This is a genomic window from Pseudomonas panipatensis (assembly GCF_900099785.1).
GTDB lineage: Bacteria > Pseudomonadota > Gammaproteobacteria > Pseudomonadales > Pseudomonadaceae > Pseudomonas > Pseudomonas panipatensis.
On record NZ_FNDS01000005.1, the window covers coordinates 1 to 115,343 of the forward strand.

At 66.5% G+C, this 115,343-nt stretch carries 92 protein-coding genes, 1 tRNA gene, 1 pseudogene and 1 riboswitch (1 of these 95 running past the window's edge); of the genes and pseudogenes, 71 read left to right on the forward strand and 23 right to left on the reverse strand.

What is annotated here, in order from left to right:
• Window positions 1-407 (reverse strand): annotated as a pseudogene (gene aceE / locus BLQ74_RS12600) (pyruvate dehydrogenase (acetyl-transferring), homodimeric type); the annotation flags it as partial.
• A 240-nt stretch (window positions 408-647) separates the two neighbouring features.
• Between aceE and glnE the strand changes: the two are divergent.
• The 13 genes from glnE to BLQ74_RS12665 all read left to right on the forward strand — a co-directional run bounded on the left by glnE (window position 648) and on the right by BLQ74_RS12665 (window position 17,431).
• The gene (gene glnE, locus BLQ74_RS12605; protein WP_090262920.1) at window positions 648-3,596 is read left to right on the forward strand and encodes a bifunctional [glutamate--ammonia ligase]-adenylyl-L-tyrosine phosphorylase/[glutamate--ammonia-ligase] adenylyltransferase; all 2,949 of its coding nucleotides are present in this window, start codon (window positions 648-650) and stop codon (window positions 3,594-3,596) included.
• A 79-nt stretch (window positions 3,597-3,675) separates the two neighbouring features.
• Window positions 3,676-4,599, forward strand: a complete 924-nt coding sequence (ilvE, locus tag BLQ74_RS12610; protein ID WP_090262921.1) for a branched-chain-amino-acid transaminase — start codon at window positions 3,676-3,678, stop codon at window positions 4,597-4,599.
• Window positions 4,600-4,658: 59 nt separating this feature from the next.
• Window positions 4,659-5,699: a lipopolysaccharide heptosyltransferase II gene (gene waaF / locus BLQ74_RS12615; RefSeq protein ID WP_090262922.1), complete on the forward strand. Its 1,041-nt coding sequence runs from the start codon at window positions 4,659-4,661 to the stop codon at window positions 5,697-5,699.
• On the forward strand, window positions 5,700-6,767 hold the full coding sequence (gene waaC / locus BLQ74_RS12620) for a lipopolysaccharide heptosyltransferase I (RefSeq protein ID WP_090262923.1): 1,068 nt from the start codon (window positions 5,700-5,702) through the stop codon (window positions 6,765-6,767).
• Window positions 6,764-7,885, forward strand: coding sequence for a glycosyltransferase family 4 protein (locus BLQ74_RS12625; protein WP_090262924.1), 1,122 nt, complete (start codon window positions 6,764-6,766; stop codon window positions 7,883-7,885). Before waaC ends, BLQ74_RS12625 begins: the two co-directional genes overlap by 4 nt.
• Window positions 7,882-8,688 carry a lipopolysaccharide core heptose(I) kinase RfaP gene (rfaP, locus tag BLQ74_RS12630; RefSeq protein WP_090262925.1) on the forward strand — a complete coding sequence of 269 codons (807 nt, stop codon included), beginning with the start codon at window positions 7,882-7,884 and terminating at the stop codon, window positions 8,686-8,688. Before BLQ74_RS12625 ends, rfaP begins: the two co-directional genes overlap by 4 nt.
• Before the next feature lie 160 nt (window positions 8,689-8,848).
• Window positions 8,849-9,604 carry a lipopolysaccharide kinase InaA family protein gene (locus BLQ74_RS12635; protein WP_090262926.1) on the forward strand — a complete coding sequence of 252 codons (756 nt, stop codon included), beginning with the start codon at window positions 8,849-8,851 and terminating at the stop codon, window positions 9,602-9,604.
• Window positions 9,601-11,079 (forward strand): lipopolysaccharide kinase InaA family protein, encoded by a 1,479-nt coding sequence (locus tag BLQ74_RS12640; RefSeq protein ID WP_090262927.1) that lies wholly within the window; start codon window positions 9,601-9,603, stop codon window positions 11,077-11,079. Before BLQ74_RS12635 ends, BLQ74_RS12640 begins: the two co-directional genes overlap by 4 nt.
• 90 nt (window positions 11,080-11,169) lie before the next feature.
• Window positions 11,170-12,927: a carbamoyltransferase family protein gene (locus BLQ74_RS12645; protein ID WP_090262928.1), complete on the forward strand. Its 1,758-nt coding sequence runs from the start codon at window positions 11,170-11,172 to the stop codon at window positions 12,925-12,927.
• Window positions 12,911-14,047 carry a glycosyltransferase gene (locus BLQ74_RS12650; RefSeq protein ID WP_090262929.1) on the forward strand — a complete coding sequence of 379 codons (1,137 nt, stop codon included), beginning with the start codon at window positions 12,911-12,913 and terminating at the stop codon, window positions 14,045-14,047. The genes BLQ74_RS12645 and BLQ74_RS12650 overlap by 17 nt, the downstream gene beginning before the upstream one ends.
• A gap of 296 nt (window positions 14,048-14,343) precedes the next feature.
• Window positions 14,344-15,300, forward strand: a complete 957-nt coding sequence (locus BLQ74_RS12655; protein WP_090262930.1) for a glycosyltransferase family protein — start codon at window positions 14,344-14,346, stop codon at window positions 15,298-15,300.
• Window positions 15,301-15,362: 62 nt separating this feature from the next.
• Complete coding sequence (locus BLQ74_RS12660; protein ID WP_280139860.1) at window positions 15,363-16,217, forward strand: glycosyltransferase family 2 protein; 855 nt, start codon at window positions 15,363-15,365, stop codon at window positions 16,215-16,217.
• 14 nt (window positions 16,218-16,231) lie between these two features.
• Entirely contained in the window at window positions 16,232-17,431 is a 1,200-nt protein-coding gene (locus BLQ74_RS12665; RefSeq protein ID WP_244507187.1) for an O-antigen ligase family protein, read from the forward strand.
• A gap of 4 nt (window positions 17,432-17,435) precedes the next feature.
• Here BLQ74_RS12665 and BLQ74_RS12670 read toward each other — a convergent pair whose 3' ends face one another.
• Window positions 17,436-18,083, reverse strand: coding sequence for a phosphotransferase (locus BLQ74_RS12670; protein WP_090262932.1), 648 nt, complete (start codon window positions 18,081-18,083; stop codon window positions 17,436-17,438).
• Between the two features lie 99 nt (window positions 18,084-18,182).
• Here BLQ74_RS12670 and msbA point away from each other — a divergent pair, with 99 nt between their 5' ends.
• From msbA to BLQ74_RS12700, 6 genes are all read left to right on the forward strand, one after another.
• Entirely contained in the window at window positions 18,183-20,003 is a 1,821-nt protein-coding gene (gene msbA, locus BLQ74_RS12675) for a lipid A export permease/ATP-binding protein MsbA (protein WP_090263330.1), read from the forward strand.
• Between the two features lie 2 nt (window positions 20,004-20,005).
• Entirely contained in the window at window positions 20,006-20,908 is a 903-nt protein-coding gene (locus BLQ74_RS12680; RefSeq protein ID WP_374439337.1) for a GNAT family N-acetyltransferase, read from the forward strand.
• Between the two features lie 79 nt (window positions 20,909-20,987).
• The gene (locus BLQ74_RS12685) at window positions 20,988-22,400 is read left to right on the forward strand and encodes a PIG-L deacetylase family protein (RefSeq protein WP_090262933.1); all 1,413 of its coding nucleotides are present in this window, start codon (window positions 20,988-20,990) and stop codon (window positions 22,398-22,400) included.
• Window positions 22,401-22,475: 75 nt separating this feature from the next.
• On the forward strand, window positions 22,476-23,900 hold the full coding sequence (hldE, locus tag BLQ74_RS12690; RefSeq protein ID WP_090262934.1) for a bifunctional D-glycero-beta-D-manno-heptose-7-phosphate kinase/D-glycero-beta-D-manno-heptose 1-phosphate adenylyltransferase HldE: 1,425 nt from the start codon (window positions 22,476-22,478) through the stop codon (window positions 23,898-23,900).
• A gap of 154 nt (window positions 23,901-24,054) precedes the next feature.
• Window positions 24,055-25,338 (forward strand): acyl-CoA dehydrogenase family protein, encoded by a 1,284-nt coding sequence (locus BLQ74_RS12695; protein ID WP_090262935.1) that lies wholly within the window; start codon window positions 24,055-24,057, stop codon window positions 25,336-25,338.
• 11 nt (window positions 25,339-25,349) lie between these two features.
• Window positions 25,350-26,558 carry an acyl-CoA dehydrogenase family protein gene (locus BLQ74_RS12700; RefSeq protein WP_090262936.1) on the forward strand — a complete coding sequence of 403 codons (1,209 nt, stop codon included), beginning with the start codon at window positions 25,350-25,352 and terminating at the stop codon, window positions 26,556-26,558.
• A gap of 85 nt (window positions 26,559-26,643) precedes the next feature.
• Here the strand turns inward: BLQ74_RS12700 and BLQ74_RS12705 are convergent, their stop codons facing one another.
• The 4 genes from BLQ74_RS12705 to BLQ74_RS12720 form a co-directional block, all read right to left on the reverse strand.
• Window positions 26,644-27,558, reverse strand: a complete 915-nt coding sequence (locus BLQ74_RS12705; protein WP_090262937.1) for a metal ABC transporter ATPase — start codon at window positions 27,556-27,558, stop codon at window positions 26,644-26,646.
• Between the two features lie 291 nt (window positions 27,559-27,849).
• Window positions 27,850-28,665 carry an aldo/keto reductase gene (locus tag BLQ74_RS12710; protein ID WP_090262938.1) on the reverse strand — a complete coding sequence of 272 codons (816 nt, stop codon included), beginning with the start codon at window positions 28,663-28,665 and terminating at the stop codon, window positions 27,850-27,852.
• On the reverse strand, window positions 28,662-29,837 hold the full coding sequence (locus BLQ74_RS12715) for an NAD(P)/FAD-dependent oxidoreductase (protein WP_090262939.1): 1,176 nt from the start codon (window positions 29,835-29,837) through the stop codon (window positions 28,662-28,664). Before BLQ74_RS12715 ends, BLQ74_RS12710 begins: the two co-directional genes overlap by 4 nt.
• A gap of 90 nt (window positions 29,838-29,927) precedes the next feature.
• Entirely contained in the window at window positions 29,928-30,260 is a 333-nt protein-coding gene (locus BLQ74_RS12720) for a DMT family transporter (RefSeq protein ID WP_090262940.1), read from the reverse strand.
• Between the two features lie 86 nt (window positions 30,261-30,346).
• On the opposite strand from BLQ74_RS12720, the gene BLQ74_RS12725 reads away from it, so the two are divergent.
• Both BLQ74_RS12725 and waaA read left to right on the forward strand, forming a co-directional pair.
• A complete protein-coding gene (locus BLQ74_RS12725; RefSeq protein ID WP_090262941.1) occupies window positions 30,347-31,225 on the forward strand; it encodes a LysR family transcriptional regulator in 879 nt (292 codons plus the stop codon).
• 108 nt (window positions 31,226-31,333) lie between these two features.
• Window positions 31,334-32,620, forward strand: coding sequence for a lipid IV(A) 3-deoxy-D-manno-octulosonic acid transferase (gene waaA, locus BLQ74_RS12730; protein ID WP_090263334.1), 1,287 nt, complete (start codon window positions 31,334-31,336; stop codon window positions 32,618-32,620).
• 110 nt (window positions 32,621-32,730) lie between these two features.
• Here the strand turns inward: waaA and BLQ74_RS12735 are convergent, their stop codons facing one another.
• The 3 genes from BLQ74_RS12735 to BLQ74_RS12745 all read right to left on the reverse strand — a co-directional run bounded on the left by BLQ74_RS12735 (window position 32,731) and on the right by BLQ74_RS12745 (window position 35,809).
• Window positions 32,731-33,324, reverse strand: a complete 594-nt coding sequence (locus BLQ74_RS12735; RefSeq protein ID WP_090262942.1) for a helix-turn-helix domain-containing protein — start codon at window positions 33,322-33,324, stop codon at window positions 32,731-32,733.
• Between the two features lie 141 nt (window positions 33,325-33,465).
• Window positions 33,466-35,415 carry an oxidoreductase gene (locus tag BLQ74_RS12740; protein WP_090262943.1) on the reverse strand — a complete coding sequence of 650 codons (1,950 nt, stop codon included), beginning with the start codon at window positions 35,413-35,415 and terminating at the stop codon, window positions 33,466-33,468.
• 43 nt (window positions 35,416-35,458) lie between these two features.
• Complete coding sequence (locus tag BLQ74_RS12745) at window positions 35,459-35,809, reverse strand: cupin domain-containing protein (protein ID WP_090262944.1); 351 nt, start codon at window positions 35,807-35,809, stop codon at window positions 35,459-35,461.
• A 354-nt stretch (window positions 35,810-36,163) separates the two neighbouring features.
• Here BLQ74_RS12745 and BLQ74_RS12750 point away from each other — a divergent pair, with 354 nt between their 5' ends.
• Complete coding sequence (locus BLQ74_RS12750; RefSeq protein ID WP_090262945.1) at window positions 36,164-37,207, forward strand: ABC transporter substrate-binding protein; 1,044 nt, start codon at window positions 36,164-36,166, stop codon at window positions 37,205-37,207.
• Window positions 37,208-37,274: 67 nt separating this feature from the next.
• Complete coding sequence (locus BLQ74_RS12755) at window positions 37,275-38,069, forward strand: class II aldolase/adducin family protein (RefSeq protein ID WP_090262946.1); 795 nt, start codon at window positions 37,275-37,277, stop codon at window positions 38,067-38,069.
• Between the two features lie 84 nt (window positions 38,070-38,153).
• Here the strand turns inward: BLQ74_RS12755 and BLQ74_RS12760 are convergent, their stop codons facing one another.
• Window positions 38,154-39,620 carry a TolC family outer membrane protein gene (locus BLQ74_RS12760; protein WP_090262947.1) on the reverse strand — a complete coding sequence of 489 codons (1,467 nt, stop codon included), beginning with the start codon at window positions 39,618-39,620 and terminating at the stop codon, window positions 38,154-38,156.
• Between the two features lie 186 nt (window positions 39,621-39,806).
• Window positions 39,807-39,913: riboswitch (TPP riboswitch) on the forward strand.
• Window positions 39,914-40,023: 110 nt separating this feature from the next.
• On the opposite strand from BLQ74_RS12760, the gene thiC reads away from it, so the two are divergent.
• Both thiC and cytX read left to right on the forward strand, forming a co-directional pair.
• The gene (gene thiC / locus BLQ74_RS12765) at window positions 40,024-41,904 is read left to right on the forward strand and encodes a phosphomethylpyrimidine synthase ThiC (protein WP_090262948.1); all 1,881 of its coding nucleotides are present in this window, start codon (window positions 40,024-40,026) and stop codon (window positions 41,902-41,904) included.
• Window positions 41,905-41,997: 93 nt separating this feature from the next.
• Entirely contained in the window at window positions 41,998-43,272 is a 1,275-nt protein-coding gene (gene cytX, locus BLQ74_RS12770; RefSeq protein ID WP_090262949.1) for a putative hydroxymethylpyrimidine transporter CytX, read from the forward strand.
• 75 nt (window positions 43,273-43,347) lie between these two features.
• On the opposite strand, the gene BLQ74_RS12775 is transcribed toward cytX, so the two are convergent.
• Window positions 43,348-44,103 (reverse strand): RsiV family protein, encoded by a 756-nt coding sequence (locus BLQ74_RS12775; RefSeq protein ID WP_090262950.1) that lies wholly within the window; start codon window positions 44,101-44,103, stop codon window positions 43,348-43,350.
• 204 nt (window positions 44,104-44,307) lie between these two features.
• On the opposite strand from BLQ74_RS12775, the gene BLQ74_RS12780 reads away from it, so the two are divergent.
• From BLQ74_RS12780 to BLQ74_RS12830, 11 genes are all read left to right on the forward strand, one after another.
• Window positions 44,308-44,925, forward strand: coding sequence for an NUDIX domain-containing protein (locus BLQ74_RS12780; RefSeq protein WP_090262951.1), 618 nt, complete (start codon window positions 44,308-44,310; stop codon window positions 44,923-44,925).
• Complete coding sequence (locus tag BLQ74_RS12785) at window positions 44,916-45,374, forward strand: DUF1249 domain-containing protein (RefSeq protein ID WP_090262952.1); 459 nt, start codon at window positions 44,916-44,918, stop codon at window positions 45,372-45,374. The genes BLQ74_RS12780 and BLQ74_RS12785 overlap by 10 nt, the downstream gene beginning before the upstream one ends.
• Before the next feature lie 241 nt (window positions 45,375-45,615).
• Complete coding sequence (cpdA, locus tag BLQ74_RS12790) at window positions 45,616-46,428, forward strand: 3',5'-cyclic-AMP phosphodiesterase (RefSeq protein ID WP_090262953.1); 813 nt, start codon at window positions 45,616-45,618, stop codon at window positions 46,426-46,428.
• A gap of 72 nt (window positions 46,429-46,500) precedes the next feature.
• The gene (locus BLQ74_RS12795; protein WP_090262954.1) at window positions 46,501-47,106 is read left to right on the forward strand and encodes a YqiA/YcfP family alpha/beta fold hydrolase; all 606 of its coding nucleotides are present in this window, start codon (window positions 46,501-46,503) and stop codon (window positions 47,104-47,106) included.
• A gap of 14 nt (window positions 47,107-47,120) precedes the next feature.
• Window positions 47,121-49,019 (forward strand): DNA topoisomerase IV subunit B, encoded by a 1,899-nt coding sequence (parE, locus tag BLQ74_RS12800; protein ID WP_090262955.1) that lies wholly within the window; start codon window positions 47,121-47,123, stop codon window positions 49,017-49,019.
• Window positions 49,019-50,029, forward strand: a complete 1,011-nt coding sequence (locus tag BLQ74_RS12805) for an esterase-like activity of phytase family protein (RefSeq protein WP_090262956.1) — start codon at window positions 49,019-49,021, stop codon at window positions 50,027-50,029. The genes parE and BLQ74_RS12805 overlap by 1 nt, the downstream gene beginning before the upstream one ends.
• The gene (locus tag BLQ74_RS12810) at window positions 50,026-50,550 is read left to right on the forward strand and encodes a retropepsin-like aspartic protease family protein (protein WP_090262957.1); all 525 of its coding nucleotides are present in this window, start codon (window positions 50,026-50,028) and stop codon (window positions 50,548-50,550) included. The genes BLQ74_RS12805 and BLQ74_RS12810 overlap by 4 nt, the downstream gene beginning before the upstream one ends.
• A 7-nt stretch (window positions 50,551-50,557) precedes the next feature.
• A complete protein-coding gene (gene parC / locus BLQ74_RS12815; RefSeq protein ID WP_090262958.1) occupies window positions 50,558-52,822 on the forward strand; it encodes a DNA topoisomerase IV subunit A in 2,265 nt (754 codons plus the stop codon).
• A 151-nt stretch (window positions 52,823-52,973) separates the two neighbouring features.
• Window positions 52,974-53,687 (forward strand): PqiC family protein, encoded by a 714-nt coding sequence (locus tag BLQ74_RS12820; protein ID WP_090262959.1) that lies wholly within the window; start codon window positions 52,974-52,976, stop codon window positions 53,685-53,687.
• A 223-nt stretch (window positions 53,688-53,910) separates the two neighbouring features.
• The gene (locus BLQ74_RS12825) at window positions 53,911-55,524 is read left to right on the forward strand and encodes an ArnT family glycosyltransferase (RefSeq protein ID WP_244507188.1); all 1,614 of its coding nucleotides are present in this window, start codon (window positions 53,911-53,913) and stop codon (window positions 55,522-55,524) included.
• 11 nt (window positions 55,525-55,535) lie between these two features.
• Complete coding sequence (locus BLQ74_RS12830) at window positions 55,536-56,756, forward strand: metallophosphoesterase family protein (protein ID WP_090262960.1); 1,221 nt, start codon at window positions 55,536-55,538, stop codon at window positions 56,754-56,756.
• Window positions 56,757-56,957: 201 nt separating this feature from the next.
• Here BLQ74_RS12830 and BLQ74_RS12835 read toward each other — a convergent pair whose 3' ends face one another.
• Window positions 56,958-58,529, reverse strand: a complete 1,572-nt coding sequence (locus BLQ74_RS12835; RefSeq protein WP_090262961.1) for an AhpA/YtjB family protein — start codon at window positions 58,527-58,529, stop codon at window positions 56,958-56,960.
• Between the two features lie 198 nt (window positions 58,530-58,727).
• Between BLQ74_RS12835 and serB the strand changes: the two genes are divergently transcribed.
• Window positions 58,728-59,948: a phosphoserine phosphatase SerB gene (gene serB, locus BLQ74_RS12840; RefSeq protein WP_090262962.1), complete on the forward strand. Its 1,221-nt coding sequence runs from the start codon at window positions 58,728-58,730 to the stop codon at window positions 59,946-59,948.
• 54 nt (window positions 59,949-60,002) lie between these two features.
• Here the strand turns inward: serB and BLQ74_RS12845 are convergent, their stop codons facing one another.
• The 5 genes from BLQ74_RS12845 to BLQ74_RS12865 all read right to left on the reverse strand — a co-directional run bounded on the left by BLQ74_RS12845 (window position 60,003) and on the right by BLQ74_RS12865 (window position 67,563).
• Window positions 60,003-62,075, reverse strand: a complete 2,073-nt coding sequence (locus tag BLQ74_RS12845) for a GGDEF/EAL domain-containing response regulator (RefSeq protein WP_090262963.1) — start codon at window positions 62,073-62,075, stop codon at window positions 60,003-60,005.
• 62 nt (window positions 62,076-62,137) lie between these two features.
• A complete protein-coding gene (locus tag BLQ74_RS12850; RefSeq protein ID WP_090262964.1) occupies window positions 62,138-63,946 on the reverse strand; it encodes a molecular chaperone in 1,809 nt (602 codons plus the stop codon).
• A gap of 249 nt (window positions 63,947-64,195) precedes the next feature.
• Window positions 64,196-65,065, reverse strand: coding sequence for an archaetidylserine decarboxylase (asd, locus tag BLQ74_RS12855; RefSeq protein ID WP_090262965.1), 870 nt, complete (start codon window positions 65,063-65,065; stop codon window positions 64,196-64,198).
• A 3-nt stretch (window positions 65,066-65,068) separates the two neighbouring features.
• Window positions 65,069-65,884, reverse strand: a complete 816-nt coding sequence (gene rhdA, locus BLQ74_RS12860; RefSeq protein ID WP_090262966.1) for a thiosulfate sulfurtransferase — start codon at window positions 65,882-65,884, stop codon at window positions 65,069-65,071.
• Window positions 65,885-66,042: 158 nt separating this feature from the next.
• Complete coding sequence (locus tag BLQ74_RS12865; protein ID WP_090262967.1) at window positions 66,043-67,563, reverse strand: HDOD domain-containing protein; 1,521 nt, start codon at window positions 67,561-67,563, stop codon at window positions 66,043-66,045.
• Window positions 67,564-67,682: 119 nt separating this feature from the next.
• On the opposite strand from BLQ74_RS12865, the gene motA reads away from it, so the two are divergent.
• Both motA and motB read left to right on the forward strand, forming a co-directional pair.
• Window positions 67,683-68,534 (forward strand): flagellar motor stator protein MotA, encoded by an 852-nt coding sequence (gene motA / locus BLQ74_RS12870; protein ID WP_090262968.1) that lies wholly within the window; start codon window positions 67,683-67,685, stop codon window positions 68,532-68,534.
• A 3-nt stretch (window positions 68,535-68,537) separates the two neighbouring features.
• The gene (motB, locus tag BLQ74_RS12875; protein ID WP_090262969.1) at window positions 68,538-69,611 is read left to right on the forward strand and encodes a flagellar motor protein MotB; all 1,074 of its coding nucleotides are present in this window, start codon (window positions 68,538-68,540) and stop codon (window positions 69,609-69,611) included.
• A 58-nt stretch (window positions 69,612-69,669) separates the two neighbouring features.
• Here motB and rsgA read toward each other — a convergent pair whose 3' ends face one another.
• Window positions 69,670-70,701 carry a small ribosomal subunit biogenesis GTPase RsgA gene (gene rsgA, locus BLQ74_RS12880; protein WP_090262970.1) on the reverse strand — a complete coding sequence of 344 codons (1,032 nt, stop codon included), beginning with the start codon at window positions 70,699-70,701 and terminating at the stop codon, window positions 69,670-69,672.
• Between the two features lie 90 nt (window positions 70,702-70,791).
• Here rsgA and orn point away from each other — a divergent pair, with 90 nt between their 5' ends.
• Window positions 70,792-71,334 carry an oligoribonuclease gene (gene orn, locus BLQ74_RS12885; protein ID WP_090262971.1) on the forward strand — a complete coding sequence of 181 codons (543 nt, stop codon included), beginning with the start codon at window positions 70,792-70,794 and terminating at the stop codon, window positions 71,332-71,334.
• 31 nt (window positions 71,335-71,365) lie between these two features.
• On the opposite strand, the gene queG is transcribed toward orn, so the two are convergent.
• Entirely contained in the window at window positions 71,366-72,430 is a 1,065-nt protein-coding gene (queG, locus tag BLQ74_RS12890) for a tRNA epoxyqueuosine(34) reductase QueG (RefSeq protein WP_090262972.1), read from the reverse strand.
• 83 nt (window positions 72,431-72,513) lie between these two features.
• Here queG and BLQ74_RS12895 point away from each other — a divergent pair, with 83 nt between their 5' ends.
• The 13 genes from BLQ74_RS12895 (at window position 72,514) to BLQ74_RS12955 (ending at window position 87,633) form a co-directional block, all read left to right on the forward strand.
• Window positions 72,514-74,016, forward strand: a complete 1,503-nt coding sequence (locus tag BLQ74_RS12895; protein WP_090262973.1) for an NAD(P)H-hydrate dehydratase — start codon at window positions 72,514-72,516, stop codon at window positions 74,014-74,016.
• Window positions 74,004-74,471, forward strand: a complete 468-nt coding sequence (gene tsaE, locus BLQ74_RS12900) for a tRNA (adenosine(37)-N6)-threonylcarbamoyltransferase complex ATPase subunit type 1 TsaE (RefSeq protein WP_090262974.1) — start codon at window positions 74,004-74,006, stop codon at window positions 74,469-74,471. Before BLQ74_RS12895 ends, tsaE begins: the two co-directional genes overlap by 13 nt.
• 8 nt (window positions 74,472-74,479) lie before the next feature.
• Window positions 74,480-75,916 carry an N-acetylmuramoyl-L-alanine amidase AmiB gene (amiB, locus tag BLQ74_RS12905; protein ID WP_090262975.1) on the forward strand — a complete coding sequence of 479 codons (1,437 nt, stop codon included), beginning with the start codon at window positions 74,480-74,482 and terminating at the stop codon, window positions 75,914-75,916.
• The gene (gene mutL, locus BLQ74_RS12910) at window positions 75,913-77,808 is read left to right on the forward strand and encodes a DNA mismatch repair endonuclease MutL (protein ID WP_090262976.1); all 1,896 of its coding nucleotides are present in this window, start codon (window positions 75,913-75,915) and stop codon (window positions 77,806-77,808) included. Before amiB ends, mutL begins: the two co-directional genes overlap by 4 nt.
• Window positions 77,809-77,929: 121 nt before the next feature.
• Window positions 77,930-78,895 (forward strand): tRNA (adenosine(37)-N6)-dimethylallyltransferase MiaA, encoded by a 966-nt coding sequence (gene miaA, locus BLQ74_RS12915; RefSeq protein WP_090262977.1) that lies wholly within the window; start codon window positions 77,930-77,932, stop codon window positions 78,893-78,895.
• Window positions 78,896-78,993: 98 nt separating this feature from the next.
• A complete protein-coding gene (gene hfq, locus BLQ74_RS12920; protein ID WP_090262978.1) occupies window positions 78,994-79,242 on the forward strand; it encodes an RNA chaperone Hfq in 249 nt (82 codons plus the stop codon).
• A 12-nt stretch (window positions 79,243-79,254) separates the two neighbouring features.
• Window positions 79,255-80,556 (forward strand): ribosome rescue GTPase HflX, encoded by a 1,302-nt coding sequence (gene hflX, locus BLQ74_RS12925; RefSeq protein ID WP_090262979.1) that lies wholly within the window; start codon window positions 79,255-79,257, stop codon window positions 80,554-80,556.
• 94 nt (window positions 80,557-80,650) lie between these two features.
• A complete protein-coding gene (gene hflK, locus BLQ74_RS12930) occupies window positions 80,651-81,823 on the forward strand; it encodes an FtsH protease activity modulator HflK (protein ID WP_090262980.1) in 1,173 nt (390 codons plus the stop codon).
• The gene (gene hflC / locus BLQ74_RS12935; RefSeq protein ID WP_090262982.1) at window positions 81,823-82,692 is read left to right on the forward strand and encodes a protease modulator HflC; all 870 of its coding nucleotides are present in this window, start codon (window positions 81,823-81,825) and stop codon (window positions 82,690-82,692) included. The genes hflK and hflC overlap by 1 nt, the downstream gene beginning before the upstream one ends.
• A gap of 93 nt (window positions 82,693-82,785) precedes the next feature.
• Window positions 82,786-82,974 carry a DUF2065 domain-containing protein gene (locus BLQ74_RS12940; RefSeq protein WP_090262983.1) on the forward strand — a complete coding sequence of 63 codons (189 nt, stop codon included), beginning with the start codon at window positions 82,786-82,788 and terminating at the stop codon, window positions 82,972-82,974.
• Window positions 82,975-83,005: 31 nt separating this feature from the next.
• On the forward strand, window positions 83,006-84,184 hold the full coding sequence (locus tag BLQ74_RS12945) for an ATP phosphoribosyltransferase regulatory subunit (RefSeq protein ID WP_090262985.1): 1,179 nt from the start codon (window positions 83,006-83,008) through the stop codon (window positions 84,182-84,184).
• Between the two features lie 75 nt (window positions 84,185-84,259).
• Window positions 84,260-85,555, forward strand: coding sequence for an adenylosuccinate synthase (locus BLQ74_RS12950; RefSeq protein ID WP_090262986.1), 1,296 nt, complete (start codon window positions 84,260-84,262; stop codon window positions 85,553-85,555).
• 143 nt (window positions 85,556-85,698) lie between these two features.
• Entirely contained in the window at window positions 85,699-87,633 is a 1,935-nt protein-coding gene (locus BLQ74_RS12955; protein ID WP_090262987.1) for a methyl-accepting chemotaxis protein, read from the forward strand.
• Window positions 87,634-87,690: 57 nt separating this feature from the next.
• Here BLQ74_RS12955 and BLQ74_RS12960 read toward each other — a convergent pair.
• A tRNA-Leu gene (locus BLQ74_RS12960) sits at window positions 87,691-87,777 on the reverse strand.
• Window positions 87,778-87,982: 205 nt separating this feature from the next.
• Here BLQ74_RS12960 and rnr point away from each other — a divergent pair.
• The 8 genes from rnr to alr all read left to right on the forward strand — a co-directional run bounded on the left by rnr (window position 87,983) and on the right by alr (window position 96,379).
• Window positions 87,983-90,688 (forward strand): ribonuclease R, encoded by a 2,706-nt coding sequence (rnr, locus tag BLQ74_RS12965; protein WP_090262988.1) that lies wholly within the window; start codon window positions 87,983-87,985, stop codon window positions 90,686-90,688.
• Window positions 90,685-91,437: a 23S rRNA (guanosine(2251)-2'-O)-methyltransferase RlmB gene (gene rlmB, locus BLQ74_RS12970; RefSeq protein WP_090262989.1), complete on the forward strand. Its 753-nt coding sequence runs from the start codon at window positions 90,685-90,687 to the stop codon at window positions 91,435-91,437. Before rnr ends, rlmB begins: the two co-directional genes overlap by 4 nt.
• Before the next feature lie 200 nt (window positions 91,438-91,637).
• Window positions 91,638-92,054 (forward strand): 30S ribosomal protein S6, encoded by a 417-nt coding sequence (rpsF, locus tag BLQ74_RS12975; protein WP_090262990.1) that lies wholly within the window; start codon window positions 91,638-91,640, stop codon window positions 92,052-92,054.
• Between the two features lie 29 nt (window positions 92,055-92,083).
• Entirely contained in the window at window positions 92,084-92,314 is a 231-nt protein-coding gene (rpsR, locus tag BLQ74_RS12980; protein ID WP_003095634.1) for a 30S ribosomal protein S18, read from the forward strand.
• A gap of 36 nt (window positions 92,315-92,350) precedes the next feature.
• Window positions 92,351-93,238, forward strand: coding sequence for a YybS family protein (locus BLQ74_RS12985; RefSeq protein ID WP_090262992.1), 888 nt, complete (start codon window positions 92,351-92,353; stop codon window positions 93,236-93,238).
• Window positions 93,239-93,259: 21 nt separating this feature from the next.
• Window positions 93,260-93,706, forward strand: coding sequence for a 50S ribosomal protein L9 (gene rplI / locus BLQ74_RS12990; protein WP_090262993.1), 447 nt, complete (start codon window positions 93,260-93,262; stop codon window positions 93,704-93,706).
• A gap of 131 nt (window positions 93,707-93,837) precedes the next feature.
• A complete protein-coding gene (dnaB, locus tag BLQ74_RS12995) occupies window positions 93,838-95,232 on the forward strand; it encodes a replicative DNA helicase (protein WP_090262994.1) in 1,395 nt (464 codons plus the stop codon).
• A gap of 70 nt (window positions 95,233-95,302) precedes the next feature.
• The gene (alr, locus tag BLQ74_RS13000) at window positions 95,303-96,379 is read left to right on the forward strand and encodes an alanine racemase (protein ID WP_090262995.1); all 1,077 of its coding nucleotides are present in this window, start codon (window positions 95,303-95,305) and stop codon (window positions 96,377-96,379) included.
• Between the two features lie 68 nt (window positions 96,380-96,447).
• Here the strand turns inward: alr and BLQ74_RS13005 are convergent, their stop codons facing one another.
• Window positions 96,448-98,334 (reverse strand): diguanylate cyclase, encoded by a 1,887-nt coding sequence (locus BLQ74_RS13005; protein WP_280139861.1) that lies wholly within the window; start codon window positions 98,332-98,334, stop codon window positions 96,448-96,450.
• 224 nt (window positions 98,335-98,558) lie between these two features.
• On the opposite strand from BLQ74_RS13005, the gene BLQ74_RS13010 reads away from it, so the two are divergent.
• Entirely contained in the window at window positions 98,559-100,814 is a 2,256-nt protein-coding gene (locus tag BLQ74_RS13010) for a YgiQ family radical SAM protein (protein WP_090262997.1), read from the forward strand.
• Between the two features lie 71 nt (window positions 100,815-100,885).
• Here the strand turns inward: BLQ74_RS13010 and BLQ74_RS13015 are convergent, their stop codons facing one another.
• Window positions 100,886-101,290 (reverse strand): bacteriohemerythrin, encoded by a 405-nt coding sequence (locus BLQ74_RS13015; RefSeq protein ID WP_090262998.1) that lies wholly within the window; start codon window positions 101,288-101,290, stop codon window positions 100,886-100,888.
• A gap of 312 nt (window positions 101,291-101,602) precedes the next feature.
• On the opposite strand from BLQ74_RS13015, the gene BLQ74_RS13020 reads away from it, so the two are divergent.
• The 4 genes from BLQ74_RS13020 (at window position 101,603) to BLQ74_RS13035 (ending at window position 109,334) form a co-directional block, all read left to right on the forward strand.
• Window positions 101,603-104,890, forward strand: coding sequence for a transglutaminase family protein (locus BLQ74_RS13020; protein WP_090262999.1), 3,288 nt, complete (start codon window positions 101,603-101,605; stop codon window positions 104,888-104,890).
• A 50-nt stretch (window positions 104,891-104,940) separates the two neighbouring features.
• Complete coding sequence (locus tag BLQ74_RS13025; RefSeq protein ID WP_090263000.1) at window positions 104,941-107,439, forward strand: circularly permuted type 2 ATP-grasp protein; 2,499 nt, start codon at window positions 104,941-104,943, stop codon at window positions 107,437-107,439.
• A complete protein-coding gene (locus tag BLQ74_RS13030) occupies window positions 107,439-108,374 on the forward strand; it encodes a transglutaminase family protein (RefSeq protein ID WP_090263001.1) in 936 nt (311 codons plus the stop codon). The genes BLQ74_RS13025 and BLQ74_RS13030 overlap by 1 nt, the downstream gene beginning before the upstream one ends.
• Before the next feature lie 111 nt (window positions 108,375-108,485).
• Window positions 108,486-109,334, forward strand: coding sequence for a mechanosensitive ion channel family protein (locus tag BLQ74_RS13035; protein WP_090263002.1), 849 nt, complete (start codon window positions 108,486-108,488; stop codon window positions 109,332-109,334).
• 84 nt (window positions 109,335-109,418) lie between these two features.
• On the opposite strand, the gene BLQ74_RS27935 is transcribed toward BLQ74_RS13035, so the two are convergent.
• The gene (locus tag BLQ74_RS27935; protein ID WP_280139863.1) at window positions 109,419-109,547 is read right to left on the reverse strand and encodes a hypothetical protein; all 129 of its coding nucleotides are present in this window, start codon (window positions 109,545-109,547) and stop codon (window positions 109,419-109,421) included.
• 112 nt (window positions 109,548-109,659) lie between these two features.
• Between BLQ74_RS27935 and pilV the strand changes: the two genes are divergently transcribed.
• The 5 genes in view from pilV to BLQ74_RS13060 are tightly spaced (at most 8 nt apart) and all read left to right on the forward strand, a layout consistent with a single transcriptional unit that may run on beyond the window.
• On the forward strand, window positions 109,660-110,202 hold the full coding sequence (pilV, locus tag BLQ74_RS13040; protein WP_170842800.1) for a type IV pilus modification protein PilV: 543 nt from the start codon (window positions 109,660-109,662) through the stop codon (window positions 110,200-110,202).
• A 1-nt stretch (window position 110,203) separates the two neighbouring features.
• Window positions 110,204-110,956, forward strand: a complete 753-nt coding sequence (locus tag BLQ74_RS13045; protein WP_170842801.1) for a prepilin-type N-terminal cleavage/methylation domain-containing protein — start codon at window positions 110,204-110,206, stop codon at window positions 110,954-110,956.
• On the forward strand, window positions 110,953-111,534 hold the full coding sequence (locus tag BLQ74_RS13050; protein WP_090263005.1) for a pilus assembly PilX family protein: 582 nt from the start codon (window positions 110,953-110,955) through the stop codon (window positions 111,532-111,534). Before BLQ74_RS13045 ends, BLQ74_RS13050 begins: the two co-directional genes overlap by 4 nt.
• Before the next feature lie 8 nt (window positions 111,535-111,542).
• Entirely contained in the window at window positions 111,543-115,127 is a 3,585-nt protein-coding gene (locus BLQ74_RS13055; protein WP_090263006.1) for a pilus assembly protein, read from the forward strand.
• Window positions 115,124-115,343: the 5' portion of a type IV pilin protein gene (locus BLQ74_RS13060; protein WP_090263008.1), read on the forward strand. 194 nt of this gene lie beyond the right edge of the window; only the first 220 of its 414 coding nucleotides appear in the window; the start codon lies at window positions 115,124-115,126; the stop codon falls past the right edge of the window. The genes BLQ74_RS13055 and BLQ74_RS13060 overlap by 4 nt, the downstream gene beginning before the upstream one ends.

Consider the following 115,343-nt stretch of genomic DNA (forward strand, 5'->3'; position numbering starts at 1 on the left):
CCCTGGAAGAACACCAGGTCGCCGCCGTGCTCGTCGGTGGGGGCCTGGAAGAAGTAGTTGAAGCCGATGTCGTAGAGGGTCGCCGAGGACGCGAAGGTGGAGATGTGGCCGCCCAGGTCGGGGTCGTGCTTGTTCGCCTTCATCACCATGGCCAGTGCATTCCAGCGCACCAGCGAGCGGATGCGCCGCTCCATGAACAGGTCACCGGGCATGCGTGCCTCGTGGGTGACCGGAATGGTGTTGCGATAGGGCGTGGTGATGGCGTAGGGCAGTTGGGTGCCGGTGCGGCTGGCCAGCTCGCCCATGCGGGTCATGAGGTAGTGCGCGCGCTCCTCACCTTCGCGATCGAGGACGGATTCCAGGGCGTCCAGCCACTCCTGGGTTTCGACGGGATCGAGGTCTTGCATGGCTTGCTCCAGGGCGGAAAGGCTTCCAGAATCGGAAGCCAGTGGGTCGTTGCCAATGCAGCGCCAACCTTGTGGGCGGCGCCGCGAATTCTTGGAAGTGCACCGGGCTGTTCCGGCGGGTTGTAGTTTTACTACAAAACGCCATTCGATACAGCCCTTCGTGGAAAAAAGTTAGTAGTAAAACTACAGGCGCCCATTTGGCGGGGCTTCCGCAGGGCTGCCGTTCATCAGGATCGATGCATGACTCTGCCGTCCCTGGCCGCTTTGCCGGCCACTCTCAAGCCTCTCGCCGAGCGCGCGGGGCAGTCTTTCCACGCCGCCGTCGCCAATCTTCCCGTCGAACTGTCCAGCCTTTACCAGCAATGGTCCGAAGAGCGGCACGGCAACTTTGCGCGGGTCTGCGCCGCCAGTGATTTCGTTGCCGAACAGGCCGGGCGCGATCCGGCCATGCTGCTGGAGCTGGCTGCCGGGGGAGAGCTGGAGCGCGAACTGCGGCGCGGCGAGATGCGCGCGCAGTTGGAAGCCTGGCTGGCCGACTGCGCCGACGAAGATGAGTTGGGCCGGCGCCTGCGCCGTTTCCGCCGGCGCCAACAGGTGCGCATCATCTGGCGCGACCTGACCCGTGCCTGCGATCTGGCGGGCACCTGTCGCGATCTCTCCGATCTCGCCGATTGCTGCATCGACCTGACCTACCAGTGGCTGTATACGCGCCACTGCCAGCAGTTCGGCACGCCCATCGGCCACCGCTCGAACCTGCCGCAGCATCTGGTGATCCTCGGCATGGGCAAGCTGGGCGCCGGCGAACTGAACCTGTCGTCGGATATCGACCTGATCTTCGGCTATCCGGAGGGTGGCGAAACCCAGGGCGCCCGCCGTGCCCTGGACAACCAGGAGTTCTTCACCCGGCTCGGACAGAAGCTGATCAAGGCGCTGGACGCCATCACCGTCGATGGCTTCGTCTTCCGTGTCGACATGCGCCTGCGTCCCTACGGCTCCAGTGGTCCGCTGGTGCACAGCTTCGCCGCCCTGGAGCAGTACTACCAGGACCAGGGCCGCGACTGGGAGCGCTACGCGATGATCAAGGCGCGGGTGGTCGGGGGGGATCAGGACGCCGGCCAGCGCCTGCTGGAACTGCTGCGGCCCTTCGTCTACCGCCGCTACCTGGACTTTTCCGCCATCGAAGCGCTGCGCAACATGAAGCAGCTGATCCAGCAGGAAGTCCGGCGCAAGGGCATGAGCGAGAACATCAAGCTCGGCGCTGGCGGCATCCGCGAGGTGGAATTCATCGCCCAGGCCTTCCAGTTGATCCACGGCGGCCGCGACCTGAGCCTGCAACAGCGGCCGCTGCTGCGCGTGCTGGCCATCCTCGAAGGCCAGGGCTACCTGCCGCCGGCGGTGGTGAGCGAGTTGCGCGAGGGTTACGAATTCCTGCGCTACACCGAGCATGCCCTGCAGGCCATCGACGACCGCCAGACACAGATGCTGCCGGACGACGAGCTGGCGCGCATCCGCGTCGCGTTCATGCTGGGTTTCGCCAACTGGTCGGCTTTCCACGATGCGGTCAATCACTGGCGCGAGCGCATCGACTGGCACTTCCGCCAGGTCATCGCCGATCCTGACGAGGACGAGAACGGTGACGCCGGCAGTGCCGGGCCGGGCGCCGAGTGGCTGCCGGTGTGGGAGGAGCAGGTGGATGAGGAATCCGCCTGCCGCCAGCTCGCCGATGCCGGCTTCGCCGAGCCGGCGGCGGCCTGGAAACGGCTCATCGACCTGCGCAATGGCGCCCAGGTGCGCGCCATGCAGCGCCTCGGTCGCGAGCGCCTGGACGCCTTCGTCCCGCGCCTGCTGAACATGCTCGCCGAACACGAGCACCCGGACCTGACCCTGGAGCGTGTGTTGCCGCTGGTGGAAGCGGTGGCGCGGCGTTCGGCCTACCTGGTGCTGCTCACCGAGAACCCCGGCGCCCTGGAGCGCCTGCTGACGCTGTGCGCGGCCAGCCCGATGGTGGCCGAGCAGATCGCCAGGTTCCCCATCCTTCTCGATGAGTTGCTCAACGAGGGACGCCTGCTGCGTCCGCCGCAGGCGCCGGAGCTGGCCGCCGAGCTGCGCGAGCGGCTGATGCGCATTCCCGAGGATGACCTCGAACAGCAGATGGAAACCCTGCGCCATTTCAAGCTGGCCCACGGTCTGCGCGTGGTTGCCTCGGAAATCGCCGGAACCCTGCCGCTGATGAAGGTCAGCGACTACCTGACCTGGCTCGCCGAAGCGATCCTCGAACAGGTCCTGGCGCTGGCCTGGAACCAGCTGGTACAACGCCACGGACGGCCGCTGCGCGCCGATGGCACGCCCTGCGACCCGGACTTCATCATCGTCGGCTACGGCAAGGTCGGCGGCCTGGAGCTGGGCCATGGTTCCGACCTCGACCTGGTGTTCATCCATGATGGCGACCCGCAGTGCGAAACCGACGGCGCCAAGCCCATCGACGGCGCGCAGTTCTTCACCCGCCTGGGGCAGAAGATCATCCACTTCCTGACGACCCAGACCACCTCCGGTGCGCTCTATGAGGTGGACATGCGCCTGCGTCCGAGCGGCGCCGCCGGCCTGCTGGTGAGTTCGCTGGGAGCTTTTCTCGCCTATCAGGAAGGCGAGGCCTGGACCTGGGAGCACCAGGCCCTGGTGCGTGCCCGCGTACTGGCCGGCTGCCCGCGGGTGGCCGGCGAGTTCGAAGCGATCCGCGCGCGGGTGCTCGGGCGTCAGCGCGATCTGCCGGAGCTGCGCCGCGAGGTGAGCGAGATGCGCGCCAAGATGCGCGATAACCTGGGCACGCCGTCGACCGCCGCCGGAACCGCGGCGAATGCCTTCGAAGCCACGGCCGCCTTCGATCTCAAGCAGGATGCCGGTGGTATCGTCGATATTGAATTTATGGTGCAATATGCGGCCCTTGCCTGGTCGTGGCAGCACCCCGAGTTGCTGCAATTCACCGACAACATCCGCATTCTGGAAGGGCTGGAGCGGGCTGGCCTGATCGCCAGCGAGGACGTCCGCTTCCTGCAGGAAGCCTACAAGGCTTATCGCGCAGCCGCGCATCGCCTGGCATTGCAGAAACAGCCAGGGGTCGTGAGCGGAGACCGTTTCCATGAAGAACGCCGCGGAGTGATGCGGATCTGGCGCGAGCTCGAGCTCACCTGATCCCGGGCAGTACGCAGCGGTTGCCGAGGGCGTGTGCCCCGGTGGCCGAATGACGAATTTCTGTGAGGAGCTGGCAAATATGTCGATGGCCGATCGTGATGGCGTGATCTGGTATGACGGCGAACTGGTGCAGTGGCGCGAGGCGACCACCCACGTTCTGACCCACACCCTGCACTACGGCATGGGCGTCTTCGAGGGCGTGCGTGCCTACAACACCCCGCAGGGCACGGCGATCTTCCGTCTGCAGGCGCACACCGACCGCCTCTTCGATTCGGCGCACATCATGAACATGAAGATGCCGTTCTCGAAGGAAGAGATCAACGAAGCGACCCGCGCCGCGGTCCGCGAGAACAACCTGGAAAGCGCCTACATCCGCCCGATGGTGTTCTACGGAAGCGAAGGTATGGGCCTGCGCGCCAGCGGCCTGAAGGTCCACGTCATCGTCGCCGCCTGGCACTGGGGCGCCTACATGGGCGAAGAAGCCCTGGAGCAGGGCATCAAGGTGCGCACCAGCTCCTTCACCCGCCACCACGTGAACATCTCGATGACCCGCGCCAAGTCCAACGGCGCCTACATCAACTCGATGCTGGCCCTGCAGGAAGCCATTTCCGGCGGCGCCGACGAAGCCATGATGCTCGACCCGGAAGGCTACGTAGCCGAAGGTTCCGGCGAGAACATCTTCATCATCAAGGACGGCGTGATCTACACCCCGGAAGTCACCGCCTGCCTCAACGGCATCACCCGCAACACCGTGCTGACCCTGGCCGGTGAGCTGGGCATCAAGGTGGTGGAGAAGCGCATCACCCGTGACGAGGTGTACATCGCCGACGAAGCCTTCTTCACTGGCACCGCCGCCGAAGTCACGCCGATTCGCGAAGTGGACGGCCGGCAGATCGGCATCGGCCGTCGCGGCCCGGTCACCGAGAAGCTGCAGAAAGCCTACTTCGATCTGGTGTCCGGCAAGACCAGCGCCCATCCGGAATGGCGCACCCTGGTCAAGTAAGCTTCAGTCAAGAGCATGACGGGGAGGCGCTAGCCTCCCTGGTCGTTTCTGGAAAGCGCATGAGAATTCTGATCGTAGGGCCGTCCTGGGTAGGCGACATGGTGATGGCGCAGACGCTGTTCCAGTGTCTGAAACAACAGCATGCCGCGTGCGAGATCGATGTCCTGGCCCCCGAGTGGAGCCGGCCGATCCTTGAACGCATGCCCGAGGTGCGCCAGGCCCTGAGCTTCCCGCTCGGCCATGGTGTGCTGGATATCGCCGCGCGGCGGCGCATCGGCAAATCCCTGGCGGGTCGGTACGACCAGGCCATCCTCCTGCCCAACTCGCTGAAATCGGCGCTGGTGCCGTTCTTCGCCGGCATCGCCAAGCGCACCGGCTGGAAGGGCGAGATGCGCTATGGCCTGCTCAACGACATTCGCACGCTGGACAAGCAGCGCTACCCGCTGATGATCGAGCGCTTCATGGCGCTGGCCTATGCACCGGGCGCCGAGTTGCCCAAGCCTTATCCGCAACCGCGCCTGTCGATCGACGCGCAGAGCCGCGACGCGGCCCTGACCAAGTTCGGCCTGAGCCTGGACCGTCCGGTGCTGGCGCTGTGCCCCGGCGCCGAGTTCGGCGAAGCCAAGCGCTGGCCGGCGGAGTATTACGCCAAGGTCGCCGAGGTCAAGATTCGCGCGGGCTGGCAGGTGTGGATCTTCGGCTCGAAGAACGATCATCCCGGCGGCGAGGAGATCCGTTCGCGGCTGATCCCCGGGCTGCGCGAAGAGGCGCTGAACCTGGCCGGCGAAACCGCCCTGGCCGAGGCCATCGACCTGATGTCCAGTGCGTCCGCGGTGGTCAGCAACGACTCCGGTCTGATGCACGTGGCCGCTGCGCTGAATCGCCCGCTGGTGGCGGTCTATGGTTCCACCTCGCCGCAGTTCACCCCGCCGTTGGCCGATGCGGTGGAAATCGTCCGCCTCGGTCTGGAGTGCAGCCCCTGCTTCGACCGCGTGTGCCGTTTCGGTCACTACAATTGCCTGCGCGAGCTGAAGCCGCGGCCGGTGCTGGAGGCGCTCGACCGTCTGGTCGCCGATCCGGTGGATGTGGAAGACCGCTGAATGCGTGTGTTGCTGATCAAGACGTCGTCCCTCGGCGATGTCATTCATACCTTGCCGGCCCTGACCGACGCCGCCCGCACCATCCCTGGCATCCAGTTCGACTGGGTGGTGGAAGAGGGCTTCGCCGAAATCCCGGCCTGGCACCCGGCGGTGGCCCAGGTCATTCCGGTGGCCATCCGACGCTGGCGCAAGAACCTCTGGCAAACCCTGAAGAATGGCGAGTGGCGCCGCTTCAAGCAGCGCCTGCGCGAGGTCGACTACGACCTGGTGATCGACGCCCAGGGCCTGCTCAAGAGTGCCTGGCTGACCCGTTACGTGAAGAAGACCCCGGTTGCCGGGCTCGATCGGCAGTCGGCCCGCGAGCCGGCGGCCAGCCGTTTCTACGACCGCGGCTATCCGGTCGCCTGGGGCCAGCACGCGGTCGAGCGGGTGCGCCAGCTATTCGCCCAGGCCCTGGACTACCCGCTGCCGGCATCGGTCGGCGACTACGGTCTGGACCGTACCCGCCTGCTCGATGAAAGCGCCGCCGCGCCTTACCTGGTGTTCCTCCATGGCACCACCTGGGTGACCAAGCATTGGCCGGAGCGCTACTGGCGCGAGCTGGCCGAGCGCATGGGCGAGCGTGGCTGGTCGGTGCGCCTGCCCTGGGGCAATGCCGCCGAGCAGGCGCGCGCCGAGCGTATCGCCCAGGGCTTGGAAAATACCTCGGTGCTCCCCAAGTTATCCTTGGCCGGCATGGCCAAGGTGCTGGCCGGCGCATCCGCCTGTGTGGCGGTGGATACCGGCCTCGGCCACCTCGCCGCCGCACTGGACGTGCCGACGCTGTCGCTGTTCGGCCCGACCAACCCCGGCCTCACCGGCGCCTATGGGCGCTCGCAGGTGCACCTGGGCAGCGATTGGCCGTGTGCGCCCTGCCTGCAGAAAACCTGCACCTACCAGCCGACGGCCGACGACAAACGCCAGTTCGACCTGCGGCATGAACAGCCGCTGTGCTTCACTCGCCTCAACCCGCAGCGTGTGGCGATCCAGCTCGAGGCCCTGCTGCTGGCCCCGGAGACGCTTCGATGACCCTGGCTTTCGTCCTCTACAAATACTTCCCCTTCGGTGGGCTGCAGCGCGACTTCATGCGCATCGCCCTGGAGTGCCAGAAGCGCGGTCACGCCATTCGCGTCTACACGCTGATCTGGGAAGGCGAGGTGCCGCCGGGCTTCGAGGTGCTGGTGGCGCCGGTCAAGGCGCTGTTCAACCACAAGCGCAACGAGAAGTTCAGCGCCTGGCTGCGCGCCGATCTGGCGCGGCGTCCGGTGGACCGGGTGATCGGCTTCAACAAGATGCCCGGCCTGGATGTCTACTACGCGGCCGATCCCTGCTACGAGGACAAGGCGCAGACCCTGCGCAATCCGCTGTATCGCCAGTTTTCCCGCTATCGGCATTTCGCCGGCTACGAGCGTGCGGTCTTCGATCCGCGCTCGAAGACCGAAATCCTGATGATCTCCGAGGTGCAGCAGCCCTTGTTCGTCAAGCACTACGCCACCCCGGCGCAGCGCTTCCACCTGCTGCCGCCGGGCATCGCCCAGGACCGCCGGGCGCCACCGAACGCCGCGGAAATCCGCGCTGAGTTCCGTCGCGAGTTTCAGTTGGGCGAGGATGACCTGCTGCTGGTGCAGATCGGCTCCGGTTTCAAGACCAAGGGACTGGATCGCAGCCTCAAGGCGGTCGCCGCCCTGCCGCGCGCGCTGCGCAAGCGCACCCGGCTGATCGTCATCGGCCAGGACGACCCCAAGCCCTTCCTGCTGCAAATGAAGGCCCTGGGCATCTCCGACCATGTGCAAATCCTCAAGGGCCGAAGCGACATTCCGCGCTTCCTGCTCGGCGCTGACTTGCTGATTCACCCGGCCTACAACGAAAACACCGGCACCGTGCTGCTGGAGGCGCTGGTCGCAGGCCTGCCGGTGCTGGTCACGGACGTCTGTGGCTACGCCCACTACATCGCCGACGCCGAGGCGGGGTGCGTGTTGCCGACCCCCTTCGAGCAGGAGAGCCTCAACCGCATGCTGGTGGAGATGCTCGAGGACGGTCCGGCGCGCGCTGCCTGGTCGCGCAACGGCCTGGCCTATGCCGACAGCGCCGATCTCTACTCCATGCCGCAACATGCCGCGGATGTGATCCTGGCGGAGCGCCCATGAAGCTGGAACTGCACGAGCCCTTCCAGCGCCTGTGGGCCGGCAAGGACCCCTTCGTCGAGGTCGAGCGCCTGCAGGGCAAGGTCTACCGCGAACTCGAAGGCCGCCGCACCCTGCGCACCGAAGTCGAGGGGCGCGGCTATTTCGTGAAGATCCACCGCGGCATCGGCTGGGGCGAGATAGTCAAGAACCTGCTCAGCGCCAAGCTCCCGGTGCTCGGCGCCGGCCAGGAACAGCGCGCCCTGGAGCGCCTGCACCGGGCTGGCGTGGCGACCATGACCTCGGTCGCCTATGGCGAGCGCGGCAGCGATCCGGCACGCCAGCACTCCTTCATCATCACTGAGGAACTGGCGCCCACCGTCGACCTCGAGCAACTGTCGCTGAACTGGCGACAGCAGCCGCCCGAGCCGCGTTTCAAGCGCGCGCTGATCGCCGAGGTGGCGAAGATGGTCGGCACCATGCACCGCGCCGGGGTCAACCACCGCGACTGCTATATCTGCCACTTCCTGCTGCACACCGAGCGCACGCCGAGCGCCGACGACCTGCACCTGTCGGTGATCGACCTGCACCGTGCGCAGACCCGCGCCGCGACACCGCTGCGCTGGCGCAACAAGGACCTGGCGGCGCTGTATTTCTCGGCGCTGGACATCGGTCTGACCCGCCGCGACAAATTGCGCTTCCTGCGCGGTTACTTCTGTCGGCCGCTGCGTGACATCCTCCGCGAGGAGGCCGGGCTGCTCGCCTGGATGGAGCGCAAGGCGGCCAAGCTCTACGATCGCAAACAGCGCTACGGGGACCTGCTCTGATGTCGCGCCGGTCCGTCCAGGGCGAACAGTGCATTGATCAGGTGCAGGACGTCGAGGAAGCGGCCGGCAGTGCGCGCGGGGGGCACGACCAAGGTGTCGCTGCTTTCGCTGGCGCGGGCGGTTATCGTCGGCAGCTTGGCCATTTCCATGAGGGGTGCGCGTGAACGACTACATCGCTGCGGATGACCGTGCTCGCCTGGAGCAGGGCGGGTTGGCCGATTTCGCTGCGTTATGGGCGCAGCCCTTGCCGGCGGCGGACGCGCCGAAAACCCTGCGTGGCGGCTGGAACAGTGTCCAGCGCCTGGAACTCGATGGCATCGCCTACACCCTCAAGCGAGAGCGCCAGCAGCGGCTCGGCGGCCTGCTGCGCTGGCGCGGCGGGCTGAGCGTTGTGCGTGAGTTCCGTAACCTCCAGCGTTACGCCCAGCTTGGCATTCCGGCAGTGCAAGTGGCTTTTTTCGCCGAGCAGTGCGAGCAAGGGGAGCACCGTGCGGTGCTGCTGACCCGTGCGCTGGTTGGCTGGCGTGGCCTCGATGCCTGGCTGGAGGATTGGGCCAAGCTGGCCGTCGAGAAGCGCCAGGCGATCCTGCGCGCGTGCGGCATGCTGGCGCGCAGGCTGCACGAGGCGGGGCAGAAGCACGGCTGCCTCTATCCGAAGAACATCTTTCTGCGCGAGTCGGCCGACGAGCTCCAGGCCTGCCTGATCGGCCTGGAAAAGACCCGTCCGCTGTGGTTCGGCCTGTACGACCGGGTCAAGGACCTGGAGCCGCTGCTGCGCCGCGTTCCGGACTGGGGAGAGGCTGACGTCCGGCAATTCTTGTCGGCGTACCTGGGCAACTCGGCGACGGGCGTGGAAGTCGATCATTGGTACCGGCGCCTGGGCGCACGGCGCCGCAAGAAGGAGAGCCGCGGGTGAAACTGGCGGAACTGCAACGCAGCGGGCGCCAGCCCGCGCTGCCGCTGCGCATCGAACTGGCCGATGGCGCCGGCCCGGCGGAGCTGCGCCTGGATAACCTGCTGCGCGTTCTGCCGGGGCGGCGCTATGTCGGCGCCGGCAATTGGCGCGGGCGCCAGGTGCTGGCCAAGCTGCTGGTCGGCGCCAAGGCCGCGCGGCACTTCCAGCGTGAGCGCGACGGCGTGCGGCTGCTCGCCGAACAGGGTCTGAGCACGCCCCTGCTGCTGGCCGATGGTCTGCGCCCAGGCGAGGGCGGCTGGCTGTTGTTCGAGTATCTCGATAATGCCCAGAGCCTGGCCGAGGCCTGGAAGGCGGTGGCCGACCTGGCGCCGCTCGCCGATGCCCAGCAGGCGGTGTTGGGCGAGGCCCTGGCGGCCATCGCCGAGCTGCATGCCAAGGGCCTCTGGCAGGAAGACCTGCACCTGGACAACCTGCTGCGCCACGACGGGCGCCTGTACCTCATCGATGGCGCCGGCATCCGCGCCGAAACCCCGGGCCAGCCGCTGTCGCGCAAGCAGGTGCTGGAGAACCTCGGGGTGTTTTTCGCGCAACTGCCGCACAGCCTTGATCCCTATCTCGAAGAGCTGCTGGTGCACTACCTGTTGGTCAATGGCGAGCATGCGCTGCCGCTGGAGGCCCTGCAGAAGGAGATCGCCCGCGTACGGCGCTGGCGAGTCGGCGACCTGTTGAAGAAGATCGGCCGCGATTGCAGCCTGTTCAGTGTGCGTCGCGGCGCCTTCGGCCTGCGCGCCGTGCGCCGTGAAGAGGAGGCTGGCCTGGCGCCGCTGCTGGCCGATCCCGACGCCTTCATTGACCGGGGGCATATCTACAAGACCGGCGGTGCGGCTACTGTGGCCAAGGTCGAGCTGGATGGCCGGCCGCTGGTGGTCAAGCGCTACAACATCAAGAACCTGCTGCACTGGTTCAAGCGCTTCTGGCGTCCCAGTCGAGCCTGGGGCTCCTGGCGCGAGGGCAATCGCCTGGAATTCCTCGGCGTCGCCACCGCGAAACCCCTGGCGGTGCTGGAACGCCGCTGGCTGTGGCTGCGCGGTCCGGCCTTCCTGATTACCGATTACCTGGAAGGCCAGGATATAATCGCCCGTTTCAAACCCTATCTGGACGATCCTGATGGGGCCGGCATGCCGCCGGAAGCCGAGTTGAAGGCCCTGGACAGTCTGTTCGCAACCTTGTTGCGCGAGCGTATCAGCCACGGCGACCTCAAGGGCCACAACCTGTTCTGGCAGGCGGTTGGCGACGGGGGCCGCTGGGCGCTGATCGATCTCGACGCCATGCGCAAGCACCACGGCCAGGCCAGCTTCGAGCGCGCCTATGCCCGTGACCGCGCGCGTTTCCTGCGCAACTGGCCGGAGCACAGCGGGCTGTATCGGCTGCTGGATGAACGCATACCCAAGACCGGCGTCGAAGCGGGAGCTTGACCCCGGGAAGTGAAGGCTCCGACGAGCCACCGAACATCATCGCCGAAGCCCCGCGTCATGGGCTTGCGGCTTTACCAAGAGGCAACACCAGTGGCATTGACCATCCTCGGCCTGTCCGGCGCCGTAAGCCATGACCCTTCCGCCGCCCTGTACATCGACGGCAAGCTGGTCGCGGCTGTCGAAGAAGAGCGCTTCGTCCGCGACAAGCACGCGAAGAACCGCATGCCCTACGAGTCGGCCAAGTTCTGCTTGGAGCGTGCCGGCATCAAGCCCTCCGAGGTCGACGTGGTGGCCATTCCCTTCGCCCCCGTCAGCCTGTTCGGCAAGGCCCGCTGGCACTACGCCAAGCGCTACGCCTACGCCCCGGATCGCGCACTGGACGCCATCCTCCTCGGCAATCGCCGCTACAAGCGTTACTACAAGCGCATCGAGTGGTGCCTGCAGCAGCTCGGCTTCGACCTGAAGAAGGTCAAGATCCAGCCGGTCGAACACCACCTCGCCCACGCCTCCAGCGCCTACCACTGCTCCGGCTTCAAAGAGAAGACGGCGATCCTCGGGATCGACGGCAAGGGCGAATACGCCACCACCTTCTTCGGTTATGGCGAGAACGGCAAGATCCACAAGATCAAGGAATTCTACGACCCGGACTCCCTCGGTGGCCTCTATGGCGCCATCACCGAGTACCTCGGCTTCGACATGCTCGACGGCGAGTTCAAGGTCATGGGCATGGCGCCCTACGGCGACGCCAGCAAGTACGATTTCTCGCGTCTGGCCAAGTTCGAGAACGGCGAGCTGGTGATCAACACCGACTACGCCAACGTCATCGGCTTCCGTCGCTACAAGGAAAAGGGCAAGGGCTACTACTTCTCGCCCAAGCTGATCGAGTGGCTGGGGCCGAAGCGCGAAGGCGACATCGCCGACGACCCCTACATTCACTATGCCGCCAGCATCCAGGCACTGTTCGAGAAGCTGGCGCTGGAAATGATGGACTACTACCTCGGCGACATCCTCCGCGAAACCGGCAAGATCGCCTTCGCCGGCGGCTGCGCGCTGAACGTCAAGCTGAACCAGAAGATCATCTCGCGCCCGGAAGTGAAGGAACTCTTCGTCCAGCCCGCGGCCAGCGATGCCGGCACCGCGGTCGGCGCCGCCGCCTATGTCTCGCACCAGCGCGGCGTGCCGGTGGAGAAGATGGAGCACGTCTACCTCGGCCCGGACTACAGCAACGAGGATGTCATCGCCGCCTGCGCCCGCCACGAGGCCAAGCCGAACTGGCGCAAGATTGACAACGTCCCTGAGTTGATTGGCAAGGTGCTCGCCGACGGCAACCCGGTGGCCTGGTTCCAGGGTCGCATGGAGTTCGGTCCGCGCGCCCTCGGCGGCCGTTCCATCCTCGGCTGCCCGAGCGTGCCGGGCGTGGCCGACCGCATCAACGCGCAAATCAAGTTCCGCGAGCGCTGGCGGCCCTTCTGCCCGTCGATGCTGGATACCGTCGGACCGCAGATGTTCAAGATCGACCACCCGGCGCCCTTCATGACCTTCACCTTCGAGGTCAACGAAGAGTGGAAGACTCGCGTGCCGGAAGTCGTCCACGAAGACGGCACCTCGCGTGCCCAGGTGCTCAAGCGCGAGTTCAACCCGCGCTACTACGACCTGATGAAGGAGCTGGAGAAGCTCACCGGCAACGGCGTGGCGCTGAACACCTCGCTGAACCGCCGCGGCGAGCCGATGATCTGCTCGCCGACCGATGCCTTGAACATGTTCTTCGGCTCGGACCTGCAGTACCTGATCATGCAGGACATCCTGGTGGTCAAGGAGGGCGCGGCGCCCTATGACTCGCTCGGCTGAACCGCGGGTCCTGCAATTCTGTCACGGCTATGACGGGCCGTTCCTCGACTGTGCCCGTCAATACGCCAGTCTTTTCGCCGGTACCGACTACCGGGTGACGACGGTGTTCCTCACTGGCGCCCCGGACCCCGACGTGGCGGCCGCCTGCGCCAGCGACGAGGTGCTCTTCCTCGACTACAGCTCCAAGGATGTGCGCGGCCTCAAGCTGCGGGCGATTCGCGACCTGCGCGAGATCGCCCGCTCGCGGGATTTCCGCTTCTGCATCGCCCATCGCTTCAAGCCGACTTGGGTCGCCATGCTGGCGACGCGTTTGCCGGTGATCGGCGTTCACCACGGTTTTGGCGATTACCGCCGGCTCGGGCGCAAGCTGTTCGCCAAGCTGTTCGCCAAGCGCCTGGGCTTGCTGGCGGTATCCAACGCGGTGCGCGACGAACTGCGTGCCTGCCTGCCGAGTTGGCCCGCGGAGCGTATAGAGACCTTGTACAACCGTATCGACCTGGAGGCGCTGCGCGCCATCCAGGTGGATCGTTACGTGGCGCGCAAGCAATTGCGCCTGCCGGAAAACGCCTGGATCGTCGGCAACGTCGGGCGTCTGCACCCGGACAAGGATCAGGCCACGCTGCTGCGGGGCTTTGCCGAGGCGCTGCCGCAGCTTCCCCACGACAGCCTGCTGGCGATTCTCGGCAAGGGGCGCCTGGAGGATGAGCTGAAGGAGCAGGCCCGCGAGCTCGGCATCGCCGAGCGCGTGCTGTTCCTCGGCCAGGTGCCCGAGGCGCGGCGCTATTTCAAGGCCTTCGACGTCTTCGCCTTGAGTTCCGATCACGAACCCTTCGGCATGGTGCTGCTGGAGGCCATGGCCGCCGGCGTGCCCTTGATCTCGACCGCGGGAGGCGGTGCGGGGGAAGTGGTAGAAGGCTTGGGAATCCTCTTCCCGCTGCGCGACGCTGCCGCGCTGGGGCAGGGGCTGCGGCACCTGGCTGCGCTCGATCGGCAACAGCGCGAAGCCTGTGCGCGCTTGATGGACGAGCGCCTGCGCGCGTGCTTCTCCGATGAGGCGGTGCGTCAGGCGTTCTGGCATTTGCCGATGTTGCGCCACTGGCTGGGCGGCGGGAGTCGTTAAGCGGGGGCGCGGTTCGGAGCGCGCCTGACTGATCTGCGTGGCATCTTCCGTCGCTCGCGCACCCTCGGCGGGGCCGATGCCGTGGCGCGGACAGCCGCTGGCCGGTGCCTTGACCCATCCCCATGCAGTTGCATACGCTTCGCCGTCCGCCTGGTTTTGGCTGCGCCCAACCTGCAGGCGCGATGACAGGTGCTGTGTTGCTTCTGCCCGTTGTCCGGTTAACAGTGCCCCAAGCCCGCTCGCGCAGGCTTCGTGAGTTTTGATTTGCCCACGGGCCTGGATGCGATAGGTGATTCTTGAAAGTCCTGTTTCTGGTTCAAAAAGAACAACGTGCCATCCTGGACCGCCTCTACGAGGGGGTCGCCGCGCATTGCGATTGCGATCTGCGCTGGCTGAGCAGCGAAGAGCAGGCTGATCTGCGCGGATACTTCCGCGAGCACGTCGATATGGCGCGCTACGACCGCATCCTCTTCTTCCTGCGCTTCAAGAAGGAAATCCGCCAGGTTTCCTTCATTCGTCGTGTGCCGAACCTGGTGATCCTCGAGCACGACGCCTACCAGAACTACATTCCCTGCAAATACACCGGCAAGTTCAGCGCTCACTACCGCCGCCTGCCCTGGGCGCGGGTGATCAGCTCCGGCTTCATGGTCAGCGAGCGGCTGCGCCAGGAAGGCTTCGACGCGGTCTTCGTGCCCAAGGGCTACGACCAGTCGATGTTGCATGACCTGGGCCGCGAGCGAGACATCGAGCTGGCCTTCCTCGGCAGCACCGGGAGTGTCGCCTACAGTGGACGCAAGGCGCTGCTCGATGAGTTGGCCAAGGAAGAGAACCTGCTGGTGACGCGCACCGAGTCCGGTGAGGATTACCTGAATACCCTGAACCGTATTCGCTTTTTCGTCAGCGCCGATGTCGGCATGGGCGAATACATGATCAAGAATTTCGAGGCCATGGCCTGTGGCTGCGTGCTGCTCGCCTATGACCAGGGCGAGGCGGAAAACCGCGCGCTGGGTCTGGTCGATATGCAGAACCTGGTGCTGTATCGGGACATCCCTGAGCTGCGCCGCAAGCTCCAGGTATTGCGCGAGGATCCTTCGCTGGCGGCGCGCATCGCCGAGCAGGGGCGCGCGCTGGCGCAAGTTTCCTTCGGTTTCGGGCGGATCGGTGAGCGCATCGTCGAAGCGATGGTGCCGCCCTTGCGTGAGCGTCCGACGCCGGGTCCGCTGCAGCGTTTGCGCTGGGCGTTGGGATTCTGAGTCGTCGCGATGACGTCATTCGGTGCGTGGCTGGGTGCTGAGAGGTAGATGTGGGTAAACCCTTGATTTCTGTCCTGGTGCCTTGTTTCAACCGTGAGCACTACATAGAGGAGGCTCTGCTGAGCATCCTCGAGCAGGACTATCCGAACTTCGAGCTGATCGTCGTCGACGACGGTTCCCAGGACGCCAGCGTCGAGAAGATCGAGGCGTTGCGGCAGCGCTACGCCTTCCAGTTCTACCGGCAAGCCAATCAGGGTGTCAGCGCCACGCTGAACAATGCCCTGAGCCACGCGCGCGGCGAGTACATCGCGACGCCGGACTCCGATGACGTGATGTTGCCGGGGCGCTTGAGCCTGCAGGCGGCCTACCTCGACGCGCATCCCGAGGTCGGTTGCGTCGGCGCGCAGGTGATCTACGTCGACTCGCAGGGGCGCCGGCTCAAGGCGGAGAAGGGGACGCGCGTGCGCCGTTATGCGTTCGACGAGTTGCTCGCTACCGCGCATGCGGTCGGCGCGCCTGTCGCCCTGTATCGGCGCGAAGCGCTCGAACGAGCCGGGGGCTACGACCCGCAGATCAGGATTCAGGATTTCCAGATGACCCTGAAGATCGCCCATCTCGGCTATTGCATCGATGTCTTGCCCGATCTGGTGACGCTCTATCGCCGGCATACCGGAAACCTGTCGAAGACCGCCTACAAGCGGCAGCTCGACTACGACCTGATGGCGATCGCCCCCTATCGCGACCATCCGCGCTACAAGGCCGGAATGGCCTGTGTGATCAACAAGGCGCTCAAGCAGGCCGTGACCTCCGACAAGCGCTATGCCCTGTCGCTGTTCCTGATGTTGCCGCCCTGGCGCTGGAACCGGGTTACCTGGCGGCGCCTGCGGCATTTTCTATTCAAGTTCAGCCAGGAATGAATGTGGTGCGAATGATGGAGCACGCTGTACGTGCTTGGAATGCCTGGCTGCCGGCGGCATCGGTCAATGGTCGGACGGTGCCCAAGGGGGAGCGTTGGGCCGAGGCATTGTTGGGTCTCGGTGTCTTCTGGAGCATCGCCGGTGTGCTGCTGACGCCGTCGATGAAGTTCTACTACACCACGGTCGTGCTGTTCATCTATCTCCCCTCGCTCTGGCTGGTGATTGCACGCCGGGCTGAACTGGGGCGCCTGGTCCGTGCGCGCAAGGAGTTGTGGCTGTTCTTCCTGCTGTTCGCCTGGGCCAGCCTGTCCTTGTTGTGGAGTACGGGCGACTTCGAGCGCCTGGGAGCCCTCAAGGAGGCGGCACTCTTCGTGCTGCTGGTCTGCGGCTGGCTACTCTGGGGACGAGGCGGGGCGGCGCGGCTGCGCGGCATGCTGCTGGTGCTGGCGCTGCTCAATTGCCTGTACAGCCTGGCTGCCCTGGTGCTGGCCCCGAGCTATGACCAGGGGCGCCTGAGTGGTTTCGGCGGCTTCATGGACAACCCGAATGCCGCGGCCTATACCACGGCCCTCCTGCTGGTGCTGGCGATTCCTCTGGGGCCCCGCAGGCCCTGGGCGCGCCTTGCCTGGCTGGTCCTGCAGGCCGTGCCCCTGGCCTACGTGGTGATGTGTGGCAGTCGCGGGGCGCTGCTGGCCTTGATGGTCGCGGCGCTATCCGGCGTGCTGTTGGTTCCTGGCCTGAAGAGCAAACTCATCGCTCTCGGCTTGCCTGTCGCCGGGCTCGCCGTGCTGCGCCTCGAACCAGGGCTGTTGGCCCGTGGCGATGCGGAGCGCCTGGAGCTTTTGCACAGCTCCCTGCCGATCCTGCGCGAGCATTTCTGGACCGGGGTCGGCTATGGCACCGATTACCTGGTGCAGGGTTGGGCGGGCAACTTCCACGGCAACAGTCATAACTTCCTGCTGCATACGGCGATTCAATACGGCATCCCGGCGTTGCTGGCGTGGTTGCTGCTGTGGGCCATGCTCGGGCTGCAGGCCTGGCGTTGCCGGGCGACTCGCCTGGGCCTGGCGGTGCTGCTGCTGTGGGTGTATTCCAGCGTGGCCCTGCAGTTCGACGTGTTCAGTCTGTGGGAGCGCACCCGCGCCATGTGGCTGATTCCCTGGGTGGCGACCTTGCTCTGCCTGTGCCTGGAGCGTCGCCCGGAGCAAGCTTGAGACGTCACTCGGCGTTGAGTATCTGCCTCAGCGTCGCCTGGTCCCAGCGCACCGGGCTGCTCCGCAGGTAGGCCTTGCCCAGCGAGGCTCCCTGGTCGGCGAGCAGCCAGCGGCGGTCATCTTCGTAACGCAGCATGTGGGCGAAGTTGCGTTTTCTCTGCCGCCGGCTCAGCGCGCGGCGCATTTTGCGCATGTCCGCCAGGTCGATCAGGCCGAGCACGCCTTCCGGGGTTTCCACCACGTTGCCCAGGTGCAGCGAACGGAAGTACACGCCCTGTTCGTGCAATTCGGCGATCAGTTTGCCCAGGCGGGCGGGCAGCTCGGATGCCGTGCTGTCGGCGGCGATCAGTTGGCGCAGGGTCTGGCCAGGCAGCGGGCGGTAGTGCACCGCGTCGCGCTCGATGCTGCCGATGCGATAGACGCCGATGATGTCCGGACAGGGAATGCCCAGTCGGCTCAGGATTGCCGCGTTGTCGGCGAAGCGTTGGGCGTAGGGGTAGAGCGCTGCCGAAGAGATCAGGCGCTTGCGACGGAACAGCTTGAGAAAGTTGCCATCGGCCAGACGCAGGACCTTGTCGCCATGCTTGTCGGCCTCCAGCACGGTGGCCCCAGCGCGCAGTGATTCATAGGCGGAGTGGTCAAGGACTTGCATACCGGCTTCCTGATCGATAGCCGCTTATAGTATCCCAGCCGCCGGGCAAACGAGAGGCCTGTGATATAATCGCCGGCCTTTTCAGTGTGCGACCTCTACATGACCGGTAAAGACTCCGCAGCGCCCTCGAGCCTGAAGATCTACTTTCGCCTGCTTTCCTATGTGCGGCCGTACGTGGGCATCTTTGCACTGAGCATCGTCGGCTTCCTGATTTTCGCCGCCACCCAGCCCATGCTGGCCGGCATCCTCAAATTCTTCGTCGACGGCCTGTACAACCCGGAGGCGTCGCTCTTCCCCCACTCGTCATGGGCCTGGCTGCGCGATCTCAAGATGCTCTTCGCCGTGCCGATGCTGATGGTGCTGATCGCCGCCTGGCAAGGGATCGGCTCGTTCCTCGGCAACTACTTCATCGCCAAGGTTTCCCTGAGCCTGGTGCATGACCTGCGGGTGGCGCTGTTCAACAATCTGCTGGTCCTGCCCAACCGCTATTTCGACAGCCACAACTCCGGGCATCTGATCTCGCGCATCACCTTCAACGTGACCATGGTCACCGGCGCCGCCACCGACGCCATCAAGGTGGTGATCCGCGAAGGCATGACGGTGATCTTCCTGTTCGTCGCGCTGCTGTGGATGAACTGGAAACTGACCCTGGTGATGGTGGCCATTCTGCCGGTCATCGCCCTCATGGTGACCAGCGCCAGCCGCAAGTTCCGCAAGCAGAGCAAGAAGATCCAGGTGGCCATGGGCGACGTGACCCACGTGTCCTCGGAGACCATCCAGGGCTACCGCGTGGTGCGCAGCTTCGGTGGCGAACCCTTCGAGCGTCAGCGTTTCCTCAAGGTCAGCCTCGAGAACACCCTGAAGAACCTGCGCATGAACAAGACCTCGGCGGTCTACACCCCGATGCTGCAACTGGTGATCTTCACCGCCATGGCGGTGCTGCTGTACCTGGTGCTGTTGCTGCGTGGCGATGCCTCGGTGGGCGACCTGGTGGCGTACATTTCCATGGCCGCTTCCCTGCCCAAACCGATCCGCCAGTTGTCGGAAGTCAGCTCCACCATCCAGCGTGGGGTGGCCGGTGCCGAGAGCATCTTCGAGCAGTTGGACCAGACCCCGGAAGTGGACAACGGCACGGTCGAGCGCGAGCGCGTGGGGGGACGCCTCGAGGTGAAGAACCTCAGCTTCTCCTACCCCGGAAGCGACAAGCAGGTGCTCAACGATCTCAGCTTCAGCGTCGAGCCGGGGCAGATGGTGGCGCTGGTCGGTCGTTCCGGCAGCGGCAAGTCGACCCTGGCCAACCTGATCCCGCGCTTCTACAACCACAACGCCGGGCAGATCCTGCTCGATGGCGTGGATGTCGAAGACTACCGCCTGAGCAACCTGCGCAAGCACATCGCCCTGGTCACCCAGCAGGTCAACCTGTTCAACGACAGCGTGCTCAACAACATCGCCTACGGCGACCTCGCCGGGATGCCGCGCAGTGCGGTGGAGAAGGCCGCCGACGACGCCTTCGCCCGTGAGTTCATCGATCGCCTGCCGCAGGGCTTCGAAACCGAAGTCGGCGAGAACGGCGTGATGCTTTCCGGTGGCCAGCGCCAGCGTCTGGCGATTGCCCGCGCATTGCTCAAGGACGCCCCGGTGCTGATCCTCGACGAGGCCACCTCGGCGCTCGACACCGAGTCCGAGCGGCATATCCAGGCCGCCCTGGAGAAGGTCATGGAGGGCCGCACCACCCTGGTGATCGCCCACCGCCTGAGCACCATCGAAAGCGCCGACCTGATCCTGGTGATGGACCAGGGCCACATCGTCGAGCGCGGTACCCACAAGCAACTGATTGCGCAGAACGGCTACTACGCCCGCCTGCATGCCCGGCAGTTCGCCGACGAGCCCGCCGAGGATGGCGTCGGCGAGTCGGTCTGAGCATGTCGCTGCTCAATCACCTGCGCGTCTTCCGCGAACGCGGCTGGACCGCCATCGACGCGGCGGCCTACGCCGACGCCTGGCAGCGCTTCGGCGGCAGCGTGGCGACCCACCCGCAAGTGGTCGAGCGCCTGGCCGGCCTGGCGGGCATCCCGGTGCGCTACCTGGGCTGGATCGTCGATGGGCAAGTGCGCGCGGCCATTCCGGCCTGGGGCCGGCACCTGGCGTTGTCCAAGGAAGTGCTCAAGCACGCGGGCAAGAAGGCCCTGTTCGACCTCGGCAACGCCGAGGTCATCCTGCCGATCGCCGAGGATGCGCGCATTTCCCTACGTCATCGCGCCCGTTACCTTTCCGAACTCAACCGGGAACAGGTACTCGACCTGCGCCCGCAAGGCGAGGAGCTGGCGCTGAACCGCGCGCCGGCCGATTTCTCCAAGAAGTTCCGCTACAACCAGCGCCGCGAACAGCGCCTGCTGGAAGAAGCCGGCGGCGTGCTGCAGCCGATGGCCGAGCTGAGCCCCGCCGAGCAGGCGGCGATCTACGCCGATTTGTTCCAGCGCCGCTGGAACTTCGAGGTGCCGGGCAAGGCGCGTCTGGCCGATGTCTTTGGCCTGATGCGCGAATTCATGCGTGGCTCGCTGGTGTTGCTGGACGGCGAACCGGTGGCGATCCAGATTCTCTACCGGGTCGAATCGCCGAAATGGATCAGCGTCGAATACATCAACGGTGGCGTGGCGCCGGAGAACCGCGAGTTCAGTCCCGGCAGCGTGCTCAGCTTCGTCAACACCCAGCAGGCCTGGGCCGAGGCCGAAGCCCTGGGCAAGCCGCTACGCTATTCCTTCGGCCGCGCCGATCGCGAGTACAAGGACCGTTGGTGCCACCGCGTGCCGGTCTTCCAGGTCTGAGCGCGCACCCCTAACCCTGTTGGCAGGGCCTCTTCGCCAGGCGTAGGCCAGGCCGATGACAGAGCCTCGGAGAACCCGGATGAGCGCACGCAAGCAGCAACTGCTGAAAGAGCACCGCCGAAAGAAGCGCCTGGTGCTGCTGGGGGCCGTGCTGGCGCTGGTCCTGCTCGGCATTTTCGCGCCCTGGTGGAGCGTGCCGCTGGCGCTGCTGCTGGGTTGGGTGGCCCACGAGGCCTGGTTCGCCGATCACCTGTTCTATTCGCCGGGCGATGACTACCGCTACGACTTTCCCGAGGCGCAGCTCAAGCTGCCGGTGGCGATCGGCGCGCATGGCCTGCACATCGCCGAAGGCGCCCTGGCGGATGGCTACGAAAGCCTGTTCCTGCAGGTCCGGGTGAAGTCCACCTGGCTCGGACGCTGGCTCGATCCGCAGGTGCTGATCGAGGGCGACGCGCAGGACCGCCAGGACTTCGAGCGCGGCGTCGACGGCATTCGCTACCTCAACCTCTCCGGCCAGGGCGCGGCGCTGCGCGCCGGGCACCTGCGCCTGCGTGGCCGGCATTGCCGCCTGGACAGCCAGGGTAGCCTGCACGCCTTCAGCAACCCGGATTACGCCGGGCGCCGCCTGCTGGTCATCGCGCCCCACGCCGATGATGCGGAGCTCGCGGCCTTTGGCCTTTACAGCCGCGCCAGCGAGGTGGCCATCGTCACCCTGACCCAGGGCGAGATCGAGGCCGAGCATTACCAGCGCCTGGGCTTGGACAAGGCCGCCGCGGCGCGGCTCAAGGGCCGCCTGCGCGGTTGGGACAGCCTGGCGGTGCCGCTCTGGGGCGGCGTGCCGGCGCAGCGTTGCGTGCAACTGGGGTACTACTGCCTGCAACTGCCGGCCATGTACGCCGAACCGGAGAAAGCCTTCGGCTCGCGCGAGTCGGGCGAGAGCGACGTGCGCAGCCTGCGCCGACACAACCCGCTGACGCTGCCGGCCGATGCCGACGGCGTGCCCAGTTGGAACAACCTGGTCGCCGACCTCGTCGCGCTGCTCGAACATTTCCGTCCCGAGGTGCTGGTCACGCCGCACCCGCAACTCGACCCGCACGCCGATCACGTGCATGCCACCCGCGCCGTGCAGGCGGCGGTCGAGCGCAGCGCCTGGAAGCCCGAGACCTTGCTGCTCTACGCCAACCACCTGCATGACAACGACCGCTGGCCCATGGGGCCGGCCGACGGCGGCGTCGCCCTGCCGCCGTGCATTGAGGCGCTGCCGGCCGATCCGCTGTGGAGTCCCGTGCTGGATGCCGACCAGCGGTGCGACAAGGCCCAGGCGCTGGCCATGCAGCATGACCTGCAGGGGCCGCTGCCGGCCAAGAAGCGCCTGCGCCGCGTGATCCAGATGGCGTTGGCCGGGCGGCGTTGGCCGGCCACCGGCGAGGACGAGTTCTTCCGCAAGGCCGTGCGCCGCCACGAGCTGTTCTGGGTGCGCCGGCTGCGCTGAGCGGACGCCGCCCGGCGCCAGGCCGGGCCAGCGGCTATGGTATTATCCGCGCCGATTTCGACCTGCGGAGTTCCCATGAAACTGACCATGCCCCGTTTCGATCAGGCCCCTGTGCTGGTAGTCGGCGATGTAATGCTCGACCGCTATTGGCATGGCGCGACCTCGCGCATCTCGCCCGAGGCGCCGGTGCCGGTGGTGCGGGTCGAACAGCATGAGGACCGTCCGGGTGGCGCCGCCAACGTCGCGCTGAACCTGGCCGCGCTCGGTGCGCCGGCCTTCCTGGTTGGCGTCACCGGCGAAGACGAGGCTGCGGCGAGTCTGTCCGACAGCCTGCAGGCGGTTGGCGTGACCACTCGCTTCCAGCGCATCGCCGGGCAGCCGACCATCGTCAAGCTGCGCGTCATGAGCCGCCACCAACAATTGTTGCGGGTGGACTTCGAGGAGCCGTTCAAGACCGACGCCGCCGCCCTGGGCGCCGACGTCGAGGCACTGCTGGACAAGGTCCGCGTGCTGGTCCTCTCCGACTACGGCAAGGGCGCGCTGAAGAACCACCAGGAACTGATCCAGGCCGCGCGCAAACGCGGTATCCCGGTGCTGGCCGATCCCAAGGGCAAGGACTTCGGCATCTACCGTGGCGCCAGCCTGATCACGCCGAACCTCTCCGAATTCGAAGCCATCGTCGGCCGCTGCCAGGACGAGAGCGAACTGGTCGCCAAGGGCCTGAAACTGCTCGCCGAGCTGGAGCTGGGCGCACTGCTGGTGACTCGTGGCGAACACGGCATGACCCTGCTGCGCCCGGGCCACCCGGCGCTGCACCTGCCGGCGCGGGCCCGCGAAGTGTTCGACGTCACCGGCGCCGGCGACACGGTGATTTCCACCCTGGCCGGGGCCCTGGCCGCTGGCGAGGAGCTGCCGCAGGCGGTGGCCCTGGCCAACCTGGCTGCCGGCATCGTCGTCGGCAAGCTCGGCACCGCCGCCATCAGCGCCCCGGAACTGCGCCGCGCGGTCCAGCGCGAGCAGGGCTCGGAGCGCGGCGTGCTTGGCCTCGAACAACTCTTGCTGGCCATCGAGGACGCCCGCGCCCAGGGCGAGAAGATCGTCTTCACCAATGGCTGCTTCGACATCCTCCATGCCGGCCACGTCAGCTACCTGGAACAGGCGCGCGCCCAAGGCGACCGGCTGGTCGTGGCGATCAACGACGATGCCTCGGTGACCCGCCTGAAGGGGCCGGGCCGGCCGATCAACAGCGTCGACCGGCGCATGGCCGTGCTCGCCGGCCTGGGCGCGGTGGATTGGGTGGTGAGCTTCAGCGAGGACACCCCCGAACGCCTGCTCGGCCAGGTGCGCCCGGACGTGCTGGTCAAGGGCGGCGACTACTCGGTGGACCAGGTGGTCGGCGCTGACATCGTCGAAGGCTACGGCGGCGAGGTGCGGGTGCTCGGCCTGGTGCCGAACAGCTCGACCACGGCGATCGTCGAGAAGATCCGCCAGAAGCGCTGAGCGCTCCGCGCGGCCGGCAGGCGCCTGCGCCGCGCGCGGGCGTTCTCCGCCAGTGACCGCTCTGCCAGCGCGGCCCGGCAGAGCGGTCATGGTTCCCCCGTCGAGTCCCGGCGCATGATCCCCGGCATCCCATCCCCGCGTGGAGCGAGATGCCATGACCACCACCGTGCAGGGCCGCGCCCTGGCCATGCTCAACCGCGTCGCCCAGGCCGACTGGCCGGATCGCCTGAAACTGCGCAAACCCATCGAGAAGCTGCTCTACAGCGGCAGCCGCAGCGGCTTTCGCCTGGCCAGCGAGCGCGCCGCCAAGCAAGCCAGGGGACCGCGCCAGGTCGATCCGGACGGGCTCTTCGACCTCTCCCTCTCCGCAGAACAACGGATGCTGGTGGACATGCTCGAAGGTTTCGCCGCCGAGGTGCTGCGCCCGGCCGCCCATGCCGCCGACGCGACTGCCCGGCTGCCCGCCGCGTTGCTCAACCAGGTCGCTGAGCTGGGCCTGAGCCATTACGGCGTCGGCGAAGCGCATGGCGGCATGGCCGGCGAGCGCACGCTGCTGACCAATGCCTTGATCGGCGAAGCCCTGGCGCGTGGCGACCTGAGCCTGGCGGCGGCGCTACTGGTGCCGCTCTCGGCAGCCAACTGCCTGCGCCGCTGGGGCAGCGCCGAACAGCAGGCGCAGTGGCTGCCGGCCTTCGTCGCCGCGGATGGCCCGCCGTTGATCGCCATTGCCGTGAATGAGCCGCGGCCGCTGGGGCGTCCCGCCGAGCCGAAGACCCGGGCCCGCAAGCGCGCCGGCCATTACCTGCTCAGCGGGGAGAAGTCCCTGGTGCTGCGTGGCCTCGATGCCAGCCAACTGATCGTCGCCGCACAGGCCGCCGATGGCGCGGCGCTGTTTCTCGTCGATGCCAGCGCCAAAGGCGTCGAGCGCCTGCCGGAGCCGGCCATGGGACTCAAGGCCAGCGGCACCGCGCGGGTCCGCCTGAACGGCGTGAAGGTCGCCGCCGAACGCCGCCTGGCCGCGCCGGACTTCGACTTCCAGGCCTTCCTCGACCTCAGTGGCCTGGCCTGGTGCGCCCTGGCTGTGGGCACCGGGCAGGCGGCGCTGGATTACCTGATCGACTACTGCAACCAGCGCCAGGCCTTCGGCGAACCGATCAGCCATCGCCAGGGCGTGGCCTTCATGGTCGCCGACATTGCCATCGAACTGGATGCCATGCGCCTGCTGCTCTGGCGCGCCTGCGCCCTCGCCGAGCGCGGCCAGGCGTTTCCCCGCGAGGCCTACCTGGCGCGCCTGCTGTGTGCCGAGAAGGCGATGAAGATCGGCACCGACAGCGTGCAATTGCTCGGCGGCCACGGCTTCACTCAGGAGCATCCGGTCGAGCGCTGGTACCGCGATCTGCGCGCCGTGGCCGTGATGGCTGGCGGCGTCCACCTCTGAGGAGTGCAGCGATGTATCTGGAAACCCCGAAGAAATTCCGCGCCCTGGTCGATCAGGCGCACCAGGTGGCGCGGCACTACCTGCGGCCGATCTCGCGCAAGTACGACAAGGCCGAGCACGCCTATCCGAAGGAGCTGGACCTGCTCGCCGCGCTGCTCGATGGCATGAACGCCGGCTCGCCGGATGCGGTCGGCGCCGACTCGGCGAGCAAGCGCAAGGACACTGCAGTCGAGGAGGGTGTGAAGAACGGCGGCAACCTCGCGGCCTGCCTGGGCGTGATGGAAATGTGCTGGGGCGATGTCGGCCTGCTCCTGGGCATGCCGCGCCAGGGCCTGGGCAATGCCGCCATCGCCGCGGTGGCCAACGACGAACAGCGCGAACGCTTCAGTGGCATCTGGGCGGCCATGGCCATCACCGAGCCCGGCTGCGGCTCGGACTCGGCGGCGATCCGCACCAGCGCCACCCGCGACGGCGAGCACTATGTGCTCAATGGCGAGAAGATCTTCGTCACCTCGGGCGCACGGGCCGATGCGGTGGTGGTCTGGGCCACCCTGGACCGCAACCTGGGGCGGGCGGCGATCAAGTCCTTCGTGGTGGAGAAGGGCACGCCGGGCATGAGCGTCACGCGGCTGGAAAAGAAGCTCGGCATCAAGGCTTCGGATACCGCCTCGATCAGCTTCAACGACTGCCGGGTACCGGCGGCCAATCTGCTGGGCAACGCCGAGATCGATGTGCAGAAGGGCTTCGCCGGGGTCATGGAAACCTTCGACAACACCCGTCCGCTGGTGGCGGCCATGGCGGTGGGCGTGGCCAAGGCGTCGCTGCAGCGTACCCGTGAATTGTTGAAGAGCGCCGGTTGTCGTTGCGACTACCGCGAGCCGCCGCTCACGGCCAGTCACGCCGAGGCGACGCTGTACCGTCTGGAGGCGGAATGGGAAGCGGCGCGCCTGCTGACCCTGAAGGCCGCCTGGATGGCCGACAACCGCCTGCCCAATTCGAAGGAGGCGTCCATCGCCAAGGCCAAGGCCGGGCGGGTGGCCAACGAGATCACCCTGAAATGCGTCGAACTGGCCGGTGTCCTCGGTTATGGCGAGGACGAACTGCTGGAGAAGTGGGCGCGCGACTCGAAGATTCTCGATATCTTCGAAGGCACCCAGCAGATCCAGTTGCTGATCATCGCCCGGCGCTTGCTGGGCAAGAGTTCCAGCCAGTTGAAGTGAGGCACGGAGCCGCCGCAGGCCGGATCGGCTGCGTGGCGTTCGCCGCGGCCTGCGAATCGTCCTGCGCAGGCCGCGACAAGCGGCTTCAGGCGCTGGCGCGCTTGCCCTTGCCGGAGTGACCATTGGCCGGCGGCCACATGTCCATCCAGTCGCGGAAGCGAATGCGCTCGTCATGCACCAGCCAGCCTTCCTGGCGGGCGAAGCTCTCCGCCAGCCAGACGCCACGGGTCGGCGCCTTGACCAGTTCGCCCTGGCGCAGGGTGAAGAGTTCGCCGCTGGGGCGGCCCTGGTCCAGTGGCAGCAGATAGAGGTCCGGGCGGCGGCGGTCGAGGCGCGCCACCAGCGGGCCGCTCTCCAGACGCTCGTCGACGTGGTAGAGGCTGACGTCGCGCAGGTCCCGGGGCAGTTCCATGCGCATGTCGTAGACCAGTTGCAGCGAGGCCGTCGGCACGTGCACGTAGGCGCGCGGGCGTTCGAGCAGGCGCAGGCTGCCGGTCTGCACCGGCCGTGCCGCGCCGGACAGCGGGGTGAGCTTGAAGTGGCTGGCGTCCAGGTAGTTCAGCGCGCCCTCGTAAGGCGTCGGCAGCCAGAGGTCGCCGAAGCGCCCGCCGAGCCAGCCGTCGGCGGTTTCCACCAGGCATTCCTCGGCCACTTCCTGGATCGCGGTGAGCAGCGGCAGGTTCAGCTCGTGGGACGGCACATAGCCGGAGATCAGCTTGAGCACGGTGTCGCCACGGTCGGCGCGGCGCTGGCGTACCAGCACCCAGTGATCGCAGCCCTGCCAGTTCAGGGTCAGGCGCACGGACACGCCGAGGTTGGCCAGTTCGGTACTGAAGCGTTCGCTATCGGCCACGTGCAGCGGCCGGCGGCGCTCCAGCATCTGGGAAAAGTTCAGCGGCAGGCCGAGCGGCTGATAGGCCAGGCCGTCGCTGCCGGCTTCCACCAGCAGCGGAAGGGTCTTGAAAGTGGTCGGATCCTTGCGGGCGAGCGTACGGGGCATGTGGGGTCCTCATCGTACCGGGCGCGTCGGACCGCTGATGGGGCGGTCCGGCCGATCGTTCCAGGGTGGCACCAGGCCTGAGGTCATCGCGGGCACATCGAAAAACCTCGATTATTTCGAGGCTATCCCTGTGAAGGGGGGATTATTCGATTGTTTATCCTGCAAATGGCTGTCTGGCGGCATTTTCACGTGTCCGCGGTTTCTCACCGCGGAGACTGAGCATGGCACAGGAACGCCTGATTTGTGTCAACCTTGGATGACTGCCGATCAGCGGTAGCGCCTGCCGCCGGGCTAGGCGCGGCGCGGCTCACCGAGAACTTCCGCGGCCAGGGCGACGTTGTGTCGCAGGTGTTGCGGATTGATGGTGCCGACGATGGCGGCGCCGACGCCGGGATGGCCGAAGACCAGTTCGAAACTGGCGCGCAGCGGGTCTTCGCCGGCGGCGAGGCAGGCATGGCCGCTGGCCAGGGCCTTCTTCACCAGGATGCCGCGACCGCTGGCCAGGGCCTGGTCGATCACCGGCTTCTCGGCCTGTTCGTTGAGGTTGTAGGTGACCATGGCGCAGTCGCCGCGCTGCAGCGCGAGCAGGCCGCCGGCGACGGTCTTGCCGGAGAACCCGAAGGCGCGGATCAGGCCTTCTTCCTTGAGGCGTTCTAGGGTTTCGTAGACCGCCGTGTGCTTGAGAATCTCCAGGTCGTTGCCGTCGGAGTGCACCAGCACCATGTCCAGGTAATCGGTTTCCAGGCGCTTGAGGCTGCGTTCGACGGAGAAGCGCGTGTGCGCCGCGCTGAAGTCGAAGCGCGACTGGCCGTTCTCGAATTCTTCGCCGGTCTTGCTGACGATCACCCAGGCGTCGCGCTGGCCGCGCAGCAGCGGGCCGAGGCGTTCCTCGCTGCGGCCATAGGCCGGCGCGGTGTCGAGCAGGTTGATGCCCAGCTCGCGGGCCAGGGCGAGCAGGTCGGCGGCTTCGCGGTCATCCGGGATACGGAAGCCGGCGGGGTATTTGACGCCCTGGTCGCGGCCCAGTTTGACGGTGCCCAGGCCCAGCGGTGAAACCGTCAGGCCGGTTGCGCCCAGCGGGCGTTGCAGCGCATGCAGGCTGGTCATGGCAGCAGCTCCTCCCACACCGGACGCGCCAGTGGCGGGCGCGGCAGTGCTGGCAGCGGCAGCGCGGCGCCGGGCTGGATGCCATCGCGTTGCAGGGCTTCGAAGACGCGGTCGGCGAAGTTGGGTGACAGCGCCAGTTTGGTCGGCCAGCCCACCAGCAGGCGCCCCTGCTCGGCGAGGAAGGCGCTGTCCGGGCGCAGCAGATTGGATTGCGCCGGCTCCGCGCGATCGACACGCAGGGTGGCCCAGCGTGCCGCGGAGAGGTCGATCCACGGCAGCAGCTTGCCCAGTTCGCGCTGCGCTTCGGCGATCTGCGCGGCCGCGTCGCGGGCCACGCCGTCGGCTTCGGCGATATCGCCGCCGAGGTACCAGACCCACTGGCCGTCGGCGGCCGGGTGAGTGGTGACGGTGACCCGCGGCTTGGGGCCGCCGCCAACGCAGTGGGCGTACAACGGCTTCAGGGTCGGCGCCTTGACCAGCACCATGTGTAGCGGGCGGCGCTGCATCGCCGGTTGTTCCAGGCCGAGTTCGCGCAGCAGCGCCTCGTTGCCGGCGCCGGCGGCGAGCACCACGCGCTGGGCGCGGATCTCGCGCTCGTCGACCCGCAGGCCGAGCAGTTCGTTGCCGTCGCGCAGCGCGCTGATGCGTTCGCCGGCGAGCAGGCTGCCGGCGGCCAGTTCCGCCAGGCGGGCGATCAGGCTGGGCACGTCCAGCACCAACTCGCTCAAGCGGTAGGCCTTGCCCTTGAACGCTTTGTCGCGCAGGGCCGGCGGCAGCTCATCGCCCTTCACCTGGGCGACCCGGCTGCGCACTGCCTTGCTGGCGAAGAAGCTGGTGAGGTTGCCGGCCAGGCCGCCGGGCGACCACAGGTAGTGGGCGTCGGAGAGCACGCGCACGCCGCGCAGGTCGACTTCGCCTTCGCCGGCCAGGCAGCGGCGCCACAGCGAGGGCATGTCGGCGATGGCTTCCGAGGCGCCGGTCAAGGCGCCGTGCAGGGCGTACTTGGTGCCGCCATGGATGATCCCTTGCGAGCGCATGCTCTGCACGCCGCCGAGCGCGGTGTTTTCCACCAGTACGGTGGAATAGCCGGCGCGGCGCAGGCGGGCGTTCAGCCAGAGGCCGGCGATGCCGCCGCCGACGATGAGGATGTCGGTGCTCAGGGATTGGGTCATGGAAGGGCGCGCCTCGGGAAAAACGAAGCGCGCAGTATAACCTCGCCCGCCAGGCAACCGGCTCGCCGATCGAGCGAGCCGGGGTGCGGCTCAGTGGCCGGTGTTGTGCGAGAACAGCTGGATCACCACCACCCCGCTGACGATCAACCCCATGCCCAGCAGCGCCGGGGTGTCCAGCTTCTGCTGGTAGAGCACCAGGGCGGCAACGCTGACCAGCACGATGCCCAGCCCGGCCCAGATGGCGTAGGCGATGCCCACCGGGATGCTGCGCACCACCAGGGTCAGCATCCAGAAGGACAGGCTGTAGCCGACGATCACCAGCAGCAGCGGCAGGGGAGTGCTCAGGCCTTTTACCGACTTCAGCGAAGCGGTGGCGATGACTTCAGCGACGATGGCGATGGCGAGGTAGAGATAGCCGGGCATGTTCAGTCCTCCCTTGTGATGGTTGGGCATTCTAGTCGCCTGGGTGATGGGATAAAGTCATTACCTATCTGTCTTGGAGATAGGCTATGCAGTGGAACCTGGAACAGCTTCGGCTCTTCGTCAGCGTTGCCGACCAATCCTCCTTCTCGGCGGCGGCGCGCCGGCTCAAGCGAGTGCAGTCGGCGGTCAGCTCATCCATCGCCCTGCTGGAAAGCGATCTCGGCGTGACCCTGTTCGAGCGCAGCAGCGGTCGCCAGCCGGTGCTGACCCAGGAGGGCCGCGCGCTGCTGGATGAGGCGCGCGAGGTGTTGCGCCAGTGCGAGCGCCTGGAAAGCCGGGCGATGGCGCTGGTGCGTGGCGAGGAAGCGCGCCTGCGCCTGGCCCAGGACGAGGCCATGCCCTATCAACCCGTGCTCTCCGGGCTGCAGGCCCTGGCCCAGGCCTTTCCCCTGCTCGAAGTGCAACTGGCCAGCGGCGCCCAGGGCGACGTGGCGCGCAAGCTGCTGGAACGGCGCGCCGACCTCGGCCTGCTGTTCCACCACGAAGGCATGCCGGCGGCGCTGGAGCGTCAGCGCCTGGGCACCATCGAGATGGTCACGGTGTGTGGCGCCGGTCACGCCCTGGCGCAGTTGGCGTACGCCGATCGGCGCGAGCTGGCGCGGCACCGCCAGTTGCTGATGGCGCCGCAGGACAGCCATTACCCCGGCGGCGAGCAGATCAGCCCGCTGGTCTGGCGCGCCGACAGCTTCTACGCCATGGCCGAACTGCTGATGCGCGATCTCGGCTGGGCCTGGCTGCCGCGCCATGTGGCGCAGTACCCGGCCTATCAGTCACTGCTGGTGGAACTGGAAAGCGACTGGACGCCGCCGCCGCTGGTGGTGGAACTGGTCTGGCGCCGCGACGAGCCGCTGGGGCCGGCGGCCGAGTGGTTGGGCCGGTGCTTCGCCGAGCACCTGAAGGGCTAGGTTGCGGGCGAAAGCGATTCGCGCGCGGCGAGGCTTTTCTACAGGTGAGCGTTTGCGGAGACGCTCGGGCAGCCAGCTGGGCGCGGTTATTTGCTACTCTCCGCGGCCATGAACCGGACCCTCTATTCCCTGCTGTTCCACCTGGGCCTGCCGCTGGTCGCGCTGCGCCTGTTCCTGCGTTCGCGCAAGGCGCCGGCCTACGCCCGGCGTATCGGTGAACGCTTCGCCCTCGGCCTGCCGCCGCTGCGCCCCGGCGGTATCTGGGTGCATGCCGTGTCGGTGGGCGAGAGCATCGCCGCGGCGCCGATGATCCGTGCCTTGCTGGCGCGCCATCCGGAGCTGCCGATCACCGTCACCTGCATGACCCCGACCGGCTCCGAGCGCATCCGCGCGCTGTTCGGCGAGCAGGTCCAGCATTGCTACCTGCCCTATGACCTGCCTTGGGCCGCGGCGCGCTTCCTCGATCGCGTGCGTCCGCGCCTGGCGGTGATCATGGAAACCGAGCTGTGGCCCAACCACATCCACCAGTGCGCCCGCCGTGGCATTCCGGTGGCGCTGGCCAACGCGCGCCTGTCCGAGCGTTCGGCGCGGGGGTATGCGCGTTTCGCCGGGCTGACCCGGCCGATGCTGGCCGAGATGAGCTGGTTCGCCGTGCAGACCGAGGCCGAGGCCCAGCGCTTCCGCGACCTCGGTGCGCGCCCCGAATGCGTGAGCGTCACCGGCTCGATCAAGTTCGACCTGCGCATCGACCCGCAACTGCTGGCGCGCGCCGCCGCCCTGCGTGCCGACTGGCAGGCTGCGCAACGGCCGGTGTGGATCGCCGCCAGTACCCATGCCGGCGAGGACGAAATCATCCTCGCCGCCCACCGCAAGTTGTTGCAGACGCATCCCGCCGCCCTGCTGATCCTGGTGCCGCGCCACCCCGAGCGCTTCAACGGCGTCCATGAGCTGTGCCGCCGCGAAGGTTTCGCCTGTGTACGCCGTTCCAGCGGCGAGGCAGTGAGCGCACAGACGTCGGTGCTGCTCGGCGACACCATGGGCGAGTTGCTGTTCCTCTATGCCCTGGCCGATGTCGCCTTCGTCGGCGGCAGCCTGGTCGAGAACGGCGGGCACAACCTGCTGGAGCCGGCGGCGCTGGGTAAGCCGGTGCTGTCCGGGGTACACCTGTTCAACTTCCTGGATATCGCCGCGCAACTGCGGGCGGTCGGTGCCCTGCGCGAAGTGCTGGATGCGCCGGGGCTGGCGCTGGCGGTCGGGCAATTGTGGGACGAACCCGAGACCGCGCGGCAGATGAGCGCTGCCGGACTGGGCGTACTGCGCGCCAACCAGGGGGCGCTGCAACGGCTGCTCGACGGTTTGGCGCGTCTGCTGGGCGCGGGGCGTCGAGGGGACTGAGTCCGGTCCTGGCTGGCGAGCGGATGCACCGGGAATCGCTTCGCTCCTCCCATCCTGGCGTTGACAGGCCAGCGTCCTTCGCGGCTTGGGTAAAGCCTGCGCCGCGCGGCTCAGAAGGTCGGCGGGGTGATGACCCAGAGCACCACGGCGTCCACCTCTCCCGGGTTGCCGTAACGGTGCGGCTCCTGGCTGGCGTAGCTGAAGCTGTCGCCCTCGCCGAGGCGGAAGTGCCGTTCGCCCACCCATAGCTCGAAAGTGCCGCTGAGGATGTAGCCGGCTTCCTCGCCGTCGTGGCTGTAGCTCTGCTGGCTGTAGGCGCCGGGCGGGAAGCGCGAGTGGAGGATTTCCAGTTGCCGTGTGGGTTGCGGGCTGAGCAGTTCGTCGACGATGCCGTCTTCGTAATGCACGCTGGTGCGGGCGTTGCGCCGCACCACATAGCCGGCGTCGGCCGGATCGGCCTGGACTTCGCTGGCGAAGAACCACTGGATGGTCACGCCCAGGGCGCGGGCAATGTTGAACAGCGCCGGGATCGACGGGTAGGCGAGGTTGCGCTCCAACTGGCTGATGTAGCCGGCGGTGAGCTGGCTCTGCTCGGCCAGCTCGGCCAGGGTCATGCCGCGGCGTTTGCGCAGGCCGCGAATGCGTGTGCCGAGGAACTGCGCTTCAGTGCTGGCGGGTGCTTCCTGCGGGGCTTTCGGGCTCATGCGGCGAGGGTCCTGGCGAGTCGGTCGAGGGGCATTCTAAACAATGCGACGCGCCTGTGCGGCGGATAACGCCCGCGGCGCCATCCCTACGCGGTCCCGCGGGCCTGTGGCGTACGACCGTTCGCGGCCGTACGCCGTTTCTCAGATCGCCCAACCGGCCTTGAGCCCCTCGTAGATCGCCTCTTCCGCGGTGCGCGGTGCCAGGCAGTCGCCGATCCGCTGGTAGGCCACCAGGCCGTGCAGCTCGGCGGCCAGGTTATCCACCGGTTGGTGGCCCTGGCACAGCACCAGGGTGTCGATGCCTTCGACGATCATCGGCTCGCCGCTGGCGGTGTGTTGCAGGTAGACGCTGCTGTCGTCGCAGCCGTACAGGCGTGCGTAGGGCGTGACCGGGATGCCCAGACGGTGCAGTTCGCCGGCCAGGTGGTCGCGGACATACAGCGGCAGGCTCTCGCCGGCATGGGTGCCGTTCACTGCCAGTTGCACCTGGTGACCTTCGCGTACCAGGCGTTCGGCGATGCCGGGGCCGATCCAGTCGCAGCGCCAGTCGCTGACCAGCACCGAGCGGCCGACCTTGACCTCGCCGCGCAGCACTTGCCAGGCGTCCACCACCTGCAACTCGCCGCCGCGCTCGAAGGGTGGCCAATAGGGTTCGGCGCCGGTGGCGACAATCACCACGTCCGGCCGCTCGCGTTCGACCAGGGCGCGGTCGACGCGGGTGTTGCGCCGCACCTCGACGCCGGCCAGTTGCATCTCGCGTTGCAGGTTGGTCGAGGCGCCGCCGAATTCGGCCCGGCGCGGCAGTAGTTGCGCCAGGTTGACCTGGCCGCCGAGCTGCGCGCCGGCCTCGCAGAGGGTCACCTGGTGACCGCGTTGCGCCGCCACCGCGGCGGCCTTCATGCCTGCCGGCCCGCCGCCGACCACCAGCACGCGCTTGCGCTGGGTCGCGGGTCGCAACTGGCCATAGTGCAGTTCGCGGCCGGTTTCCGGGTGCTGGATGCAGGAGATCGGATAGCCCCGGTGGAAGTGGCCGATGCACGCCTGGTTGCAGGCGATGCAGGCGCGCACGTCGTCGTGGCGGCCGCTGCCGGCCTTGTTCGGCATCTGCGGGTCGCAGATCAGCGCGCGGGTCATGCCGCAGACGTCGGCCTGGCCGCGGGCGATGATCTGCTCGGCTTCCTGCGGCTGGTTGATGCGCCCGGTGACGAACAGCGGGAGGTCCAGGCGTGCCTTGAAGGTCGCCGCGTTGGACGCCAGGTAGGCGGCCTCGATGGCCATCGGCGGGACGATGTGGATGGCGCCGCCAAGGGATGCCGAGGTGCCGGCGACCAGGTGCACGTAGTCCAGTTCGCCTTGCAGCGCTTGCACCGCCTGCAGCGATTCGTCCTCGGTCAGCCCCTCGGGATCGCGCTCGTCGGCGGAGATGCGCAGGCCGACGATAAAGGCGTCGTCGGTGGCGGCGCGCACCGCCGCCAGCACTTCGCGGGTGAAGCGCAGGCGCGCGTCGAGGTCGCCGTTGTAGCCGTCGCTGCGGCGGTTCACCCGCGGGTTGAGGAATTGCGCCGGCAGGTAGCCGTGGCTGGCCACCACTTCCACGCCGTCCAGCCCGGCCTGATGCAGGCGGCGCGCGGCGGCGGCGTAGCCGGCGACTATCTCGTCGATCAGCGCCTGGTCGAGTTCGCGCGGCATGACGCGGAAACGTTCGTTGGGCGACGCCGAGGCGGAGTAGGCCACCGCCAGCAGGCCATCGCTGGACTCCATGATCTCGCGGCCGGGATGGAAGATCTGCGACAGCAGTACCGTGCCTTCGGCATGGCAGGCCTCGGCGACGCGCCGGTAGCCGGGGATGCAGGCGTCGTCGGTGGCCATCAGCACGTGGGAGGTGTAGCGCGCGCTGTCGTGGACCCCGGCGACCTGCATCACGATCAGCCCGGCGCCACCTTCGGCGCGGGCCTTGTGGTAGGCCACCAGGGCGTCGTTGACCAGGTTGTCGGTGGGCATCGAGGTGTCGTGCCCGGTGGACATGATGCGGTTCTTCAGGCGCTTGCCGCGGATCGTCAGGGGGCTGAACAGGTGGGGAAAGGCATTCATGGTGGACCTCGTGGTTCTTGTTGTCGGTCGGCGGCGGCCGGGATCAGGCGTTGCGGGTCTGCCAGTCGACCGGATAGAGCGCGTAGAACACGCAGGCCCGGTCGCCCTCGTAGGCCAGCGGGGTGCGCTCCGGCACCCAGATCACGTCGCCCGGCGCGGCCTCGATGACGCGTTCGCCCAGGCGCAGGCGGAAGTGGCCTTCGAGGACCACGATGAGTTCGTCATAGAGCACCGTCCATTCGATCGAGCAGCCATCGAAGCGGGCCAGCCCGGCGCCCATGCTGCTGCTTTCGCCCGGCGTGATCAGCCGGCACAGCGCGGCGCGTTCGATGGGCTGGCCGCCATAGGCCTGGAATTGCAATGCGGACTGCTGGAAGTGAATCACATCGGACACGGCGGGCTCCTGGGCGGGCTTGAGAATTATCAAACTAAATCCATAGAAATTTACCTTCAGTAAAAAATCAACTTGTTTTTTTAAAAGTGACTGGGTAGTTTCGACTCCGCCCACCGCCCTGGCGGTGGGGCGCAATCCGCGACGTGCTCCACAACAACAACAAGAGGAGAGGCGCATGAACCGTCCCGTACGGTCCTTATCCACATCGGCGATGGCCCGCCTGCATCACGGCGCCGTCCCGTCCTCGTTTGTCCGGTGTTCCCCTCCGGCCGTTGTGCTGCCACGCCCAACACTTCCCGTCCGTGTTTCCGGCGCGCCGCCGGCCACGGTTCGCATCCACAGAGGGTTCGTCCGATGATTTCGTGCAAGAACGCGTTGCAACCTTTGCTGTTGGCCCTGGGGCTCGGCCTGGGTGTCGCCCAGGCGCAGGACGCCATGGTCGTGGTCGGTTATGGCGGGGCCGGGCAGAAGGCCCAGGATGCGGCCTTCTTCCAGCCATTCGCGCGGCAGACCGGGGCCACGCTCACCCAGGCCGAGTACAACGGCGAGATGGCGCGGATCAAGGTCATGGTCGACACCGGGCACGCCGACTGGGATGTGGTGCAGATCGAAGGCCCGGACCTGGCGCGCAACTGCGACCTGGGCATGTTCGAGCCGCTGGACTGGAAGGCCCTGGGGGGCGCCGGGCAGTTAGTGCCGAACGCGGCCAAGGAGTGTGGCTCGGCGGCGCTGGTCTGGGGCGTGGCCATCGCCTACGACGCCGACAAGCTGAAGACCGCGCCCAGCGGTTGGGCGGATTTCTGGGACCTGCAGAAATTCCCCGGCAAGCGCGGCCTGCGCAAGCGCGCCGAGTACAACCTGGAGTTCGCCCTGATGGCCGACGGCGTCAAGGCCGAGGATGTCTACAAGGTGCTCGGCACCAAGGCCGGCGTCGATCGCGCCTTCGCCAAGCTCAGCCAGATCAAGCCCGCCATCCAGTGGTGGGAAGCCGGCGCGCAACCGCCGCAGTGGCTGGCGTCCGGCGACGTCAGCATGACCACCGCCTACACCGGGCGGATCGCCGATGCGCACAAGGCCGGGCGCAACCTGGAACTGGTGTGGCCGGGCAGTCTGTACGGCATGGACTACTGGGCGATCATCAAGGGCTCCAAGCATGCCGATCTGGCCAAGCGCTTCATCGCCTTCGCCAATCAGGCCGATGCCCAGGTCGACTACGTGCGCAACATCCCCTATGGTCCGACCAATAAGCAGGCCGCCGAGCGCTTGCCGCAGGATGTTGCGCACTGGGTGCCGACCGCGCCGGCCAACCTTGCCGTGGGCCTGGCGATGAACGATGAGTTCTGGGCCGATCACGGCGAGGAACTGGAAGAGCGCTTCAACGCCTGGGCCGCGCAATAAGCCAAGGCCCCTTGCGGCGGGCCGTGCGATCGCCCGCCGCAAGGGGCGCCTCAGAAGGAGAATATGCATGACCTCGATGCCGGCGTCGGTGCCGTCCCGTGCCACCTGCTCCGCGGAAGAATGGAGGCTGCGCGAAGAGCTGGCCGCCTGTTACCGGCTGATCGCGCACTTCCGCATGAGCGATCTGATCTTCACCCATATCTCGCTGCGCCTGCCGGGGCCGCAGCACCATTTCCTGATCAACCCCTACGGCTTGATGTTCGACGAGATCAGCGCGTCCAGCCTGGTCAAGATCGATCTCGCCGGACAGCCGCTGGAGCCGACGCCCTACAAGGTCAATCCGGCCGGCTTCGTCATCCACAGCGCCATCCATGCCGCCCGCGAGGACGCCCGCTGCGTGCTGCACACCCACACCCGCGCCGGCTGCGCGGTGGCCGCCCAGGCCTGCGGGCTGCTGCCGCTGAACCAGATGTCCATGGAGTTCTACGGGCGCATCGGCTACCACGACTATGAGGGCATCGCGCTGTCCTTCGACGAGCAGCAGCGCCTGGTCCGCGATCTCGGCGGGCATGCCGCGTTGATGCTGCGCAACCACGGCCTGCTGACCGTGGGCGAGAGCGTGCCGCAGGCCTTCCTGCGCATGTACTACCTGGAGAAAGCCTGCGATATCCAACTGGCGGCCCAGGCCGGCGGCGAATTGGTGATTCCCTCGGAGGCGGTGTGCCGGCGCACCGAGCGGCAGTTCAATGAACCGCTACGGCCGCCTCTGGACGGCGAACTGAGCGATCCGGACGCCAACGACCTGGCCTGGCAGGCGCTGCTGCGGCTGCTCGAGCGTATCGCGCCGGGCTACAAGGATTGAGGCGGGGCGCCTCGTCGGCCATCGCGTGGCGGCTGCCGCCAGCCGCCACGAAGAACGAGCCCGGCATGTGCCGGGCTCGTTCTTTCATTGCTTGCTGCGCGCTTTGCTGGTGCTTTCCAGTTGCTGCTCGGCGGCCTTGGCCAGGTCCGGCGGGAGGAAGTCCTTGTCCGGGTTGTAGTCGGCCTTGAGGTAGGCGCCCAGCGCTTGCAGGTCGGCCGGGCTGAGGGTGCCGGCGGTCTGCTTCAGGCGCAGGTTGTCGATGATGTAGTCGTAGCGGCTGTTGTTGTAGTCGCGTACCGCGCTGTACAGCTGGCGCTGGGCATCGAGCACGTCGACGATATTGCGGGTGCCGACCTGATAGCCGATCTCGGTGGCTTCCAGCGAACTCTGGTTGGAAATGATCGCCTGGCGCCGCGCCTTCACCGTTTCCACATCGGTATTCACCGCGCGGTGCTGGTTGCGGGCGTCCTGCACCACCTGGCGGCGCTGGCTTTCGCGCAGTTGCTCGCTCTGGCTCAGGCGCTGGTAGGACTCGCGCACCTGCGAACTGGTCAGGCCGCCACTGTAGAGGGGCACGTTCAGTTGCACGCCGATGCTGCTCTGGTCGACCCACTTGCCGTAGGTCGGCTGGCCGGGGATGCCGGTGTTGGTGTAGCCCAGGGCATCGTTGTCGCCCTTCTGGTACTGCACCACCGCGTCGAGGGTCGGCAGGTGGCCGGCCTTGCGCTGGCGCAGGGTTTCTTCGGCAGCGTTCACCGCGTAGTTGCTGGCCTGCAGGGAGATGTTCTGTTGTACCGAGGTATCCACCCAGGCCTTGGCGTCATTCGGCGTCGGCACCACCACCGGCAGCGAGTGGAGGATGCCCTCGATGCTGGTGTAGTCGCGGTTGGTCAGGGTGACCAGGGCCTGGAAGGCATCGGCCACGGCCTGCTCGGCGACGATCCGGTTGGCCCGCGCGGTGTCGTAGCCGGCTTGCGATTCGAGCACGTCGGTCTTGTCCGAGAGGCCGACGTCGAAGCGTTCATTGGCCTGGTCGAGCTGGCGCTTGAAGGCGGCTTCCTCGGCCTTGCTGGCGGCCAGGTTGTCCTGGGCGCGGAGCACGCCGAAGTAGTTTTCCGCGGTCTGCAGGATCAGGTTCTGCTGGGTCGCCGAGAATTCCAGCTGGGCCTGCTCGCTGATGTCTTTCGCGGCCTTGAGCTGGAACCAGCGGTCGGCGCGGAACAGCGGTTGGCTGAGGGTCGCCTGGATCACCTGGGAGTTGCGGTTCAGGGTCGCGGCGGGCTCGTCGAGCGAGGTGCGCACGTTGGCCCAGTTGGCGCCGGCATTGATCTGCGGGAGCAGGGCGGAACGCGCCTGGGGAACGACCTCCTTGCGCGCCAGGTAGTCGGCCTGGGCCGCGGCAAGGTTGGCGTTGTTGTCGACGGCATCCTTGTAGACGCTGATCAGGTCGGTCTTGGTTGGCAGAGGAGCGGTGCTCGATACGGGCTGGGCCGCCCAGACGAAACCGGTGGAAGCGGCCACAGCGGCGGCCAAGGAGAGTCTGCGCAGCATTCGTTCGTCCTGAAAAGTGTGCGGGTGGGGGCAAGGCTAAGGGGCCCCTCGGTGGCGGTCAAGGCGCCACTCTGTGGGTATTTCGTAGCTGCAGTGTAGTTGTCGGCGCGTGACTGCGAAGTCGCATCGGGAATCTTTTCGGCCCGGCGGCATTGGCCAAGCCCTGTGCACTTGATTAGACTGCGGACGTTCTTGTCGGGGTGCCCTATACGAGGGGCTGAGATCGGATGGTTCCGGATCCCGTTGAACCTGATCGGGTTAAGACCCGCGTAGGGAACAAGAAGTCCGCGTCCTCCGGTGCCTTGCGCCCGGCCCCCAGCCAAGTCTGGACGCGTCCTTTAGCCGCAACCGCGGCCCCGTGAAAGCCAGGTTCTCCCGACAACCATGCCAGAGGAGAACCAGGATGAGCACGCAGAAAGACAACGTCACCCGCCTCGAACAGCTCGACCGCCAGTCGGCCCAGCCCTTTCCCAATTCGCGCAAGGTCTACCTGACCGGCTCGCGTCCGGACATCCGCGTGCCGCTGCGGGAAATCTCCCTCTCCGACACGCCCACCGCCTTCGGCGGCGAGCGGAACGCCCCGGTGTTCGTCTATGACACCTCCGGCCCCTATACCGACCCGAATGTCCGCATCGACCTGCGCAAGGGCCTGCCGGATGTCCGTTCGCGCTGGATCGACGAGCGCGGCGACACCGAGATCCTCCCCGGCCTGACCTCCGAGTTCGGCCAGGCGCGCCTGGCCGACGCCAGCCTCGACGCCCTGCGCTTCGCCCATGTGCGCACGCCGCGCCGCGCCAAGCCGGGCGCCAACGTCTCGCAGATGCACTATGCGAAGAAAGGCATCGTCACTCCGGAAATGGAGTACGTCGCCATTCGCGAGAACCTCAAGCTGCAGGAAGCCCGCGCGGCCGGCCTGCTCGACGCGCAGCATCCGGGGCAGAGTTTCGGCGCCAGCATTCCCAAGGAGATCACCGCCGAATTCGTCCGCGACGAGATCGCCCGCGGCCGCGCGATCATCCCGGCGAACATCAACCACACCGAACTGGAGCCGATGATCATCGGCCGCAACTTCCTGGTGAAGATCAACGGCAACATCGGCAACAGCGCCCTGGGCTCGTCGATCGAGGAAGAGGTGGAGAAACTCACCTGGGGCATCCGCTGGGGCGCCGACACGGTGATGGACCTGTCCACCGGCAAGCACATCCACGAAACCCGCGAGTGGATCCTGCGCAACAGCCCGGTGCCGATCGGCACGGTGCCCATCTACCAGGCCCTGGAAAAGGTCGGTGGCATCGCCGAGGACCTGACCTGGGAAATTTTCCGCGACACCCTGATCGAACAGGCCGAGCAGGGCGTGGACTACTTCACCATCCACGCCGGCGTGCTGCTGCGCTATGTGCCGCTGACCGCCAAGCGCGTCACCGGCATCGTCTCCCGTGGCGGCTCGATCATGGCCAAGTGGTGCCTGGCGCACCACAAGGAAAACTTCCTCTACACCCACTTCGAAGACATCTGCGAAATCATGAAGGCCTACGACGTCAGCTTCTCGCTGGGCGATGGCCTGCGTCCGGGCTCGGTGGCCGATGCCAACGACGCCGCGCAGTTCGGCGAACTGGAGACCCTGGGCGAGTTGACCAAGATCGCCTGGAAGCACGACGTCCAGGTGATGATCGAAGGCCCCGGCCACGTGCCGATGCAACTGATCAAGGAAAACATGGACAAGCAGCTGGAGTGCTGCGACGAGGCGCCGTTCTACACCCTCGGCCCGCTGACCACCGACATCGCTCCCGGTTACGACCACATCACCTCCGGCATCGGCGCGGCGATGATCGGCTGGTTCGGTTGCGCCATGCTCTGCTACGTGACGCCCAAGGAGCACCTCGGCCTGCCGAACAAGGATGACGTGAAGACCGGCATCATCACCTACAAGATCGCCGCGCATGCCGCCGATCTGGCCAAGGGGCATCCGGGCGCGCAGATTCGCGACAATGCCCTGTCCAAGGCGCGTTTCGAGTTCCGCTGGGAGGACCAGTTCAACCTCGGCCTCGACCCGGACACCGCGCGTGCCTTCCACGACGAGACGCTGCCGAAGGACTCGGCCAAGGTGGCGCACTTCTGCTCCATGTGCGGGCCGAAGTTCTGCTCGATGAAGATCACCCAGGAAGTCCGCGACTACGCCAAGGAGAACGGCCTGGGCGACGAGAAGCAGGCCATCGCCGTCGGCTTCGAGGAACAGGCGGCGCGCTTCAAGGAAGAAGGTTCGGTGATCTACAAGCAGGTGTAGGTCGAGCGCGCGGACTGGGGCGAGCGTTCCGTCCCAGCCCGCGGCGCAATAAGAAGTCCCTGACAACACTCCATTGCGAGCCTTGCGCACATCGTGACCACTACTCTCATCGACTACTCCCCGGCGACGCCGGTCGGCAGCGCCCAGCGCGTGCTTGGCCTGCGTGATCTGTTCTCCCTGTGGTTCTCCCTCGGCATCGGCCTCATGGTGCTGCAGACCGGCGCCCTGCTGGCGCCCGGTCTGGGACTGGCCGGCTCGTTGCTGGCGATCCTCCTCGGCACCCTGGTCGGCGTGCTGCTGCTGGCCGCCGCCGGGGTCATCGGCAGCGACACCGGGCTGGCCGCCATGGCCTCGCTCAAACTCAGCCTCGGCGGGCATGGCGCCGCGTTGCCGGCGCTGCTCAACCTGCTGCAGTTGGTCGGCTGGGGCGCCTTCGAGATCATCGTCATGCGCGATGCCGCCAGCCTGCTGGCCGCGCGTGCCTTCGGCGAGGCCAGCCTGTGGACCAGCCCGGCGCTGTGGACGCTGGTGTTCGGCGCCCTCGCCACCCTGCTGGCGGTCAGCGGTCCGCTGGCCTTCGTCCGCCGGGTGCTGCGCAAGTGGGGCATCTGGCTGCTGCTCGCGGCCTGCGCCTGGCTGACCTTCGACCTGCTGCGGCGGGCCGACCTGCTGGCGCTCTGGGCCAAGGCCGGCGATGGCTCCATGCCCTTCGCCGTGGGCTTCGACATTGCCATCGCCATGCCGCTGTCCTGGCTGCCGCTGATTGCCGACTACTCGCGCTTCGGCAAGCACGCCGGGCAGGTATTCGGCGGCGCCGCGCTGGGCTTCTTCATCGGTTGCTTCTGGCTGATGGCGCTCGGCGTGGCCTACACCCTGGCGTTCGCCCAGGGCAGCGACGCCAACGCCCTGCTGCTGGCGCTGGCCGGCGCCGGCATGGGCATCCCGCTGTTGCTGATCCTGCTCGACGAGTCGGAGAAGGCCTTCGCCGACATCCATTCGGCGGCGGTGTCCAGCGGCATCCTGTTGCCGCTGAAAGTCGAGTCGCTGGCCCTGGCCATCGGTGTGATCTGCACCCTGATCGCCTGGTTCGCGCCGCTGGCGCAGTACCAGAACTTCCTGCTGCTGATCGGCTCGGTGTTCGCCCCGCTGTTCGGCGTGGTGCTGGTCGACCACTTCCTCCTGCGCCGCCGCGCCGGCGCGAGCATTCGCCCCGGACTGCGCTGGGGTTCACTGCTGGCCTGGGCGGGCGGCGTGATCACCTACCACCTTCTGGCCAATTACTGCCCCAACCTGGGGGCGACCCTGCCGGCGCTGCTGGTGTCGGGCGTGCTGCAGCTGGGATTGGGGCGGATTGCCTCGAAGGGGTGAGGGTAGGGCGTCGCCGGATGCCGTCGAGCGCCGCGAAACCCATCGGCCGCATGGGTTTCGCAAGCGCGACTCATCCTACTGCGCGCCGCGGCCGGGGAAGTAGTACGGCTTGACGATGCCGTTCAGGCGCGGATAGGGAATCTTCAGCTCCGGGTGGCCGACCGAGTGCGGTGCGATACGGTCGATGTCGTACTTCAGGGTCAGCGCGCCGAAGGTCAGGGCGAAGTGTGGGGTCTGCTGGAACGGCCAGTCCTTGACGAAGTTCGGGTCCTGCTCGATCAGCTTGTTCTGCACGATCCAGGCCTGGTGGGCGAGGCGTGCCGTGTCCCAGAAGGCTTTTTCCTGGCCCGGCAGCAGGATGTCCTGCAGGCTCAGCACCTTGTGCAGGCGGCGGTCGTAGTTGATGAAGGCGCGTCCCGGACGGCCGTATTCGCCGCCGCTGAACACGTAGCTGGACAGCTCGACGATCACCAGACCGTCATGCTGCTCGCGTACCTTCGCTTGCAAGTAGCTGCTCCAGCCCGGCTGTGCGCTGTCGAGGAAGCGCTTCTCGTAACTGTCCAGCGACGTCGGACGCGGACTGTCCGGCGTGGCGCGGACGAGGTCGAGCAACTGCGCCTCGATGGCGGCGCCCAGCGCCGGTTCGTCGTCGAAGCTGAGCGTGTCGACGTTCACCAGCGGGCACTGCTCGCCCTGGCAACCTGGCTTCAGGTGTTCAAAGCTCGTGCGGCGAGCGTTCAGCGGTTCGCCGAGGCCGGGGGCGAAGAGACTCTGGCAGGCACCGAGCAGCAGACACAGGCCACCCAGGGCGGCGATTCTCAGATAACGCATGGGATTCCTTTTCTAGTTCCGGGTGCCGTTCACGGCGGTTCGGCGGCGCGGCTTCGACCGCCGGTGTCGGTCCGGGGTTCGCCGCGCCGCCGAGTGTAGCAGCGCCGTACGCCGGCCTGCCCGACGGTGGGCGAAAGAGGCTGCGCGGCGGGGTGCGGCGCGCTAGGATTGCGCGAAGTTCAACCGATCAGTGAGTAGAGCGGGATGTCGGATATCTTCAAAGCGGGCCCGGGCGATGTCGAAATCACTCAGCGCGAGGAGTGCTTCCGCGGCTTTTACCGCATCGACCGCCTGCGCCTGCGCCATCGTCAGTTCGCCGGCGGCATGGGGCCGCTGCTCACCCGCGAACTCTTCGTCCGCCACGATGCGGTCTGCGTGCTGCCCTATGACCCGCAGCGCGACGAGGTGGTGATGATCGAGCAGTTCCGTGTCGGCGCGCTGGAAGCCGGGGTCAATCCCTGGTTGCTGGAACTGGTCGCCGGCTTGATCGACAAGGATGAAGAGCCGGAAACGGTGGCCCGCCGCGAAGCGGTGGAGGAGGCCGGACTGACCCTTGGCGCGCTCTGGCCGATCAGCCAGTACCTGCCCTCGCCGGGTGGCAGCAATGAACTGGTGCACCTGTTCGTCGGTCGCTGCGACAGCAGTCAGGCCGCCGGCATCCATGGTCTGCCGGAGGAGGGCGAGGACATCCGCGTCCATGTGCTGGCCCTGGAAGATGCCTTGCAGGCGGTGCGCGACGGGAAGATCAATAACGCCGCCAGCATGATTGCCCTGCAATGGCTGGCGCTGAATCGCGCCGAGGTTCGGGGCCTATGGGTGTGAACCTGCTGCGCGAGCGCTACCGCGTCGACCTGGCCAGCCTGCAGGCCACCTGCGAAGCCAACTACCTGCGCCTGATGCGCCTGCTCCCGGATATGCGGGAAGCGCAGTCGGCACGGCGCGTGGCCCTGAGCGAGGGTGAGCATCTGCTCGGCGTGCTGGCCTTGGAAGTGCTCGAAGCCTGTCCCTATACCACCACCCTGCAGGTCCGCCAGGAGCTGGGGCTGCCCTGGCTGCCGGCGCCGCGTCTGGAGGTGCGGGTGTACCACGATGCGCGCATGGCCGAGGTGATCGGCGCCGAGCAGGCACGCCGCCTGCTGGCCATCTACCCCTACCCGAACCAGGCAATGCACCAGCCGGATGAAAAGAGCCAGCTCAACCTGTTCCTCGGCGAATGGCTGAGCCATTGCCTGGCCCGTGGCCACGAGCTGGAGCCGGTGCTACAGCGATAAGCGCGGGCGAAAACCTTGCGTGGGCGCTAAAGATTTCCCGCGAATGCGCGATTACAGCACTCCAAGACGTTTCGTACAGTGCTTGGGCCATGCATGATGGCCTGAGGCCATGATAGGCTGTCGTTCGTCTGCCTGCGCCGCGCTGTAGTGTGATCTGTGACACTTTCCCGGTTTGCCGCGTGCCAGGGCTGTCACCATACTTTCCTCAACGACGACGCCTCGCCTCACAGGAGAAGGCGCATTGCCCGCGAAACTCACTTCCCCTCACGAGCCGGTGCTGCTGGTGCAGCTCTCCGACAGCCACCTGTTCGCCGAAGCCGACGGCCGGCTGCTCGGCATGGATACTGCCGACAGCCTGCGTCAGGTGGTGCGGCTGGTCCTCGACGAGCAGCCGGGTGTCGACCTGCTGCTGGCCACCGGCGATCTCTCGCAGGACGGCTCGGCGGAGTCGTACCAGCGCTTCCGTGAGATCACCTCCGCGGTTCCCGCCCCTGCGCGCTGGTTCCCCGGCAACCACGACGAGCTGCAGCCGATGCGCGAGGTCTGCGTCGGCACTGACCTGCTCGATCCGGTGATCGATATCGGCGCCTGGCGCATCATCCTGCTCGACTCGACCATTCCCGGCGCGGTGCCCGGGCAGATGCCCCCCGAGCAGCTCGATTTCCTGGAACAGGCGCTGCGCTCGGCCGCGGACAAGCACCTGCTGATCAGCTTCCACCACCACCCGGTGGCCATTGGCAGCCAGTGGATGGACCGTCTCGGCATCCGCAACCCGCAGGACCTGTTCGCCGTCCTCGAACGTTATCCGCAGGTGCGATGCCTGCTCTGGGGGCACGTGCATCAGGAGTTCGACCGCATGCACGGTGATATCCGCCTGCTCGCTTCGCCCTCCACCTGCGTACAGTTCGCTCCCGGCAGCGAGGACTTCTGCGTCGATACGCCCGCGCCGGGTTACCGTTGGCTGCGCCTGCTCCCCGACGGCTCGCTGGAAACCGGCGTTTCCCGCGTCACCGGGATCGATTTCGTCGTGGACTACAGCGTCAAGGGCTATTGAGGCGGCGAGCCGGCCGCCGGTGTCCAGCTTCGGCTTGCAGCTTAAGGCTCGCTGCTAGTAGCCTCCCGCCCCATGACCGACATCCTCTATATACACGGCTTCAACAGCTCGCCGGCCTCGCAGAAGGCGCGTCAGCTGGTCGCCGTCATGACCCGTCTGGGCCTGCAGGATCACCTGCGCGTCCCGGCGCTGCACCATCATCCGCGACTGGCCATCGGCCAGCTCGAAGCCGCCGTCGCCGAGCTGGATCGGCCGTTGCTGGTCGGCAGTTCCCTGGGCGGCTACTATGCGACCCACCTTGCCGAGCGCCATGGTCTCAAGGCCCTGTTGATCAATCCGGCGGTACTGCCGCACGGACGCTTCGACGGCTACCTCGGACCGCAGAAGAACCATTACAGCGGCGAAGAATGGGAGCTGACCCACGAGCACGTGGAGGCTCTGGCGGCACTGCAGGTGCCGGCGCCGAGCGATGGCGCGCGTTACCAGGTGTGGCTGCAGACCGCCGACGAAACCCTCGACTACCGGGAGGCGGCGCGCTTCTATCGGGCCGGCGCGTTGCGCATCGAGGCCGGTGGCGACCACAGTTTCCAGCGTTTCGCCAGCCACCTGCCGGCGTTGCTGGCGTTCGCCGGCATTCCCGCCGCGCGGTGGCGCGACCTCGACTTTTCGACCTTTTGACTGACAGAGACCCCATGGCCCAGCAGAACGCTTATACCGCAGAAGCCATCGAAGTCCTTTCCGGCCTCGATCCGGTGCGCAAGCGCCCGGGTATGTACACCGACACCACGCGGCCCAACCACCTGGCGCAGGAAGTCATCGATAACAGCGTCGACGAAGCGCTGGCCGGTCACGCCAAGAGCGTGCAGGTGATCCTCCATGAGGACAACTCCCTGGAGGTGATCGACGATGGCCGCGGCATGCCGGTGGATATCCACCCGGAAGAGGGCGTGCCGGGGGTCGAGCTGATCCTCACCAAGCTGCACGCCGGCGGCAAATTCTCCAACAAGAACTACCAGTTCTCCGGCGGCCTGCACGGCGTCGGCATCTCGGTGGTGAACGCCCTGTCGACCAGCGTCGAGGTGCGCGTCAAGCGCGACGGCAACGAGTACCGCATGACCTTCGCCGACGGTTACAAGGCCAGCGACCTGGAAGTCGTCGGTAGCGTCGGCAAGCGCAACACCGGGACCAGCGTGCACTTCTGGCCCGATCCGAAATACTTCGACTCGCCGAAATTCTCCGTCAGCCGCCTCAAGCACGTGCTCAAGGCCAAGGCGGTGTTGTGTCCGGGGCTGGCGGTCAGCTTCGAGGACAAGAGCAGCGGCGAGCGCGTCGAATGGCTGTTCGAGGATGGCCTGCGTTCTTATCTGGTGGATTCGGTGGCCGAGCTGCCGCGCCTGCCGGAAGAGCCGTTCTGCGGCAACCTGGCCGGTAGCAAGGAAGCGGTGGACTGGGCCCTGCTGTGGCTGCCCGAAGGGGGCGAGTCGCTGCAGGAAAGCTACGTCAACCTGATTCCCACCGCCCAGGGCGGCACCCACGTCAATGGCCTGCGCCAGGGACTGCTCGACGCCATGCGCGAGTTCTGCGAGTTCCGCAGCCTGCTGCCGCGAGGTGTCAAGCTGGCCCCCGAGGATGTCTGGGAGCGCATCGCCTTCGTTCTCTCGATGAAGCTGCAGGAGCCGCAGTTCTCCGGGCAGACCAAGGAGCGCTTGTCCTCCCGCGAGGCCGCGGCCTTTGTGTCCGGGGTGGTCAAGGACGCCTTCAGCCTCTGGCTCAACGCCAACCCCGAGCTGGGCCTGCAACTGGCCGAACTGGCCATCAGCAACGCCGGTCGCCGCCTCAAGGCGGGCAAGAAGGTCGAGCGCAAGAAGATCACCCAGGGCCCGGCGCTGCCCGGCAAGCTGGCCGATTGCGCCGGCCAGGACCCGATGCGTGGCGAGCTGTTCCTGGTCGAGGGCGACTCCGCCGGCGGCTCGGCCAAGCAGGCGCGCGACAAGGAATTCCAGGCGATCATGCCGCTGCGCGGGAAGATCCTGAATACCTGGGAAGTCGACGGCGGCGAAGTCCTGGCCAGCCAGGAAGTCCACGACATCGCAGTGGCCATCGGCGTCGATCCGGGCGTGCCCGACCTCAGCCAGTTGCGCTATGGCAAGATCTGCATCCTCGCCGACGCCGACTCCGACGGTTTGCACATCGCCACGCTGCTCTGCGCCCTGTTCGTGCGCCACTTCCGCTCGCTGGTGGAAGCCGGGCATGTCTATGTGGCCATGCCACCGCTGTATCGCGTCGACCTCGGCAAGGAGGTCTACTACGCCCTCGATGAGGCGGAGCGCGATGGCATCCTCGAACGCCTCTCCGCGGAGAAAAAACGCGGCAAGCCGCAGGTCACGCGCTTCAAGGGCCTGGGCGAGATGAACCCGCTGCAACTGCGCGAAACCACCATGGACCCGAATACCCGCCGGTTGGTCCAGCTCACCCTGGAAGACGCCGACGGCACCCTGGAAATCATGGACATGCTGCTGGCCAAGAAGCGCGCCAGCGACCGCAAGTCCTGGCTGGAGACCAAGGGCAACCTGGCCGAGGTGCTGGCCTGATGCGGCGCATGCTGGCCGCGCTGGCGGCCGTGCTGGGCTGCGGCCTGGCCCTGGCCGGCACCCCGGCGGTGCCCGCCGTGGGCACCTTGCAGTTCCTCGCCGAACACGCCGTGGAAGGCATGCGCGGTGGCAATCTGTCCGGCCTGGCGCTCTGCGGCGGTGAACTCTGGGCGGTGTCCGACCGCGATGACGACCGCCTCTACAGCATGCTCCCGGACGAAACGCCGGGGCGTGTCTGGCAGGCCAACAGCGAAGCCTTCGTGGTGCCGGGAACTCCCGATAGCGGCCTGTCCTGGGGCGCGCGCACGCGCATCTGGCTGACCGGGCTGGTGCGCGGCGGCGTGATGGATTTCGAGGGCGTCAGCTGTGACCGCGCGGGCAACCGCTACCTGGTCAGCGAGGCCTACGCCGGTGTCTTGCGCGTATCGCCGAGCAGCACGGCGGAGTGGTTGCCGCTGCCGCCTGCGTTGCTGATCCAGGCCCGCGCGGCCGGTTTGTTGATGATCAACAACGCCTATTACGAAGGGCTGGCCATCGACCCGGATGGCAAGCGCCTGTGGCTCGCCGCCGAACGCCAGCGCCGTGGCCTGTTGCGCGTGCGCAATGACAACGGCAACTGGACGTGCGAGGGCGCCTGCGTGTTGCTCAGCGAGGAGGGCAGTATCCTGCCGCCGCCGGAGTTGGGCAGCGATCAACCGCTGGCCGTGGATTTCTCCGACCTGGTGCTCTATCAGGGCAAGTTGTTCACCCTGGAGCGCCTGGCGCACCAGATCTGCCGCCGCAATGCCGAGAGCGGAGCCCAGGAGCGTTGCTGGTCCTTCGCCGCGGGCGCCTTGGCGCCGGAGCGCCGCTACGACCTGCCCTACGGGGTGGCGGAGGCCCTGGAACTCGACGACAAGGGGGCCTGGATCGGCCTGGACAACGGCAACCATGCGCGCGCCGATGGCGATGTGCGCCCCTATGTGCTGCGTTTCGCCGCCCCGCCGGAGGGCTGGCTGGGTGGCCAATGAGCGACGCGCAGCCCGGACGTCGGCTCGGCAAAGGCATGCTGCTGCTCGCCTGGTTGGCCGGCATGGGCCTGGCCACGCATTTCTTCGGCCTCTGGGAGCAGCGGCAGCACAATCCCAACCAGCAGGTGCAGTCGCTGCACGGCGCGGGATATGTGGAGGTGCGCTTGCTGGGCAATCGTCAGGGGCACTATGTCTCCGACGGTCGCATCGGCGACACGCCCGTGACTTTCCTGCTCGACACCGGGGCGACCCAGGTGGCGGTGCCGGAAGCCCTGGCCCGGCGCCTGCGATTGCAGCGCGGCGCCGCGGTCTCTCTGGATACCGCGAATGGCCAGGCTCAGGGCTGGCGTACGCGCCTGGAGCGCCTGGCGCTCGGCGACATCCGCCTGAACGATGTGCCGGCGCTGATAGTGCCGGGCATGGATGGCGACGAGGTGCTGCTCGGCATGAGCGCCCTCAAACAACTCGAATTCTCCCAGCGCGACGGCACCCTGGTGCTGCGCCAGACCATTTCCCCGTGAGGCACGCATGAGCGAAACCCTCGATCTCAGCCTGGAAGGCGTGGAGCGCCGTTCCCTGGCCGACTTCACCGAACAGGCCTACCTCAACTACTCCATGTACGTGATCATGGATCGCGCCCTGCCGCATATCGGCGACGGCCTCAAGCCGGTGCAGCGGCGCATCGTCTATGCCATGAGCGAACTCGGCCTGGACGCCGATTCCAAGCACAAGAAGTCGGCGCGTACCGTCGGCGACGTGCTCGGCAAATACCACCCGCACGGCGATTCGGCCTGCTACGAAGCCATGGTGCTGATGGCCCAGCCGTTTTCCTATCGCTATCCGCTGGTGGATGGCCAGGGCAACTGGGGGGCGCCGGACGATCCCAAGTCCTTCGCCGCCATGCGTTACACCGAGGCGCGTCTGTCGCGCTACGCCGAGACCCTGCTCTCCGAGCTGGGCCAGGGCACCGCGGACTGGGTGCCGAACTTCGACGGCACCCTGGAAGAGCCGGCGGTGCTGCCGGCGCGCTTGCCCAACCTGCTGCTCAACGGCACCACCGGCATCGCCGTGGGCATGGCCACCGACGTGCCGCCGCACAACCTGCGGGAAGTCGCCGCCGCCTGCGTGCGCCTGCTCGACCAGCCGGATGCCACGGTCGGTGAACTGATCGAGCACGTGCCCGGTCCCGACTTCCCCACCGAAGCGGAAATCATCACCCCGCGCGCCGATCTGCAGAAGATCTACGAGACGGGGCGTGGCTCGGTGCGCATGCGCGCGGTTTATCGGGTCGAGGATGGCGATATCGTGGTCACCGCGCTGCCGCACCAGGTCTCCGGGTCCAAGGTGCTGGAGCAGATCGCCGCGCAGATGCAGGCCAAGAAGCTGCCGATGGTCGCTGACCTGCGCGACGAGTCGGACCATGAGAACCCGACCCGCATCGTCATCATCCCGCGTTCCAATCGCGTGGACGCCGAAGAGCTGATGACCCATCTGTTCGCCACCACCGACCTGGAAAGCTCCTACCGGGTCAACCTCAACGTCATCGGCCTGGATGGCAAGCCGCAGGTCAAGGACCTGCGCCAGTTGCTCAGCGAGTGGCTGACCTACCGTACCGACACCGTGCGCAGGCGCCTGCAGTTCCGCCTGGACAAGGTCGAGCGCCGCCTGCACCTGTTGGAAGGCTTGCTGGTCGCCTTCCTCAATCTGGATGAGGTGATCCACATCATCCGCACCGAGGACCAGCCCAAGCCGGTGCTGATGCAGCGCTTCGAGCTCAGCGAGATCCAGGCCGACTACATCCTCGATACCCGCCTGCGTCAACTGGCGCGGCTGGAAGAGATGAAGATTCGCGGCGAGCAGGACGAATTGGCCAAGGAGCGTGCCAGGTTGCTGGCGATCCTCGGCTCCAACGCCAAGCTGCGCAAGCTGGTGCGCGATGAGCTGATCGCCGACGCCGAGACCTATGGCGATGCCCGCCGTTCGCCGATCGTTGCGCGTGCCGAGGCCCGCGCGCTGTCGGAAACCGAGCTGATGCCGACCGAGCCGGTCACCGTGGTGCTCTCCGAGAAAGGCTGGGTCCGTTGCGCCAAGGGGCACGACATCGACGCCAGCGGCCTGTCATACAAGTCTGGCGACGGCTTCAAGGCCGCCGCGCCCGGACGCTCGAACCAGTACGCGGTGTTCATCGACTCCACCGGGCGCAGCTATTCGCTGGCGGCCCACGGTCTGCCCTCCGCGCGTGGCCAGGGCGAGCCGCTGACCGGCCGCCTGACCCCGCCGCCGGGGGCTACCTTCGAGCGGGTCTTGCTGCCCGACGATGATGCCCTCTATGTGCTGGCCTCGGACGCCGGCTATGGCTTCGTGGTCAAGGGCGAGGACATGCAGGCCAAGAACAAGGCCGGCAAGGCGCTGCTCAGCCTGCCCAATGGCGCCCAGGTGATGGCCCCGCGGCCGGTCGCCGATGTCGAGCAGGACTGGCTGGCGGCGGTGACCACCGAAGGCCGCCTGCTGCTGTTCAAAGTCTCCGACCTGCCGCAATTGGCCAAGGGCAAGGGCAACAAGATCATCAGCGTGCCCGGCGAGCGTGTCGCCAGCCGCGAGGAATACCTGACCGATCTGGCGGTGCTGCCGCCGGCGGCGACCCTGGTATTGCAGGCCGGCAAACGGACCCTGTCGCTGAAGGGCGACGACCTGGAGCACTACAAGGGCGAGCGCGGTCGGCGGGGCAACAAGTTGCCGCGTGGTTTCCAGCGGGTCGATTCGCTGCTGGTCGAAGTCCTGTCTCAGGAGTGAAACGCCCAGCGATACACTCTGGCTCTGGAGCTATGACGCCGGTTAGGGGATGATAGGCCCCTTTGGCAAGGGCGCTTCGGCGCCTTTGCTGTCGATTTTTTTCGATTTGTCGCAAGTGGTGCCGATCCTCGGCGAAATACGGTGATGCAAGATGAGCGCTTGGCGCGTCCTGGCATGTCTTTCCCTCGTCAGCCTGCTCGGGCTGGCGGGATGTACGGTCAATCCTCCGGCACAGCTGTACCAGTTGGATGCGGGGGCGTCTCCGGTACCCGTGCGCGAGAACGGCGTCGCCGTGCTGCTCGGGCCGGTGCAACTGGCCGACTACCTGCAACGCGAAACCCTGGTCCAGCGCCAGGCCGATGGCATTCTCAGCCTGTCCAGCGAGGCGCGCTGGGCCGGTAGCCTTGAGACCAACGTCAGTCAGCAACTGCTGCGCCAGCTATCCAGTCAACTGGACAGCACGCGCCTGGCACTGTTCCCGGAGAAGCCCGGTTTCGTCCCGCAGGTACAGGTCCTGCTGAACATCAGTCGCCTGGATTCCGGTCCCAAGGAGCCGGCGGTGCTGGATGCGCGCTGGCGCCTGCTCGACCAGAAAGGACAGTTGCGCGACAGCCGCGTGTTCCATCAGGAAGAAAAGCACGACGGCAGCATCAAGGATCAAGTGCGCGCGCAGAGCGACCTGCTGCGTCGTTTGGCCGCGCAACTGGCCAAGGATGTGCGCCCGCTGGCGGTCGTCAGCGAGCCGCAACCGACTCCGCACAAGGCGGCGCCGACCGCCGAGCAGACGGCCAAGCCCAAGGACGAAGGGCCGAAGATGCCGCTGGTGGTGCCGATTCGCACCGACGCAGAAGTGTTCCGCTTCTGATGCCTTTCCGGTCCGTGGCGCCTGGCGCCCGGACCGCTCCCGCTGCCCCGGCCGTCGTGGCGTCCGGCTTGCGCGCTTAACAACTTCTTAACCGCGACGGTGCTAATAAAGGCGGCGTTTCTGCTGGAAGCGAGGTCCGGAATCCCTTCGGATATCGCCTGGTGGAGGGATCCCTTTGTCGCTGTCTTCGTCCGTATCGAGATCGGCCTTCTGGCCCTTGCGCTTGAGCCTTGCTGCCCAGACGTGGCTTCTTGCCGCCCTTGCCCTGCTGCTGTTCAGCGCTGGCGCCCATGGCTTGGCGGTGATCGGTTTCGACTCGCGATTCGTGCTCTTCGCCCAGGAAATGCTGCGCCATGGGCCCAGCCTCTTCCCGACTACCTATGGCGAGGCTTATCCGGATTATCCGGGAACCTCTACCCTGTTCATCTACCTGCTTTCGTTGCCGTTCGGTCGGGTCGATACCCTGGCCGCCTGGCTGCCCTCGGCGCTGGCCTCGGCGGCGACTGTCGCGCTGGTCTTCCGCCTGCTGCAACCGTTCTCCCCGCGTTGGGCGTTGCTCAGCGTGGCGTTCTTGCTGCTCACCCTGACCTTCGTCAGCGAAACCCGCGCGGTATCCCTGGATCAACTGATATCCGCCGTGGCCCTGGGCGCCTTCTACCAGGCCTACACCGCTGCGGAGCGCTCGCGGCTGGCCTTGTTCGCCTGGCTGGGCGGGCTGTTGCTGCTCGGCTTCATGATTCGTGGTCCGCTCGGCCTGGTGATTCCCGCCGGGGTGGTGTGTGCTTGCTGGCTGGTGGCCGGCGATTGGCGCCGCTTGCTGGGCTTCGGCCTGTTCGCCGGTGCCTTGCTGACCATTTGTTGCCTGGGACTGCTGGGTCTGGCGCGGCTGGAGGGTGGGCCGGGGTTTGCCTGGGATGTCTTGCACATGCAGGTGATCGGTCGCCTGGATGGCAGTGCCGGAGCCAGCTCGCCGTTCTATTACTTCCTCAGTGCGCCGGGTAACTACGCCCTGGCGTTCCCCCTGGCACTGCCGGCCCTGGCGCTGTTCCTTGTGCCGCAGCGGAACCCGGCGGATGCGCGCATTCTGCTGCTGTTGCGGGCCTGCGCGCTGGCGGCCCTGGTGGTGATGCTCGGTCTGTCGCTGCCGCAGGCCAAGAAGGCCCGCTATGTGCTGGCCATGGCGCCGTATGCGGCGATCATCGCGGCCTACCCCTTCATGGTCGAGGGCAATCGCCTGGCCAGGCTCCTGCGTATCCTCTCGCAAACCTTGTGGCTGCTACTGCCTGGATTGCTGGGGGCCGCACTGGTGTTCGCCTGGCTGCGTTTCCCGCATGTGGCTGGGGCGCATCGGCTGGCACTCGGTAGCACCTTGGCGCTGCTGGTGATTCTCCAGGGCTTGGCCGTCTACCTGGCGTTCAAGCCCGGTTGGCGCGCGCTTGGTCTGGCCGGGTGCGCCGTCATGGCCATGTGGGGGGCTTACATCCTGGCGTACGAGCCCATCGAACGGAGTCTCTACGATACCCGCACCTTCGTCCGTGCCGCCGATGCCGTCATGTCCGCGCAGCCGGCGCCGGTGGCCTTCGTCGGCCTGGCCAGGGATGCCAAGGCGATCAAGTATCTGGTCAATCTCGATCACGACCTGCTGCCGCGCTTCGTCGATCAGAATGTCGAATTGAAGGGCGTGCAGGGGCCGCTTTACCTGGTGATGGAGGCGGCGCGCCAGCGCACGCTCGGCGATTCGCCGTTGGGCTCCCTCAAGCCGTTGGTCGCCGAGGATTTCGATCACGAGCCCTATGTCCTTCTGTATCTGCCCGCTGCCGGTGCAGCCAGCCCTTGAGTGGCGGACCGATGAAGCGGCTGCTCATTCTTGCCGGTTGCCTGCTGTCCCTGTGCGCCTGTGGCGGCGGCCAGGGCGAGCGCCGACACCTCGCCCATGATCAGTCGTTCTTCCGCGAGCATCCGTTGCCCAGCCTGACGATGCGACCGCGCCCGGGCGAGTTCGTCCTGGCGTTGCTGCCGGATACTCAGTACTACGCCGAGAACAATCACAAGCAGCTCAATTTCTTCCAGCACAGCCAGCGTTTCGTCGGTCTGCCCTATGACCCGGCCCTGGCGCTGTTCGCCCAGACCTACTGGTTAGCGCAGAACGCCACGGCATTGCAGATGCCCATGGTGGTGCACCTGGGCGATGTGGTGCAGAACGCCAGCAACCTGAGCCAGTGGCGGGTCGCCAGTGCCGCCATGCGGCAGTTGGAAGAGGGCGGCGTGCCTTACAGCATCATTTCCGGCGAGCGCGACATGCACGGCTCCGCGACGCCCGACGACCAGCGCTCGCTGCGCGATCACTTCAAGGACTTCTTCGGTCCGCAGCGCGCGGCCTGGCAAAGCACCTACGCTGGCAGTGACCCGCTGGGGTTGAGTCAGTACCACCGCTTCCGTGTCAGTGGTCAGACGTTCCTGCTGCTCGCCCTGGACAGCCACCCCAGTGAGGCGACCCTGGATTGGGCGCAGCAGGTGATCGACCAGCAACCTCGTCTGCCGGTCATTCTCGTCACGCATGACATCCAGCCGCCGGGCCAGGCGGACGGCGACGATGCGCGGGTGTGGAATCGCCTGGTTCGGCGCAACGACCAGATATTCCTCACCCTCAGCGGGCAGATAAATGGCTCGTCGCATCTGCGCCTGCGCAACGATCACGGCCTCAGCGTGGACATGCTCAGGCTCGATTACCAGGATCAGTACCTGGGCGGCAACGGTTTGCTGCGGCTGCTCGAATTCGATCTGGCGCACGGCCACCTGGAGGCTTTCACGCTTTCGCCCTGGGTGCTGTGGAAGAGCCACTACTACGCGCATCTCATGCGCAAATGCGCCGATGGCACCGCGCTGGGCGACTGCGACCAGCTGGCGCCGGCGGCCGATGAGTCGCGCGGCTGGGACAACCGCTACGTGATCGAGCTGGATTTCCGCCAGCGCTTCGCCCCGTTCGATGGCTATACCTTCGAGGCGGACGGCGAGACGCCAGGGCCGGGGCTGATGGCCCAGTTGCGGCAGCAACTGCACATCGACTGAGTCAGGATCGACGCCGCCGCGCAATGCCATGGTCAGGCGCGGCAGTCAGGCCCGGAGCGCTCAGTCCGCGTGGGCTGAGAAAGCGGCGTGAGCTGATGCGGGAAACGTCATGGGTGAGCGCGGATCGGCCCGTGGGCCGAGCGCCAGGCCGATCGCCAACAGCGGTAACGGGAGGCCGGTTCAGCCCGACCCAGGTGCCCCTCAGTGGGCGCGCAGTGCGCGCATGCGCGAGAGCTGGCGTTCCAGCATCGACGGGTAGGGTTCCTTCAGCCATTCCACGCAACTGGCCTCCGCCGGGTTGGCGATGGCTCGGATGCGTGCGCGCTGGCGCACTTGCTCGTCATCGGCGATGGCGCGCTCGATCAGCAGCAGGTTGCGGCTGTGTTGGCTGAGGGTCAGCGCGCTCATTACTGCGGGGGTCTGCAGTAGATCGGCCTGCGCCAGTTCGGCGAGTTCTTCGCCCTGGGTCAGGCCCAGTTGCAGTTGCAGCGTGATGCCGCTGTCCACCACCTCGATCTGCAGGGCGTGTCCGAGGGCGCGCATCAGCTCGCCGCAGCACAGTGCATGCGTGAGGTAGTCGTCGTCATCGCGGGCATGGAAGAGGATCAGGCTGCCGCCGTCGCTGAGGGTGAAGAGGCTGCCCTTGTACAGGCGCGCGGCCTGTTCCAGGCAATCGCGGTAGCGCTCCAGCAGGTCCACCAGGCGGCCGCGCGGCAGGCGCCGCAGGTGCTCCTGGTTGCCCAGTTGCACGGCCAGTACCGCGCAGGGGTTCGGCAGCACCGGCTCGGGAATGTCCTCGGCCTCGACCCGCGCTTCCTCGCGTTCCTCGACAAACGCTGGGTCATCGGCCAACGCGGCGCTCGGCAGCTCGCCGTCGGCGAAGATGTTTTCGTCGAACTCATGCTCTTCGGCCGAGAGTCCGAGGGATGGCTCCAGGGCGTCGCCCAGATCGATATCCTGTTCGAGCGCTGGCTCCACGGCTGCTGCCTTGGCCGGCGCGACTGCGCTTGCCTTGGGCGCGACCTTGCGGGGCGCGACGGGCGCTGCCGGGGCAGGCGCTGGCTCGGGCACCAGCGGCTTTTCCGGCGCCAGGCGTGCTTGCAGCTGGCGCGCCAGGTCGCCGATCTCGTTGTGCAGGCTGGCGCCCGGAGCGGAGTCGTCGGGGTCGCGCAGCCAGACGCGCAATTGCAGCAGCGGAGTGGAGATATGCCGGCCCAGGCGCAGGCTGAGGGTCAGGGTCAGCAGCAGCAGGATCAGGCTGATCAGCCCCATGCTCTGCAGGCTGACCATCATCGGCTGCTGGAATTGCTGCATGTCGAGGCTGATGCGCAGGCGCCCGGCCATGACTTCCTGGAAAGTGATCTGCGTCGTATAGACGCCCTCGGTCTCCCCCAGCAGGCTCTGCTTCGGGCGGCTACCGGCTTCGGCCAGGGTGCGGCCGTCGGCGCTGTAGATGGCGGCGTGGGCCACCAGCGGATTCTTGGTCAGGTTGTTGAGCAGGACGTTGAGACTGAGGATGTCGTTGGACACCAGCAGTTCGGTGGCCGAGGCCGCGGTCTGCGTGGTCAGGCTCTGGCCCACGGCGTCGGCCTGCTGGTGCATGGCCTGCTTGAACTGCATGCCCATCACCCAGGCATAGATCACCAGCGCCAGGGCGACCAGCACCAGGCTGTGCAGGGCGATGCGCAAGGCAATGGGCACCCGGCGCTGACGCAGTGCGTGGAACAGCAGCAGGAAGAAATTATCAGGCTTGACGGAGGTGGGCCGGGTCACAGCGGGCTCGGTCTCTATAGGACAGTTGCCGGGCAGTATAACGGCGCCCCGGAAAGGGTCAAAGCGCCGCGCCACCGGCAATTCGAAGCGTCGGCCGCTACGGTGCTGCAATCCGATCGGCGGTTGCGCTCGGCCGGGTGAGGCGACGACCGAGAAAGTCGGTAGAATGTGCGCTTTTTCCATGGCGGAGACTGCGCCTTGCGCGAAATCGTCCTGATCAATATCACCGGGGAAGATCGCCCCGGCCTCACCGCTGCCGTCACCGGTGTGCTGGCCCAGGGTGGGGTGAACATCCTCGACATCGGCCAGGCGGTGATCCACGACACCCTCTCGTTCGGCATCCTGGTGGAAATCCCGGATACCGAGCAGGCCTCCTCGGTGCTCAAGGATGTGCTGTTCACGGCCTACAAGCTGGACCAGCAGGTACGCTTCACGCCGGTCGCGGAAAGCGATTACCAGCAATGGGTCGGTGGCCAGGGCAAGCCGCGCCACATCGTCACCCTGCTGACCCGGCGGGTGACCGCCGAGCAATTGCAGCGGGTCAGCTCCATTACCGCCAAGTACGGCTTGAACATCGACCACATCGATCGTCTGTCCGGGCGCATGCCCCTGGATATGCCGGCCGATCGCGGCAAGGGCTGCATCGAGTTCTCCGTGCGCGGCGAGCCGGCCGACCCGGCGGCGCTGCGCGCCGAGTTCCTCAGCGTGGCCCAGGAGCTGAACGTCGATATCGCCTTCCAGCAGGATTCGCTGTTCCGCCGCAATCGCCGCCTGGCGGTGTTCGACATGGATTCGACCTTGATCGAGGCGGAGGTCATCGACGAACTGGCCAAGGCTGCCGGCGTGGGCGAGAAGGTCTCCGAGATCACTGAGCGGGCGATGCGCGGCGAGCTGGATTTCCGTGCCAGCTTCAAGGAGCGCCTGGCGCTGCTCAAGGGCTTGTCCGAAGAGGTGCTGGAAGAGATCGGCGCCTCGCTGCGCCTGACCGAGGGCGCGGAAACCTTGTTCGCCGAACTCAAGCGCCTGGGCTACAAGACCGCGATTCTTTCCGGGGGCTTCACCTACTTCGCCCGCCAGCTGCAAGCCAAGCTGGGCATCGACTACGTGTTCGCCAACGAGCTGGAAATCATCGACGGCAAGGTCACCGGCGTGGCCATCGAGCCGATCGTCGATGCCCAGCGCAAGGCCGATTTGCTGCGCGAGCTGGCGGCGAAGGAAGGTCTGCAACTGGAGCAGACCATCGCCGTGGGCGATGGCGCCAACGATCTGCCTATGCTCGGCCTGGCTGGCCTGGGAGTGGCCTTCCGCGCCAAGCCGCTGGTCAAGCAGTCGGCCAAGCAGGCCATCTCGACCCTGGGGCTGGACGGCATCCTCTATCTGCTGGGCTTCCGCGATCGCGACGGCAGCGACGGTCACTGAGTCGCGCCACCATGAAAAAAGCCGCCCGAGGGCGGCTTTTTTCATGGTTCGCTGTCACTCCTCCGAGGAGAAGTCGTAGTCCATCGCCTGGCTGGGGCCTTGCAGGTAACGGCCCTGGATGTAGTTGGCGCCGGCCTGCCAGAGGGTCGCCAGGGCGCTGGCGCTTTCCACCAGCGGCACGATGGTCAGCTTGGCCTGGGCGTGCAGGCTGGCGATCAGGGTCTTGAGGTTTTCCTGGTTTTCCGGGCGGCTGAGATCCTGCACATAGGAGCCGTCGACCTTCACGAAGTCGACGTTCATGTGCTTGAGCGTGTTGAAGGGGGTCAGCGCGCAACCGAACTGGCACAGGGCGACCTGGCAATGCAGCTCGGCGAGTCCCTGGCTCAGCGTCTTGGCCTGCTTCAGGTAGGCGATGGCGTCTGGTTCGCTGATCTGCAGAATCAGCGAGTCCGCCGGCAGGCGGGCGGCCTTGAGCGCCACGTTGAGCCAGGGCAGCAGCCCGGCGTCCTGCAGGCTCGGGCCGGAGAGGTGGACGAAGAGCTTGGTGCTGTGCCCCTTGGCGCGGTGCTCGGCGAGCAGCTTGATGGAGTTGAGCAGTACCCAGCGGTCGATGCGTTCGGCCAGGCCGCCAGCCTTGGCCGCGCCGAGGAAGTCGGCGGCGGGGATTTCCTCGCCTTGCGGGTTGAGCAGGCGGAGCAGCACTTCGTAGTGCTCGTGGCTATCGCCGCGCAGGCTGATGATGGGCTGGAAGAGCAGGCGGAAGCTGTTCTTTTCCAGGGCCTGCTGGATGATCGCCAGGAGGTCGCCGCGGCTGGCTGCGGCGGCCAGTTCGTCGGACGGGTCGTAGAGCTTGATGCCATTGCCGCCGCGCTGCGCCACTTCGTCGGCGCAGCGGTGCGCGCGCTCGATCACGTCCTGGGCCTTGCTGGTCTTCTCGTCGAGCCCGGCGCAGCCGACTGACAGGGTCGCCTGGGCGGTGCGGCCGTGGATGTCGAACAGGTGGCCTTCGACGTTCTTGATCAGGCTGTCGAAGAGCGGCTTGCTCTGCTCCGGGGTCTGCCCGGCGATCAAGACGCTGAAGGCGTCGTCGCTGAAGCGCGCCAGTTGGCTGCCTGCCGGGAAATGCCCGCGCAGCAAGTTGGCGAGATCGGCCAGGAGCAGGTCGATGCTGGCGATGCCCAGGCTCAATTGCAGGTTCTGCGCGCGGTCCAGCAACAAGTAGGCGAGGGTCGCCGGCTGCCCGGCGGTGACGGCGCGCTCGACGGCGGCATCCATCAGATCGATGAAGTGCGCCCGGTTGTAGAGGCCGGTCACCAGGTCCTGGCTGCTGACTTCACGCAGCTTTTCCTGCAGTTCGCTGTTGTCGCTCTCGGCGCGGATCACCACCTGGATGCAGGGTTCGCCGTCGTAAGTGGCCGGGGAGAAACTCATGCGCGCGTTGAAGCCCTGGCCATTCACCTTGACGCCGCTGCAGCGCAGTTCGGTGTCGCCTTCGTGGTTCTGGTAGCCCTTGAGGAAGTCCTTGAACGTGGCCTGCTCGCTGCTGGCGATCAGGTCGATCATCGGCAGGCCTTCCAGCTCTTCGGCGTCTTCGTAGCCAAACAGGTCGACATACGCGCGGTTGGCGTAAATGTGCATGCCGTCGTGGACGTAGGTGATGGCATCCACCGAGCTGTCGAGCAGAAGCTGGCAGCGCTTTTCCGCTTCGCGCAGGGCCACTTCGGCGGCGCGCCGGGCGCGGCGTTCCTCGAGGTTGCTGAATTCGCGGTTGGCCACCAGCACCAGGCGCTCATCCTCGCCCTGGGGCAAGGCATCCTGCGCACCGAGCGCCAGAGCCTCGGTGATGGCGTCGGAGTCGTTGCCGCTGATCAACTGGATGAAGGGAATGTCCTTGGCTTGCCGACGGATGCTGGCGAGCGCTTCGCCTGGCGCCATGGCGCTGCTTTCCGGGGCGGCGATCAACAGATCCCAGCCCTGTTGCAGGGCTTCCGCCAGGTCGTCGCTGGAGGTCACGCGGTGGACACGCGTGGCACGGCCGGCGTTGCGGAACAGGCTGACCAGCCGCTCGGCTTCGTTCTGTGAGTCTTCCAGGATCAGCAGGCGGATGGTTTTCTTTTCATTGGCCATGGGGGCTGCTTTTACCGCACTGGACGGCAGCAAATAGGCGACAAATGGGAGAGGGCCCGAATCTACAGCGACTTCCAGAGTGAGTCAAAGTCTTCCTCGCCCGGGCCCTTGCGCGAGTTCGAGGGTGTGACTGGCTTATCGCCGGCGTCCCTCGGCAGCTCCTGAACACGGTATTCGTACTGGCTGAAGCTACCGGTGGAGGTCAGCTTGCGGCTCAAGGTGGCACGTCGTTCATCGCCGTGCAGGTTGATCTGTACGCGACTGCCTTCCTGGAACGGCAGGCGCGGGGTGATCAGCGTCGCCGGGCGCGAGATGGCGGCGATTTCCGGCAGTAGCAGAGCGCGCAGGTACTGGCTGCTCTGTTCGGTCTTGCGCAGCAGTTGCAGTCCACAGGACTGCGCGAGCGGGGCGATCAGTTCGATGCCCATCTGCGTGCCGCCGCCGCGGACCTGGCGAATCCAGCGGACCACCGCGACGCTCCAGCTCTGTCCCGGGGCATCCTGGATGCCGAGCAGTTCGCCGGCCTGCAATTGGCTGGGAATCTCCTTGGGCCAGGTCAGGCAGTAACCGCCGGGGCTGTGGTTGACGATGGGCAGGGCGTAGGTCGGATAGTCTTCCGTGGACGCATCATTCGGCGCAGCCTTGCTGTCTTTGGCGCTTAACGGTTGGTACTCGATTTCCTCCAGCGGCATGCCGGGTTGCCAGTCGGCGGTCTTTTGCGCGTCGAAGGCATTGGCCCAGGCATCCTGGGTCTTCTCTTGCTTGAAGGTCGCAACGCCGACCGGCTCGGGGAGCTTGAGCACATCGGCGAATGCCTGGCGGCCGGCGAGGTAGTAGTGCAGGGCGCTCATGCCAATGCAAAGGTTCAACTGGCCGTGGCCCTGGGTGCGCTGGAAGCTGCGCTCGGCGATATCGCCCCAGGCGCTCGCCAGGTGCTGCAGCAGGTCGATGCTGATGCCATGGTCGACGCGCAGGCTCAGGGCCGGCCGCTGCTCCGGGGTGGCTTCCAGGTAGGCGTTCAGCGCCGCGACCAAGTGCCGCGGGTCCATGCCCAGGCTACCGCTCAGGTCCGCGTCCTTGAACAGCGAGCGGTAGCGCGGCGGACCGTCCACCTGTGGCGCGATCACGAAGAGGCTGGAGGCGGCGACGTTCGTCTGCAGGTGTGCCAGCTGCCCCCAGGACTCAAGGGCGTCGGCCAGGCGCGCGATATCGTTCTGGCGCATCTGGTTGCAGCGTGCGCACCCCAATAGCAGGACGGTCAGATAGGCCTGCTCGATGCTCAGGGCGTTGCCGTGCTTGGCCAGGTCGTCGCGCACGACCAGCTCCTGGAGGCCTTGCTGGCGCGCCAGTTGATACAGCTGGTGGAGTTCCAGCCAGAGGCTTTCCGGCACCGGGCAATACAACTGCAGCGCCCGCACCAGCGGGCCGCTGAGGCTGCGGATGGCGCGCTGCAGGGCAAGCGTGAGCAATTGCGCGCGTTCGCGGCTGAAGTGGGTCGCCTCGCGCACCACCACCAGCTTGTAGCCGACGGCCAGGTGATTCTGCAGCGCCTGGCAAAGATTGGCGACCTTGCGCGGGCGCTCGTCGAGGACGATGGATTGATTGAGGAAGTGCCGTTCCAGGTGCTGGCAGACCGATTGGACTTCCGGGCGGAAAAGCTCCAGGAGCTGCAGGCGCGCTTCCACCGGGAGCTTCAACTGGTTCAGCTCGATCAACCCCTGGTAGAGCTGGCGTGCGGTTTCCCCGAGATTGGCCTTTGGCAGGTGATCCAGCCAGTGCTTCAGATCGCGCGGATTGGCATTGCAGAAGCTCAGGCTGTCATGCGTCGGGGTAGGGACGCGCAGCAGTTTCTGGGGACTCGGGGTGACCATGGTTGGGTGAGGTGCTCCACAATCTGTGGCAGTCTGGCAGACCGTTTTGTAAGCCTGTGCCCGGCTTTTTCCGAAACTCTAGCAGTATCCCTCTCAGATAACAGCCCATCTAGGGGCTGGGCATTCTGTAAGTGTTTGGATACGGCGGGGCGGGCGAGACGGCTGGCAAAGCGCCAGTTGACGGACACCGCCGGATGCCCGGAGGAAGAGAGGAGGAGCGCTGGCCGTGCGCTCCTCTCCGGGCAGGGATCAGCCTTGGCGGGCGGTGCCCAGCAGTTGGCCCATGCGCACCGGGCTGCCGGCGGCCAGTTGCTGGGCCCAACCGATCTGCTCGGGGCCGAACAGGACAATCGCGGTGGAGCCCAGCTTGAAGCGGCCCAGCTCGGCGCCTTTTTCCAGATGGATCGGGGCGCGGGCGGCCTCGTCGTAGCGGAACGTCTTCAGTTGGCGCTTGGGCGGCGTGACCAGGCCGGCCCAGACGGTCTCGATGGACGCCACGATCATCGCGCCGACGAGCACCACGGCCATGGGGCCGCGCTCGGTGTCGAACAGACAGACCACGCGCTCATTGCGGGCGAAGAGTTCCGGCACCTGCTCGGCGGTGAGCTGGTTCACCGAGAACAGCCGTCCCGGTACGTAGACCATCTCCTTGAGCGTGCCGGCCAGCGGCATGTGCACGCGGTGATAATCCTTCGGCGACAGATAGACGGTGGCAAATTCGCCGCCCATGAAGGGGGCGGCGCGCTCGGCGTCGCCACCGAGCAGTTCGGTCAGGCTATAGCTGTGGCCTTTGGCCTGGAACACCCGGCCGTGCTCGATCGGGCCGAGCTGGCTGATGGCGCCATCGGCCGGGCAGAGCACGCCGCCGGGGGTGTCGTCGAGGGCGCGCGCGCCATCCTTCAGCGCGCGGGTGAAGAAGGCGTTGAAGTGCTCGTAGGCCGAGAGATCCTCGACCTGGGCCTCGCGCATGTCGACCTGATAGCGGCGGGCGAACCAGGGGATCAGGCGGTCCTTGAACCAGGGCGCGCGGCATTCGGCGGCGCAGCCGATCAGGCGCGACAGCAGGTGATGCGGCAGCAGGTACTGGGCGAGGATGAACAGACGATCTTTGAACGACATTCCTTAAACCTCTACAGGGGTGTCGGGGTGGTTGCCCCACTCCGACCAGGAGCCGGCGTAGCCCTTGACCCGCGGATAGCCGAGGGCCTTGGCCACCAGGTAGGTGAAGCCGGAGCGATGGTGGGTTTGGCAGTGGGTGATCACTTCCTTGTCCGGGGTAATGCCGAGATCGCGCAGGATCTGCGCCATGTCGGTGCGGATGCGCAGCGCGCGGGCCGGGTCCATGCCGGCGGTCCACTCGAAGTTGACCGCGCCGGGAATGTGCCCGCCCTTGGCTGCGAGGACCTTTTCGCCACGGTACTCACTGGGGTTGCGCGCATCCCAGATGGCCAGGTCGGCGGCGCCGAGCCGGCTCTGCAGGTACTCGCGGGTGGCCGTGGGCTCGTCATGCAGGGTCAGTGGCAGCGGGCCGCCGACCGGGGCTGGTACCTCACGGCTGAGTTCGCGGCCTTCGGCCAGCCAGGCGTGTAGGCCGCCGTCGAGGTAGTGGTAGCGGTGATGGCCGATGACATCCAGCAGCCAGATGAAACGCCCGGCCCAGCCGCCACCTTCGTCGTCATAGACGACGTAGACGGCGTCCGAACGGTGCCCCAGTTCGCCGAACAGGGCCTCCAGGTCGGCCTTGGCCGGCAACAGGCCGGGGGCCGGCGGTTGCGCCCATTGGGTGCGCTTGGGGTCGACGAAGCGGGCGCCGGGCAGGTGGCCTTCGGCGTAGCGTGCCGCGCTGGTCAGGTCGACCAGGATCAGTTCGGGGGCGCCGAGGTGCGGAGCCAACTCGGCCGGTTCGATCACCAGGGGCAGGGCGGAAAAGGCGGACATGTCAGGGTCTCCCAATGCGGCCGGACGCGTCAGAGGAATGGCGGCTGGCGGCCCGCTTCGAGGTGCGGGCTGCGCCCTTTAAAAAGGCGGCAGTGTAACGGAAAGCGCGACGGCGCTGGCGCGCAATCGCGTGAACGGGGTTTGCTGCAACGGGCGGCTCAGCCCTGGCCGCCGGCGAACTGCTGGATGCCGCGCTCGATGCACTGGCAGGTTTTGTCGAAGGCCTGCGCCTGTACTTCGCTGATCGCCTGGCCCTGGCGATCGGCCACGACCAGCATGACTACCTTGGTGCCGCGGCTCAGTGAGCGCAGCATCAGGTGCTCGCTGGGCAACGCACTCTTCAGGCGTCCGGGCAGCACGGCGGAGTAGTCGGCAATGTTGCCCGGATTCAGCTGCAGCCGCGCCGGGCGCTGCAACAGCTTGCGCAACAACTGGCTGTTGGCTACCGAAAGCTGCAGGGCCTCGGCCGGTTGCGCGAGGCCGAAGCCACGGCGTGCCTGCAACAGGCTCTGCTGGCGGTCGGCGAGCAATAGCGCGCCGCGGCCATAACCGCAGGCCTGCAATGCCTCGGCCGCGCAGTCGAGCAATTGCAGCAGGTTGCTGAAGGGGCTGGGACTGCGCAGCAGTTCGGCGCAGTGCCGGCGCCACTGATCGGGACTGCCCATCGGCTGCGCCGGTTTCTCCGCGCGGGGCAACCAGCGCCGGCTGTCCCAGGGCCACAGCAGCGCCTGGGCCGGGTGCCAGTAGCGTGGGTCGGCGTCGCGTCGGGCGCTCTGCGCGGCCAGGCCGTGCACCTGTTGTTGCAGGTCTTCCAGCGGCATTTGCAGGTAGAGCGCGGTTAGGCGCTGCCAGCGCAGCATGTGCGGGCCGCTCCAGGACTGGTGGGCGGCCATCGCCAGGCTGTTGGCCAGGAGGATGGTATTGGCGGGGCGGGTCAGCCAGCGGGCCAGTTCCGGATCGGCATCCAGGCGTTGCTGCTGGGCCAGCGGTTGGCTCTCAGCGTGGGCCAGGTGCAGCGCGCGCACCAGCAGTTCGCGGTCTTCGCTGAGCAGGCGCAGGCCCTGGCCGATCCATTCCGGCAAGCGCCAGCGCTCGGCCAGGGCCAGGCACAGTGGCAGCAGGCGCATGCCGAGCAACGCCTCCTCGACCTCGGCGCTGGCGCGGCCTTGGCCGAACACCTGCTGTTGCCATTGCTCCAGCAGGTCCGGGCGGGCGGTTGCCAGCGCCCACAGTGGCGCCAGGGTGAACAGGCTACCCCAATGGATCTCCTGCCAGAGCCGCGCCAGGCGGCCGGCGAACAGGCCGCTGGCTTGCTGCATGGCGTGGCGGCTGATCAGCAGCATCTGTCCCAGGGCTGGGGGCATGTCCGCCTGCTTGACGCTGGGCAGGCGCTCCAGTAGCGCCGAGGCCCTGCTCAGTCCCAGGCGGCTGAGGGCTACCTCCAGGCTTTCCGCCGGATTGTCACGCGCGCTGGCGGCGCGGTTGGCTTCGCGCAGGATGGCCAGCGCCAGGGTCGGGCAGTCCTGCAGCAGCTCGGCGATGTCGCGCAGGGAGCGGCGATTGTCGGCCAGCGCGCGGCGGATGCGCTCATGCTGCTCGGCCGGAACCGGCAACGGCAGGTTCTCCAGCAGCTGGAGCCAGGAGGCGAGGCGGTCCTTATCGGGAATCTGGAGGGGCATGCTGGGGCGCCAAACTGGTTTTTAGTGTTGTCAGCCTATAGTCTTGCGCGGTTTCTCCGATAACAACAGGGAGGCATCTAATCGCCTCCAGTTCTATATCACTGTTCCAGTCGGTTCCTATGGCAAAAATTATCGGCATTATCGTCATCCTGGGTAGCGTCCTCGGCGGCTACATGCTTTCCGGCGGCAAGATCGCGGCGATCATCCAGCCCTTCGAGGTGTTGATCATCGGCGGCGCGGCGCTGGGCGCCTTCCTGCAGGCCAACCCCGGCAGCACCTTCATGACGGTGCTGAAGAAAGCGCCGAAGATGTTCAGCAATCGCTTCACGCACGTCTTCTACCTGGAAGTGCTGGGCATGCTCTACGAGATTCTCAACAAGAGCCGCCGCGAGGGCATGATGGCCATCGAGGTGGACCTCGAAGAACCCGAGTCGAGCCCGATCTTCAGCAAGTACCCGGCCGTGCTCAAGGATGCGCGGATGATCGCCTACATCTGCGATTACCTGCGCATCATGTCCTCCGGCAACATGGCGCCGCACGAGCTGGAAGGCTTGTTCGACATGGAACTGGGCAGTCTCAAGGAAGAACTCGAACACCCCTCCCATGCGGTGACCCGCGTGGCCGACGGCCTGCCCGGCTTCGGTATCGTCGCCGCGGTGCTCGGCATCGTCATCACCATGGCCCTGCTGGGGCAGGGCAGCCAGGCCGAAATCGGTCACCATGTCGCCGCGGCGCTGGTCGGTACCTTCCTCGGTATTCTCGCCGCCTATGGCTTCGTCGGTCCGCTGGCCAATGCCCTGGAGCATGACGCCAAGGAAGAGCTGAACCTCTACGAGTCGATCAAGGCGTGCCTGGTCGCGTCGGCCTCCGGCATGCCGCCGTCATTGGCGGTGGAGTTCGGCCGCAAGGTACTGCTGCCGGCGCATCGGCCGAGCTTCAGTGACCTTGAGCAGGCAGTACGCGGTCGCTGAGTCATGGATAACAACCAGCCGATCATCGTCAAGCGCGTCAAGCGATACGCCGCCGGGCACCACGGCGGCGGCTGGAAGATCGCTTTCGCCGACTTCGCCACGGCGATGATGGCGTTCTTCCTGGTGCTCTGGCTGCTGTCCTCGGCGACGCCCGAGCAGAAGAAGGCGATTTCCGGCTATTTCCAGGACCCCATCGGCTTCACCGAGAGCGCCAGCCCCTACGTCATCGATCTGGGCGGCACGCCGACGCCGGCGCCGGACAAGACCTTGAACCCCAAGGTGCAAGCGCAGCCGCAGTCCGACGAGACGCGCGTCAGCCCTGAATCGGAAACCCAGGTGAATCCGGCCGACGCCGAGCGCCAGGCCGAGCAGATCGAGCGCGAGCGCCTCGAACTGCTGCTCCAGGAGCTGCAGAACAAGGTCGATGAAAACCCCACGCTGAAGCGCTTCAAGGACCAGATCCTGTTCGAGATCACCCGCGACGGGCTGCGCATCCAGATCGTCGACGCCGAAAACCGGCCGATGTTCGACCTTGGCAGTGCGCGCCTGCAGCCGTATTTCGAGGACATCCTGCTGGCCCTTGCGGAAACCATCAAACAGGTGCCGAACAAGATCAGCATCAGCGGCCATACCGACGGCAAGCCCTACGCCGGCGGCGGCGACTTCGGCAACTGGGAACTCTCCGCCAACCGCGCCAACGCTGCGCGCCGGGCGCTGGTGGCCGGCGGTTACCCGGAGGGGCAGATCGCGCGGGTGGTCGGCTATTCCTCGTCGATGCTGTTCGACCGCAAGGACCCGCTGAACCCGGTGAATCGACGCATCGACATCATTGTCCTGACCAAGCGCGCACAGCGCGCCATCGAAGGGCAGGATGGCGCTGAGCAGCCGGGTGCCGGTAAGCCGAGCGATCCGGCGGCCAGCCAGGAGGGTATGCCGGCAGCGCCTGGGCAGCCGACCGCTGCGCCCGCCGGTGCGACCACGGGGCAGCCGCTGCCCGCCGAGCAGGTGCGAGAAAAACTCAACCTGTTCGACGACGGCGGCTCGCTCAAGCTCGAAGAGCTACAGAAGAAAAAATAGTCGACGCGCCTTTGCCGCCATCCGCCTTGCTCCCACAAGGCCGGGTGGCGGGCATCGCTCAGTAGGCGGTTTCCGGCAGGCTGGCGAGGATGTGCCGGTAGCTGGCCATCCGCTGTGCGCTGACTTTGCCTTCCTCCAGCGCCTTGAGCAGGGCGCAGCCCGGCTCCCGGTCATGCTTGCAGTCGCGGAAGCGGCAGCGTCCCAGCAGGTCGCGGAATTCGATGAAGCCGGCTTCGACGTCGTCACGCGTGACATGGCCCAGGCCGAATTCACGGATGCCGGGAGAGTCGATCAGGTCGCCGCCAGCGGGGAAGTGGAAGAGGCGCGCCGTGGTGGTGGTATGGGTGCCCTTGCCGGTCACCTCCGACAGCTCGCCGACGCGGGTGTCCACACCCGGCAGCAAGGCATTCACCAGCGACGACTTGCCCACCCCGGACTGCCCGACGAACACGCTGACGTGCTCGTTCAGCGCCGCGCGCAGGGCGTCCATGGCCAGTCCATTGAACGCCGAGACTTCGAGCAGCGGATAACCCAGTTCGCGGTAGGTGCTCAGCAGGCCGTCGATCTGCGCGGTGTTCTGCTCGTCGATCAGGTCGGCTTTGTTCAGCAGCAACAGCGGCTGGATGCCGGCATGTTCGGCGGCCACCAGGTAGCGGTCGATCAGGTTGGCGTGGGGTTCCGGGCGTGGCGCGAAGACGATGACGATGCGGTCGACGTTGGCCGCTACTGGCTTGAGCAGGCCGCGCATGTCCGGGCGGCACAGCTCGGAGCGGCGCGGCAGTTGCGCGACGATCACGCCGATGCCCTGATTGCCGGGGCGCCAGACCACTTGGTCGCCAGTGACCAGGGGTGGCAGGTTGGCCCGCAGGTGACAGCGGAATACCTGGCCGGCGTCCTCGCCCTCCTGGGCCTCGACCTCGACCTGTACGCCAAAGTGAGCGATCACCTGGCCGGTCTGTTCGGGGCCGAGGTCGCCGCCTTCCAGTTCCTCCAGAGCGCGCGATTCGCGCTTGGCCGCGCGCGCGGCGCGTTCTTCCTGGATCTTTTCGATCCGCCAGCTCTGCCGGCGGGTGAGGTGACGCTTAGCCATATGCGGTCCACGGGAAAAATCGCTGGCGAGTTTAGCATGCGTCCCGGTGCTTCCCGCTAAACTACGGGGCTTGAGCCTAGGAGCCGCACCATGCAGAACCCACAGAACCTGATTTGGATCGACCTGGAGATGACCGGCCTTGATCCGGACCGCGACGTCATCATCGAAATGGCCACCATCGTCACCGACAGCGAACTGAACATCCTCGAAGAAGGCCCGGTGATCGCCGTGCACCAGCCCGATGACGTGCTCGCCGGGATGGATGAGTGGAACACCCGCCAGCATGGCCAGTCGGGGCTGACCCAGCGGGTCCGCGAAAGCAGCATTTCCGCCGCCGAGGCCGAGGCGCAAACCCTGGCGTTCCTGGAGAAATGGGTGCCCAAGCGCTCTTCGCCGATCTGTGGCAACAGCATCTGCCAGGACCGCCGCTTCCTCTACCGGCACATGCCGAAGCTGGAGGCCTACTTCCATTACCGCAACCTCGACGTTTCCACCCTGAAGGAACTCGCCGCGCGCTGGGCGCCGCAGCTTCGCGACGGCTTCAAGAAGGGCAGCACGCACCTGGCACTGGACGACATTCGTGAGTCCATCGCCGAACTGCGCTACTACCGCGAGACCTTCATCAAGGTTTGAGTCGTGCGTTCGGGGTGGGCTGGCGCTGCGTTCAGTCGATGCCGTGACGGCGCAGTGCCCACTCCACGTGTTCGCGCACCAGTTCCGAGGCACACCCGCGGCGCGCCTTCAGCGCCTCGATCACCGGGATGCTCGAAGGTGCGTTGCCCAGGCCGACCGCCAGGTTGCGTAACCAGCGCTCATAACCGGCGCGGCGCAGTGGCGAGCCTTCGGTACGGCTGAGGAACTCCTCCTCGCTCCACAGGAACAGTTCCGCCAGTTCTGCGTTGTCGAGGCCATGGCGTGGCTGGAAATCACCCTGCTCGGTGGGGCGGGCGAAGCGGTTCCAGGGGCAGACCATCTGGCAGTCGTCGCAACCGAACACACGATTGCCGATGGGCGCGCGCAGCGCTTCTGGAATCGGACCTTTCAGTTCGATGGTCAGGTAGGAAATGCAGCGCCGCGCATCCAGCACATAGGGGGCGACGAAGGCCGCGGTGGGGCAGATGTCCAGGCAGGCCGAGCAACGCCCGCAGTGTTCGCTGCCATGGGCCTCGTCCAGCGGCAGCGGCAGGTCGGTGTACAGCTCGCCGAGGAAGAAGTAGCTGCCAGCCTTGCGGTTCAACAGCAGGGTGTTCTTGCCGATCCAGCCGAGGCCGGCCTGCTCGCCGATGGCCTTCTCCAGCACCGGCGCACTGTCGACGAAGGCGCGGTAGCCGAACGGGCCGACCGCTTGCTGGATGCGTTCGGCCAGTTGCTGCAGGCGCTTGCGGATCAGCTTGTGGTAGTCGCGGCCGAGGGCGTAGCGCGATACATAGGCCTTGCTCGGGGCGCCGAGCACCTGGGCCATGCGGGTATCGCCGGGCAGGTAGTCCATGCGCAGGGAGATCACCCGCAGGGTGCCGGGCACCAGCTCGTCCGGGCGCCAGCGCTTGCTGCCGTGCGCGCCCATGTAGTCCATCTCGCCCTGGTAGCCGGCGGCGAGCCAGCGTTGCAGATGCTCGCCGTGGCGTTCCAGGTCCAGTCCACTGATACCGACCTGCTGGAAGCCCAGTTCGCGGCCCCAGGTCTTGATGCGTTGGGCGATGTCGCTGTAATCGGGGGAGGAATCGTGCATGGGGGGGCGGGAAAGCGGGACCGGGGTGCGTATAATTCTGCCAGACCTCGCCAGCCGGCGCCGACTCTCCGCGCGGATACCCGATGAACTCGCATCCCCACGACACCCTGCCGACCGCACTGTACAGCGCCCAGCAGGTGCGCGACCTCGACGCGCGCCTGATCGCCGCTGGCACGCCCGGCTTCGACCTCATGCAGCGCGCTGCCCATGCCGCCTGGCGCGCCTTGCGCCGGCGCTGGCCGGACGCCGGCGGCCTGAGCGTTCTCGCCGGGCGCGGCAACAATGCCGGCGACGGCTATCTGGTGGCGGCCCTGGCCAAGCGTGCCGGTTGGCAGGTGCGCGTGCTGGCGCTGGGCGATCCGGCTCAGCTCACTGGCGATGCCGCCTTGGCGCACGCCGAAGCCCTGGCGGCCGGGGTGCCCATCCTGCCTTGGCACGAGCATGCCGAACTGCATGGCGTGCTGGTCGATGCGTTGCTGGGTACCGGGCTGGGTGGCGAGGTGCGCGAGCCGTATGCCGAGGCCATTCGCCGCATCAACGCCAGTGGCCTGCCGGTGTTGGCGATCGACATTCCCTCGGGGCTGAGTGCCGATACCGGCAATGTGCTGGGCGTCGCCGTGCGCGCAGACCTCACCGTGACCTTCATCGGCCTCAAGCTCGGCCTGTTTACCGCCGATGGACCGGATCATTGTGGCGATCTGGTCTTCGATGACCTTGACGCCGATCCGCAGCAGTATCCCGCCAGTGCCCTGGCCACGCGCCTTTCCCCCATCGTTCTCGGGCATCTGGCGCCACGGCTCAAGGCCGCGCACAAAGGCTTGTTCGGCCACCTGCTGGTGATCGGTGGCGATCACGGGATGGGCGGTGCCGCTTTGCTGGCGGCGGAGGCAGCGCTGCGCACCGGCGCCGGGCTGGTGTCCGTTGCGACACGCGCCGTGCATGTGCCCGCTGCCCTGGCGCGGCGCCCGGAGCTGATGGCGCATGGCGTGGTGTCGTCCGCCGACTTGCTGCGCCTGGCGGAGCGTGCCGGCGTGCTGGTAGTCGGGCCGGGCATCGGCCGCAACGCCTGGGGGCGCTGCCTGCTGAGTGCCGCTGCGAGCCTCGATCGGGTCCAGGTGTGGGATGCCGATGCACTCAATCTGTTGGCCGAAGAGCAGGTCCAGCGGCCCGTCGGGGAACTGGTGATCACGCCGCATCCGGCCGAGGCGGCCCGCCTGCTTGGTTGCAGCACCGCCCAGGTGCAGGTGGACCGCGCCCACGCCGCGCGGGAGTTGGCGAGTCGCTACCGGGCGGTGGTGGTGCTCAAGGGCGTGGGCAGTCTGGTGGCGGCTCCGGATGGTCGCTTGGCGCTCTGCTCCCATGGCCATCCGGCCATGGCCGGCGCCGGCCTGGGCGATGTCCTGTCCGGTCTGGTCGGTGCCCTGCTGGCGCAGCGCATGGAGGCCTTCGATGCCGCCAGTCTGGCCGTCTGGCTGCATGCCCGCGGCGGGGAACACCTGGGTGTCGGAGGGCGCGGCCTGGCGGCAAGCGATCTGATCCCCGCCGTTCGTCAGTTACTCGAGGAGACCTGTCCATGCCTGAATTGACCTTGTTCGCCGACGGCGAGGAGGCCATGTACGCACTGGGCCGGCGCATCGCACAGGCCAGCGCCGGGCGCGGAGTCATCTACCTGCATGGCGATCTGGGGGCGGGCAAGACCACGCTCTCGCGCGGCATTCTGCGCGGGCTTGGACACGAAGGTGCGGTGAAGAGTCCGACCTTTACCCTGGTCGAGCCCTATGAGATCGCCGGGCAGCGCGCCTTCCATTTCGATCTGTACCGTCTCGCCGATCCCGAGGAGCTGGAATACCTGGGCATCCGTGACTACTTCGAAGGCGATGCCCTGTGTCTCATCGAGTGGGCTGAACGCGGCTCGGGCATTTTGCCAAAGGCCGACCTGGACATTACCATTACTCCTCAAGCGGGCGGCCGCATGCTGCGCCTGGAACCGCACGGGGTGCGGGGAGAGGCCTGGTGCGCCGTCATGGCGACGGGGGCATGAGAAAAAAGATGGGTTGGGGGTTGCGCCTGCGGGCGTTGTTGGCCGGGTTGTTCATTCTGCTGGCGTTCAGTGCCGGCGAGGTTCTTGCCGCCGCGCAAATCACACAGGTCAAGAGCGTCCGCTTGTGGCGTGCGCCTGACAACACCCGCCTGGTGTTCGACCTGTCCGGGCCGGTGCAGCACAGCCTGTTCACCCTGAGTGCGCCCAATCGCATCGTCATCGACCTCAATGGTGCGCAACTGACCGGGCCTCTCGACCGGCTCAAGTTGAAAAACACCCCGATCACCTCGGTGCGCTCGGCACAGCGTTCGCCGACCGATTTGCGCCTGGTGCTGGACCTGTCCGCCCAGGTCACGCCGAAGAGCTTCGTGCTGCCGCCCAACCAGCAGTACGGCAACCGCCTGGTGGTCGATCTCTACGACCAGGGCGCGGATATCGCGCCCGATGTGCCGGCCACGCCGACGCCCAATGAGCCCGAGACGCCGGTCACGCCCAGTCAGCCCGTCGCCAAGGCGCCGGTGCCCGGCGGCGGTAAGCGCGACATCATCGTTGCCATCGACGCCGGTCATGGTGGCGAGGACCCGGGTGCATCCGGCCCCAATGGCCTGCACGAGAAAAACATCACCCTGTCCATCGCCCGCGAGCTGCAGCGGCAGATCAACCAGATGAAGGGCTTCCGCGCCGAGCTGACCCGCTCGGGCGATTACTTCATTCCCCTGCGCGGCCGTACCGCCATCGCCCGCAAGAAAGGCGCCGACCTGTTCGTCTCCATCCACGCCGATGCCGCGCCCAGCCGCAGCGCCTTCGGCGCCTCGGTGTTCGCCCTGTCCGATCGTGGCGCCACCTCCGAAACCGCGCGCTGGCTGGCCGACAGCGAAAACCGTTCCGACCTGATCGGCGGCGACGGCAGCGTCAGCCTGGACGACAAGGATCATATGCTCGCCGGCGTGCTGCTCGACCTGTCGATGACCGCCACCATGTCCTCCAGCCTGGACGTGGGGCACAAGGTGTTGAGCAATGTCGGCCACGTCACCTCGCTGCACAAGAATCGCGTGGAGCAGGCGGGCTTCATGGTGCTCAAGTCGCCGGACATTCCGTCGATCCTGGTGGAGACCGGCTTCATCTCCAACCCCGATGAGTCGCAGAAGCTGGCCAGTCCGGCGCATCAGCAGGCCCTGGCGCGTTCGATTTCCTCGGGTATCCGCCAGTACTTCGTCCAGACGCCGCCGCCGGGCACCTATATTGCCTCGCTGCGCGACGGTGGGCAGATTTCGGCCGGCGCGCGCCAGCACGTGGTGCGTGTCGGCGAAAGCCTGTCGATGATCGCCGCGCGCTACGAAGTGAGCATGGCGGTGCTGCGCTCCAGCAATAACCTGAAAAGCGACAGCGTGCGTGTCGGTCAGGTCCTGAATATTCCGGGGACTTCCCTGGCGGCCCAGCAATGAGCGAAATCCGCCGTATCCAACTGCTGAGCCCGCGCTTGGCCAACCAGATCGCTGCCGGCGAGGTGGTCGAGCGCCCGGCCTCGGTCATCAAGGAGTTGCTGGAGAACAGTCTGGACGCTGGCGCCCGGCGCATCGACGTCGAGGTTGAGCAGGGGGGCGTCAAGTTGCTGCGGGTGCGTGACGACGGTGGGGGCATACCGGCGGATGACTTGCCGCTGGCCCTGGCGCGCCACGCCACCAGCAAGATTCGCGAACTGGAAGACCTGGAGCGGGTCATCAGCCTGGGCTTCCGCGGCGAGGCACTGGCCTCGATCAGCTCGGTTTCGCGCCTGACCATGACCTCTCGTACCGCCGACGCCGGAGAAGCCTGGCAGGTGGAAACCGAGGGGCGCGACATGCAGCCGCGCGTGCAGCCGGCCGCGCACCCCGTCGGGACCAGCGTGGAAGTCCGCGATCTATTCTTCAATACGCCGGCGCGGCGCAAATTCCTGCGTGCCGAGAAGACTGAATTCGATCACCTCCAGGAAGTCATCAAGCGCCTGGCCCTGGCGCGTTTCGATGTCGCTTTCCACCTGCGTCACAACGGCAAGACTGTGTTCGCCCTGCACGAGGCTGGCGACGAAGTGTCCCGTGCGCGCCGGGTCGGTGCGGTCTGCGGTTCAGCGTTCCTCGAACAGGCGCTGCCCATCGAGGTCGAGCGCAACGGCCTGCACCTGTGGGGTTGGGTCGGCCTGCCGACCTTCTCGCGCAGCCAGCCGGACCTGCAGTATTTCTACGTCAACGGCCGCATGGTGCGCGATAAACTGGTCGCCCATGCAGTGCGCCAGGCCTATCGCGACGTGCTCTACAACGGCCGCCACCCGACCTTCGTGCTGTTCTTCGAGGTCGATCCGGCGGTGGTCGATGTCAACGTGCACCCGACCAAGCACGAAGTGCGTTTCCGTGACAGTCGCATGGTCCATGACTTCCTCTATGGCACCTTGCATCGCGCACTCGCCGAAGTGCGTCCGGACGACCAGTTGGCGCCGCCGGGGGCGATCAGTCTCACGGTCGCTCGCCCGACCGGGCAGGCTGCGGGCGAGTTCGGTCCCCAGGGGGAGATGCGCCTGTCCGACAAGGTTCTGGAAGCGCCGATCGCGGCTCGCTCGCCATCTGGCGGTGTGTCCAGTGGCTATGGCTACCAGCCTCCGCGTCCGGAAATGCCGCCGCTGGCCGAGGCGCAGGGGGCTTATCGCACGTTCTTCGCGCCGCTCGCCGAGCCAGCGGCGCCAGCCAGTGCGCAGGCGCTGCCGGAAAGCGCCCAGGACATCCCGCCGCTGGGCTATGCCCTGGCGCAATTGAAAGGCATCTACATCCTTGCCGAGAACGCCCATGGTCTGGTGCTGGTGGATATGCATGCCGCCCATGAGCGCATTACCTATGAGCGCCTCAAGCTTGCCATGGACAGCGAGGGATTGCGGGGGCAGCCCTTGCTGGTGCCTGAGTCGATCGCCGTCAGCGAGCGCGAGGCCGATTGCGCCGAAGAGCACGCTGCCTGGTTCGGCAAGCTCGGCTTCGAGCTGCAGCGGCTGGGGCCGGAGACACTGGCGATCCGGCAGGTTCCCGCTTTGCTCAAGCAGGCCGAGGCGACCCAGTTGGTGCGTGACGTGCTCGCCGACCTGTTGGAGTACGGAACCAGCGATCGCATCCAGGCGCATCTCAACGAGTTGCTCGGCACCATGGCCTGTCATGGTGCGGTGCGCGCCAATCGGCGCCTGAGCTTGCCGGAGATGAACGGGCTGTTGCGCGATATGGAAACCACCGAGCGCAGCGGGCAGTGCAACCACGGGCGCCCGACCTGGACCCAGTTGGGATTGGACGAACTGGACAAGCTTTTCCTCCGCGGTCGGTAGGGCATTGCTGATCGTCGTGGTCAATGGCGCCTGAAAAGTACAAACAGATTCCGACTTTCTGTGACTTGCGGCCGCTGGCCGGCGCCCGGAAACTATGCGCTTTCGTTTGTCTGAGCCGCCAATGTCCGCTTTGCCTCCCGCTATCTTCCTCATGGGCCCCACTGCCGCCGGCAAGACCGATCTGGCATTGGAACTGGCCCGGGTGCTGCCGTGCGAGCTGATCAGCGTGGATTCGGCACTGATCTACCGTGGCATGGATATCGGTACGGCCAAGCCGTCGAAGCAGGTTCTGGCCGAGTTTCCGCACCGGCTGATCGACATTCGTGACCCGGCGCAGAGCTACTCGGCGGCGGAATTCCGTGCCGATGCCCTCGCGGCCATGGCGGAAATCACCGCGGCAGGGCGCATTCCGCTGTTGGTGGGCGGCACCATGTTGTATTTCAAAGCATTGCTGGAAGGCCTGGCGGATATGCCCAGCGCCGATCCCGCGCTGCGCGCCGAGCTGGAAGCCTGGGCCGAAGCCGAGGGCTGGGCGGCCTTGCATGCCGAGCTGGCGCGGGTCGATCCGGAGTCGGCGGCGCGTATTCATCCCAACGATCCGCAACGCCTGATCCGTGCACTCGAGGTATATCGCGTCAGTGGCATGTCGATGAGCGACCATCGACGGCGCCAGGCGAGTGAAAATGCGGGTTTCGGCGCGCCAGGCGGGGTGCAATTGCCGTATACTGTCGCGCACCTGGCGATTGCCCCTCTGCAGCGTCAGGTACTGCACGCGCGTATCGCGCAACGTTTTCGTCAGATGCTCGAACAGGGTTTCGTTGCCGAGGTCGAAGCACTTCGCGCAAGAAGTGACTTGCACGCCGGGCTGCCGTCTATTCGTGCTGTAGGCTACCGACAGGTATGGGATTACCTGGAGGGTAAAGTGTCCTACGCTGAAATGGAGGAGCGCGGAGTCATCGCCACCCGACAGCTAGCCAAGCGCCAGTTCACCTGGTTGCGAAGCTGGAGCCATCTACACTGGTTGGACAGTCTGGCAGGCGACAATCTGCGGCGTGCCTTGAAATATCTTGAGGCGGTCTCCATATAGGTTCGAGACCGTTATTCAGCCGTCTATCCTTGGGGTTACCGACGGCACTAAGCCATTCGACCATTACTAAATCTTGAATCCCTAAAGGAGTGCGGCATATGTCAAAAGGGCATTCGCTACAAGACCCTTACCTCAATACCCTGCGAAAAGAACGCGTACCGGTCTCCATCTACCTGGTGAACGGCATCAAGCTGCAAGGGCAGATCGAGTCTTTCGACCAGTTCGTCATCCTGCTGAAGAACACCGTCAGCCAGATGGTATACAAGCACGCTATTTCCACCGTCGTGCCCAGCCGTCCGGTCCGTCTGCCCACTGGCGATCAACCGGCCGAGCCGGGCAACGCCTGACGGGAGCCTGTCTTGTTCTTTGAGCGCCCGGGCGGTGGGGAAAGGGCCATTCTGGTCCATCTGGAAGGTCAGGACCCCGAGGCGCGCGAAGATCCGCAGGAGTTCCAGGAATTGGCGCGTTCGGCGGGCGCGGAATCAGTGGCTTTCGTCAGTGTTTCGCGCCACCAGCCCTCAGCCAAGTATCTGATCGGTAGTGGCAAGGTCGACGAGCTGCGCGAGTTGGTGCAGGCGCAGAAAGTCGAACTGATCATCTTCAATCACACCCTGACGCCCAGCCAGGAACGCAACCTTGAGCGTGCGTTCGAGTGCCGGGTGCTCGATCGTACCGGGTTGATCCTCGACATCTTCGCCCAGCGTGCCCGCACCCATGAGGGCAAGCTGCAGGTGGAGCTGGCGCAGCTTGAGCATATGAGTACGCGCCTTGTGCGTGGTTGGACTCACCTCGAGCGGCAGAAGGGTGGTATCGGTCTGCGCGGTCCGGGCGAAACCCAGCTGGAAACCGACCGTCGTCTCCTGCGCGCGCGCATCCGGCAGATCAAGCAGCGCCTGGAAAAGGTTCGCAGCCAGCGTGAGCAGGCTCGTCGTGGCCGGCGTCGCGCGGAAATTCCCTCGGTTTCTCTGGTCGGCTATACCAACGCCGGCAAATCTACCTTGTTCAACGCGTTGACCACCTCCGATGTCTATGCGGCGAACCAGTTGTTCGCCACGCTTGATCCGACTCTGCGCCGGCTCGAGCTGGCGGATGTCGGGCCGGTCGTGCTTGCGGATACCGTGGGGTTCATCCGGCATTTGCCGCACAAGCTGGTCGAAGCCTTCCGCGCTACGCTGGAAGAATCGAGTAATGCCGATCTGTTGCTGCATGTGATCGACTCCCATGAGCCGGAGCGTACGGCTCAGATCGAGCAGGTGCATGCGGTGCTCAGCGAGATCGGCGCCAACGAGCTGCCGATGCTCGAGGTGTACAACAAGATCGATTTGTTGCCGGATTTCGAGGCGCAGATTCAGCGCGACGAATCCGGTAAGCCCATTCGGGTCTGGCTCTCGGCACAAGAGGGGCGTGGACTCGACCTGTTGAAGAAAGCGGTAGCTGAGCTGCTGGGCGATGACTTGTTCGTCGGTACGCTCTGTCTCCCGCAGCGCCTCGGTCGTTTGCGTGCGCAGTTCTTCGAGCTGGGCGCGGTGCAGTCCGAGGAACATGATGAGCAAGGACGCGCCGTGTTGCAGGTTCGCCTGCCGCGTGTCGAGTTGAACCGCCTGGTGAGCCGTGAAGGTTGGCAGCCGGCGGAGTTCATTGCGCAACACACTTTGCAATAAAGCCCGGAGCGGTGCTTTTGGCACTGGAGTGGGCATTCTGTAGCATTGGTGGGCGCGCCGTAGGCGCGCTTCGCGTCATCAGATGGAGAGCGCTATGGCTTGGAATGAGCCGGGTGACAACTCGAACAAGAATGATCAGGACCCCTGGGGTGGACGCCGTGGTGGCGGCCGCCAGGGCCCTCCGGATCTGGACGAGGCCTTCCGCAAGCTGCAGGAAAGCCTGAATCGTATATTCGGCGGCAAGAAACGTGGTGGTGGTCCGGTGGGGGGCGGCAAGGGCGGTGGTGGCCTGAGTCTGTTCGGCATCGGTCTCGCCGTGGTGGCTGCGATTTGGCTGTACAACGCCATCTACGTGGTGGACGAACAGGAGCAGGCGGTGATCCTGCGTATGGGCAAATACCACGATACCGTGGGGCCCGGCCTGAACTTCTACTTCCCGCCGATCGATCGCAGGTTCCAGGAAAACGTCACTCGCGAGCGTGCCTACAGCAAGCAAGGGCAGATGCTTACCGAGGACGAGAACATCGTCGAAGTGCCGCTCACCGTGCAGTACAAGATCAGCAACCTGAAGGACTTCGTGCTGAACGTCGATCAGCCGGAAGTCAGCCTGCAGCATGCCACCGAGAGCGCCCTGCGCCATGTGGCGGGCTCCACGACCATGGACCAGATCCTTACCGAGGGCCGCGAGCAGATGGCCACCGAGGTGCGGGATCGTCTGCAGCGATTCCTGGATACCTACAAGACCGGCATCACCGTGACCCAGGTGAACATTCAGAGTGCCGCCGCGCCGCGTGAGGTGCAGGAAGCCTTCGATGACGTGATACGTGCTCGCGAAGACGAGCAACGTGAGAAGAACCAGGCCGAGGCCTATGCCAACGGCGTGGTGCCGGAGGCTCGTGGTCAGGCTCAGCGCATCATCGAAGAAGCCAACGGCTACCGCGATGAAGTGGTTTCGCGTGCCCAGGGCGAGGCGGATCGCTTCGGCAAGCTGGCTGCCGAGTACCACAAGGCGCCCGAGGTGACGCGCCAGCGTCTGTACCTGGATACCATGCAGGAAGTGCTGTCGCAGACCAGCAAGGTCCTGGTCGGTGGTCAGCAGGGGCAGAACAATCTGATCTACCTGCCGCTGGACAAGATGATGGATGGCCGTGGCTCGGCAACCCCTAACAGTGCGCCGAGCAGCAGTACGAGCAGCACGCCGGATCTCGGTGCGCGGGTCGCCAATGACCTGCAACAGCGTGATCTGCGTTCCAGGGAGAGCCGCTGATGAGTAACAAGTCCCTGATCGCCCTGATCGCGGGTGTGGTCGTCGCCGTTGTCCTGTGGAGCAGCGTCTACGTGGTGCAGCAGACCGAGCGTGCGGTGTTGCTGCGCTTCGGTCGCGTGGTTGAGGCCGATGTCCAGCCCGGCCTGCACTTCAAGGTTCCCTACGTCAACCAGGTGCGCAAGTTCGATGGCCGTCTGCTGACTCTGGACACGCCGACCCAGCGCTTCCTGACTCTCGAGAAGAAGGCAGTGATGGTCGACGCCTATGCCAAGTGGCGCGTCGCCGATGCCGAGCGTTTCTACACCGCGACGTCCGGCCTCAAGCAGATCGCCGATGAGCGCCTGTCCCGGCGTCTGGAAGCGGGTCTGCGGGACCAGTTCGGCAAGCGCACCCTGCATGAAGTGGTATCCGGTGAGCGCGATGCGCTCATGGGCGATATCACCGCATCGCTGAATCGCATGGCACAGAAAGAGCTGGGCATCGAAGTGATCGATGTTCGGGTCAAGGCCATCGATCTGCCGAAAGAAGTCAACCGCAGTGTGTTCGAGCGCATGAGCACCGAGCGCGAGCGCGAGGCTCGTGAGCATCGCGCCAAGGGGCGTGAGCTGGCGGAGGGGATTCGTGCCGATGCGGATCGTCAGCGCCGCGTGCTGCTTGCCGAGGCTTATCGCCAGGCGGAGGAGACTCGCGGTGAGGGCGACGCCAAAGCGTCTGCCATCTACGCCAAGGCCTATAGCCAGGATGCGGAGTTCTATGCGTTCACCCGCAGCCTGAAGGCCTATCGCGACAGTTTCGCCGACAGGAAGGATGTGCTGGTGCTCGATCAGAAGAGCGACTTCTTCCGCTATCTGGACAAGGCCAAGCCTTGAGTGTCTTCTCCGGCGGGCGGCAGCGCCCGCCGGAGAAAACGTGTTATTATGGGTCAGCCGGGAAATCCCGGCTTTTTTGCGTCCGCGAGAATCATGTGGCAGGAATTCGGCAAAGCGTTCTGTCTGTTGCTGGTGCTGGAAGGCATCCTTCCTTTCCTGTATCCGCGTGGCTGGCGTGACGCCGTGAGCGGGCTCGGTCGCCTCGATGATCGGCGTCTGCGGCTCATCGGGCTGGGCAGCATGCTGCTCGGTACCGGCCTCCTTTACTGGATTCATCAATGAATTGCCGCCCGGCTGAAAGGGGAGAGGCGACATGGCAACGGTAGACCGCTGGCTGCTGCCAGATGGGATCGAAGAAGTGCTGCCACCGGAGGCGGCGCGCGTTGAAGCAGCCCGCCGTCAGGTGCTGGATCTGTTCCAGCGCTGGGGTTACGAGTTCGTCGTCACCCCGCACATCGAATACTTGGAGTCCCTGCTGACCGGTGCCGGCCAGGACCTGGATCTGCGTACCTTCAAGGTTACCGATCCGGCCTCGGGGCGACTGATCGGTTTCCGCGCGGACATCACTCCGCAAGTGGCCCGTATGGACGCGCATAGTCTGCGCCGCGAGGGGCCGAATCGTCTGTGCTATGCCGGCAGCGTGCTGCATGCGCGGCCTCGTGCCCTGGCTACGTCGCGCAGCCCGATCCAGTTGGGCGCCGAGCTTTACGGTGATGCCAGCCCGGCGAGTGACGTGGAAGTCATCAGCCTGATGCTCGACATGCTCGCCATGGCCGAAGTGCCGGATGTCCACATGGACCTTGGGCACGTGGGTATCTACCGTGGCTTGGCGCGCGCTGCCGGGCTTTCCGGCGAGACCGAGCAGAGCCTGTTCGATGCGCTGCAACGCAAGGCGGTGGACGAAGTCGCTGCGCTGACCGACGGATTGCCTGTCGACCTCGCCGGGATGCTGCGCGCGCTGGCGGAGTTGTGCGGCGGGCGCGAGGTGCTGGCTCAGGCTCGCGAAGTGCTGGCGGCTGCCCCGGCTGCGGTGCAGGCGGCGCTGACCGACCTCACCGAGATTGCCGATACCCTGGCGCTGCGCTTCCCGCAATTGCCGCTGTATTTCGACCTGGGCGAACTTCGCGGCTATCACTATCACACCGGGGTTGTGTTCGCTGCCTTCGTTCCGGGGGTGGGCGAGTCCATCGCTCAGGGTGGTCGCTATGACGACATTGGCGCCGACTTCGGTCGCGCGCGTCCGGCCACCGGCTTCTCCACCGACTTGAAGACCCTGGTCACCCTGGGGCAGGCGCAGTTGGATGCGCCGCTTACCGGGGTCTGGGCGCCGGCCGAAGGGGCTGGTCTCTGGCAGGCGGTGCAACGACTGCGCCGTGACGGGCAGCGTGTGGTTCAAGCGCTGCCGGGGCAGGATGCGGCTTCGGCGCGCGAGGCGGGTTGCGATCGGCAACTGCTGGCGCGTGATGGCAATTGGCAGGTGGTGCCCTTCTGAGCTCCTGGGAGCTGGGCATCGCGAGTTTTCGCCGGCCGAGGCCGGCACCGAATTTCCACGATGGGGACAAGTGTTATGGGTAAGAATGTCGTAGTCCTGGGCACCCAGTGGGGTGATGAGGGCAAAGGCAAGATCGTCGACTTGCTCACCGACCAGGCTGCTGCCGTGGTGCGCTATCAGGGTGGCCACAATGCCGGCCACACCCTGGTGATCGATGGTGAGAAGACCGTACTGCACCTGATTCCGTCGGGCATCCTGCGCGAAGGCGTGCAGTGCCTGATCGGCAATGGCGTGGTGCTGGCGCCCGACGCGTTGATGCGCGAGATCGCCAAGCTGGAAGAGAAGGGCGTGCCGGTGCGTGAGCGCCTGCGTATCAGCCCGTCCTGCCCGCTGATCCTGTCCTTCCATGTCGCCCTCGATCAGGCGCGTGAAAAGGCACGTGGCGACGCCAAGATCGGTACCACCGGTCGTGGTATCGGTCCGGCCTACGAGGACAAGGTGGCGCGTCGCGGCCTGCGTGTTGCCGACCTGTTCCACCGCGAGCGTTTCGCCGCCAAGCTCGGTGAGCTGCTGGATTATCACAACTTCGTCCTGCAGAACTACTACAAAGAGCCGGCCATCGACTTCCAGAAGACTCTGGACGAGTGCATGGGCTACGCCGAACAACTGAAGCCGATGCTGGCCGACGTCACCTCGACCCTGCACGATCTGCGTCGCGCCGGCTCGAACATCATGTTCGAAGGGGCTCAGGGTTCGCTGCTGGACATCGACCACGGCACCTACCCATTCGTGACCAGCTCCAATACCACTGCCGGTGGCACCGCTACCGGTTCGGGTTTTGGTCCGCTGTACCTGGATTACATCCTCGGTATCACCAAGGCCTACACCACTCGCGTGGGTTCCGGTCCTTTCCCGACCGAGCTGTTCGATGAGGTTGGCGCCCGTCTGGCCAAGGTCGGCCACGAGTTCGGTGCGACCACCGGGCGTGCCCGTCGTTGCGGTTGGTTCGATGCGGTGATCCTGCGTCGCGCCATCGAGATCAACAGCCTCTCCGGTCTGTGCCTGACCAAACTGGACGTGCTCGACGGCCTGGATGTCGTCCGTCTGTGCACCGGTTACAAGAACGCTGACGGCGAGCTACTGGTCGATGCGCCGACCGACGCTGACAGCTATATCGGCCTGCAGCCGGTATACGAGGAAATGCCGGGCTGGAGCGAGTCCACCGTCGGTGCCAAGACGCTGGAAGATCTGCCGGCCAACGCGCGCGCTTATATCAAGCGCGTCGAGGAGCTGGTTGGTGCGCCGATCGACATCATTTCCACCGGCCCGGACCGCAACGAGACGATCATTCTGCGTCATCCGTTCGCCTGATCCATCAGGCACCACTGACAACGGGCCGCTCAAGCGGCCCGTTGTCGTTTGGGTGGCATGGCTCATTTCAGCGGCACGCCCCTTGCTGGTTAATCGAATTGGTGCAGTTCGCACCATGATTTCGTTACCTCTGGAGGCACGCCTTGTCCGCAGTCCTTTCGCTGTTGCGCAGTCGATTGCTGCGCCCTGTCTTCATCGCCTTGGGTGGCGCGCTGCTGGTGCAGTTGCTGATCGCCCTCTGGTTGACGCGTAACACTATCGATCATCTCGTGGATGACCTGGGCGCGCGCCTGGGGAGTCAGTCGCAACGCTTGTCCGCGGAGTTGGAACGTGCCGGTGGTGAGCTCAGTTCGGGCCTGACCGAACTCTCCTCGCGAACCCGCGAACGCCTGGGCGCGGCGCTCTCGGCGCGTCTGGAGGATGAGCGGGGAGAGCTGCGTCAGAGCCTGCAGCAGGGCTTGCGGCAGTCGGCCGATCAACTGGCCCAACTGCTCGCCGCGGTGGCGCCCAAGGCCATGTGGGATAGCGATATCCCGACGCTCTCCGAATATGCCCGTCGGGCCCAGGCCAACCCCAATGTGCTGTTCGTGGTCTATGACGATCCGCAGGGGCAGCACCTGACGCGTTATCTGAATCGCGAAGACCCGCGTATCCAGGCGCTGCTCGACAAGGGCAAAGGGGAGCGGGCGCTGGATAAGGTGCTGGAAGCTGCCGCTCACGATGATTCGGTGATCCTGGTGGCGGCGCCCATCAGTCCCAATGGGGTCGTGATAGGCACGGTGCGTCTGGGGATGTCGACGGCGGAAGTGGAGAAACAGGTGGATGCGCTGGACAAGCGCTTCTCGGCGCTGATCGCCAGTGGCGACCAGTTGGTCGCTGATAGCCTGTCCGGTGCCGCGGCTGATAGCAATGCCGCCCTGAGCGCACGTCTGCAGGCGGCCCGTCAGGCGGCTGGCGAAATGAGCGAGGGCGCGCGCAGCGCCATAGAGGCGTCCGCCGCCAGCCTGCGCTTGCGCATCGGTATGGGATTGGTGCTGGTCGGTCTGGGGGTGTTGCTGGTTCTGGCGCTGGTGCTCGGGCGCCGCGTGGTGAGCCGCCTGCGCCTGTTGATCGAGGCATTGAATGACCTGGCTGCCGGTGAGGGGGATCTGACTCGGCGGGTGCGCTTGGACAGCCGGGATGAAGTCGGTGAGATGGCAGCGGCGGTCAATCGCTTTGTCGATAGGTTGCAGCCTATCGTTCGCGAGGCCGGCCAGGTCGCGCAGCGTACCGGTATGGAAATCGCGGCGTTGGCCTCTCGGAGCGCCAGTGCGGAAGCGGCCGCCGATCGCCAGCGTAATGAGGTGGCTGGCAGCCTGGAGGCGCTGTCGGGCATGGCCGCCGAGGCGGCGCTCGAGAGCCGGGCGATGCAGGATGCCTTGCTCAGGGTGGCGGCGATACGCAAGGCGGCGGATGACAATGCGGCCATCGCGCGGCGTGTCGGTGGTTTGATCGAGACGCTGGAGGCGCGAGTGCAAAGCGGTGCCGGCGTCATCGAACGACTGGCTCGCCAGAGCGAGCAGATCGAAGTGGTGTTGTCGGTCATTCACGGAATTGCCGAGCAAACCAATCTATTGGCCTTGAACGCGGCCATCGAAGCGGCTCGTGCGGGCGAGAGTGGTCGCGGCTTCGCCGTGGTGGCTGACGAGGTGCGAGCCCTGGCGAGCAAGACGCAGCAGTCCACTGGCGACATCCAGAGTCATATCCATGCGCTGCAGCAGGGTGCGCGCGAGGCGGTGGCGGCCATTGGTCAGGCGCGCGCGCAGGCGGAAGAAGGGCTTGTCGTGTTGCATGACAGCGAGCGCTTGCAGCGTGACGTACAGCGTGCCGTGGAAGAGGTGCATGGCGCCATCGAGTCGGCGGCTCGGGCGGCCGAGCAGCAGGCGGCCGGTGCCGTGGCGGTGCGCGGGCGGGTGGAGGTGATTCACGTCGAGGCTGGACGTGCCGCGGAAGACGTAGCGGCCACCGCCAGCAGTGGGCGGGTTCTGGATGATCTGGCTGCGCAACTGCGCGCCAGTCTTGGTCAGTTCAAGGCTTGAGTCGCCTGAAGCGCAGAAAGCAAAAAGCCGAGCAGTGCTCGGCTTTTTGCTTGAAGATGGTGCCCAGGAGAAGACTCGAACTTCCACGGTGTTGCCACCGCTAGGACCTGAACCTAGTGCGTCTACCAATTCCGCCACCTGGGCACTGGATGCGATGATTGCTCATCGTTTCCGTGTTACAACGTCTCAGTGACGCTGTGGGCGCGAACTATACGGAGCCCACTTTGGCTTGTAAACCCCTGATCGGATAAAAAATTTATTCTTGGCCAAAGCTGACCGACGAGCGGATTTCGCGCTTCAATAAGCGCATGGCGCTCATATCTATAGACAAAAAGGTGATCTCACCCTGATGGCCGATTGGCAAAACCTCGATCCCGAGGCCGCACGTGAAGCGGAAAAATACGAAAACCCCATCCCCAGCCGCGAACTCATCCTGGCGCATCTCGCCGAACGCGGCGCCCCGGCGACTCGGGCACAACTGCTCGAAGAATTCGGTCTGTCCGGCGAGGAGCCGGAAGAGGCCTTGCGCCGCCGCCTGCGCGCCATGGAGCGCGATGGCCAACTAATCTATACGCGCCGCGGCGCCTATGCCCCGGTCGACAAGCTGGATCTGATCCGCGGCCGCGTCGCCGGCCACCGAGACGGTTTCGGCTTCCTGATTCCCGACGACGGTAGCGACGACCTGTTCCTCAGCCCCACGCAGATGCGCCTGGTCTTCGACGGCGACCGCGCCCTGGCGCGGGTAGCCGGGTTCGACCGCCGTGGCCGTCGCGAAGGCGCGCTCGTGGAAGTCATCGAACGCGCCCACGAGACCATCGTCGGCCGCTACTTCGAGGAAAGCGGTATCGGCACGGTGGTCGCCGATAACCCGAAAATCCAGCAGGAAGTGCTGATTCCGCCGGGCAAGAGCGGTGCGGCCAAGCACAACCAGTTCGTCCAGGTGCGCATCGATCAGTGGCCGTCCGTGCATCGCCAGGCTCAGGGCGAGGTCGTCGAGGTGCTCGGCGACTACATGGCGCCGGGCATGGAGATCGAAGTCGCTCTGCGCAGCTATGACATTCCGCATGTCTGGCCGCAGGCGGTGGAAAAGGAAGCGGCCAAGCTCAAGCCTGAAGTGGCGGATAAGGACAAGGAGAAGCGCGTCGATCTGCGCGCCTTGCCGTTCGTTACCATCGACGGTGAGGATGCCCGCGATTTCGACGATGCCGTCTATGCCGAGAAGCGCAAGGGTGGTGGCTGGAAACTGTTCGTCGCCATCGCCGACGTGTCCCACTATGTGAAAGTCGGCTCGGCACTGGATGAGGAAGCCGCCAAGCGCGGCAACTCGGTCTACTTCCCCGAGCGGGTCATTCCCATGCTGCCGGAGGTGCTGTCCAATGGCCTCTGCTCGCTGAACCCGCTGGTCGACCGTCTGGCCATGGTGTGCGAGATGAGCCTGTCCAAGGCTGGCAAGATGACCGGCTACCAGTTCTACGAAGCGGTCATTCACTCCCAGGCGCGGCTCACCTACACCAAGGTCAGCCAGTACCTGGAAACCCCCGACAGTCCCGAAGCCATGCGCCTCGCCGAGCAACTGCCGGGCGTCGTGCCGCACCTGCACACTCTATATGCGCTGTACAAGGCGCTGTTGGCGGCCCGCCATCTGCGCGGCGCCATCGACTTCGAGACGCAGGAAACGCGCATTGTCTTCGGCGCCGACCGCAAGATTTCCGAGATTCGCCCGACCCAGCGCAACGATGCGCACAAGCTGATCGAGGAGTGCATGCTGGCGGCCAACGTGGCCACCGCCAAGTTCCTCGAGAAGCATGGCATCCCGGCCTTGTACCGGGTCCATGACGGTCCGCCGCAAGAGAAGCTCAACAACCTTCGGCAGTTCCTCGGCGAGCTGGGGCTGACGCTCTATCGCGGCAAGGGCACGCCGACTCCGGGCGACTACCAGGCACTGCTCGAATCGATCCAGGGCCGCCCGGACTTCCAGTTGATCCAGACGGTCATGCTGCGCTCGCTCAGCCAGGCGGTGTACAGCCCGGAAAACCATGGACACTTCGGCCTGAATTACGAGGCCTACACCCACTTCACCTCGCCGATCCGGCGTTACCCGGACCTGCTGACCCACCGTGCCATCCGTGGTCTGATTCGCTCCAAGGCGGAGTCCGAGCATGTGCAGCGGGTGGGGGCGGCGAGCATGCCCAAGGCGCGCATCTACCCGTATGACGAGCCGCGTCTGGAGCAGCTCGGCGAACAGTGCTCGATGACCGAACGGCGCGCCGACGAGGCTACCCGTGACGTCACCAACTGGCTGAAGTGCGAGTACATGCGCGAGCGCGTGGGCGAGACCTTCCCTGGGGTGATCACCGCGGTCACCGGCTTCGGCATCTTCGTCGAACTGACCGACATCTATGTCGAAGGCCTGGTGCATGTCACCGCGCTGCCTGGCGATTATTACCACTTCGACCCCGTGCACCATCGCCTGAGCGGCGAGCGCACCGGTCGCAGCTTCCGTCTGGGCGACCTGACGGAGGTGATGGTGGCGCGGGTCGATCTGGATGAGCGCAAGATCGACTTCGAGCTGGCGGACAATGTGCTCAGCGCGCCCATCGGTCGCAAGAAACGTGGCGACAAGGCTGAGTCGGCGAAGCCGTCCAGCGCGCGCAAGGGAAAGGCGCGCGACGAGGCGCCAGCGCCGGCTCCTGTCGCCGCCGAGCCCATGCCCAGCGTGCAGCCGCGCAAGCGCCAGGTCGGTGTGGTTCAGGCGTTGCCCTCGGTGGCTCCGCAGATGATCGCGCAGGCCGAGGAGATGCTGGGCAACACCGATGTGAGAAAGAGCCGCGAGCTCAAGCGCGCGTTGCTCGATGAGGCCAAGGTCGGTGGCAAGCGTCCGCCGGCCAAGGCGGGTGCCTCGGCGGCGCGCACCGCGGAGAAGCCGCGTAACCCCTCGAAACAGAAAGCCAAGGCCGCCAAGCCGAGCAAGCATCGCAAGGGGCCGGCCAAGCCCAAGGCGGATGCCGCTGCGGGCAAGGACGGAGCGGTACGCAAGCGTAAGGCGAAGTCATGAGTCAGTGGGAAAAGGTCTACGGCGTACACGCCGTGGAGGCGCTGCTGCGCCATCATCCGAAGCGGGTCAAGCAACTCTGGCTGGCCGAAGGGCGGCATGATCCGCGGGTCCAGGCGCTGGTCGAACTGGCCGGGCAGGTGCGGGTGCCGGTGGGCACCCGTGAGCGCAAGGAGCTGGACGAGTGGGCGGAGGGCGTGCACCAGGGCGTCGTCGCCGAGGTCAGTCCGAGCCAGGTCTGGGGCGAGAACATGCTCGAGGAGCTGCTCGAGCGCAGCCCGGGGCCGGCCCTGCTGCTGGCGCTGGACGGCGTCACCGATCCGCACAACCTGGGGGCCTGCCTGCGTACCGCGGATGCCGCCGGCGCGCTGGCGGTAATAGTTCCGAAGGACAAGTCGGCCACCCTCAACGCTACCGTGCGCAAGGTCGCCTGCGGTGCCGCCGAGGTGATTCCGCTGGTGGCCGTGACCAACCTGGCGCGTACCCTGGAAAAGCTCCAGCAGCGTGGTTTGTGGGTGGTGGGGACGGCCGGCGAGGCGACCCAGACGCTCTATGAACTCGACCTCACCGGGCCGACCGTGCTGGTGATGGGGGCTGAAGGCAAGGGCATGCGCCGGCTGACCCGCGAGCATTGCGACTATCTGGCCAAGCTGCCCATGGCCGGCAGCGTGAGCAGTCTGAATGTCTCGGTCGCCACTGGGGTCTGTCTGTTCGAGGTGCTTCGCCAGCGTCAGGCCAAGGCCGCCATTTGAGGTGCTCGGGGCGGGCAGAGCCCGCCTCGGCGCTGTACAAATATTCGTCAATTCGCCTTGCGCCACCTAGTCCCCTTCTCTAGAATGTCGCCCCTTGCCGTCCGGGCAGGTGTTTTCGCGCCTACCGGTGGCAAGCCAAAAAGACATTCACTCCTTGCCTGACCGCATTGTCGGCAGGCTGCAACCCGTAAGGAGCATTTATGCGTCATTACGAAATCGTGTTCCTGGTTCACCCGGACCAGAGCGAACAAGTTGGTGGCATGGTCGAGCGTTACACCAAGGCCATCGAAGAAGACGGTGGCAAGGTTCACCGCCTGGAAGACTGGGGCCGTCGCCAACTGGCTTACGCCATCAACAACGTGCACAAGGCCCACTACGTTCTGATGAACGTCGAGTGCACCGCCAAGGCCCTGGCAGAGCTGGAAGACAACTTCCGCTACAACGACGCCGTGATCCGTAATCTGGTGATCCGTCGCGACGAGGCCGTTACCGGCCAGTCCGAAATGCTGAAGGCCGAAGAGAGCCGCAACGAGCGCCGTGAGCGCCGTGAGCGTCCTGACGCCAACGATAGCGAGTCCGCTGACGGCGAAGATAGCCGCGACAGCGCCGACGAGTAATTCCGGACCCGTATTGAGGAGCCAATTCCATGGCACGTTTCTTCCGTCGTCGTAAGTTCTGCCGTTTCACCGCTGAAGGCGTGAAAGAGATCGATTACAAAGATCTCAACACCCTGAAGGCCTACGTTTCCGAAACCGGCAAGATCGTTCCGAGCCGTATCACCGGCACCAAGGCCAAGTACCAGCGTCAGCTGGCTACCGCTATCAAGCGCGCCCGCTACCTGGCCCTGCTTCCGTACACCGACAGCCACGGCCGTTGAGATCGGGCAGTCGACTAGACGTAATGGATAGATCGCATGCGTGCATTGGCTGACTTTGTCATGCGAGGCCGCATGCAGGCCACGATCACGGTGGCCGGAGCAGCGCTCATACCGCTGCTGATGTGGTTGAGTGCCGCCGCAGGCAGCCTGGTGCTGCTGCGCAGGGGCCTCAACGACGCCCTGGGCGTTCTGACGTGGGCGGTACTGCCGGGATTGCTCTGGTGGTACCTGGGGGATCCGAGCGTGCTTCTGGTGTTGCTCGGCACCCTGACACTGGCGCAGGTATTGCGCGCCAGTGTGTCCTGGCGTCGGGTATTGCTCGCCAGTGTGGCGGTGGGCGTGGTTTTCGCCCTGGTGCTGGGATCGGTCTTCGCTGACGCGATCCAGGCACTGGTAGACGAATTCCAGAAGCTGCTGCCGCAGGTGCTGGGCCCGGCTTATTCGCAATTGAGCGCGGATGAGCAGGCGCAACTCCAGCAACTGCTGAGGCCCGTGTTGACGGGGTTGATGGCCGCCTTTTTCCAGACGGTCTGTCTGCTCTGCCTGGTCCTTGGCCGTTACTGGCAGGCCCAGTTGTACAACCCGGGCGGGTTCGGCCGCGAGTTTCGCGCGCTGCACCTGTCGCCGGCGCTGGGCCTGGGCTTGTTCCTGGCCATGCTGCTGGCGCCGAACCTGGGTCTGCAACTGGGCATGCTGACACCGATCTGCAGTGTGCCTCTGGCACTGGCCGGTGTGGCGCTGTTGCATGGCCTGGTGGCGATCAAGGGAGCTGCAAGGTTCTGGCTGGTGGGGTTCTACGTGGTGCTGCTGGTCTTCGGGCAGCTGGTTTATCCGTTATTGGTGTTGTTTGCCGTAGTCGACAGTCTGTTTGATTTTCGTGGTCGCCTGGTCCGTCGCCAGGGCTCCACGAACGGTGAAGGTTAAAAGTTAAGAGGTAAGACTCAAATGGAAGTCATCCTGCTGGAAAAGATCGCCAAACTGGGCAACCTGGGCGACAAACTGAACGTAAAGGGCGGCTACGCCCGTAACTACCTGCTGCCGCAGGGCAAGGCCACCGCCGCGACCGCTGCCAACATCGCAGCCTTCGAAGAGCGTCGCGCCGAGCTGGAAAAAGCAGCTGCCGAGAAAAAGGCTTCCGCTGAAGCCCGCGCCGCCCAGCTGGGCGAGCTGATCATCACCATCGGCGCCCATGCTGGCGACGAAGGCAAGCTGTTCGGCTCGATCGGCACCCGCGACATCGCCGAAGCTGTTTCCTCCGTCGGCTACCCGCTGGAGAAGAGCGAAGTGCGTCTGCCCAACGGTGCCCTGCGCACCGTCGGCGAATACGACATCGAAGTGCAACTGCACACCGACGTCGAAGCGACCCTGCACGTGGTCGTTGTCGCCGAGTAAGCGATCCGTCGCTGCGGCACTACGAGCACCTTGCGTGCCTGTGGCAGTCCGCTAACATCGGGCACGGTACCGCCTCGCGGTGCCGTGCCCTTTGTTTTTCTGCCGTTCCCTGATTCCTGCACATCGAGCCCATGAACGACATCAGCCTCCCCGAGCAGTACGACCTGCAAACGGCATCCCTCAAGGTGCCGCCGCATTCGATCGAAGCCGAACAGTCGGTGCTGGGCGGCCTGATGCTCGACAACAACGCCTGGGAGCGGGTGCTCGATGCGGTCTCCGATGGCGACTTCTACCGCCACGACCACCGCCTGATTTTCCGCGCCATCTTCAAGCTCGCCGAGCGCAACCAGCCGTTCGACGTGGTGACCCTGTCCGAGCAACTGGACAAGGAAGGGCAACTGTCCCAGGTGGGCGGTCTGGCCTACCTCGCCGAACTGGCCAAGAACACGCCCTCGGTGGCCAACATCAAGGCCTATGCGCAGATCATTCGCGAGCGCGCCACCCTGCGGCAGTTGATCGGCATCAGCAATGACATCGCCGACAGCGCCTTCAACCCACAGGGGCGGGGCGCCGAGGAAATCCTCGACGAAGCCGAGCGGAAGATCTTCGAGATCGCCGAGGCGCGGCCGAAGACCGGCGGCCCGGTGGGCATTGGCGACATCCTGGTGAAGACCATCGACCGTATCGACCACCTGTTCAATACCAACGATGCGTTCACCGGGATTTCCACCGGCTTCACCGACCTCGACGAGAAGACCAGCGGCTTGCAGCCGTCCGACCTGATCATCGTCGCCGGCCGTCCGTCCATGGGTAAGACCACCTTCGCCATGAACCTGGTGGAGAACGCCGTGTTGCGCACCGACAAGGTGGTGCTGGTGTATTCCCTGGAGATGCCCTCGGACTCGATCGTGATGCGTATGCTGTCCTCGCTGGGACGCATCGACCAGACCAAGGTCCGCTCCGGCCGCCTGGAGGACGACGATTGGCCGCGCCTGACCTCGGCGGTCAACCTGCTCAACGAACGCAAGCTGTTCATCGACGATACCGCCGGCATCTCGCCTTCGGAAATGCGCGCGCGCACCCGCCGCCTGGCGCGTGAGCACGGCGAAATCGCCCTGATCATGGTCGACTACCTGCAGTTGATGCAGATTCCCGGCTCCTCCGGTGACAACCGGACCAACGAGATTTCCGAAATCTCCCGCTCGCTGAAGGCCCTGGCCAAGGAATTCAACTGCCCGGTCGTGGCGCTGTCGCAGCTCAACCGCTCCCTCGAACAGCGCCCGAACAAGCGCCCGGTGAACTCCGACTTGCGCGAATCCGGAGCGATCGAGCAGGACGCCGACGTGATCATGTTCGTCTACCGCGACGAGGTGTATCACCCGGAAACCGAGTTCAAGGGTGTCGCCGAAATCATCCTCGGCAAGCAGCGTAACGGCCCCATCGGCACCGTGCGCCTGGCCTTCCTCGGTAAATACACGCGCTTCGAGAACCTTGCGCCGGGCATGTACAACTTCGAGGACGAATAGCCGCGGCGGCGGGGCTTGCGGACCGGGGTTTTCCCCAGGAAGCTAGAGGTTTTCCCGTTCGAGCCTGACCATGCGCCCTCTCATCGCCCATATCGATCTCGCCGCCATTCGCCACAACTACGACCTCGCCAAGCGCTGCGCGCCGGGGCGCCAGGCTTTCGCGGTGGTCAAGGCGAATGCCTACGGGCATGGGGTGCGCGAGGTGGTGACCTGCCTGCAGGACCTGGCCGATGGCTTCGCCGTGGCCAGCCTCGAAGAGGCCGCGGAGGTTCGCGCGCTGCATGGCAACGCCCGCATCCTGTTGCTGGAGGGGTGTTTCGAGCCGAATGAATACCGAGTCGCCGCTCAGCTCTGCCTGGACGTCGTGGTGCAGAACGAGGCTCAGGCCGCCGCGCTGCTCGCCGGAGCGCTGCCGGCAGCGCTGAACGTCTGGCTGAAGCTGGACTCCGGCATGCACCGTCTGGGTTTTTCCGCGAGCGCCCTGCGCGAGTGTTTCACTCGCCTGCGCGGAGCCGGACAGGTCGCCGAGCTGAATCTGATCAGCCACTTCGCCTGTGCCGACCTGCGTGGCCACTCGCTGAACGAGGATCAGTTGGCCTGTTTCCTCGCGCTGCTCGACCTGGATTTCGACCAGCGCTCGCTGGCCAATTCCGCGGCGGTGCTGACCATCCCGGCGGCGCATATGGACTGGATACGCCCCGGCATCATGCTCTACGGCGCCACGCCGTTCGCGGATCTTTCCGCGGCCGAACTGGGCTTGCAACCCGCGATGACCCTGAGTGCGCGGCTGATCGCCATTCGCGAGGTGGCGCCCGGTGAAAGCGTCGGCTACGGCGCCGCCTGGGTGGCCCAGCGGCCATCGCGTATCGGCACGGTCAGTTGCGGTTACGCCGACGGCTATCCACGGCACGCCCCGAGCGGCACGCCGCTGCTGGTCAACGGACAGCGCGCGGCCCTCGCCGGGCGAGTCTCCATGGATATGCTGGCGGTGGACCTGACCGATTTGCCGGACGCCGCCCTCGGTGATCCGGTCGAGTTGTGGGGCAAGCATTTGCCGATCGATGAGGTGGCGGCTCATGCCGGCAGCATCGGCTATGAGCTGCTGACCAAGGTCACCGCGCGAGTGCCGCGCAAGTACAGCGCCTAGGCACCGAGCCGTCCACCGACCAGGTTCTGCCGGAGACTGCCTGCGCTCGGTGACTTCTTGCCTTCAAGCTAGACCGGTTGGCTGGCGCTTCCGCTGTTTTCCAGGGAGCCATCGCCACGCTTGTCCGCGATCGCGCCGGCCAGCGCATAGCTGGCCCTGCCGCTGCCCTTGACCTGATACAGCGCCTGGTCGGCCGCCTTGTACAGTTTGCTGAACTGTTGCGCGTGGTGTGGGTAGATGGCCACGCCGATGCTGGGCGTGATGCGCAGTTCCAGGCTGTCGAAGGAGACCGGATCGGCCAGCTCGCTGAGCAGGCGGGCGGCTATCTCGCGGGCGTGGCCTTCGGCGTCGGGGCCGGCGATCAGCGCGGCGAACTCATCCCCGCCCAGGCGTGCCACGCAGTCGTTGGCGCGCACGCACTGACGCAAGCGATGCCCGACGTTCTGCAACATGAAGTCGCCGACGTCGTGACCATGGGTGTCGTTGATCGGCTTGAAATGATCGAGGTCGATCAGCATCAGCGCCAGGGTTTCGCCGTTCCGCTGGGCATGGTTCAGCGCCTGTTCGGCATGCTCCACCAGGTAGCGGCGGTTGGGCAGCCCGGTCAAGGGGTCGTTGTGCGCGGCATGGCGCAACTGGGCCTCGCGTTCGCGCAGCAGTCGGTTGGCCTGAGTCAGTTCGGCGGTGCGCGCCGCCACCGCCTGGGCCAGGTCGATCTGGGCATTTTGCAGCAGCGTCATGCGCGCGCTCTTTTCCCGGTCGGCCTGCTCCAGCGCCAGGGAGTGCTCGCGCTTGAGTTCCTGGATGCGTGAGGTCAGGGCGAAGGAGAAGAGGATGGATTCCAGCGCCACCGAAACCGGGAACAGATAGGCCGTGGTCGGTGAGGGCTGCACCAGCCCCAGTGCGCGCATGACCGAGACGCTGACGCTAGATAGCACCAGGCCGAAGCCGAACAGGTAGAGCATCGCCGGGAAGGAGCCCTGGCGCCAGCGCGTGATGGCCGCGCCGAGCGCGGCCGAGATGCCGATTGGCGTGGTGATGGCCAGTATCCAACCGCCGGCGTAGCGCCATTGCAGGAAACTGAACAGGAAGGCGAAGCCGTAGAGCGCGCAGTTGAGGCTCAGCATGGCGTGCGCCCAGCGCACGTTCAGGCGGGTTTGCAGCAAGTTCTGGGTGAAGCGGGTGACGCACAGTCCCCAGAGCGCGGGCAGGCTGATCCGGTTCAGCCACCAGGGCACCGCGGCGCCTGGCCAGAGGTATTCGAAGCCGTGGCCGGTCATGCCCATGCTGAACAGCAAGGCGCAGCCGGTGGCGAGCACGTACCACAGGTAGGCGCGGTCGCGCAGGCTGAAGAGGATGAACAGGTTGTACAGCAGCAACGCGGCGATCAGCCCGTAGACGACCCCCAGGAAGAGGTTGGTCTGGCTGCGATGTTCTTGCAGGTCGTTCAGGGACCAGATGCGCAGGGGGAAGGAGTTGCCGGCGGGGTCGTAGCTGCGCAGGTACAGGCGCAGGGGGCCTTCGCCGTCCGGCAGATGGAACAGCGGACGACGGTAGGGGAGGTCGCGCCCGGCGGCGAAGGGCTGGCTCTCGCCGGAGCGGAGTTCGCGATAGCCGCCCTGGCCGTCGGGCAGGTACAGGCGCAGGTCGAGCAGATTGACCGCGTCCACTTCCAGCCACCAGCCGCCGGGGGGCATGGTGTGGCGTTCGAGATCCAGGCGCAGCCACCAGGGATTGGGGTTCTGGCCGACGCTAGTGCGCCCGGCCGCGGGTCGGAAGGCGGCGTCGCGTTCGCGGACCTGCTCCAGGTCGAGCCGGCCCTGCGGGTCTTCCAGCAGCTCCAGGCTATCGTTCAGGCCGCGCCCGCTGGACGTGCCGTCCAGTGGCAGCGGGGCCGCGCTGGGCGTGGACAATGGAAAAAGACATAACAGAATGACGAACAGCAGGTCACGCACGGCAGACACTCCCTGTGCCTGGTCGTTGCTGCCAGGCCTACTGATGCCGGTCGAGTATAGCCAGAGGCTATTTCGCCAGTGTGGAAATCGTGTGACGCGCGCGGGCCGGGGGTGTCAGGCGGCAGGAGATTCCCCAGCGCAGGAGTCGGAATTGCTCACTTTTTGTGCTATATTCCGCGCCCGCGTTTTCGCGCCCCTTTTCTTCGAGATTCCCGGTGTCCGTGATGCAAGCCGCCAAGCCGCTGTTCGACTATCCCAAGTTCTGGGCCGAGTGTTTCGGCCCGGCGCCGTTCCTGCCGATGAGTCGGGAAGAGATGGATCAGCTCGGCTGGGATTCCTGCGACATCATCATCGTCACCGGTGACGCCTACGTCGACCATCCGTCCTTCGGCATGGCCATCATCGGCCGCCTGCTGGAGGCCCAGGGCTTCCGCGTGGGGATCATCGCCCAGCCGGACTGGCAGTCGAAGGACGACTTCATGAAGCTGGGCAAGCCGAACCTGTTCTTCGGCGTCGCCGCCGGCAACATGGACTCGATGATCAACCGCTACACCGCCGACCGGAAGATCCGTTCCGACGACGCCTATACCCCGGGCGGGCTGGCCGGCAAACGCCCGGACCGCGCCAGCATGGTCTACAGCCAGCGTTGCCGCGAAGCCTACAAGGGCGTGCCGATCGTGCTCGGCGGCATCGAAGCCTCGCTGCGCCGCATCGCCCACTACGACTACTGGCAGGACAAGGTCCGCCATTCGATCCTGATGGACGCCAAGGCCGACATCCTGCTGTTCGGCAACGCCGAGCGCGCGGTGGTGGAAGTGGCGCATCGGCTGGCCGCCGGCGAGCCGATCGAGTCGATCAGCGATATCCGCGGCACCGCCTTCGTCCGCCGCGACACCCCGGAAGGTTGGTTCGAGCTGGACTCCACGCGGATCGACCGGCCGGGCAAGATCGACAAGATCATCAACCCCTATGTCAACACCCAGGACACCGCCGCCTGCGCCATCGAGCAGGAGAAAGGCCCGCAGGACGACGCCGACGAGGCCAAGGTGGTGCAACTGCTGCCGCACCCGCGCCTGGAGCGCGAGCGCACGGTGATCCGCCTGCCGTCCTACGAGAAGGTGAAGAGCGACCCGGTGCTCTATGCCCACGCCAACCGCGTGCTGCACCTGGAAACCAACCCGGGCAACGCCCGCGCGCTGGTGCAGCGCCACGGCGAGCAGGATGTGTGGTTCAACCCGCCGCCCATCCCGCTGACCACCGAGGAAATGGACTACGTCTTCGGCCTGCAGTACGCCCGCGTGCCGCACCCGGCCTATGGCAAGGAGAAAATCCCGGCCTACGAGATGATTCGCTTCTCGGTGAACATCATGCGTGGCTGCTTCGGCGGCTGCACCTTCTGCTCGATCACCGAGCACGAAGGGCGCATCATCCAGAACCGCTCGGAAGACTCGATCATCCGCGAGATCGAGGAAATCCGTGACAAGGTGCCGGGGTTCACCGGGGTCATCTCCGACCTCGGCGGGCCGACCGCCAACATGTACCGCATCGCCTGCAAGGACCCGGAAATCGAGCGTCACTGCCGCAAGCCGTCGTGCGTCTGGCCGGGCATCTGCGAGAACCTCAACACCGACCACTCCGCGCTGATCCAGCTCTATCGCCGCGCCCGCGACCTGAAGGGAGTGAAGAAGATCCTCATCGCCTCGGGCCTGCGCTACGACCTCGCGGTGGAGTCGCCGGAGTACGTCAAGGAACTGGTCACCCACCATGTCGGCGGCTACCTGAAGATCGCCCCGGAGCACACCGAGGAAGGGCCGCTGGGCAAGATGATGAAGCCCGGCATCGGTACCTACGATCGCTTCAAGAAGCTGTTCGAGAAGTTTTCCAAGGAGGCGGGCAAGGAGCAGTACCTGATCCCGTACTTCATCGCCGCGCACCCGGGCACCACCGACGAGGACATGATGAACCTCGCCCTGTGGCTCAAGCGCAACGGTTTCCGCGCCGACCAGGTGCAGGCCTTCTACCCGTCGCCGATGGCCACCGCCACGGCCATGTACCACTCGGGCAAGAACCCGCTGCGCAAGGTCACCTACAAGAGCGAAGGCGTGGATATCGTCAAGGGCGAGCGCCGCCGCCGCCTGCACAAGGCCTTCCTGCGCTACCACGACCCGAACAACTGGCCGATGCTGCGCGAGGCACTCAAGGAGATGGGCCGCGCCGACCTCATCGGCAGTGGCAAGCACCAGTTGATCCCGGCCTTCCAGCCGGCGGTGGATGGCAGCTACCAGAGCGCGCGGAAGAAGAACTCCACGCCGGGCGGCAGCAAGAAGACCGGCACGCCGCTGTTGACCCAGCACACCGGCCTGCCGCCGCGCGCCAGCGACGGCTCCAAGCCGTGGAACAAGGCCGAGCAAGACAAGGCCAGCGGCTACGCCAAGGGCAAGAAACGCACCACCAAGCGCCAGCCGAACATCCCGCGTTGAGTGGGCAGGTGGAGGGGCCGGGCCCTTCCACCGCGGTGCCTCTCCCGCTGCAACGGCGGGAGGCGGGCAGCTCAGATGCCGTGTTCGTGGAAGAAGCCGACGTAGGCCTTGTCGACCTTGAGGATGTGGTGAGTCAACCAGTCCTTGAGCAGGCCCAGGATCTTGTCGTCCACCGCCTCGCCGCTCTCGTGGCGTAGCAGCAAGTCCATCACCTGGCGGTTGAAGCGGTCATGCTCGGCGCGGTGCGCCTCGCTCTGTGGATAACCCAGGCGCTCGAACAGCGCTTCTTCGACGACGAAGTGGTTCATCGTGTATTCCACCAGGCGTTCGAGGATTTCGCCGATCGGCGGCGCCGTCTCATCCTCTTCGTGCAGGCTGTCGTACAGCGCATTGGTGAGGCTCACCAGCCAACGGTGTTGCTGGTCGATCTTGTCTATTCCGGTTATGAACTCATCGTTCCACGGCATGAAACTCATGCGCTGCCCTCCAGGCGGTTGAGCGATGAATCATCGTGCAGCCGGTGTTCGCGGAATTGATGCGTATCAACGATCGGTGGCGTTGCCCGCTGGGCTCAGCGACGTCGGGCCACGCAGGCGGGCCAGGACAGGGCCAGGCTGTCGCTGGCCGGTCGGCCGTGGCGCCCCATTTTCGTGCGCGAGTCCGCCCCGTGTGCAGGCCGGGCCCCGCGATGGTGCCCGCTGTCCAGGGGCGGCCCGTGCCACGGCCCTTGGCGGCTGGCACGGGACTTGCGCGGAACGGCTATCGCCCTGGCCCGCAGGAGGCCCGCCGTGTCGATCCATGTCGCGTTGCAGCACGTCACCCACTACCGCTACGACCGCGCCGTCAATCTCGGCCCGCAATTGGTCCGGCTGCGCCCGGCGCCGCACAGTCGCACGCGCATCCTCGGCTACTCGCTGAAAGTGCAGCCGGGCAAGCACTTCATCAATTGGCAGCAAGACCCGCAGGGCAATTACCTGGCGCGCCTGGTGTTCCCGGAGCAGACCCGCGAGCTGCGTATCGAGGTCGATCTGGTCGCGGAAATGGCGGTGTTCAACCCCTTCGACTTCTTCCTCGAACCCTATGCCGAGCGGATTCCTTTCGACTATGGCGCCGACGAGCAGCGTGAGCTGGCGCCTTACCTAGCGTGCCTGCCGGCGACGCCGCTGTTCGCCGCCTACCTTGCCGGCCTCGACCGCGAGCCGCGCCCCAGCGTGGATTACCTGGTCGAGCTGAACCAGCGCCTGGCCCGCGACGTGCGCTACCTGATCCGCCTGGAGCCGGGCGTGCAGACCCCGGAGCAGACCCTGCAACTGGCCTCCGGCTCCTGCCGCGACTCGGCCTGGCTGCTGGTGCAGTTGCTCCGCCACCTGGGCCTGGCGGCGCGCTTCGTCTCCGGCTACCTGATCCAGCTCACCGCCGACCAGAAGGCCCTCGACGGCCCCAGCGGCACCGAGGTGGACTTCACCGACCTGCACGCCTGGTGCGAGGTCTACCTGCCCGGCGCCGGCTGGATCGGCCTCGATCCCACCTCCGGGCTCTTCGCCGGCGAGGGGCACATTCCCCTGGCCTGCAGCCCGGAACCGTCCTCGGCGGCGCCGATCAGCGGTGCCGTCGATCCGTGCGATGTCGAATTCAGCCATGAGATGCGCGTCGAGCGGGTCTGGGAAGCGCCGCGGGTGACCAAGCCCTACAGCGATGAACAATGGCAGGCGATCCGCGACCTGGGCGCGCGCATCGACGCCGACCTGACGGCGCAGGACGTGCGCCTGACCATGGGCGGCGAGCCGACCTTCGTCGCCATCGACTATCCCGACGACCCCGAGTGGAACAGCGCCGCCCTCGGCCCGAACAAGCGCCGCCTGGCCGCTGAACTGTTCCATCGCCTGCGCCGGCACTATGCGCCCAAGGGCCTGGTGCACTTCGGCCAGGGCAAGTGGTACCCCGGCGAGCAACTGCCGCGCTGGTCGCTGAACTGCTTCTGGCGCCGCGACGGCGAGCCGGTCTGGAACAACCCGCTGCTCTACGCCGAGGAGGATCGCGGCTATGGCGCCGACGCCGCCCTGGCGGCGCGCTTCCTGCGGCGCCTGGCCGGGCGCCTGGGGCTGTCCGGCGACACCCAGTTCCCGGCCTATGAAGATGGCTTCTACTACCTCTGGCGCGAGCGCCGCCTGCCGGTCAACGTCACCCCGGAGGATGCCCGCCTGGCCGACCCGCTGGAGCGCGAGCGGCTGCGCCGGGTGTTCGAGCGCGGCCTTGGCGATGTGATCGGGCACGTCCTGCCCTTGGCGCGCAGCGCCGCCGGCGATGCCTGGGAGAGCGGCCGCTGGTTCCTGCGCGACGAGCACTGCCGGCTGATCCCCGGCGATTCGGCGCTTGGCTACCGCTTGCCGCTGGACTCGCAGCCGTGGGTCAGCGACGCCGACTTCCCCTACGTCAACCCGGCCGATCCGAGCCAGGCACAGGCGCCGTTGCGCCGCGCCGCGCAACTGCACCAGCAGGCGCGCCAGCGCACCCCGGGCGGCCCCGATGCCAGCCGCCCGCCGGCCATGCACCAGTCGGCCGCCTGGATCACCCGCACCGCGCTCTGCGCCGAGCCCCGCGACGGCCGCCTGTATCTGTTCATGCCGCCGCTGGCCGAGCTGGAGGCCTATCTGGAACTGGTCGCAGCCATCGAGGCCACTGCCGGTGAACTCGGCTGCCCGGTGCTGCTGGAGGGTTACGAGCCGCCGGCCGACCCGCGCCTGGTGAATTTCCGCGTCACCCCCGATCCGGGCGTGATCGAGGTGAACATCCATCCGGCGGCCAGTTGGGACGAACTGGTCGAGCGCACCGAGTTCCTCTACGAGGCGGCGCGGCAGTCGCGGCTGTCCAGCGAGAAGTTCATGGTCGATGGCCGCCACGTCGGCACCGGGGGCGGCAACCACTTCGTCCTCGGTGGCGCCACGCCCGGCGATTCGCCGTTCCTGCGCCGCCCGGACCTGCTGCGCAGCCTGCTCAGCTACTGGCACAACCACCCGTCGCTGTCCTACCTGTTCTCCGGCCTGTTCATCGGCCCGACATCGCAGGCGCCGCGGGTCGACGAGGCGCGCAACGACGCGCTCTACGAGCTGGAGATCGCCTTCGCGCAGATGCCCGAGCCCGGCGCCGCCTGTCCGCCTTGGCTGGTCGACCGGCTGCTGCGCAACCTGCTGGTGGATGTCACCGGCAATACCCACCGCGCGGAATTCTGCATCGACAAGCTGTATTCGCCGGACAGTGCCAGCGGGCGCCTTGGCCTGCTCGAACTGCGCGCCTTCGAGATGCCGCCGCACGCGCGCATGAGCCTGGCCCAGCAACTGTTGCTGCGTGGCCTGCTGGCGCGCTTCTGGGTCGAGCCCTATGCGCCGCCGAAGCTGGCGCGCTGGGGCACCGAGCTGCACGACCGATTCCTCCTGCCGCACTTCGTCGAGCAGGACTTCAGCGATGTCATTCACGAACTCAACGCCTTCGGCTATCCGTTGCGCAGCGACTGGTTCGCCCCGCACTTCGAGTTCCGCTTCCCGAAATATGGCGACTACGCGGTCAAGGGCATCGATCTGGAGCTGCGCCAGGCCCTGGAGCCCTGGCACGTGCTGGGCGAGGAGGGCGCCGTCGGCGGTACCGTGCGCTATGTCGATTCGTCGCTGGAGCGGGTGCAGTTGAAGGTTCGCGGCATGGCCCCCGACCGTTATGTGGTGACCTGCAATGGCCATCCGCTGCCGTTGCACCCCACCGGGCAGGTCGGCGAATTCGTCGCCGCCGTGCGCTATCGCGCCTGGCAACCGGCGTCCTGCCTGCAACCAACCATCGGCGTGCAGGCGCCACTGGTGTTCGACATCGTCGATACCTGGATGCAGCGTTCCCTCGGCGGCTGTCAGTACCACGTCAGCCACCCCGGCGGGCGCAACTACGAGAGTGTCCCTGTGAACGCCTACGAGGCCGAGAGCCGGCGCCTGGCGCGCTTCTTCCGGCATGGCCATACGCCGGGACGGCTGGCCGTGGAAATGCCGCGCGCCAGCGCCGAGCTGCCGATGACCCTGGACCTGCGGCGGACATGAGATCGTCCGCCCGCTAAAGTGATCCAGCTACCTTGCCTGCCGAGTCCCCGATGTCCGAGTTGCTCGCCCACTACCCGTTGACCGCCACGGCCTACCACGAACTCTTGGATGCCGCTGGCGGCGTGCGGCCGCACTGGCAGCGCCTGCTCCAGCAACTGGAGCGCAGCAGCGCCGCGCAACTGCGTCAGCGTCAGGCCCTGCTGGCGCGGCAGATCCAGGAAAACGGCGTAACCTACAACGTCTACGCCGACCCCAAGGGCGCCGACCGCCCCTGGGAGCTGGACCTGCTGCCGAACCTGCTGTCCGCCCCGGAGTGGGAGCAGATCGCCGCTGGCGTCGCGCAGCGCGCGCGCCTGCTCAACGCGGTACTCGCCGACCTCTATGGCGAGCAGCGTCTGCTCAGCGAGGGCTTGCTGCCCAGCGAACTGGTCTACGGGCATCCCAACTTCCTCTGGCCCAGCGTCGGCATCCAGCCGCCCGCCGGCATCTTCCTGCACAGCTACGCCGCCGACCTGGCGCGCGACGCCGATGGTCGCTGGCATCTGCTGGCCGACCGCACCCAGGCGCCCTCCGGCGCCGGGTACGCCCTGGAAAACCGGCAGATCGTCTCGCGCGCCTTGCCGGAGCTGTACCGCGAGCTGCGCGTGCAGTACCTGGCCGGTTATTTCCGCACCCTGCAGGAGACCCTCAGCCGGCTCGCTCCCAGCGAGGGGGAGACGCCGCTGGTGGTGTTGCTGACGCCGGGACGTTTCAACGAAACCTATTTCGAGCACCTCTACCTGGCGCGTCAGCTCGGCTTTCCGCTGGTCGAGGGGCATGACCTGACGGTGCGCGACGCCACCCTGTACCTGAAGACCCTGGGCGGCCTGAAGCGTGTCCATGCGGTGCTGCGCCGTCTCGACGACGACTTCTGCGATCCGCTGGAACTGCGAACCGACTCGGCCCTCGGCGTTCCCGGCCTGCTCGATGCCGTGCGTCGGGGCCGCGTGCTGGTGGCCAACGCCCTCGGCAGCGGCGTGCTGGAGTCGCCGGGATTGCTTGGCTTCCTGCCGGCGATCAGCCGGCGGCTGTTCGCCGAAGAGCTGACGCTGCCGGCCATCGACAGTGCCTGGTGCGGCCAGCCGCAGGTGTTGGCGCGGACCCTGGAGGATATGGCCGGCCTGGTGATCAAACCGGCCTTTCCCTCGCAGAGTTTCGAGCCGCTGTTCGCTCACGCCCTGGACCCGGCGGCCCGGGCCGAGCTGTGCCAGCGTTTGCGCGCGCAGCCCCACGCCTACGTCGCGCAGCGCCAGGCACAGCTATCCCAGGCGCCGATCTGGCAGGGGCGCGGCCCGCGTGGTGAATTGCAGTCGCGGGCCATCGGCATGCGTGTGTTCGCCGTGGCCAGCAGCGACGGCCGCTACTGGGTGATGCCCGGTGGCCTGACCCGGGTGGCTTCCGCGGCGGATGCCGAAGTGGTGTCGATGCAACGCGGCGGCGCGAGCAAGGACACCTGGGTGCTCGCCGACCGCCCCGTCAGCGGCGAGCCGCTGCGCCCGCGCAACATCGGCGCGCGCGAGCTGATCCGCCAGGACCCGTACCTGCCATCGCGGGTCGTGGAGAACCTGTTCTGGTTCGGCCGCTATGCGGAGCGTTGCGACGACAATGCGCGCCTGCTGCGCGTGGTGCTGTCGCGCTATGTCGATGCAGACGGCGACGAGCAGGCCCTGCGCAGCGCCCTCGAACTGGCCAGCGCCATCGGCCTGTTGCCGCCGGGCGAGGCGCCGCTGGAGCAACGCCTGCTCGACGCCTTGCTCGATGAGGACTGGCCGAACAGCCTGTGCGCCAACCTGCGGCGCCTGCACTGGGCGGCGGCGCAGGTGCGTGGGCGGCTGTCGCGGGAGAACTGGCTGGCCCTGCTCGATCTGCAGCGCGACGTGCAGGCGCTGGATGCGCGGCGCACCGACCTGGGCGAGGCACTGGACTTCCTCAACCGCTTGCTGATGTCGCTGGCGGCCCTGTCGGGGTTCGCCCTCGACGACATGACCCGCGACGATGGCTGGCGATTCCTCATGATCGGCCGGCGCATCGAGCGCATCCAGTTCTTCGCCGATGCCGTCGCCGGCTTCCTCGAAGGCGGCGCGGCCTGGGACGCGGGGGCGCTGGAGTGGTTGCTGGAGCTGGGCAACTGCACCATCACCTATCGCTCGCGCTACCTGGCCGGGCCGCAGTTGATCCCGGTGCTCGACCTGCTCCTGCTGCACGAGCAGAACCCGCATTCGCTGCATTTCCAGTTGTTGGCGCTGGAGCGCTCGCTGGAGCGCCTGCACCAGGAGTTCGCCGCTCCGCCCGAGCGGGAACTGGGGCAGATCGGCGCACGCCTGTTGGCCTTCGATTTCGCCACCCTGGAAAACCCGCTGTTCGGCAGCGCCGGGGTGGATGAGGTGCTCGCCGGCCTGGCCGGGCTGTTGCGCGAACTGGCGCGCGGCACCGGGCAACTTTCCGATCGCCTGGGCCTGCGCTATTTCGCCCATGTCGACGACATCAGCCAGCGCACGGTGTCCACCTGATGGCCGCCCCCGTCCGCGCCGACGCTGCGCTGCAAGGCGTCCGCTACCAGGTGTTCCACGACACCCACTACCGCTACTCGGCGCCGGTGTCGCTGTCGCAGCAACTGCTGCACCTGTGGCCGCGCGATTGTCCCTGGCAGCGTTGCCTGGGCCGCGAGCTGCTGATCGATCCGGCGCCCACCCGGCGCAGCGACGCTACCGACGCCTTCGGCAACCCGCTGACCCGGCTGGCTTTCGAGCGTCCCCACGAGGCACTGCAGGTGAATACCCGCCTGCTGGTCGAAGTGCTGCCGCGCGCGCCACTGCCGCTGGAGGCCTCGCCGCCCTGGGAGCAGGTGGTGGCGGCCCTGGCCTACAGCGCGCGGGCGCTCTCACCCGATGAGCTGGAGGCCTGCCGCTATCGGGTGGAATCGCCCTCTGTGCGCATCAAGCGGCAGTTCGCCGAGTTCGCCGCCGACTGCTTCCCCGCCGGGCGGCCGCTGCTCAGCGGCGGCGCGGCGCTGATGGAGAAAATCTTCCGCGAATTCGCCTTCGACGCCACGGCGACCCAGGTGGCGACACCGCTGATCGAGGTGCTGGAACGGCGCCGTGGGGTCTGCCAGGACTTCGCCCACCTGATGCTCGCCTGCCTGCGCTCCCAGGGACTGGCGGCGCGCTATGTCAGCGGCTACCTGCTGACCCGCCCGCCGCCCGGCCAACCGCGCCTGATCGGCGCCGATGCCTCGCACGCCTGGGTTTCGCTGTACTGCCCGCAGAATGGCTGGGTGGACTTCGACCCGACCAACAATATCCAGCCCAACCTGGAGCACATCACCCTGGCCTGGGGCCGCGACTTCACCGATGTCTCGCCCTTGCGCGGAGTGATCCTCGGCGGCGGCAGCCATGATCCGGACGTGCGGGTGACGGTGTTGCCGTCCTGGGAACTGGCCGTCTGAAAGCCCGCGCCGCGCCAGCCTGGGCGCGGCTTTTCTTCGGCTGGCGGGCAGGCCACGCATGGCGTGCTAGCTTTTCCTTGGTCATTTACTGAGCAATGGACGGGCAAGGCCATGGGTGACACCAACATCGTCAATGTGGGTACGGAGAAGTTCAACGAGGTCTGGGCGCTGATTTCGCAATACGCGCTGGCCTTCGGCATGAAGATCCTCGCCGCCATCGCCTTCTGGGTGGTCGGCCGCTGGCTGATCGGCCTGGCGGTGGGCATGGTCGAGAAGGCGCTGGGGCGACAGAGTGTCGATCCCACGGTGTTGCGCTATGTCGGCTCGTTCATCACCGTGACCCTGAACATCCTCTTGGTGATCGGCATCCTTGGCTACTTCGGCGTGCAAACCACCAGCCTGGCCGCGCTCATCGCCGCCGCCGGCGTGGCCATCGGCGTGGCCTGGTCGGGGCTGTTGGCCAACCTGGCCGCTGGCGGCTTCATCATCGTCCTGCGGCCGTTCAAGGTCGGCGACTTCATCTGCGTCGGCGGAGTGACCGGCACGGTCAAGGAGATCGGCCTGTTCGTCACCGCGATCAACACCCCGGACAACGTGCTGACCCTGGTGGGCAACAACAAGATCTTCGCCGACAACATCCAGAACTTCAGCTACAACCCGTACCGGCGCGTCGAACTCAAGGCGCAGCTCTCCGGCGCGGCTGATTACCAGGTGGCGGCGGCGCTGCTCAAGCAGCGCATCGCGCAGATTCCCAACGTGCTCGGCGAGCCGCCGGTGGAAGTGGAAATCCTCGAGTTCAACCTGGTCGGCCCGGTCCTGGCGGTGCGCCCCTATTGCCACAACGACAACTACTGGCAGGTCTACTTCGACACCAACCGCACCATCAAAGACGCCCTCGGCAGCGAGTTCCCGGTGCCCATGCCGGCGCAGACGGTGATCCTCAAGCAGCCCGGCCTCTGAGTCCAGGGGCATTCCCGGGGCCTCGCGCAGCCGTTGCGCGCGGCGCGGGCGAACGGCAAAGAAGCACGCTGTGGCGTGCTTCTTTCATTCCTGCTGATGAATCCCTAAGTAGCAGTGGGCGGCGCGATTGGCCTCTGCGCTGCCTTTTTTATCGTTAGGAATCTTCTTTCGGTTGTCGGTTTCTTCGCGTCTGCTCGCAAGAAAACGGGTCATGTCCTAAGGGACTCGTCTTACATCTTTGCCGCTCCCGCCACTGCACTCTGAGCGCATCGCCTGGCCGGCCTGGTTGCGCCGGGCTTCGTCAATGAGTCCGTGGAGGCCACCCATGCAGCGTGCGAATCCGTTCGGCTTCACCCTGATCGAGGTGCTGGTGAGCCTGCTGGTGATCAGCATCGGCGCGCTCGGCATGCTCACCTTGCAAGGCCAGGCGCTGCGCTACACCCGCGAGGCCAGCCTGCGCGGCAGCGCGGTCATGCTGGCCGACGATCTGCTGGAAATGATGCGGAGCAACCGTGAGGCACTCCTCGACGCCTCCGCATCGAGCGATCTGGCCGGCTACGTCAAGGCGGCCGGCGGCGTATTTCCCGAAGTCGGCGGCGTGTCGTGCGCCCGACGCGACCGCAGCGGCGGCGGGCCGGCCGTGGCGGCTGCGGACCTGTACTGCTGGCGGCAGAAGGTCAGCCGGTTGTTGCCGGTCACGCCGGCGATTCTCACCGAGGCTTTCGAGGTCTGCCGCAGCCGCGTCGCCGACCGCTGCGCCAGCGACAACAGCGGTGCCGCGGTGATGATCCGCCTGGCCTGGGCGGATAGCCCCGGCGGTCTCTGCGCCGATGGCATCTGCCGCTACGCGCTGCGCGCGGAGCTGTGACATGCCAGCCCAGCGTATCCGACAGCGCGGTCTGTCCCTGGTGGAGCTGCTGGTGGCCTTGGTGCTGAGCAGCATCCTGATCCTCGGCGTGAGCCAGATGTTTCTCGACCACAGGCGCAACTACCTGTTTCAGCAGGGCCAGCTGGCCAACCAGGAGAACGCGCGCTTCGCCGCCCGCTTCATCGAGCAGTTGGCGGTCCGCGCCGGCTACCGGGCGCGCCCCGAGGCGCAGGGTCGAGAGGAAGCCTTCCCGGCGTTGCCCGCGCGCAGCGGCTGCCCGGCCTTTGCCGCCGGGGAAACCCTGAAACTCATCGAGAGCGGCGCCAGGGCCAGTCTCTGCGTGCGTTACCAGCGCGGCTTCGAGGTGCAGGAAGCCGACTGCGAGGGCAACCCGCTGGCCTTTTCCAACGAGCCGCTGAATGTCCTCGCCCGGCTCAGTCTCGACCGCGCCAGCGGGCGCATCGGCTGTGCCTCGATCGTGGAGGGCGGCGTGGCCGACAGCGCTGGCAGCAGCGTACTGGACGGTCTGCTCGACTTCAGTGTGCAGCCCTTGCCCGGCAAGAACGCCAAGGTCCAGGCGCTGAGCATCGCCCTGCTGTTCGCCAGCGAGCGCGGTCAGCGCGACGGCGTCGTCAGCGACGTACCGCAGCACTGGCGGGCGCTCACCGGGCGCAACCCCACGCTGGGCGCCAACGATTCGCGGTTGTTCCACATCAGTCAGGCCAGCGTGGCCTTGCGCAGTCTCAGCCTATGAACGCTTATCGAACCTTGTCGGCGCAGCGCGGCGCGGTGCTGCCGGTGACCATGGTCATGCTCCTGCTGCTGACTCTGCTGGCCGTCACCGGTATGCGCGGCAGCCGCATGGAAAACCGTCTCTCCGGCGATCGCGCGGAGATGCGGCGCGTGTTCAACGCCGCCGAATCCGCCTTGCGCGAGGTCGAGCAGCGCCTGGCCCGCCTGAGCGGCGCGGAGGACGGCCGGGCGGCGGCCTGCATGCCGGGCGACAGTCTTTGCGTACTGCTCGGCGAGCGGGTCCGCGAGGTTCGCGAGGGCCGCGTGCACTGGTGCTGGAGCGCGGCGCCGGATGCCTGGTGGGCCGATCCGCAGAACGCCATCGATTACCGCGGCTCGGATGGTGTCACTCGCTTTGTTCCGGCGCCGCGCGAGCACGCTGTGGTCGTCGGCGAGGATGGCGGCGGGGTGAACCTGAGCAACCTCGGCGATCCCGCCATTCGCACCCACTACTACCAGGTGAACGCCTACGCGCGGGGCGGAAGCGGTGGTGCGCCAGTGATCCTGCAGTCGGTCTATGCCCGCCGCCACTCGAACTGAGGCCATCGATGAAGTCTTCATTCCCCGTGAATTGTTGTGTCCTGGCTGCCGGCCTCTTCATCGCCGAGAACGAGGCTGCGCGCGCCGCGCAATTGAACATGGCGCAGCAGCCGCTGATCCTCAGCCCGTCGCTCGCGCCGAACCTGATCCTCACGCTGGACAGCTCGAACAGCATGAAGCGGGCTTTCGTTCCCGATGCCTTGGGCTACGCCGACGACGCCCTGCGCGATACACGCCGGGTGAAGGCGGCGAGCTTCAACCCGCTGTATTACGACCCGGCCATCCATTACCGGGTGCCGAAGCGCATCCTGTTTCGCAATGGCGAGCTGCTCAGCAGCGATTACCCGGTCAGCGCCGGCGAGGGCTTCGATTTCACCCGGGTCTACGTCAACGGCTTCAACAGCGCGCGCGGCACCCTGGATCTGAGCAGCGACTACCGGGTGGCCTGGGAATACGATCCAGCCCGCGGCCAGGACCGCGACTACGACGCGGCCAGCCGCTACGCCCGGCCGATGGGCAGCCTGCGGTATCTGGCGGAAAATCCCGCCGCCGACTTCCGTGGGGGTGGCTGGCACGACATGACCCGCGCCGGCGTCGCGGCCTATTACTATCTCTACGATCCCGCGCTGGCGGCGGGCTGCACGGCGCAGAACGACGACTGCTATCGACTGGTGACGGTCTCCGAGAATTCCGACCCCGGCGGTGGCGACGAGCGGCAGAACTTCGCCATCTGGTACGCCTTCTACCGCAATCGCGCCCTGGCCATGCAGAGCGCGGCCAATCTCGCCTTCAGCGGCCTGCCGGAGTCCATACGCTTCACCTGGCAGGACCTGCATCGCTGTGGCGAGCTCGACAGCGCCGGCGCGTGCAACGGCAACGCCCAGCGGGGCGGCAACCTGTTCCGCCGCTTCTCCGCCGAGCAGCGCGCGAACTTCTTCGCCTGGCTGGGCGATCTCGCCTACACGGGGGACAGCCCTTTGCCTGCGGCACTGGAGCGTGCCGGCCGCTTCATCAGCGGCGAGCGCAGTCCGGCCTATGACCTCGAACCCGGCGCCACACGCGAGCCGAGATACGCCTGCCGCCCCAGCTTCCACCTGATGATGAGCGATGGCCTGTGGAACGCCGGCGGCGCGTCGCTCGGCAATCTGGACGGCAGCGCCTTGAGCCTGCCGGACCGCACGCGCTACCAGCCGCGCCCGCCATTTCGCGATGCGGCCGATGGCACCCTCGCCGATCTGGCCTTTCAGTACTGGGCGAGCGATGCCCAGCCGGCCCTGGCCGACAGGCTGAAACCGCATATCCGCGCGCCGCAAGCCGATGCCGGCCGGCAGTACTGGGACCCGCGCAACGATCCGGCGACTTGGCAGCACCTGGTGACCTTCACCGTGGGCATGGCTCCCGGCCGTTCACTGGTGCAGCCGCAGTGGGGAGGCGGCACTTTCTCCGGGCCCGGCTACGCGGCGCTGGCGTCGGGGGACGTCGCCTGGCCCGAGGCTGCCGCGGGCCGCCCGGACAACGTCTATGACCTGTGGCATGCGGCGCTCAACGGGCGTGGCGAATTCTTCAGCGTCGTCGATCCGCAGCAATTGGCCGAAGCCCTGGCCGGGCTGCTGTCGCGCATTGCCAGCAGCCGGGCGTCCGCCAGCCGCCCGGCACTGCAGTTCGTGCCATCCGACGCGCGCGGGGAGCGCTACCGCTACGTCGCCTCCTTCTCCAGCCAGGACTGGAGCGGCGACCTGAGCAAGTACCGCCAGGGCGCGTCGTCTGAGCCCCAGGAACGGCTGTGGAGCGCCACGGCGCTGCTCGACGAACGCCGTGAGTCCCGGCGCATCCTGATGCGGGGCGCCGATGGCGCGTTGATCGACCTGGCCTGGAGTAACCTGAGCGCCGCGCAACGGGTTGCATTCAACCGCCGCCTGGACGGTACGCTCGACGGCTGGGGCAAGCGCCGGCTGGACTACCTGCGCGGTGCGCGGGCTGACGAGGGCACGCTGTTTCGCCCGCGCGCCGGGCTGCTTGGCGATATCGTCAACTCCTCGCCCTTGCTGGTCGCGGCGCCCGCGCGCGGGGCGCAACTCCTGGACCGGTTGGAAAGTCCGCACAAAGGCGGGTTGAGCGCCAGCGAGCGCTCCTACAGCGAGTTCAAGGCGGCGCGGGCGCATCGGCCGGCGATGATTTACGTCGGCGCCAACGACGGCATGCTGCATGCCTTTGATGCGGCCAGCGGCGAGGAGGTCTTCGCGTTCGTCCCGAGCGCGCTGCTCGCCGAGCTTTACCGACTCGCCGATCCGGGCTACGGCGCCGCCCGGCACCGCTACTTCGTCGACGGGCCGCTGGTCAGCGAGGACGTCTTCTTCGACGGCGACTGGCACACGGTGCTGGTCGGCAGCCTCGGTGCCGGTGGCCGCGGGCTGTTCGCCCTGGATATCAGTGCGCCGGCCAGTCCCTCCTTGCTCTGGGAGATCGATGCCGGTGGCGACTACGCCGACCTCGGCTACGGCCTGCCGCGGCCGGTCATCGTGCGTCTGCACAATGGCCGCTGGGCGCTGCTGGCCGCCAATGGCTACGACAGCCAGCGGGATGTCGCCGCGCTGCTGATCATCGATATCGCCGACGGCCGCTTGATCAAGTCGATTCCGCTCGCCGAGCGCCAGCCTGGCGCCAACGGCCTGTCCAGCCCCCGGGCGGTGGACATCGATGGCGACGGCATTGTCGACTACGCCTACGCGGGCGACCTGCGCGGTCACCTCTGGCGTTTCGACCTGTTCAATGGCACGTCCGAGCAGCCCTTCGGCGGCGCCAATAGCGCGACAGCCGAGGACTTCCGCGTTGCCTTCGGTGGCCGCCCACTGTTCGTCGCCAGGGCCGATGATGGTGCGCTACAGCCGATCACTAGTGCGCCCTGGCTGATTCGCCATCCGACCGGCAATGGCCTGCTGGCGCTGTTCGGCACGGGCAAATATTTCGAGCCCGCCGATGCCCAGCTCGATGCGGCCCGGCGCATGAGCCTCTACGGCATCTGGGACCCGCACACGGCGGGCGTGACGACCCTGGCGCCGCCGCCCATCGAGCGCGACGACCTGCAACGGCAGACGCTCGTCGAGGCGCGCAGCGATGGTCGCGCGGCGCGCACGCTGAGCGGGCGTCCGCCGCTCTGGTATGACGGCAGCGGCCCGAATGCCAGGATCAGGCACTACGGCTGGTATGTGGATCTGCCAGGACAGGGTGAGCGGATCGTCGCCGATCCCGTCGGCAGTGGCCGGCTGCTGCTGGTCAGCACCCTGACGCCGAATGCCGATCCCTGCGCCGATGGCCTGAACAGCTGGCTGCTGGCGCTCAACCCGAGCACCGGTGGCGCACCGCAGCAGGACGCGCTGGACCGCAACCGCGATGGCCTGATCGACGAACGGGACCGTGTCGAGCGCGAGCGGGTCGTCGCTGTCGAGTTTCCTTCCGCTCCCGCTGGCTTCGCCATCGGCTTCGAGGGCGAGAGTGGCCTGGGCGTGGTCTCTGGCGCCGAGGAAAGCCTGCGCTTCTTCGATGGCATTCGCCCGGGCCGGCAGAGCTGGCGTGTCATGGAGAACGGAGAATGAACCGTGCGCCGCGCCGCCATGGCGGCTTTTCCCTGCTGGAAATGCTGATCGTGCTGGTGATCGTCGGCATCTTCGCCAGCATTGCCTACCCTGCGTATCAGCACTACGTGCAACGGGCCAGCCGTGCCGAAGGGCAGGCCATGCTGTACGAGACGGCGGCCCGCCAGGAGCGGCATTTCGCGCAGAACCACCGTTATGTGGTCGGCAACGATGAAC

Excerpts from the sequence above, each read along its gene's own strand:
- rplI (WP_090262993.1), top strand. The coding sequence starts at position 93,260 with ATGGAAGTCATCCTGCTGGAAAAGATCGCCAAACTGGGCAACCTGGGC.
- mutL (WP_090262976.1), top strand. The coding sequence starts at position 75,913 with ATGAGCGAAATCCGCCGTATCCAACTGCTGAGCCCGCGCTTGGCCAAC.
- waaC (WP_090262923.1), top strand. The coding sequence starts at position 5,700 with ATGCGTGTGTTGCTGATCAAGACGTCGTCCCTCGGCGATGTCATTCAT.
- BLQ74_RS12805 (WP_090262956.1), top strand. The coding sequence starts at position 49,019 with ATGCGGCGCATGCTGGCCGCGCTGGCGGCCGTGCTGGGCTGCGGCCTG.
- msbA (WP_090263330.1), top strand. The coding sequence starts at position 18,183 with ATGACCGGTAAAGACTCCGCAGCGCCCTCGAGCCTGAAGATCTACTTT.
- BLQ74_RS13055 (WP_090263006.1), top strand. The coding sequence starts at position 111,543 with ATGAAGTCTTCATTCCCCGTGAATTGTTGTGTCCTGGCTGCCGGCCTC.
- BLQ74_RS12845 (WP_090262963.1), bottom strand. The coding sequence starts at position 62,075 with ATGGCCAATGAAAAGAAAACCATCCGCCTGCTGATCCTGGAAGACTCA.
- thiC (WP_090262948.1), top strand. The coding sequence starts at position 40,024 with ATGAGCACGCAGAAAGACAACGTCACCCGCCTCGAACAGCTCGACCGC.
- BLQ74_RS12795 (WP_090262954.1), top strand. The coding sequence starts at position 46,501 with ATGACCGACATCCTCTATATACACGGCTTCAACAGCTCGCCGGCCTCG.
- BLQ74_RS12950 (WP_090262986.1), top strand. The coding sequence starts at position 84,260 with ATGGGTAAGAATGTCGTAGTCCTGGGCACCCAGTGGGGTGATGAGGGC.
- rfaP (WP_090262925.1), top strand. The coding sequence starts at position 7,882 with ATGAAGCTGGAACTGCACGAGCCCTTCCAGCGCCTGTGGGCCGGCAAG.
- BLQ74_RS12810 (WP_090262957.1), top strand. The coding sequence starts at position 50,026 with ATGAGCGACGCGCAGCCCGGACGTCGGCTCGGCAAAGGCATGCTGCTG.
- BLQ74_RS12985 (WP_090262992.1), top strand. The coding sequence starts at position 92,351 with ATGCGTGCATTGGCTGACTTTGTCATGCGAGGCCGCATGCAGGCCACG.
- orn (WP_090262971.1), top strand. The coding sequence starts at position 70,792 with ATGCAGAACCCACAGAACCTGATTTGGATCGACCTGGAGATGACCGGC.
- waaF (WP_090262922.1), top strand. The coding sequence starts at position 4,659 with ATGAGAATTCTGATCGTAGGGCCGTCCTGGGTAGGCGACATGGTGATG.
- BLQ74_RS12940 (WP_090262983.1), top strand. The coding sequence starts at position 82,786 with ATGTGGCAGGAATTCGGCAAAGCGTTCTGTCTGTTGCTGGTGCTGGAA.
- BLQ74_RS12700 (WP_090262936.1), top strand. The coding sequence starts at position 25,350 with ATGTATCTGGAAACCCCGAAGAAATTCCGCGCCCTGGTCGATCAGGCG.
- amiB (WP_090262975.1), top strand. The coding sequence starts at position 74,480 with ATGGGTTGGGGGTTGCGCCTGCGGGCGTTGTTGGCCGGGTTGTTCATT.
- BLQ74_RS12670 (WP_090262932.1), bottom strand. The coding sequence starts at position 18,083 with ATGCAAGTCCTTGACCACTCCGCCTATGAATCACTGCGCGCTGGGGCC.
- BLQ74_RS12695 (WP_090262935.1), top strand. The coding sequence starts at position 24,055 with ATGACCACCACCGTGCAGGGCCGCGCCCTGGCCATGCTCAACCGCGTC.
- BLQ74_RS12725 (WP_090262941.1), top strand. The coding sequence starts at position 30,347 with ATGCAGTGGAACCTGGAACAGCTTCGGCTCTTCGTCAGCGTTGCCGAC.
- BLQ74_RS12685 (WP_090262933.1), top strand. The coding sequence starts at position 20,988 with ATGAGCGCACGCAAGCAGCAACTGCTGAAAGAGCACCGCCGAAAGAAG.
- rpsF (WP_090262990.1), top strand. The coding sequence starts at position 91,638 with ATGCGTCATTACGAAATCGTGTTCCTGGTTCACCCGGACCAGAGCGAA.
- BLQ74_RS12760 (WP_090262947.1), bottom strand. The coding sequence starts at position 39,620 with ATGCTGCGCAGACTCTCCTTGGCCGCCGCTGTGGCCGCTTCCACCGGT.
- BLQ74_RS12775 (WP_090262950.1), bottom strand. The coding sequence starts at position 44,103 with ATGCGTTATCTGAGAATCGCCGCCCTGGGTGGCCTGTGTCTGCTGCTC.
- BLQ74_RS12720 (WP_090262940.1), bottom strand. The coding sequence starts at position 30,260 with ATGCCCGGCTATCTCTACCTCGCCATCGCCATCGTCGCTGAAGTCATC.
- BLQ74_RS13015 (WP_090262998.1), bottom strand. The coding sequence starts at position 101,290 with ATGAGTTTCATGCCGTGGAACGATGAGTTCATAACCGGAATAGACAAG.
- glnE (WP_090262920.1), top strand. The coding sequence starts at position 648 with ATGACTCTGCCGTCCCTGGCCGCTTTGCCGGCCACTCTCAAGCCTCTC.
- BLQ74_RS12740 (WP_090262943.1), bottom strand. The coding sequence starts at position 35,415 with ATGAATGCCTTTCCCCACCTGTTCAGCCCCCTGACGATCCGCGGCAAG.
- miaA (WP_090262977.1), top strand. The coding sequence starts at position 77,930 with ATGTCCGCTTTGCCTCCCGCTATCTTCCTCATGGGCCCCACTGCCGCC.
- parC (WP_090262958.1), top strand. The coding sequence starts at position 50,558 with ATGAGCGAAACCCTCGATCTCAGCCTGGAAGGCGTGGAGCGCCGTTCC.
- dnaB (WP_090262994.1), top strand. The coding sequence starts at position 93,838 with ATGAACGACATCAGCCTCCCCGAGCAGTACGACCTGCAAACGGCATCC.
- waaA (WP_090263334.1), top strand. The coding sequence starts at position 31,334 with ATGAACCGGACCCTCTATTCCCTGCTGTTCCACCTGGGCCTGCCGCTG.
- BLQ74_RS12665 (WP_244507187.1), top strand. The coding sequence starts at position 16,232 with ATGGAGCACGCTGTACGTGCTTGGAATGCCTGGCTGCCGGCGGCATCG.
- BLQ74_RS12755 (WP_090262946.1), top strand. The coding sequence starts at position 37,275 with ATGACCTCGATGCCGGCGTCGGTGCCGTCCCGTGCCACCTGCTCCGCG.
- BLQ74_RS12865 (WP_090262967.1), bottom strand. The coding sequence starts at position 67,563 with ATGCCCCTCCAGATTCCCGATAAGGACCGCCTCGCCTCCTGGCTCCAG.
- rnr (WP_090262988.1), top strand. The coding sequence starts at position 87,983 with ATGGCCGATTGGCAAAACCTCGATCCCGAGGCCGCACGTGAAGCGGAA.
- BLQ74_RS13025 (WP_090263000.1), top strand. The coding sequence starts at position 104,941 with ATGTCCGAGTTGCTCGCCCACTACCCGTTGACCGCCACGGCCTACCAC.
- BLQ74_RS13050 (WP_090263005.1), top strand. The coding sequence starts at position 110,953 with ATGAACGCTTATCGAACCTTGTCGGCGCAGCGCGGCGCGGTGCTGCCG.
- asd (WP_090262965.1), bottom strand. The coding sequence starts at position 65,065 with ATGTCGTTCAAAGATCGTCTGTTCATCCTCGCCCAGTACCTGCTGCCG.
- rhdA (WP_090262966.1), bottom strand. The coding sequence starts at position 65,884 with ATGTCCGCCTTTTCCGCCCTGCCCCTGGTGATCGAACCGGCCGAGTTG.
- BLQ74_RS27935 (WP_280139863.1), bottom strand. The coding sequence starts at position 109,547 with ATGACCCGTTTTCTTGCGAGCAGACGCGAAGAAACCGACAACCGAAAG.
- tsaE (WP_090262974.1), top strand. The coding sequence starts at position 74,004 with ATGCCTGAATTGACCTTGTTCGCCGACGGCGAGGAGGCCATGTACGCA.
- motB (WP_090262969.1), top strand. The coding sequence starts at position 68,538 with ATGGATAACAACCAGCCGATCATCGTCAAGCGCGTCAAGCGATACGCC.
- motA (WP_090262968.1), top strand. The coding sequence starts at position 67,683 with ATGGCAAAAATTATCGGCATTATCGTCATCCTGGGTAGCGTCCTCGGC.
- hflK (WP_090262980.1), top strand. The coding sequence starts at position 80,651 with ATGGCTTGGAATGAGCCGGGTGACAACTCGAACAAGAATGATCAGGAC.
- alr (WP_090262995.1), top strand. The coding sequence starts at position 95,303 with ATGCGCCCTCTCATCGCCCATATCGATCTCGCCGCCATTCGCCACAAC.
- BLQ74_RS12750 (WP_090262945.1), top strand. The coding sequence starts at position 36,164 with ATGATTTCGTGCAAGAACGCGTTGCAACCTTTGCTGTTGGCCCTGGGG.
- BLQ74_RS13030 (WP_090263001.1), top strand. The coding sequence starts at position 107,439 with ATGGCCGCCCCCGTCCGCGCCGACGCTGCGCTGCAAGGCGTCCGCTAC.
- rlmB (WP_090262989.1), top strand. The coding sequence starts at position 90,685 with ATGAGTCAGTGGGAAAAGGTCTACGGCGTACACGCCGTGGAGGCGCTG.
- BLQ74_RS12650 (WP_090262929.1), top strand. The coding sequence starts at position 12,911 with ATGACTCGCTCGGCTGAACCGCGGGTCCTGCAATTCTGTCACGGCTAT.
- BLQ74_RS12830 (WP_090262960.1), top strand. The coding sequence starts at position 55,536 with ATGAAGCGGCTGCTCATTCTTGCCGGTTGCCTGCTGTCCCTGTGCGCC.
- ilvE (WP_090262921.1), top strand. The coding sequence starts at position 3,676 with ATGTCGATGGCCGATCGTGATGGCGTGATCTGGTATGACGGCGAACTG.
- queG (WP_090262972.1), bottom strand. The coding sequence starts at position 72,430 with ATGCACGATTCCTCCCCCGATTACAGCGACATCGCCCAACGCATCAAG.
- parE (WP_090262955.1), top strand. The coding sequence starts at position 47,121 with ATGGCCCAGCAGAACGCTTATACCGCAGAAGCCATCGAAGTCCTTTCC.
- hflC (WP_090262982.1), top strand. The coding sequence starts at position 81,823 with ATGAGTAACAAGTCCCTGATCGCCCTGATCGCGGGTGTGGTCGTCGCC.
- BLQ74_RS12895 (WP_090262973.1), top strand. The coding sequence starts at position 72,514 with ATGAACTCGCATCCCCACGACACCCTGCCGACCGCACTGTACAGCGCC.
- rpsR (WP_003095634.1), top strand. The coding sequence starts at position 92,084 with ATGGCACGTTTCTTCCGTCGTCGTAAGTTCTGCCGTTTCACCGCTGAA.
- hldE (WP_090262934.1), top strand. The coding sequence starts at position 22,476 with ATGAAACTGACCATGCCCCGTTTCGATCAGGCCCCTGTGCTGGTAGTC.
- BLQ74_RS12715 (WP_090262939.1), bottom strand. The coding sequence starts at position 29,837 with ATGACCCAATCCCTGAGCACCGACATCCTCATCGTCGGCGGCGGCATC.
- BLQ74_RS12945 (WP_090262985.1), top strand. The coding sequence starts at position 83,006 with ATGGCAACGGTAGACCGCTGGCTGCTGCCAGATGGGATCGAAGAAGTG.
- BLQ74_RS12820 (WP_090262959.1), top strand. The coding sequence starts at position 52,974 with ATGAGCGCTTGGCGCGTCCTGGCATGTCTTTCCCTCGTCAGCCTGCTC.
- BLQ74_RS12780 (WP_090262951.1), top strand. The coding sequence starts at position 44,308 with ATGTCGGATATCTTCAAAGCGGGCCCGGGCGATGTCGAAATCACTCAG.
- hfq (WP_090262978.1), top strand. The coding sequence starts at position 78,994 with ATGTCAAAAGGGCATTCGCTACAAGACCCTTACCTCAATACCCTGCGA.
- BLQ74_RS13045 (WP_170842801.1), top strand. The coding sequence starts at position 110,204 with ATGCCAGCCCAGCGTATCCGACAGCGCGGTCTGTCCCTGGTGGAGCTG.
- BLQ74_RS13035 (WP_090263002.1), top strand. The coding sequence starts at position 108,486 with ATGGGTGACACCAACATCGTCAATGTGGGTACGGAGAAGTTCAACGAG.
- BLQ74_RS13010 (WP_090262997.1), top strand. The coding sequence starts at position 98,559 with ATGCAAGCCGCCAAGCCGCTGTTCGACTATCCCAAGTTCTGGGCCGAG.
- BLQ74_RS12785 (WP_090262952.1), top strand. The coding sequence starts at position 44,916 with ATGGGTGTGAACCTGCTGCGCGAGCGCTACCGCGTCGACCTGGCCAGC.
- BLQ74_RS12705 (WP_090262937.1), bottom strand. The coding sequence starts at position 27,558 with ATGCCCCGTACGCTCGCCCGCAAGGATCCGACCACTTTCAAGACCCTT.
- BLQ74_RS12710 (WP_090262938.1), bottom strand. The coding sequence starts at position 28,665 with ATGACCAGCCTGCATGCGCTGCAACGCCCGCTGGGCGCAACCGGCCTG.
- rsgA (WP_090262970.1), bottom strand. The coding sequence starts at position 70,701 with ATGGCTAAGCGTCACCTCACCCGCCGGCAGAGCTGGCGGATCGAAAAG.
- pilV (WP_170842800.1), top strand. The coding sequence starts at position 109,660 with ATGCAGCGTGCGAATCCGTTCGGCTTCACCCTGATCGAGGTGCTGGTG.
- BLQ74_RS12850 (WP_090262964.1), bottom strand. The coding sequence starts at position 63,946 with ATGGTCACCCCGAGTCCCCAGAAACTGCTGCGCGTCCCTACCCCGACG.
- BLQ74_RS12735 (WP_090262942.1), bottom strand. The coding sequence starts at position 33,324 with ATGAGCCCGAAAGCCCCGCAGGAAGCACCCGCCAGCACTGAAGCGCAG.
- BLQ74_RS12625 (WP_090262924.1), top strand. The coding sequence starts at position 6,764 with ATGACCCTGGCTTTCGTCCTCTACAAATACTTCCCCTTCGGTGGGCTG.
- BLQ74_RS12680 (WP_374439337.1), top strand. The coding sequence starts at position 20,006 with ATGTCGCTGCTCAATCACCTGCGCGTCTTCCGCGAACGCGGCTGGACC.